At 72.1% G+C, this 110,626-nt stretch carries 111 protein-coding genes and 1 pseudogene (1 of these 112 cut by a window edge); 46 read left to right on the top strand and 66 right to left on the bottom strand.

Annotated features, from left to right (window positions below):
* From J3P36_RS15610 to J3P36_RS15585, 6 genes are all read right to left on the bottom strand, one after another.
* Positions 1-834, bottom strand: partial view of a glycosyltransferase family 2 protein gene (locus J3P36_RS15610; RefSeq protein WP_210509172.1) — the 5' portion only. Its footprint begins 54 nt before the window's first position; the window shows 834 of its 888 coding nt (coding positions 1-834); it begins with the start codon at positions 832-834; the stop codon falls past the left edge of the window.
* Positions 835-847: 13 nt separating this feature from the next.
* Positions 848-1,687, bottom strand: coding sequence for a CDP-alcohol phosphatidyltransferase family protein (locus J3P36_RS15605; protein ID WP_210509249.1), 840 nt, complete (start codon positions 1,685-1,687; stop codon positions 848-850).
* A gap of 2 nt (positions 1,688-1,689) precedes the next feature.
* Positions 1,690-2,766 carry a glycosyltransferase family 2 protein gene (locus J3P36_RS15600; RefSeq protein WP_246854876.1) on the bottom strand — a complete coding sequence of 359 codons (1,077 nt, stop codon included), beginning with the start codon at positions 2,764-2,766 and terminating at the stop codon, positions 1,690-1,692.
* Between the two features lie 131 nt (positions 2,767-2,897).
* Complete coding sequence (locus J3P36_RS15595) at positions 2,898-4,481, bottom strand: trypsin-like peptidase domain-containing protein (RefSeq protein WP_210509171.1); 1,584 nt, start codon at positions 4,479-4,481, stop codon at positions 2,898-2,900.
* 95 nt (positions 4,482-4,576) lie between these two features.
* Positions 4,577-5,167, bottom strand: coding sequence for a hypothetical protein (locus J3P36_RS15590; RefSeq protein WP_210509170.1), 591 nt, complete (start codon positions 5,165-5,167; stop codon positions 4,577-4,579).
* Between the two features lie 224 nt (positions 5,168-5,391).
* Positions 5,392-5,940, bottom strand: a complete 549-nt coding sequence (locus J3P36_RS15585) for a hypothetical protein (protein WP_210509169.1) — start codon at positions 5,938-5,940, stop codon at positions 5,392-5,394.
* Between the two features lie 71 nt (positions 5,941-6,011).
* On the opposite strand from J3P36_RS15585, the gene J3P36_RS15580 reads away from it, so the two are divergent.
* Positions 6,012-7,211: a pyridoxal phosphate-dependent aminotransferase gene (locus tag J3P36_RS15580; protein WP_210509168.1), complete on the top strand. Its 1,200-nt coding sequence runs from the start codon at positions 6,012-6,014 to the stop codon at positions 7,209-7,211.
* Between the two features lie 138 nt (positions 7,212-7,349).
* On the opposite strand, the gene J3P36_RS15575 is transcribed toward J3P36_RS15580, so the two are convergent.
* The 4 genes from J3P36_RS15575 to J3P36_RS15560 form a co-directional block, all read right to left on the bottom strand.
* Positions 7,350-8,219, bottom strand: coding sequence for a carbon-nitrogen hydrolase family protein (locus J3P36_RS15575; protein ID WP_210509167.1), 870 nt, complete (start codon positions 8,217-8,219; stop codon positions 7,350-7,352).
* 55 nt (positions 8,220-8,274) lie between these two features.
* Positions 8,275-9,138, bottom strand: a complete 864-nt coding sequence (locus tag J3P36_RS15570) for an Fpg/Nei family DNA glycosylase (RefSeq protein ID WP_210509166.1) — start codon at positions 9,136-9,138, stop codon at positions 8,275-8,277.
* A 70-nt stretch (positions 9,139-9,208) separates the two neighbouring features.
* A complete protein-coding gene (locus J3P36_RS15565) occupies positions 9,209-9,523 on the bottom strand; it encodes a Dabb family protein (protein ID WP_210509165.1) in 315 nt (104 codons plus the stop codon).
* Between the two features lie 36 nt (positions 9,524-9,559).
* Entirely contained in the window at positions 9,560-10,915 is a 1,356-nt protein-coding gene (locus J3P36_RS15560; RefSeq protein WP_210509164.1) for an FAD-binding oxidoreductase, read from the bottom strand.
* 183 nt (positions 10,916-11,098) lie between these two features.
* Here J3P36_RS15560 and J3P36_RS15555 point away from each other — a divergent pair, with 183 nt between their 5' ends.
* Positions 11,099-11,419, top strand: a complete 321-nt coding sequence (locus J3P36_RS15555; RefSeq protein WP_210509163.1) for a hypothetical protein — start codon at positions 11,099-11,101, stop codon at positions 11,417-11,419.
* On the opposite strand, the gene J3P36_RS15550 is transcribed toward J3P36_RS15555, so the two are convergent.
* From J3P36_RS15550 to J3P36_RS15535, 4 genes are read right to left on the bottom strand one after another with little or no spacing between them, the layout of a single operon-like run.
* Entirely contained in the window at positions 11,385-11,840 is a 456-nt protein-coding gene (locus J3P36_RS15550; RefSeq protein ID WP_210509162.1) for a DUF2809 domain-containing protein, read from the bottom strand. The genes J3P36_RS15555 and J3P36_RS15550 overlap by 35 nt on opposite strands.
* Position 11,841: 1 nt before the next feature.
* A complete protein-coding gene (locus J3P36_RS15545) occupies positions 11,842-11,994 on the bottom strand; it encodes a hypothetical protein (RefSeq protein WP_210509161.1) in 153 nt (50 codons plus the stop codon).
* A 38-nt stretch (positions 11,995-12,032) separates the two neighbouring features.
* Entirely contained in the window at positions 12,033-12,386 is a 354-nt protein-coding gene (locus J3P36_RS15540) for an L-rhamnose mutarotase (RefSeq protein ID WP_210509160.1), read from the bottom strand.
* A 49-nt stretch (positions 12,387-12,435) separates the two neighbouring features.
* Positions 12,436-13,365, bottom strand: a complete 930-nt coding sequence (locus tag J3P36_RS15535) for an aldo/keto reductase family oxidoreductase (RefSeq protein ID WP_210509159.1) — start codon at positions 13,363-13,365, stop codon at positions 12,436-12,438.
* Positions 13,366-13,424: 59 nt separating this feature from the next.
* Here J3P36_RS15535 and J3P36_RS15530 point away from each other — a divergent pair, with 59 nt between their 5' ends.
* The 3 genes from J3P36_RS15530 to J3P36_RS15520 all read left to right on the top strand — a co-directional run bounded on the left by J3P36_RS15530 (position 13,425) and on the right by J3P36_RS15520 (position 16,663).
* Positions 13,425-14,201, top strand: a complete 777-nt coding sequence (locus J3P36_RS15530; protein WP_210509158.1) for an SDR family NAD(P)-dependent oxidoreductase — start codon at positions 13,425-13,427, stop codon at positions 14,199-14,201.
* Positions 14,202-14,324: 123 nt separating this feature from the next.
* Positions 14,325-15,818 (top strand): NAD(P)/FAD-dependent oxidoreductase, encoded by a 1,494-nt coding sequence (locus tag J3P36_RS15525; protein ID WP_210509157.1) that lies wholly within the window; start codon positions 14,325-14,327, stop codon positions 15,816-15,818.
* On the top strand, positions 15,815-16,663 hold the full coding sequence (locus J3P36_RS15520) for an alpha/beta fold hydrolase (RefSeq protein ID WP_210509156.1): 849 nt from the start codon (positions 15,815-15,817) through the stop codon (positions 16,661-16,663). The genes J3P36_RS15525 and J3P36_RS15520 overlap by 4 nt, the downstream gene beginning before the upstream one ends.
* A 3-nt stretch (positions 16,664-16,666) precedes the next feature.
* Here the strand turns inward: J3P36_RS15520 and J3P36_RS15515 are convergent, their stop codons facing one another.
* The 3 genes from J3P36_RS15515 to J3P36_RS15505 all read right to left on the bottom strand — a co-directional run bounded on the left by J3P36_RS15515 (position 16,667) and on the right by J3P36_RS15505 (position 20,019).
* Complete coding sequence (locus J3P36_RS15515; RefSeq protein ID WP_210509155.1) at positions 16,667-18,076, bottom strand: LssY C-terminal domain-containing protein; 1,410 nt, start codon at positions 18,074-18,076, stop codon at positions 16,667-16,669.
* A 106-nt stretch (positions 18,077-18,182) separates the two neighbouring features.
* A complete protein-coding gene (locus tag J3P36_RS15510) occupies positions 18,183-18,965 on the bottom strand; it encodes a hemerythrin domain-containing protein (RefSeq protein ID WP_210509154.1) in 783 nt (260 codons plus the stop codon).
* A 118-nt stretch (positions 18,966-19,083) separates the two neighbouring features.
* Positions 19,084-20,019, bottom strand: a complete 936-nt coding sequence (locus tag J3P36_RS15505) for an alpha/beta fold hydrolase (RefSeq protein WP_210509153.1) — start codon at positions 20,017-20,019, stop codon at positions 19,084-19,086.
* A gap of 75 nt (positions 20,020-20,094) precedes the next feature.
* On the opposite strand from J3P36_RS15505, the gene J3P36_RS15500 reads away from it, so the two are divergent.
* Positions 20,095-20,649: a TetR/AcrR family transcriptional regulator gene (locus J3P36_RS15500; protein ID WP_210509152.1), complete on the top strand. Its 555-nt coding sequence runs from the start codon at positions 20,095-20,097 to the stop codon at positions 20,647-20,649.
* Positions 20,650-20,800: 151 nt separating this feature from the next.
* Here J3P36_RS15500 and J3P36_RS15495 read toward each other — a convergent pair whose 3' ends face one another.
* Complete coding sequence (locus tag J3P36_RS15495; RefSeq protein ID WP_210509151.1) at positions 20,801-21,085, bottom strand: hypothetical protein; 285 nt, start codon at positions 21,083-21,085, stop codon at positions 20,801-20,803.
* A 211-nt stretch (positions 21,086-21,296) separates the two neighbouring features.
* Here J3P36_RS15495 and J3P36_RS15490 point away from each other — a divergent pair, with 211 nt between their 5' ends.
* Positions 21,297-22,130, top strand: a complete 834-nt coding sequence (locus J3P36_RS15490) for a CoA ester lyase (protein ID WP_210509150.1) — start codon at positions 21,297-21,299, stop codon at positions 22,128-22,130.
* A gap of 31 nt (positions 22,131-22,161) precedes the next feature.
* Here J3P36_RS15490 and J3P36_RS15485 read toward each other — a convergent pair whose 3' ends face one another.
* On the bottom strand, positions 22,162-22,791 hold the full coding sequence (locus tag J3P36_RS15485) for a histidine phosphatase family protein (protein WP_210509149.1): 630 nt from the start codon (positions 22,789-22,791) through the stop codon (positions 22,162-22,164).
* 121 nt (positions 22,792-22,912) lie between these two features.
* Here J3P36_RS15485 and J3P36_RS15480 point away from each other — a divergent pair, with 121 nt between their 5' ends.
* The 4 genes from J3P36_RS15480 to J3P36_RS15465 all read left to right on the top strand — a co-directional run bounded on the left by J3P36_RS15480 (position 22,913) and on the right by J3P36_RS15465 (position 26,619).
* On the top strand, positions 22,913-23,878 hold the full coding sequence (locus tag J3P36_RS15480) for a siderophore ABC transporter substrate-binding protein (RefSeq protein ID WP_210509148.1): 966 nt from the start codon (positions 22,913-22,915) through the stop codon (positions 23,876-23,878).
* Positions 23,879-23,958: 80 nt separating this feature from the next.
* The gene (locus tag J3P36_RS15475; protein ID WP_307807133.1) at positions 23,959-24,873 is read left to right on the top strand and encodes an iron chelate uptake ABC transporter family permease subunit; all 915 of its coding nucleotides are present in this window, start codon (positions 23,959-23,961) and stop codon (positions 24,871-24,873) included.
* On the top strand, positions 24,863-25,864 hold the full coding sequence (locus J3P36_RS15470) for an iron chelate uptake ABC transporter family permease subunit (protein ID WP_246854875.1): 1,002 nt from the start codon (positions 24,863-24,865) through the stop codon (positions 25,862-25,864). Before J3P36_RS15475 ends, J3P36_RS15470 begins: the two co-directional genes overlap by 11 nt.
* A complete protein-coding gene (locus J3P36_RS15465; protein ID WP_210509147.1) occupies positions 25,861-26,619 on the top strand; it encodes an ABC transporter ATP-binding protein in 759 nt (252 codons plus the stop codon). Before J3P36_RS15470 ends, J3P36_RS15465 begins: the two co-directional genes overlap by 4 nt.
* Before the next feature lie 3 nt (positions 26,620-26,622).
* On the opposite strand, the gene J3P36_RS15460 is transcribed toward J3P36_RS15465, so the two are convergent.
* Positions 26,623-27,285: a histidine phosphatase family protein gene (locus J3P36_RS15460; RefSeq protein WP_210509146.1), complete on the bottom strand. Its 663-nt coding sequence runs from the start codon at positions 27,283-27,285 to the stop codon at positions 26,623-26,625.
* Positions 27,286-27,383: 98 nt separating this feature from the next.
* Here J3P36_RS15460 and J3P36_RS15455 point away from each other — a divergent pair, with 98 nt between their 5' ends.
* From J3P36_RS15455 to J3P36_RS15445, 3 genes are all read left to right on the top strand, one after another.
* Complete coding sequence (locus tag J3P36_RS15455) at positions 27,384-28,811, top strand: serine hydrolase (protein ID WP_210509145.1); 1,428 nt, start codon at positions 27,384-27,386, stop codon at positions 28,809-28,811.
* Between the two features lie 89 nt (positions 28,812-28,900).
* On the top strand, positions 28,901-29,242 hold the full coding sequence (locus J3P36_RS15450) for a hypothetical protein (protein ID WP_210509144.1): 342 nt from the start codon (positions 28,901-28,903) through the stop codon (positions 29,240-29,242).
* A 70-nt stretch (positions 29,243-29,312) separates the two neighbouring features.
* Positions 29,313-29,657 (top strand): hypothetical protein, encoded by a 345-nt coding sequence (locus tag J3P36_RS15445; protein ID WP_210509143.1) that lies wholly within the window; start codon positions 29,313-29,315, stop codon positions 29,655-29,657.
* Positions 29,658-29,673: 16 nt separating this feature from the next.
* On the opposite strand, the gene J3P36_RS15440 is transcribed toward J3P36_RS15445, so the two are convergent.
* Positions 29,674-29,982: a DUF1905 domain-containing protein gene (locus J3P36_RS15440; protein WP_307807132.1), complete on the bottom strand. Its 309-nt coding sequence runs from the start codon at positions 29,980-29,982 to the stop codon at positions 29,674-29,676.
* A 123-nt stretch (positions 29,983-30,105) separates the two neighbouring features.
* Here J3P36_RS15440 and J3P36_RS15435 point away from each other — a divergent pair, with 123 nt between their 5' ends.
* Together J3P36_RS15435 and J3P36_RS15430 are read left to right on the top strand one after the other, a co-directional pair.
* Positions 30,106-31,401: an O-acetylhomoserine aminocarboxypropyltransferase/cysteine synthase family protein gene (locus J3P36_RS15435; RefSeq protein ID WP_210509142.1), complete on the top strand. Its 1,296-nt coding sequence runs from the start codon at positions 30,106-30,108 to the stop codon at positions 31,399-31,401.
* On the top strand, positions 31,398-31,988 hold the full coding sequence (locus J3P36_RS15430) for a CoA-binding protein (RefSeq protein WP_210509141.1): 591 nt from the start codon (positions 31,398-31,400) through the stop codon (positions 31,986-31,988). The genes J3P36_RS15435 and J3P36_RS15430 overlap by 4 nt, the downstream gene beginning before the upstream one ends.
* 177 nt (positions 31,989-32,165) lie before the next feature.
* Here the strand turns inward: J3P36_RS15430 and J3P36_RS15425 are convergent, their stop codons facing one another.
* Complete coding sequence (locus J3P36_RS15425; protein WP_210509140.1) at positions 32,166-33,560, bottom strand: DUF222 domain-containing protein; 1,395 nt, start codon at positions 33,558-33,560, stop codon at positions 32,166-32,168.
* Positions 33,561-33,928: 368 nt separating this feature from the next.
* Between J3P36_RS15425 and J3P36_RS15420 the strand changes: the two genes are divergently transcribed.
* The 6 genes from J3P36_RS15420 to msuE are packed head-to-tail and all read left to right on the top strand — an operon-like array spanning position 33,929 to position 41,224.
* Positions 33,929-35,560 (top strand): ABC transporter substrate-binding protein, encoded by a 1,632-nt coding sequence (locus J3P36_RS15420; protein WP_210509139.1) that lies wholly within the window; start codon positions 33,929-33,931, stop codon positions 35,558-35,560.
* Positions 35,538-36,563: an ABC transporter permease gene (locus J3P36_RS15415; RefSeq protein ID WP_210509138.1), complete on the top strand. Its 1,026-nt coding sequence runs from the start codon at positions 35,538-35,540 to the stop codon at positions 36,561-36,563. The genes J3P36_RS15420 and J3P36_RS15415 overlap by 23 nt, the downstream gene beginning before the upstream one ends.
* Positions 36,560-37,420 (top strand): ABC transporter permease, encoded by an 861-nt coding sequence (locus tag J3P36_RS15410; protein ID WP_210509137.1) that lies wholly within the window; start codon positions 36,560-36,562, stop codon positions 37,418-37,420. The genes J3P36_RS15415 and J3P36_RS15410 overlap by 4 nt, the downstream gene beginning before the upstream one ends.
* Positions 37,417-39,111, top strand: a complete 1,695-nt coding sequence (locus tag J3P36_RS15405; RefSeq protein ID WP_210509136.1) for an ABC transporter ATP-binding protein — start codon at positions 37,417-37,419, stop codon at positions 39,109-39,111. Before J3P36_RS15410 ends, J3P36_RS15405 begins: the two co-directional genes overlap by 4 nt.
* A gap of 15 nt (positions 39,112-39,126) precedes the next feature.
* Positions 39,127-40,554 carry an LLM class flavin-dependent oxidoreductase gene (locus J3P36_RS15400; protein WP_210509135.1) on the top strand — a complete coding sequence of 476 codons (1,428 nt, stop codon included), beginning with the start codon at positions 39,127-39,129 and terminating at the stop codon, positions 40,552-40,554.
* Positions 40,538-41,224 carry an FMN reductase gene (gene msuE, locus J3P36_RS15395; protein ID WP_210509134.1) on the top strand — a complete coding sequence of 229 codons (687 nt, stop codon included), beginning with the start codon at positions 40,538-40,540 and terminating at the stop codon, positions 41,222-41,224. Before J3P36_RS15400 ends, msuE begins: the two co-directional genes overlap by 17 nt.
* Here the strand turns inward: msuE and J3P36_RS15390 are convergent.
* Together J3P36_RS15390 and J3P36_RS15385 are read right to left on the bottom strand one after the other, a co-directional pair.
* Positions 41,221-42,501 (bottom strand): aromatic acid exporter family protein, encoded by a 1,281-nt coding sequence (locus J3P36_RS15390; protein ID WP_210509133.1) that lies wholly within the window; start codon positions 42,499-42,501, stop codon positions 41,221-41,223. The genes msuE and J3P36_RS15390 overlap by 4 nt on opposite strands.
* Before the next feature lie 15 nt (positions 42,502-42,516).
* Positions 42,517-43,101: a TetR/AcrR family transcriptional regulator gene (locus J3P36_RS15385; RefSeq protein ID WP_210509132.1), complete on the bottom strand. Its 585-nt coding sequence runs from the start codon at positions 43,099-43,101 to the stop codon at positions 42,517-42,519.
* A gap of 85 nt (positions 43,102-43,186) precedes the next feature.
* Here J3P36_RS15385 and J3P36_RS15380 point away from each other — a divergent pair, with 85 nt between their 5' ends.
* Positions 43,187-44,029 (top strand): SDR family oxidoreductase, encoded by an 843-nt coding sequence (locus tag J3P36_RS15380; protein ID WP_246854874.1) that lies wholly within the window; start codon positions 43,187-43,189, stop codon positions 44,027-44,029.
* A 6-nt stretch (positions 44,030-44,035) separates the two neighbouring features.
* Here J3P36_RS15380 and J3P36_RS15375 read toward each other — a convergent pair whose 3' ends face one another.
* Positions 44,036-44,620: an NADPH-dependent FMN reductase gene (locus tag J3P36_RS15375; protein ID WP_210509130.1), complete on the bottom strand. Its 585-nt coding sequence runs from the start codon at positions 44,618-44,620 to the stop codon at positions 44,036-44,038.
* 141 nt (positions 44,621-44,761) lie between these two features.
* Between J3P36_RS15375 and J3P36_RS15370 the strand changes: the two genes are divergently transcribed.
* Positions 44,762-46,243: an ATP-binding protein gene (locus J3P36_RS15370; protein ID WP_210509129.1), complete on the top strand. Its 1,482-nt coding sequence runs from the start codon at positions 44,762-44,764 to the stop codon at positions 46,241-46,243.
* A complete protein-coding gene (locus J3P36_RS15365) occupies positions 46,240-46,914 on the top strand; it encodes a response regulator (protein WP_210509128.1) in 675 nt (224 codons plus the stop codon). Before J3P36_RS15370 ends, J3P36_RS15365 begins: the two co-directional genes overlap by 4 nt.
* Positions 46,915-46,921: 7 nt before the next feature.
* Here J3P36_RS15365 and J3P36_RS15360 read toward each other — a convergent pair whose 3' ends face one another.
* Positions 46,922-48,898: an amino acid transporter gene (locus tag J3P36_RS15360; protein ID WP_210509127.1), complete on the bottom strand. Its 1,977-nt coding sequence runs from the start codon at positions 48,896-48,898 to the stop codon at positions 46,922-46,924.
* A 123-nt stretch (positions 48,899-49,021) separates the two neighbouring features.
* On the bottom strand, positions 49,022-50,038 hold the full coding sequence (locus J3P36_RS15355) for a LacI family DNA-binding transcriptional regulator (RefSeq protein ID WP_210509126.1): 1,017 nt from the start codon (positions 50,036-50,038) through the stop codon (positions 49,022-49,024).
* 173 nt (positions 50,039-50,211) lie between these two features.
* Here J3P36_RS15355 and J3P36_RS15350 point away from each other — a divergent pair, with 173 nt between their 5' ends.
* The 4 genes from J3P36_RS15350 to rhaS are packed head-to-tail and all read left to right on the top strand — an operon-like array spanning position 50,212 to position 54,915.
* Entirely contained in the window at positions 50,212-51,738 is a 1,527-nt protein-coding gene (locus J3P36_RS15350; RefSeq protein ID WP_210509125.1) for a sugar ABC transporter ATP-binding protein, read from the top strand.
* On the top strand, positions 51,735-52,754 hold the full coding sequence (locus J3P36_RS15345) for an ABC transporter permease (protein WP_210509124.1): 1,020 nt from the start codon (positions 51,735-51,737) through the stop codon (positions 52,752-52,754). Before J3P36_RS15350 ends, J3P36_RS15345 begins: the two co-directional genes overlap by 4 nt.
* Positions 52,751-53,812, top strand: a complete 1,062-nt coding sequence (locus J3P36_RS15340; RefSeq protein WP_210509123.1) for an ABC transporter permease — start codon at positions 52,751-52,753, stop codon at positions 53,810-53,812. The genes J3P36_RS15345 and J3P36_RS15340 overlap by 4 nt, the downstream gene beginning before the upstream one ends.
* A 47-nt stretch (positions 53,813-53,859) precedes the next feature.
* Complete coding sequence (gene rhaS, locus J3P36_RS15335; RefSeq protein WP_210509122.1) at positions 53,860-54,915, top strand: rhamnose ABC transporter substrate-binding protein; 1,056 nt, start codon at positions 53,860-53,862, stop codon at positions 54,913-54,915.
* A gap of 73 nt (positions 54,916-54,988) precedes the next feature.
* Here the strand turns inward: rhaS and J3P36_RS15330 are convergent, their stop codons facing one another.
* On the bottom strand, positions 54,989-56,242 hold the full coding sequence (locus J3P36_RS15330) for an ROK family protein (protein ID WP_210509121.1): 1,254 nt from the start codon (positions 56,240-56,242) through the stop codon (positions 54,989-54,991).
* A gap of 109 nt (positions 56,243-56,351) precedes the next feature.
* Here J3P36_RS15330 and J3P36_RS15325 point away from each other — a divergent pair, with 109 nt between their 5' ends.
* From J3P36_RS15325 to J3P36_RS15300, 6 genes are all read left to right on the top strand, one after another.
* On the top strand, positions 56,352-57,626 hold the full coding sequence (locus tag J3P36_RS15325; RefSeq protein ID WP_307807131.1) for an extracellular solute-binding protein: 1,275 nt from the start codon (positions 56,352-56,354) through the stop codon (positions 57,624-57,626).
* Positions 57,627-57,663: 37 nt separating this feature from the next.
* Positions 57,664-58,629 (top strand): carbohydrate ABC transporter permease, encoded by a 966-nt coding sequence (locus tag J3P36_RS15320; protein ID WP_210509120.1) that lies wholly within the window; start codon positions 57,664-57,666, stop codon positions 58,627-58,629.
* 82 nt (positions 58,630-58,711) lie between these two features.
* On the top strand, positions 58,712-59,605 hold the full coding sequence (locus tag J3P36_RS15315; RefSeq protein WP_210509243.1) for a carbohydrate ABC transporter permease: 894 nt from the start codon (positions 58,712-58,714) through the stop codon (positions 59,603-59,605).
* Position 59,606: 1 nt separating this feature from the next.
* On the top strand, positions 59,607-61,238 hold the full coding sequence (locus tag J3P36_RS15310) for a glycoside hydrolase family 13 protein (RefSeq protein ID WP_210509119.1): 1,632 nt from the start codon (positions 59,607-59,609) through the stop codon (positions 61,236-61,238).
* Positions 61,239-61,287: 49 nt separating this feature from the next.
* Positions 61,288-61,935: a MerR family transcriptional regulator gene (locus tag J3P36_RS15305; RefSeq protein WP_210509118.1), complete on the top strand. Its 648-nt coding sequence runs from the start codon at positions 61,288-61,290 to the stop codon at positions 61,933-61,935.
* Positions 61,936-61,947: 12 nt separating this feature from the next.
* A complete protein-coding gene (locus J3P36_RS15300; RefSeq protein WP_210509117.1) occupies positions 61,948-62,928 on the top strand; it encodes a hypothetical protein in 981 nt (326 codons plus the stop codon).
* 9 nt (positions 62,929-62,937) lie between these two features.
* Here the strand turns inward: J3P36_RS15300 and J3P36_RS15295 are convergent, their stop codons facing one another.
* Positions 62,938-63,495, bottom strand: coding sequence for a TetR/AcrR family transcriptional regulator (locus tag J3P36_RS15295; RefSeq protein WP_210509116.1), 558 nt, complete (start codon positions 63,493-63,495; stop codon positions 62,938-62,940).
* Between the two features lie 137 nt (positions 63,496-63,632).
* Between J3P36_RS15295 and J3P36_RS15290 the strand changes: the two genes are divergently transcribed.
* On the top strand, positions 63,633-66,158 hold the full coding sequence (locus J3P36_RS15290) for an MMPL family transporter (RefSeq protein WP_210509115.1): 2,526 nt from the start codon (positions 63,633-63,635) through the stop codon (positions 66,156-66,158).
* A 74-nt stretch (positions 66,159-66,232) separates the two neighbouring features.
* Here the strand turns inward: J3P36_RS15290 and J3P36_RS15285 are convergent, their stop codons facing one another.
* Positions 66,233-67,243, bottom strand: coding sequence for an aldo/keto reductase family protein (locus tag J3P36_RS15285; RefSeq protein ID WP_210509114.1), 1,011 nt, complete (start codon positions 67,241-67,243; stop codon positions 66,233-66,235).
* A gap of 80 nt (positions 67,244-67,323) precedes the next feature.
* Positions 67,324-68,541, bottom strand: a complete 1,218-nt coding sequence (locus J3P36_RS15280) for an MFS transporter (protein WP_210509113.1) — start codon at positions 68,539-68,541, stop codon at positions 67,324-67,326.
* Positions 68,542-68,626: 85 nt separating this feature from the next.
* Between J3P36_RS15280 and J3P36_RS15275 the strand changes: the two genes are divergently transcribed.
* Positions 68,627-69,688, top strand: a complete 1,062-nt coding sequence (locus J3P36_RS15275) for a LacI family DNA-binding transcriptional regulator (protein ID WP_210509112.1) — start codon at positions 68,627-68,629, stop codon at positions 69,686-69,688.
* Between the two features lie 12 nt (positions 69,689-69,700).
* On the opposite strand, the gene J3P36_RS15270 is transcribed toward J3P36_RS15275, so the two are convergent.
* The 6 genes from J3P36_RS15270 to J3P36_RS15245 all read right to left on the bottom strand — a co-directional run bounded on the left by J3P36_RS15270 (position 69,701) and on the right by J3P36_RS15245 (position 74,132).
* Complete coding sequence (locus J3P36_RS15270; protein WP_210509111.1) at positions 69,701-70,762, bottom strand: Gfo/Idh/MocA family protein; 1,062 nt, start codon at positions 70,760-70,762, stop codon at positions 69,701-69,703.
* 84 nt (positions 70,763-70,846) lie between these two features.
* Positions 70,847-71,512 carry an SDR family oxidoreductase gene (locus tag J3P36_RS15265; protein WP_210509110.1) on the bottom strand — a complete coding sequence of 222 codons (666 nt, stop codon included), beginning with the start codon at positions 71,510-71,512 and terminating at the stop codon, positions 70,847-70,849.
* Positions 71,509-72,222: an HAD-IA family hydrolase gene (locus J3P36_RS15260; RefSeq protein ID WP_307807130.1), complete on the bottom strand. Its 714-nt coding sequence runs from the start codon at positions 72,220-72,222 to the stop codon at positions 71,509-71,511. The genes J3P36_RS15265 and J3P36_RS15260 overlap by 4 nt, the downstream gene beginning before the upstream one ends.
* 51 nt (positions 72,223-72,273) lie before the next feature.
* Positions 72,274-72,573, bottom strand: a complete 300-nt coding sequence (locus J3P36_RS15255; RefSeq protein ID WP_210509109.1) for a hypothetical protein — start codon at positions 72,571-72,573, stop codon at positions 72,274-72,276.
* Between the two features lie 157 nt (positions 72,574-72,730).
* Complete coding sequence (locus tag J3P36_RS15250) at positions 72,731-73,435, bottom strand: YcnI family protein (protein ID WP_210509108.1); 705 nt, start codon at positions 73,433-73,435, stop codon at positions 72,731-72,733.
* 73 nt (positions 73,436-73,508) lie between these two features.
* Complete coding sequence (locus J3P36_RS15245; protein ID WP_210509107.1) at positions 73,509-74,132, bottom strand: hypothetical protein; 624 nt, start codon at positions 74,130-74,132, stop codon at positions 73,509-73,511.
* 125 nt (positions 74,133-74,257) lie between these two features.
* Here J3P36_RS15245 and J3P36_RS15240 point away from each other — a divergent pair, with 125 nt between their 5' ends.
* Positions 74,258-74,815: an MOSC domain-containing protein gene (locus J3P36_RS15240; protein WP_210509106.1), complete on the top strand. Its 558-nt coding sequence runs from the start codon at positions 74,258-74,260 to the stop codon at positions 74,813-74,815.
* 34 nt (positions 74,816-74,849) lie between these two features.
* The gene (ligD, locus tag J3P36_RS15235; protein ID WP_210509105.1) at positions 74,850-75,821 is read left to right on the top strand and encodes a non-homologous end-joining DNA ligase; all 972 of its coding nucleotides are present in this window, start codon (positions 74,850-74,852) and stop codon (positions 75,819-75,821) included.
* A gap of 82 nt (positions 75,822-75,903) precedes the next feature.
* Here the strand turns inward: ligD and J3P36_RS15230 are convergent, their stop codons facing one another.
* The 3 genes from J3P36_RS15230 to J3P36_RS15220 all read right to left on the bottom strand — a co-directional run bounded on the left by J3P36_RS15230 (position 75,904) and on the right by J3P36_RS15220 (position 77,383).
* Positions 75,904-76,026 (bottom strand): ribosomal protein bL36, encoded by a 123-nt coding sequence (locus J3P36_RS15230; RefSeq protein WP_210509104.1) that lies wholly within the window; start codon positions 76,024-76,026, stop codon positions 75,904-75,906.
* 149 nt (positions 76,027-76,175) lie between these two features.
* Positions 76,176-76,511 (bottom strand): hypothetical protein, encoded by a 336-nt coding sequence (locus J3P36_RS15225; RefSeq protein ID WP_210509103.1) that lies wholly within the window; start codon positions 76,509-76,511, stop codon positions 76,176-76,178.
* A 92-nt stretch (positions 76,512-76,603) separates the two neighbouring features.
* Positions 76,604-77,383, bottom strand: a complete 780-nt coding sequence (locus J3P36_RS15220) for an SGNH/GDSL hydrolase family protein (RefSeq protein ID WP_210509102.1) — start codon at positions 77,381-77,383, stop codon at positions 76,604-76,606.
* A gap of 101 nt (positions 77,384-77,484) precedes the next feature.
* On the opposite strand from J3P36_RS15220, the gene J3P36_RS15215 reads away from it, so the two are divergent.
* Positions 77,485-78,072, top strand: coding sequence for a DUF1992 domain-containing protein (locus J3P36_RS15215; RefSeq protein WP_210509101.1), 588 nt, complete (start codon positions 77,485-77,487; stop codon positions 78,070-78,072).
* 48 nt (positions 78,073-78,120) lie between these two features.
* Here the strand turns inward: J3P36_RS15215 and J3P36_RS15210 are convergent, their stop codons facing one another.
* The 3 genes from J3P36_RS15210 to J3P36_RS15200 all read right to left on the bottom strand — a co-directional run bounded on the left by J3P36_RS15210 (position 78,121) and on the right by J3P36_RS15200 (position 80,887).
* Positions 78,121-78,588 carry an iron chaperone gene (locus tag J3P36_RS15210; protein ID WP_210509100.1) on the bottom strand — a complete coding sequence of 156 codons (468 nt, stop codon included), beginning with the start codon at positions 78,586-78,588 and terminating at the stop codon, positions 78,121-78,123.
* A 140-nt stretch (positions 78,589-78,728) separates the two neighbouring features.
* Positions 78,729-79,664 carry a type II CAAX prenyl endopeptidase Rce1 family protein gene (locus tag J3P36_RS15205; protein ID WP_210509099.1) on the bottom strand — a complete coding sequence of 312 codons (936 nt, stop codon included), beginning with the start codon at positions 79,662-79,664 and terminating at the stop codon, positions 78,729-78,731.
* A gap of 122 nt (positions 79,665-79,786) precedes the next feature.
* A complete protein-coding gene (locus tag J3P36_RS15200; RefSeq protein ID WP_210509098.1) occupies positions 79,787-80,887 on the bottom strand; it encodes a PLP-dependent aspartate aminotransferase family protein in 1,101 nt (366 codons plus the stop codon).
* Between the two features lie 53 nt (positions 80,888-80,940).
* Between J3P36_RS15200 and J3P36_RS15195 the strand changes: the two genes are divergently transcribed.
* Positions 80,941-82,044 (top strand): epoxide hydrolase family protein, encoded by a 1,104-nt coding sequence (locus J3P36_RS15195; protein WP_210509097.1) that lies wholly within the window; start codon positions 80,941-80,943, stop codon positions 82,042-82,044.
* Between the two features lie 18 nt (positions 82,045-82,062).
* Here J3P36_RS15195 and kynU read toward each other — a convergent pair whose 3' ends face one another.
* The 12 genes from kynU to J3P36_RS15135 all read right to left on the bottom strand — a co-directional run bounded on the left by kynU (position 82,063) and on the right by J3P36_RS15135 (position 92,535).
* On the bottom strand, positions 82,063-83,289 hold the full coding sequence (gene kynU, locus J3P36_RS15190) for a kynureninase (RefSeq protein WP_210509096.1): 1,227 nt from the start codon (positions 83,287-83,289) through the stop codon (positions 82,063-82,065).
* A 68-nt stretch (positions 83,290-83,357) separates the two neighbouring features.
* Complete coding sequence (locus J3P36_RS15185) at positions 83,358-84,335, bottom strand: serine hydrolase domain-containing protein (RefSeq protein ID WP_307807129.1); 978 nt, start codon at positions 84,333-84,335, stop codon at positions 83,358-83,360.
* 19 nt (positions 84,336-84,354) lie between these two features.
* Positions 84,355-84,609, bottom strand: coding sequence for a DUF6510 family protein (locus tag J3P36_RS15180; protein ID WP_210509094.1), 255 nt, complete (start codon positions 84,607-84,609; stop codon positions 84,355-84,357).
* On the bottom strand, positions 84,609-85,322 hold the full coding sequence (locus J3P36_RS15175) for a ferredoxin reductase (protein WP_307807128.1): 714 nt from the start codon (positions 85,320-85,322) through the stop codon (positions 84,609-84,611). The genes J3P36_RS15180 and J3P36_RS15175 overlap by 1 nt, the downstream gene beginning before the upstream one ends.
* Entirely contained in the window at positions 85,322-85,915 is a 594-nt protein-coding gene (locus tag J3P36_RS15170) for a sulfite oxidase-like oxidoreductase (RefSeq protein WP_210509093.1), read from the bottom strand. Before J3P36_RS15170 ends, J3P36_RS15175 begins: the two co-directional genes overlap by 1 nt.
* 62 nt (positions 85,916-85,977) lie before the next feature.
* Positions 85,978-86,637 (bottom strand): class I SAM-dependent methyltransferase, encoded by a 660-nt coding sequence (locus J3P36_RS15165; protein ID WP_210509092.1) that lies wholly within the window; start codon positions 86,635-86,637, stop codon positions 85,978-85,980.
* Between the two features lie 55 nt (positions 86,638-86,692).
* On the bottom strand, positions 86,693-88,066 hold the full coding sequence (locus J3P36_RS15160) for an HNH endonuclease signature motif containing protein (protein ID WP_210509091.1): 1,374 nt from the start codon (positions 88,064-88,066) through the stop codon (positions 86,693-86,695).
* A 143-nt stretch (positions 88,067-88,209) separates the two neighbouring features.
* Positions 88,210-90,627, bottom strand: a complete 2,418-nt coding sequence (locus J3P36_RS15155) for a glycoside hydrolase family 2 TIM barrel-domain containing protein (RefSeq protein WP_210509090.1) — start codon at positions 90,625-90,627, stop codon at positions 88,210-88,212.
* An 87-nt stretch (positions 90,628-90,714) separates the two neighbouring features.
* Positions 90,715-90,924, bottom strand: a complete 210-nt coding sequence (locus tag J3P36_RS15150; protein WP_210509089.1) for a helix-turn-helix transcriptional regulator — start codon at positions 90,922-90,924, stop codon at positions 90,715-90,717.
* On the bottom strand, positions 90,925-91,404 hold the full coding sequence (locus tag J3P36_RS15145; RefSeq protein WP_246854873.1) for a DUF2975 domain-containing protein: 480 nt from the start codon (positions 91,402-91,404) through the stop codon (positions 90,925-90,927).
* A gap of 92 nt (positions 91,405-91,496) precedes the next feature.
* Positions 91,497-91,793, bottom strand: coding sequence for a hypothetical protein (locus J3P36_RS15140; protein ID WP_210509087.1), 297 nt, complete (start codon positions 91,791-91,793; stop codon positions 91,497-91,499).
* A 139-nt stretch (positions 91,794-91,932) separates the two neighbouring features.
* Positions 91,933-92,535, bottom strand: coding sequence for a dihydrofolate reductase family protein (locus J3P36_RS15135; protein WP_210509086.1), 603 nt, complete (start codon positions 92,533-92,535; stop codon positions 91,933-91,935).
* A gap of 79 nt (positions 92,536-92,614) precedes the next feature.
* On the opposite strand from J3P36_RS15135, the pseudogene J3P36_RS15130 reads away from it, so the two are divergent.
* Positions 92,615-92,689 (top strand): annotated as a pseudogene (locus J3P36_RS15130) (DUF2200 family protein); the annotation flags it as partial.
* A gap of 64 nt (positions 92,690-92,753) precedes the next feature.
* Here J3P36_RS15130 and J3P36_RS15125 read toward each other — a convergent pair.
* On the bottom strand, positions 92,754-93,212 hold the full coding sequence (locus tag J3P36_RS15125) for a hypothetical protein (protein WP_210509085.1): 459 nt from the start codon (positions 93,210-93,212) through the stop codon (positions 92,754-92,756).
* A gap of 59 nt (positions 93,213-93,271) precedes the next feature.
* On the bottom strand, positions 93,272-94,696 hold the full coding sequence (locus J3P36_RS15120; protein WP_210509084.1) for a helix-turn-helix domain-containing protein: 1,425 nt from the start codon (positions 94,694-94,696) through the stop codon (positions 93,272-93,274).
* 107 nt (positions 94,697-94,803) lie between these two features.
* On the opposite strand from J3P36_RS15120, the gene J3P36_RS15115 reads away from it, so the two are divergent.
* On the top strand, positions 94,804-96,675 hold the full coding sequence (locus J3P36_RS15115; RefSeq protein ID WP_307807127.1) for a phosphoenolpyruvate carboxykinase (GTP): 1,872 nt from the start codon (positions 94,804-94,806) through the stop codon (positions 96,673-96,675).
* A gap of 220 nt (positions 96,676-96,895) precedes the next feature.
* A complete protein-coding gene (locus J3P36_RS15110; RefSeq protein WP_210509083.1) occupies positions 96,896-98,047 on the top strand; it encodes a serine hydrolase in 1,152 nt (383 codons plus the stop codon).
* A gap of 81 nt (positions 98,048-98,128) precedes the next feature.
* On the opposite strand, the gene J3P36_RS15105 is transcribed toward J3P36_RS15110, so the two are convergent.
* Entirely contained in the window at positions 98,129-99,568 is a 1,440-nt protein-coding gene (locus J3P36_RS15105; RefSeq protein WP_210509082.1) for an NAD(P)/FAD-dependent oxidoreductase, read from the bottom strand.
* 214 nt (positions 99,569-99,782) lie between these two features.
* Here J3P36_RS15105 and J3P36_RS16875 point away from each other — a divergent pair, with 214 nt between their 5' ends.
* Positions 99,783-100,136, top strand: coding sequence for an ester cyclase (locus J3P36_RS16875; protein WP_210509081.1), 354 nt, complete (start codon positions 99,783-99,785; stop codon positions 100,134-100,136).
* Here J3P36_RS16875 and J3P36_RS15095 read toward each other — a convergent pair.
* Complete coding sequence (locus tag J3P36_RS15095) at positions 100,133-101,407, bottom strand: MFS transporter (protein WP_307807126.1); 1,275 nt, start codon at positions 101,405-101,407, stop codon at positions 100,133-100,135. The two genes, J3P36_RS16875 and J3P36_RS15095, sit on opposite strands and share 4 nt — an antisense overlap.
* A 91-nt stretch (positions 101,408-101,498) precedes the next feature.
* On the opposite strand from J3P36_RS15095, the gene J3P36_RS15090 reads away from it, so the two are divergent.
* Positions 101,499-102,074: a CGNR zinc finger domain-containing protein gene (locus J3P36_RS15090; protein ID WP_246854871.1), complete on the top strand. Its 576-nt coding sequence runs from the start codon at positions 101,499-101,501 to the stop codon at positions 102,072-102,074.
* 79 nt (positions 102,075-102,153) lie between these two features.
* Here J3P36_RS15090 and J3P36_RS15085 read toward each other — a convergent pair whose 3' ends face one another.
* From J3P36_RS15085 to J3P36_RS15055, 7 genes are all read right to left on the bottom strand, one after another.
* A complete protein-coding gene (locus J3P36_RS15085; RefSeq protein ID WP_210509079.1) occupies positions 102,154-103,434 on the bottom strand; it encodes a DUF3500 domain-containing protein in 1,281 nt (426 codons plus the stop codon).
* A gap of 521 nt (positions 103,435-103,955) precedes the next feature.
* Positions 103,956-105,068, bottom strand: coding sequence for an MFS transporter (locus tag J3P36_RS16870; RefSeq protein ID WP_210509078.1), 1,113 nt, complete (start codon positions 105,066-105,068; stop codon positions 103,956-103,958).
* A gap of 50 nt (positions 105,069-105,118) precedes the next feature.
* Entirely contained in the window at positions 105,119-107,743 is a 2,625-nt protein-coding gene (gene acnA / locus J3P36_RS15075) for an aconitate hydratase AcnA (RefSeq protein ID WP_210509077.1), read from the bottom strand.
* Positions 107,740-108,069: a putative quinol monooxygenase gene (locus J3P36_RS15070; protein ID WP_210509076.1), complete on the bottom strand. Its 330-nt coding sequence runs from the start codon at positions 108,067-108,069 to the stop codon at positions 107,740-107,742. The genes acnA and J3P36_RS15070 overlap by 4 nt, the downstream gene beginning before the upstream one ends.
* The gene (locus J3P36_RS15065; protein WP_210509075.1) at positions 108,069-109,133 is read right to left on the bottom strand and encodes an Ldh family oxidoreductase; all 1,065 of its coding nucleotides are present in this window, start codon (positions 109,131-109,133) and stop codon (positions 108,069-108,071) included. Before J3P36_RS15065 ends, J3P36_RS15070 begins: the two co-directional genes overlap by 1 nt.
* Positions 109,134-109,201: 68 nt before the next feature.
* A complete protein-coding gene (locus tag J3P36_RS15060; RefSeq protein ID WP_210509074.1) occupies positions 109,202-110,359 on the bottom strand; it encodes an ABC transporter substrate-binding protein in 1,158 nt (385 codons plus the stop codon).
* Positions 110,360-110,444: 85 nt separating this feature from the next.
* Positions 110,445-110,626 (bottom strand): class II aldolase/adducin family protein (locus J3P36_RS15055; RefSeq protein ID WP_210509073.1); only part of this gene is annotated, 182 nt, incomplete at its 5' end.

Here is a 110,626-nt window from a genome sequence, read left to right as displayed (position 1 = left end):
CAGGGGGCGGCGGAGGCCGGGTGCGGCGGTCCAGCCCTCACGCCAGCCGGCGAGCCAGGGCCGGAGGCCGGCGGGACGCCGGGCGAAGCGGAGCGCGTGCACCCCGGTCCACGCGAGCACGTAGAGCGGGACGAGCGGCAGCGGGAGGTTCCGCCGGGCCAGCCAGACCCGGTTCCGCGCGTTGAGCCGCCAGTAGTAGGAGTGCCGGGTCTGCTGGATGACCGGGTGGTGCGCCACGAGGTCCCCCGCGTACCAGGCGCGCTTGCCCGCGTCCCATACGCGCCAGGCGAGCTCTATGCCCTCATGCGCATAGAAGAACGGGTCCGCCCAGCCGCCGGTCGCGTCGAACACTGCGCGGGGCAGCAGCACCGCGCCCTCCCAGCACGAGAAGACGGGACTCGAGTGCGCGGGATCGCCCTTGCGGATGCGGGGGATCCAGCGCCGCGGCGACGCGACGCCGGTCGGGTCCTCGACGCGCGGCTGCACGAGCCCGATCGTCGGGTCCGCCTCGATCAGCCGGACGGCGTCGCGCAGGAAGGTCGGGGACGCGAGGGAGGCGTCGTCGTCGAGGAAGAACAGGTACTCCCCCGCCACCAGCGGCACGCCCGCGTTCCGGCCCGCCGGGATGCCGACGTTCTCCGGCAGGGCGTGCGCCCGCACGTCGGCCGGGAGCCCGCCCGGCAGCGTCGAGGGGTCCCACCCGTTGCCGACGACGACCACGTCGACGGTGACGCCCGTCTGCGCGAGGAGGCTCCGGAGGCCGAGGCTCAGCTCCTCGGGCCGGGTGCCCTGCGTGAGGACGACCGCGCCGACGGTGGGAGCGGTGCCCGCCATGCCCGTCGTCCGCTCAGCCGCGGACGCGCTTCGAGGCGAGGATCGCCACGAAGTGTCCGGCCAGCGCGAGCAGCGAGAGCGGCACGAGGAGGCCGACGAGCCAGCGGTCGGCCAGCAGGGAGCCGTCCTCGACGCCGGCGGCGGAGAGGATCAGGCCCAGCACCGCGACGGCGAACGCGATGAGCGTCAGCTCGACCGAGTGGTACAGGCGGTGGAAGGGCACGAACCGGGCGAGCCGCCGGAGCCGGGCGACGAGGTTCTGCGTCGGAACCGCCTCGTCGCGGTGGTCCGCCAGCTTCTCGAGCCCGGCGTTGGCGCGGGCGACGTGGACCATGTCGTTGAGCGCCTTGTTGAGCACGATGACGAGCGCGAGCAGCAGTCCGAGCGTCGTCCAGAGGAAGTCCTCGGGCGCCTCGAACGGGTAGCCGGCGGCGCGGATGCCGAGGGCGATCGGGATGAGCGCCTCGGTCGTGTAGTGGCCGACCTTGTCGAGGAACACTCCGGCCGGCGACGACGTGCCGCGCCAGCGGGCGACCTCGCCGTCGCAGCAGTCGACGAGCATCTGCAGCTGGCCGAGCACGACCGCGAGCGCGGCTCCGGCGATGCCGGGCACGAGCAGCGCAGCGGCCGTCGACCAGCCGACGAGGATCATGAGCCCCGTCACGCCGTTCGCCGAGATGGAGGTGCGCAGCAGCAGCCACGTCAGGTACGGCGAGAGCGAGCGCAGGTAGAGGGACGCGGTCCAGTGCTCCGCGTTGCGGCGCTGGCGCACCTCGGGCGGCTGCGCGACGCGCTTGAGCTCGGCGATCGAGGAGGGCCGGCCGGCGTGAGGGGCGGCGGAGGCGGTCGACATCGTCATCTCCCCGAGTAGGCCTGGATATTGCGGGTGAGCTTCGCGACGCCGAAGAAGAATCCGATGCCCCAGCAGAAGTGGATGCACGGCAGCACGAGAAGGAACCAGAGTGAGGTGCGGAGCCCCTCCCGGGCGGCGACGGCGAGTGTCGCCACCACCACGAAGAGCACGTAGAACGCCGGGACGAGGAAGCCGAGCAGCGGCCACTGCGGCCCCTGCCCGGTGGCGAGCTGGATCAGCCCGACGATGCCGAGGATGAGGCCGACGGTCACGGCGAGCACCATCGATGGAGGGACGAAGTAGCGGATGCCGTTCGCCGACGGGTGGCGCCGGGCGAGCTCGCCGCGCCACAGGCCGGTGCTGAGGAACTGGCGGGCGAGACGGCTGTAGCTCGAGCGGGGCCGGTACGCGACTCGGAGCGCCGGGTTGAACCAGACGGTGTCCCCGGCCTCGCGGAGCCGGCGGTTCAGCTCCCAGTCCTGGCCTCGCCGGATGCCCTCGTCGAACAGCCCGGCCGCCTCCAGCCGGTCGCGGCGGAAGACGCCGAGGTAGACGGTGTCCGCGGGTCCCTCGGTGCCGCCGACGTGATGCGGCGTCCCGCCCAGGCCGACCCGGGAGCCGTAGGCGAGCGCGACGGCCTTCTCGAAGGGCGTGACGCCTTCGGCTGCCATCACTCCCCCGACGTTGGCGGCGCCGGTGCGGATCAGGGTGTCCACCGCGATGCGCGTGTAGTCGCGCGGCAGGACGGAGTGGGCGTCGACCCGCACGACCACCGGATTCTCAGTGGCGCGGATTGCGATGTTGAGGCCCTCGGGCGTCGTGCCGAGCTCGTTGACGGCCGTGCGGACCCTCGGGTCGGCGCGCTGCATCCGCGCCACGACCTCGTCGGTGCCGTCGGTGCTCGGGCCGAGCGCGAGCATGACGTCGAACTCGCCCGCGTAGTCCTGGTCGATGAGGCTCGCGACGGCGGCCTCGATGTGCGCGGCCTCGTTGAGCACGGGCATCACGTACGAGACGGCCGGCAGCGGTCCGAGCGGCGGATTCGCCTCCGGCGAGGTGCCCGGGTGCTGCTCTGCCATCGATCGGAGTGTATCAGCGGCCCCCTCGCCCGCCCGGCGGCGCGACGGCCCTCCGCCTCCCGGCGCCGGAAACGTCCTCGCCGCGGGTGTCGTTCCACCCGCGGCGAGGACGTTTCGCGTGCGCCGAGCGATCAGAGGTCGAGCGTGCCCAGCGTGACGCTGACCTGGTTGCTGTCGCCGTTCCGGACGTAGGTCAGCTCCGCAGTGGACCCGCCGGCCAGGTACCGGACCTGGGCGGTGAGGTCGGTCTGCGAGGTGACCGCCTTGCCGTTGAACTCGGTGATGATGTCGCCGCTCCGCAGTCCCGCCTGCTCGGCCGCGCCACCCGGGACGACGTCGCTGATGTAGGCGCCGGCGAGCTGGGCGTCCGGGTCCTGCGAGCCCGCGTCGGCGACCGTGGCGCCGAGGAGCCCGTGGCTGGCCTCGCCGTTCTCGATGATCTCGTCGGCGACGCGCTGCGCCAGGTTGGAGGGGATCGCGAAGCCGACGCCGATGCTTCCGCTCTGGCCGCCGGAGGTGGAGCCGGCGCTCGCGATCGCGACGTTCACGCCGATGAGCTCGCCCTGCGCGTTGAGCAGCGCGCCACCCGAGTTGCCGGGGTTGATGGACGCATCGGTCTGGATCACGGGGAGCGAGATCGAGCTCGACGGGGTCGCGCTGCTGCCGTTGTCACCCGGGATGTCGAAGTTCCAGAAGTCGAACGGGCTCTGCGATCCGTCGCCGCTGTCACCCTGGTCCGTGTCCTCGCCCTGCGACTCGGGCACGGCGGAAGAGGCGACCGTGATGCTGCGGTTGAGCGCGCTGATGATGCCGTCCGTCACGGTGCCGCTGAGCCCGAGCGGGGCGCCGATCGCGATGGCCGAGTCGCCGACGTTGAGGTCGTCGGAGTCGGCGAAGTCGATCGGAGTGAGGTCGCTCGCGCCCTCGAGCTTGATGACGGCCAGGTCGACGACCGGGTCGGTGCCCACGATGGTCGCGTTGAAGATGCGACCGTCGCTCATCGTCACCTCGACCTGGGCGCTGCCGGTGGCGCCGTCGAGCGTGACCACGTGCGTGTTGGTGAGGACGTAGCCGTCCTCGCTCAGCACGATGCCGGCGGACTCGTTGCCGCTGACGGCGATCGTGACGACGGACGGCGACGCCTTCGCGGCGACGGCCGTGACCGTGGTGGCGTCCTCGGAGCGGTTCACGACGACGTTCGGCGCGGTGGACGTGCTGACGGTCTGCGTGCCGTCGTTGCCGCCGCTGGCGAGCGCGTAGATGCCGGCGCCCGAGCCGCCGCCGATGAGCGCGCCCACGGCGAGCGCGCCGATCAGGGGCAGGGCGATGCGGCGCTTCGCCGGCTTCGATTCGGCGGGCTGAGCGGCGTGCTCGTCGGCGGGGTGCTGCGCATACTGGGCGGTCGGCTGCTCGGACGCCGGGTGCTGCGCGGAGGGGGCGGGGCCGAAGGCGGCGCCCGGGTCGGCAGCCGGCGGGGGCGCGGAGTGGCCGGCGGCGGGCGCGGCGGGCGCGGCGGCGGAAGGGGCGATGCCCGGAGCCTGCGGCGGCTGCTGCTCAGCGGGGCTGCCGGAACCGGTGGGAGAGGTGGTGGGAGTCTCGGGAGACGCCGCCGTCTCGGGAAGGCGCTCGGTGGGCGCGCTGTCGGTTGCTCCCGTGCGCTGGCCGGCGGCGGGGTCGCCCGGCTGACCCTGGGGGGTCTGCGGGTTGTCAGTCATCTGAAAGCTCCTCTCGGTGCGTCCAGCATGACGCCCCTCACTGGGCGAACCACTAGCCGCCGCTATGGCGACCTTCAGGGTTCCCTATGAGGAAGCTAGCAACCGGGACCTGAGCCTCCGGTGCAGGTGCCCGCGACGAGCATCGTCTCGGCGGTGACGACGGCCACGGGCATCGGCGAGGTGGCGACGTCGAGCGTGCCCTGGACGGGGATCCACGCCGGGCCGACGAAGCGGTACTCCGCGGCGAAGGTGACCGTGAGGACGGCCGTCACGCGTCCCCGCTGCGTGTACGCGTGACTCGTCGCCGTGGGCGTGAACTCCTCGACCCCGAGGGCGTCCCACGTGGCTCCGGGATGGGCTGTCGTGCTGCTGGTCCCGTCGCCGTAGTCCCACGTGTAGCCGACCGGAGTGAAGCGGACCTCCGCCGGCTGACCGAGCAGCACCCCGGGCACCACCTGCTGCCGGGCGTCGGCGACGAAGTTCGCCGGCATGCCGACGACCGCCCAGCCGTCCGGCTCGGCCGCCAGCTCGGGCGGCTCCGGCCGGAAGCTCGCGATGTCCGCGATCGTGATCGCCTGCAACGGGATGTCGGTTCCCGTGAAGGTGAAGGTCAGGTCGTCGCGGCACGCCACAAAGTTCGACGCGATCGGGTCGTCGGAGCCGCACGACAGAGCGTTCTCGTACACCCACGGAGCGGAGGCGCCGGTGCCGCCGGGAGCGGGAGGGGTGCCAGGCGCGGCGCCGCCGCCGGGTCGGGACACCTCCGCGGACACATCGACGGAGTTATCGCTTACCCCCGCTGACGAATTCGGACAGGAGCCGAGATTCACTTCGAAATCGCCGCAGCCGTGCTGAAAGCCAGCCGCCATCGGTCCAACGATCGCCAGTAGGACGGGAAGAGCTCCGCGAGTCAGCATTCGCTCGCCCATATCGATCGCTCAGCCACCTTCAGCCAGCCGTCGCTCTGCCTGGTAACTACCTCGAACAGAACACGCGGTGGCCTGTCTGGCTTCACCAGCGACTGACCCGATTCGTCGACTACGTCGACACCGGAAACATCAACACACGCATAGACAGTCACCGCGCCGGTGGGGTCGGAAAGGTCGACGCTCTGCAGGGTTACTTGTGTGACTACGGTTTCGCCCACAGCCCGGGCCTTGTTCTCCCGATACTGCTGGCCGCTCCGGAGCCCCTCCTCGAGGGCGGTGCCGGTCGCCACAGTCTCGTACCTTTCGGCCTCAAGACCGCCATCCCACCCCACCTCGTCAGCCACCCGCTGATACGCCAAATACGCAGCCTCAGCTGCGCGAGCAGCTTCGGCCTCGCTGTCATAGATGCGAGTGGGCGGAGAGGTAGGCGCCGCCGAGGTCATGGATGGTGTACTCGGCTCCCCCGCACATCCGGCGAGCGCGAGGGCGCCGGCGATCGCGACCGCGATCCCCAGCCGGTGCCCGAGCATGGCAACAAGCTAGGCCACGGGGCGTAACGGGCGCGCTCCTGTCCACAGTGCGCGGAGTAGCGTTTCCTTCCGTGACTGTGCAGGGATCGTGGCGTCGTGCCGCGCATGGCGCTCTGCTGCTTGCGCCCGACGGGACGGCGGCATCGACGATCTTCGCCGAGATGACGCAGCTGGCGGTGCGGTCCGGGGCGATCAACCTCGGCCAGGGCTTCCCCGACTACGACGGCCCGGACGAGGTGCTCGAGGCGGCGCGCGCCGCGATCGCCGGTGGCCTCAACCAGTACCCGCCGGGCATGGGGATGCCGGTGCTGCGCGAGGCGATCGCCGAGCACCAGCAGCGGTTCTACGGCCTGTCCTTCAACCCGGACACCGAGGTGCTCGTCACCGCCGGCGCGACCGAGGCGCTCGCGGCGACCATCCTCGCGCTCGTCGACGAGGGCGACGAGGTGCTCACGTTCGAGCCCTTCTACGACGCGTACGGCGCCATCATCGAGCTGGCGCGCGGCGTCCACCGCACGGTGCCGCTGCGGGGCGACGACTTCCAGCCCGACCCCGACGAGCTGCGCGCGGCGGTCAGCGACAGGACGCGGCTCATCCTGGTCAACGACCCGCACAATCCGACGGGCTCCGTCCTCGGCGCGGAGATCCGCGACCTGCTGGTCGAGCTCGCCGAGCAGCACGACGCCGTGCTCGTGACCGACGAGGTGTACGAGCACCTCGTCTACGGCGGGGAGCGCCACGTGCCGCTCGCCACCCTGCCCGGCGCCCGAGAGCGGACGGTGAGCATCTCGTCCGGCGGCAAGACGTTCAACACGACGGGCTGGAAGATCGGCTGGATCACTGCGCCCGCCGAGCTCGTCAGCGCGATCGTGCAGGTGAAGCAGTTCCTCACCTTCGTGAACGGGGGACCCTTCCAGCCCGCGATCGCCACGGGACTGCGGCTGCCGGACTCGTTCTTCGACGGCATCCGCGCGGACATGGAGCGCAAGCGCGACCTGCTCGTGAGCGGGCTCCAGGCGGCCGGCTTCGCGGTCCGCCCGCCCGCGGCCGGGTACTTCGTGGTCGCCGACGCCGCTCCCCTCGGCTACGAGGACGGAGCCGCCTTCTGCCGGCGCCTTCCGGAGCTCGCCGGAGTCGCGGCCGTGCCGATCTCGGCGTTCTGTCACGAGGAGCTCGCCGGCGAGTACCGGTCCCTCGTCCGCTTCGCCTTCTGCAAGCGGCTCGACGTGCTCGAGCGCGCCGCGGCCCAGCTGGCCGGTCTGAAGGTCTGACCTCGCCGCCGTCCCGGCTGGCCCAGATGGCCGATCGGCTCCGCACTTAGCAGGAGAATCCGCACTCAGCAGGAGATTTACGCGCGTCAGATCCTGCTGGATGCAGAAAGTCCTGCTGAATGCGGGCGACGGCGGGGGTCAGTCGCGCGGGAGGCGGTCCGCGGTATTGCTGACCGCCACCGGCGTCCCCGGCGTGCCGTCGATCGGCTCCACCCGGAAGCGGCGCAGGGCGAGCGCCGGGTTCTTGGCGCGCACGTCGGCGAGGCGCTGGCGGGAGAGCCAGGCGACGGCGACGTCCGTCGCCTCGCCGATCTCGACCATGTGCACGCCCATCGGTCCCACGATGAGGCTGTTGCCGACCCCGATCGGCGGCGCGTGGTCGGCGGCGGCGATGTAGATCGTGTTCTCGATGGCGCGGGCCGTCACGAGGGTGCGCCAGTGGTGCTCCTTCAGCGGACCGCGCACCCACTCGGCGGGCACCAGCACGAGCTCGGCGCCCGCGTCGACGAGCCGCCGCGTCACCTCGGGGAAGCGGATGTCGTAGCAGGTCTGCATGCCGACCCGGATGCCGTTCACCTCGAAGATCTCCGGCGCATCGATCGCGCCCGGTACGACGAAGTCGCTCTCCCGCTGCCCGAACGCGTCGTAGAGGTGCTGCTTCCGGTAGGTGGCCACGATGCCGCTCCCGGTGACCGCGACGAGGGTGTTCGAGAACCGGGGACCCTGCCCCACCTGCTCGACCATGCCGGCGACGAGGGTCGCGCCGAGCCGCCCCGCCAGCTGGATCAGCGTCGACACGAAGCGGCCGTCGAGCTTCTGGGCGTTCACCGCGAAGCTCGAGTCCATCGGGTCGGCGAAGAACGAGGAGTACTCGGGGAAGACCACGAGGGAGGCGCCGCGCTTGACGGCGAGGGTGGCGAGACCGGTGATCCGGTCGAGATTCTCGACGGCGTCGCGGCCGGGCGCGAACTGCGCCACCGCCACGCCGAGCTGGGCATCCGCGCTCATGCGGTCAGCCTAGCGAGGGGCTCCCTCGGAGACCGCGAGTCGTATCGGGATCGGGCTACTTGAGCAGGCGGGACAGCACGCGGTCGGCGAGCGGCTTGCCGCCCGTCTGGCAGGTCGGGCAGTACTGGAAGGTCGAGTCGGCGAAGATGACCTCCCGCACCGTGTCGCCGCACACCGGGCACGGCTCGCCGGTGCGGCCGTGCACGCGCAGACCCGACTTCTTCTCCTTCTTGAGCTCCGAGGCGGCGAGCCCGTCGGAGCGGGCGATCGCGTCGCGCAGCGTCGACTGCATCGCCTCGAACAGGCGCGCCCGCTCGTCCGCGGTGAGGGTGGAGGGCTTGTACGGCGACATGCGCGCGACGTGCAGGATCTCGTCGGAGTAGGCGTTGCCGATGCCGGCGATGAGCGCCTGGTTGCGCAGCACCCCCTTGATCTGGGCGCGACCGGCGCCCGCCAGGATCCCGGCCAGCGTCTCCTCGGTGAAGCTCGCGTCGAGCGGGTCGGGACCGAGGCGCGCGATGCCGGGGACGTCCCGCGGGTCGCGCACGACGTAGATGGCGAGGCTCTTCTTCGTGCCCGCCTCGGTGATGTCGAGGCCGTCGCCGTCGTCGAGGACGAGCCGCGCGGCGAGCGGCCCCTTGCCCGGCCGCCCGGACGCGAGCGGCGGCGGCCCCTCGCGCCAGCGGATCCAGCCGGCGCGGGCGAGGTGCATCACGAGGTGCAGGTCGCCGGCCTCGATGTCGAGGAACTTGCCGTGCCGCGCGACGCCGCTGATGACGGTGCCCTCGAGCGCGGACGAGGGTGGGTCGAACGTCTTGAGGACGGCGAAGGAGACGAGGTCGAGCCGCGCGATCTCCCGACCGGTCAGGCGGGCGCGCAGGTCGGCGGCGAGTGCGTGGACCTCGGGGAGCTCGGGCACGGCACCATCCTGGTCCCGGCCACCGACATCCGTCCACGCCCGGACGAGGGAGAGGCCCCGCGGGAGGCGCTCAGCCCACGCGGTCGGCGGCGACGTCGAAGACCACGAGCCGCTCGGCGCCTGCGCCGATCCGCTTCCCCACCGCCGCGTGCACCGGATGCGGCAGGTAGCCGTCGCGCGCCTCGGGGCTCTCGAAGGTGACGACGAGCCCCCACTCGAAGCCCTGCTCGAGCCCCTCGGGGCTCACGCTCGGGCCCTCCTCGAGGGCGAGGATGCCGGGGATCGCGTCCGCCATCGCCCGCGCGTCGCGGGCGATCCTCTCCCGGTCGGCGGCGGGGACGTCGTCCCGCCACTTCACGAGCACGACATGCACGATCGCGGTCATTGGGGGCCCCTTCGCATCCGGCGGATGCCTCCGACGCTAGCCGGGCATCGCCATGACAGCGCCCTCCGCCGGGCGGATGTTGTGGTTGCGTGCGAACAGGTTGCGCGGGTCGTACGCCCGCTTCACCTCGCGCAGCCGCTCCAGCGTGGCCGGCGGGAAGATGCGCCCCGTGATGTTCTCGCCGGAGGTCGCGGCGAAGTTGCTGTACATGCCGAGGGTGCGCTCGTCGAGCGCCGACCAGCGCTCGCGCAGTCCGTCGACCTCGGCGGGGTCGACGTCGCCGGGCAGGAACGCGGCGAGGATGAGCAGCACCTCCGCGTCCCGGTGCGCGAACGCGGTGGCGTCGGCGGGCACGCGGTTGAAGGCGCCGCGCAGGTACCGGATCATCAGCACCGACATGGCCGCCTCGGCACGCGCCGCGATGAGGGCGTCGATGGTGGCGTCGTCGAAGTCGGCGGCGAAGCCGTTGTAGTCGACCATCGTGATCGGCCCCTCCGGCTTCATCGGCTCCTCGAGCACGTCGGCGTAGGCGGTCGGCGCGACCTCCGCGCGGACGAGCCCGGGCAGCGCGAGCAGCGGAGCGAGCGCCGCGTCGGCCGCCTCCTCCGCGCCGGACCAGCAGACGAGGACCTGGACGCCGGGGGGCTCCTCGCCGAAGGGCGGCATGGCGAGCACCGTCGTGTTGAGCTCCTCGGGCGCGACCCGCATGGCGTCCCGCCAGCCGCGCAGCAGGCCGGGGAGGTCGTCGAGGCCGAAGGTGAGCGTGCCGAACACGACCCGCTCGAGCGGGTGCGCACGGAACGTGAACGAGGTGACGATGCCGAAGTTGCCGCCGCCGCCCCGGATCGCCCAGAACAGGTCGGGGTTCCGGCTCTCGCTCGCCGTGACCGTCTCACCGCTCGCGAGCACGACCTCCGCCTCGGCGAGGCTGTCGAGGGCGAGGCCGTATTGGCGCACCATCCAGCCGATGCCGCCGCCGAGCGTCAGCCCGCCGACGCCGACGCTCCGGGTGTCGCCGGAGGTGAGGGCGAGCCCCTCCTCGCCGAGCCGCTCGGCCACGGCGCCCCAGGTCGCGCCGCCGCCGATCCGCACGGTGCCGTCCGGGCGCACGTCGATGTCGGTGAGACGCGACAGGTCGATGACGAGGCCGTCGGGGTTCGCGAACGCCGACGCGCCGTGCCCGCCGCAGCGCACCGAGATGGGCATGTTCTGCTTGGCCGCGTAGCGCACGATGCGGCCGACCTCGTCCGGCGCCTCCGGACGCACGATGATCGCCGGCTCCCCCGCGTCGACGTACGCAGGGCGCTCCCGCTCGTAGGCCTCGTCGCCCCGCGCGAGCACCTCGCCGTTGACCCGGGAGCGCAGCTCCTCGGTGAGGACCGCATCGCCCATTCCGCCACCTCTTCCCGCGCCACGCCGCGCGATGCGGACAACGTACACAGCGACCGCGGAACGCGCCATGCCCGAAATTCCCGCTTCCCGCCGTTCACGGCGATGTCACCGGCCGCCGCTAGCGTCCACGACGCGGCCCCGCCGTCGACAGGACGCGGGCGCCACGATCAGCAAGGAGCAGGGATGACGATCACGGATCTCGGGACGGACGCCGAGCTGGCAGCTCCCCGCGGCTGGCTGGTGAACCGCAGCCTGCCCGGCACGCCGAACGAGCGGCTCATCCTGATCCGCGCGGTCGGCGTCGACGCCCGCTACGAGCTGCACCGGGTGGGGCCGGACCTGATGATCGAGGCGACCCGCTGGCGACGGAACGACCGCGTCGACTACGGCCGCTTCCGCTTCGACGGGACCGCCGTGGTGTTCGTCGCCGGGCGGCGCGACGCGCTCGCCTTCTCCGACGTCGCGGCCGTCACCGCGGTGGCGGAGGCGGAGTGGCGCCGGTGAGGGCGCGGTCGGCGAGCACGCCGACGAGGACGCCGGCCGCGTAGGCGGCGAGGTCGAGCGCGGAGAACGTCGTGCCGACGAGCAGCCGGGCCGGCGGGAACACGTCGACGAGCGCCGCGGGCGTTCCGGTGAGCTGCCAGACCTCGATGAGGCAGCAGAGGGCCAGCGCGAGTGCCGCGAGGACGAGCGCGGGCCCACGCGGCAGCAGGAATGCGGCGACGAGGTAGGCGAGGAGGGCGTAGAGCGCGTCGGCCGTCACATCGCCGGGCAGCCCGGGAACGGTGCTGTGCACGAGCAGCCCCGCCGCGATGACGAGGACGGCGGCGGCGACGATCCGCACGCGTGCTCGAGCGGGGCGGACGGCTGCCGCCGTGTCGCGCTCGAGCACGTCGTCGGGCTCGGGCGGGGCCGCCTCCGCCATGTCAGCGGTCCTCGCGTCCGTCGGGGCGCCGGTCCCGGTCGCTTCCCCGGTTGCGGCGGAAGTACTGGACGGCGAAGTAGATCGCGACGGTCAGCCAGCCCAGGTTGAGCACGACGACCACGAGCAGCCACAGCTCCCTCGGAAACCCGTCCACGGTGGTCCTCCTCGATCCCGTGGCCCCAGGCTACGGCGTCACCGCCCCGCGGTGTCCAGCGCCGACAGCTGGTCGGCCAGGTTGAACACCTCGCGCAGCTGCTCCGCCCCCTGGTCGGCTCGCGTTCCCTCGAGCGTCACGAAGAAGTCCGCCATCTCGGCCTCCCACGCGGCGGTGCGCGGGTCCTCGCGCAGCCGCCGGGCCGACTCCTCGTCGGAGTCGGTCTCGTAATAGCCGATCAGCAGACCGTCGGGACGCAGGAACAGCGAGTAGTTGCGCCGCCCCGAGTCCGCGATCGCGCGCAGCATGTCCGGCCACACGGCCGCATGCCGCCGCACGTACTCGTCGATCCGGTCCGGCTTCACCTGCAGCTGGAAACACACGCGCTCCATCGGCACCTCCGCTGCCAGTCAACCGCACCGGCGCCTCCGGGCGCGACGATCAGGGAACCGTGTAGCCGGCGGCCTTGAACAGGCCGTACCACTCCTCGCGGCTGAGGCGCAGGTCCGACCCGGCGGCCGACTCCTGCACACGGCCCGCGTTCGTGGTGCCGAGCACGACCTGGATGTTCGCAGGGTGCCGGGTGATCCAGGCGACCGCGATGCCGGTCGGCGTGACGCCGTACTTCTCCGCGAGTGCGTCGATCCGCTCGTTGAGCTCGGGATAGGTCTCGCGGTCGCCGAGGAAGACGCCGTCGAAGAAGCCCTTCTGGAACGGCGACCAGGCCTGCAGCGTGATCCCGTGCAGCCGCGAGTAGTCGAGGATGCCGTTGTCGCGGTCGATCGACTGGTCGAGGCCCTGCATGTTGCTGGCGACGCCCGCGGCGATGAGCGGGGCGTGCGTGATGCTCAGCTGCACCTGGTTGACGATGAGCGGCTGCCGCACCGACCGCTTGAGCAGGTCGACCTGCAGGGGGGTGTGGTTGGAGACGCCGAAGTGGCGGACCTTGCCCGCGGACTCCAGCTCGTCGAAGGCCTCCGCGACCTCGTCGGGCTCGACGAGGGCGTCGGGGCGATGCAGCAGCAGGATGTCGAGGTAGTCGGTCTTGAGCGCCGCCAGCGACCCCTCGACGCCCTCCAGGATGTGCTCCTTCGAGAAGTCGAAGTAGCCGTTCCGGATGCCGACCTTGCTCTGCAGGATGATCTGCTCCCGCTCGGCGGCGGGCACCGGGGCCGCGTCGCCCCAGCGCTGCTCGCAGCCGTGCACCTCGCCGCCGTAGACGTCGGCGTGGTCGAAGAAGTTGATGCCGGCGTCCCGTGCCGTGCCCACGAGGGTGCGCAGCTCGTCGTCGTCGAGCGACTGGATGCGCATGAGGCCGAGGATGATGTTGGAGGCGACGACGTCGGTGCCGGGGAAGGTCAGAGTCTTCATCCCGAAAGTCTTACTCCTGCTCCCCTGGCGGCGCTTCCGCCGTCGATACCCTCGACGGCATGAGCGCCGACCTGGTAGAGCCCGTCCCGACGAACGGCGCACGAAGCGCACGGCACGTCCTGGTGACCGGCGGATCCCGTGGCATCGGCGCGGCGATCGTGCGCGCCGCCGTCGCCGATGGCTGTCGCGTCACGTTCACCTACTCGCAGGACGCCGACGGCGCGGAGGCCCTCGCCGCAGACCTGGGACCGAGCGTGCTCCCGCTCCGCTCCGACGTCCGCGAGACGGAGCGGGCGGCCGGAGTGATCGCCGCCGCGGTCGATGGGAACGGTCCGCTCACCGCCCTCGTCAACAACGCGGGGATCACCGGAGGACTGGGCCGGTTCGCGGACAGCACCGACGAGGTGCTCCGCGACGTCTTCGCCGTGAACGTCCTCGGCGTGATGGCCCTGAGCCGAGCCGTCGTCGCCGAGTGGAGCCGGAGCGGAGCGCCGGGAGTGATCGTGAACCTCAGCTCGGTGGCCGCTCGGACCGGCTCTCCCGGCGAGTACATCGGGTATGCGGCGTCGAAGGCCGCTGTCGATGCATTCACCCTCGGCCTCGGCCGCGAGGTGGCCGGGCAGGGCATCCGCGTGGTGGGCGTCTCCCCCGGCACGACGGACACCACGATCCACGCCGCAGGCGGCGACCCGGACCGGCTTGCCCGCGTCGCGGCGCGCATCCCGCTCGGCCGGGTCGCGACTCCGGAGGAGATCGCCGACGCCGTGCTCTGGGCGCTCTCCGACCGCGCGGCGTACGTGACGGCGACGACCATCGCGGTGGCCGGCGGGCTGTGACCGGCCGGCCGTTCCCGCGCAGACGAGGAACGGCCGGAGCAGGAAATCAAGGGGCACCGCCGCCGGCACTTCCTCCCCGGCGCGGCTTGCTAGCGTCGGACGGGAAGGACGACGGGGGCGGGCATGCCGGGCGAACACGTGGACGTGCTGATCGTGGGTGCCGGCATCTCCGGCATCGGCGCGGGCTGCCACCTGGTGCGGGAGTGCCCGGATCGGACGTTCGCCGTGCTCGAGTCGCGCGACTCTCTCGGCGGCACGTGGGACCTGTTCCGGTATCCCGGGATCCGGTCGGACTCGGACATGTTCACCTTCGGCTACGAGTTCGAGCCGTGGCGCGACCCGGCCACGATCGCCGAGGGCGGCGCGATCCGGGAGTACCTCGCGGCCACGGCCCGCAAGTACGGGGTCGACCGGCGCATCCGCTATCGGCACAGGGTGCTCAGGGCGGACTGGAGCTCCGACGAGGCCCGGTGGACGGTGACGGCCGAGCGCACCGACACCCTGGAGCGGATCGTGCTGACCTGCTCGTTCCTCTTCGTCTGCTCCGGCTACTACCGCTACGACGAGGGCTACACGCCCGACTTCCCGGGGCGGGACGACTTCGCCGGCACCGTCGTGCATCCGCAGCACTGGCCCGAGGACCTCGACTGCACGGGCACCCGCGTGGTCGTGATCGGCTCGGGCGCGACGGCGGTGACGCTCGTGCCCGCACTCGCCGGCATCGCCGAGCGCGTGACGATGCTGCAGCGCTCCCCTACCTGGATCTCGTCGCGCGCCAGCCGCGACCGCATCGCGGACTGGGCGAGGCGCGCTCTGCCGGAGCGGCCGGCGTACGCGCTCGTCCGCTGGAAGAACGTGCTCTACTCGTCCCTCACCTACCGGCTCAGTCGCGTGCTGCCCGGCGTGGTCAAGTCGGCCCTGCGACGCGAGCAGCTGCGGAAGCTCGACGCGCGGTTCATCGACGAGCACCTCACCCCGAGCTACGAGCCGTGGGACCAGCGGCTCTGCCTCGCGCCCGACGGCGACATCTTCGACGCCGTCCGCTCCGGCGGCGCCGAGATCGTCACCGACTCCGTCGAGCGCTTCACCCGGGACGGCATCCTGCTGAAGTCGGGACGCGTCCTGCCCGCGGACGTCATCGTGACGGCGACGGGGCTCACCCTCCTGCCGATCGGCGGCATCGCGCTGACCGTCGACGGCAGCGAGGTCGACGTGGCCGACACGGTCGCCTACAAGGGCATGATGCTCTCCGGCGTGCCCAACTTCGCCCTGACGATCGGCTACACGAACGCGTCCTGGACGCTCAAGTCCGACCTGGTCGCCCGATACGTGTGCCGCCTGCTCCGACATCTCGCCGCGACCGGCACCGACACGGTCACGCCGACCCCACCCGCCGAGCTCGACGATCGGGCGGCCCTCGAGCCGCTGCTCGACTTCACGTCCGGCTACGTCCGCCGAGGCCTGCACATCCTGCCCAAGCAGGGCAGGGCGACCCCGTGGCGGCTGCACCAGAACTACCCGCGCGACCTGCGCCTCCTGCGCCGGGGACCGGTCACCGACGGCGTGCGGTTCAGCCGGTCGTCCTCGCGCCGGACACAGCCGGTGGAGACGCGGTGACCGACAGCACCACCACGTCGAAGCTGGTCGTCCGTGGCCGAACCGTGCGCTACCGCGAGACCGGGTCCGGAGATCCCGTGCTGCTCGTGCACGGGATCGGCCGCAGCCTCGAGGACTGGACGGAACAGCACGAGCTGCTGCCGGACGGGCGGCGTGTGATCAGCGTCGATCTGCCCGGCTTCGGCTGGTCCGACAAGCTGCCCGGCACCACCACCCTCGAGCGGCTCGGCGGATGGCTGGCCGACTTCCTCGACGAGCTCGGCGTGACCGACCCCGTGCACCTCGTCGGCAACTCCCTCGGCGGCGCCGTCGCGATGACGTTCGCGGCGACGCATCCCGAGCGGGTGCGCGACCTGGTGCTCGTGAACAGCGCGGGCTTCGGCCGCGAGGTGACCCTCGCGCTGCGTCTGCTCGCCGTGCGGCCGCTCACGCGCGTCCTGCTCACGCCGAGCCGTCGAGGCGCCGCCCGCAGCCTCCGGGGCATCTTCCACAGCTCCGACTTCCTCACTGAGGAGCGCATCCGGCACGCCTACGAGCTGCAGCGCCGCCCGCGCGGCGCGATGCTCGAGGCGGCACGCGACCTCGGCACGATCCGCGGAGTGCGCGAGGAGTGGCGGGCCGACCTGCTCGCCCGGGTCGGCCGCCTCGACCTGCCCGTGCTCGTCGTCTGGGGCGAGAACGACCTCATCCTCCCCGCCCTGCATCTCGAGGCGGCGAGGGCCGCTCTGCCGTCCGCCCAGACGCATCTCTTCGAGGAGACCGGGCACATGCCGCAGATCGAGCGGGCCGCAGAGTTCGCCGAGCTCGTCACCGGGTTCTGGCGGGAGACCGCCCGAGCCCGCTGACGGTCAGCCGGCCGCCCGAGCGGTCTCCCGGTCGCGGTGCGCGCTGGTGCGGAGGTGGAAGTCGCGCACGTCCCCGGCGGACAGGGTCAGCAGGATCCCGATGTCGAGCACCAGGTTGACGATCCAGAGCCGGAACATCACGCCGGAGGGCTCGGCCGGTCCGGACGTCAGCGCGAGCAGGATGCCCGCGACGCTCAGGGTGAGCGCGAGCAGCCGTGCGGATGGGTGGCCCGTGAAGGTGAACTGGCCGATCAGCACGTAGACGAGGCCGGCGAGGACGATCCCGGGCAGGAGCACGGAGGCCCCCTCCGGGGAGCCCGGCATGCCGATCCACCAGGTCGGCTGGGGCCAGGAGCGTCCAGCGCCGAAGATGCCGAGCACCCCGGCGAGCGCGGTGCCGACCGCGACCAGGGCCCGCAGCAGCATGAGCCCGTAGCCGAAGTAGAGCGTCAGCGGCCGCTTCACCCGGTTGGAGGAGGCGGTGTCGCGAACCGCCTCGACGAGCGCACGCGCCTGAGTGCCGAGAGAGCCGACGGTGCGGTGCGAGGTGGTCGTCGGTCCGCCGGCGCCGTGCGGAAGGAGCGCGCGGAGGTCGAGGATCGGCAGGTCGCCGTCCGTCTCGATCGCATCGCCGCCGCCGTTGCGGGAGTGGTAGCCGGAGGAGAAATGGCGGATGACGCTCTTCTCCAGCTCGGGAACGGCCCGCTCGACGGTGCCGACGATATGGTCGCGCTCGACGTCGGTGTCGCCGGCGATCTTGTGCGTGATCTGCAGGGTGAAGATCGAGAGGCCCACCCTGCGGTCGTAGGTGCCGGCCGCGAGCCAGTCGACCTTCGCGCCGCCCGGCAGGAACCAGCCCTCCGGCGTGCGCCAGAACCGCACGTGGTGGCGCCGCGCCGGGCTGCCCTCCACCTCCTGCTGGTAGGTGAACTCCTGCATCCGGCCGAACAGGAAGAGCGGACTGACCGGGGCCGTCGGGTAGGTGCGGCGGCTGAGCGTCGACGTGACGATGCGCAGCCCGCTGCGGAAGCCGAGCTCGTCGGCGAGCTGCCAGCCGGCGCGGGACATCGCGGTGTGCAGCTGCTCCTCACTGCCGAGGAACGCGACGTTCACGGGGTCGCCGAGCAGCCCCTCGTAGGTGCGCGTGCGGCCGATGAAGTAGTCGGGCACGTAGATGAGGGCGAGCATCGTGTGCAGCCGCGGCAGCAGGAGGTAGGCGAGCAGCAGCCACAGCACGAGGACCAGCCACCAGTCCTCGATGCCGCCGAGCACGATCGTCCGCACGGTGAGCACCGCGAGCCAGCCGGCCGCGACCGCGCCGAGCAGGAAGAAGACGCCGTCGAGCATCGACACGACCCGCCCGGTGAGATGCGGGACGTGCCGCCGGGAGGATCCCGGATAGTGCCGCCTCATGCTCTCATCCTGTCAGCGGCGGCACGCGCGGCGCGGGTCGTGCGGACACCGCACCCCCGCAGACCGTCGCGAACTGTCCGCAGCGCCCGCGCGGGTGAAGCCGGCGCTACCGACGCCGGCGCAGCAGCGCGAATGCCGCAAGCGCCGCGGCGGCGCCCGCCGCCGTCGCCCAGGGGAAGCCGGGCGCCCTGCCCTCGTACCGGGTGGACGGGTCCTCGCCGCGGCGCATCATCGGGAGGTGCTCGACCGCATGCGAGGCCTTCGTGAGCACCCCGCTGATCGGGGCGAGCACCCCGCGGAGCGCCCCCGTGCCGGAGTAACGGCGGGCGTCGACGGCGTCGCGCAGCCGGTCGAGGAGCGACAGCGGGAGCGCCGCGACCACGTTCCCGGGCGGGCGGCGGGCGACGATCGGATGCGCGCGCGTGGGGGCGACCCGGCGGACTCCCTCCCAGGCGAGGCCGAGCAGCTGCAGCCGGCCGCGACTGACCAGGTTCTGCAGCCGCGGGAACAGCTCGTCCTCCTCGTCCCGCACGTCCTCGCGCAGCACCTCGACGAGGCGGTCGAGCACCGGCGCACGCTCGGGCGACCCCTGAGGCAGCCGCTCCAGGCGGGTCACCAGCTCGTTGACCTCCTGGTGCTCCTGCTCCACCTGCAGGGTGAGCTCCTCCCCGTCCGGCAGCACGCGGCGCATCACGGGCCAGAGCACCGACTCCTCGGCGAAGGCGTGCGGGAACACGAGGCGGTAGATCCGCAGGAGCACCCGCTGCTGCTCCACGTCCGAGGCGGCCTGCAGCTCCTCGAGGAGCTCGTTCAGGCGGACGTGGTCGCCCTTCTGCCGGGTGAGGACGCTGATCGGCCCGCCCAGCTCCTCCACGCTCTGCTCCGCCACGGAACGCACATCGACCTCCTGAAGGTTCTCGGGAGATCCAGTGAACGGGAGGGGGCGGCGCGACGGAACCCGGTTGACGGCAGCCCGACCTGCCCGAAGCGCGACTCGGTGCCCCCGATCAGTGCTCCGCGAAGAACCGGGTGATGACCTGCCGCACCCGTTCGGGGTTCTCGTGCGCGGCGTAGTGGCCCGCGCCGTCCACGGTGACGAACTCGGTGGAGGCCAGGTACGGCGACGCGGTGCCCAGGAGGTCCTCGAGCATCTCGGGCGGGAAGGAGCGGTCCTCCGCCGCCGCCACGAACAGGGTCGGCATGGGGAGGCGGACGTCTCGGTAGCGCCCTCCGGCGATCCGCAGAACCTCGGGGAGGACCAGATGCCGGAACATGGCGGACGCGGCGCGCGCCCGGCCCGGCTCCCGCAGCCGGGCGAGATAGCCCTCGTCGTCGCTTCGGTCGGTCGCCTCCACCACCCCCGAGAAGCCCTGCAGCATGTGCCGGGCGAGCGGCTGTCGCCCACGGCCGAACAGGACGGGAGCGAGGCCCGGGATGGACCCGACCTCCTGATGCCAGAGCGGGAGGAAGGCCTTCACGTGTCTCAGGCCGACCTTGGCCGACAGCGGCGGGTTGGTGATGGAGACGTGCGCGGAGACGCGCTCGGGGAGGTCGTGGCAGAGGGCGAAGCCGAGGATGCCGCCCATGTCGGTGCTCACGAGGCGGGTGACCGGGATCCCGAGCGCGTCCAGCGCGGCCACGAGGTCGCCGGTCATCCGGTCGCGGGTGTATCCGCCGGCCGGCGCGTCGGTCCAGCCGCATCCGCGGAGGTCCGGCGCGACGACCCGGTACCGCTCGGCGAGCCCGGGGATGAGCTTCCGCCAGGCCCGCCAGTCCTGGATGCCACCGTGGAGCAGGAGCACGGGGTCGCCCTCGCCCGCCTCGGCCACGTGCATTCGGAGGCCCGGCAGATCGAGGAAGGCATGCCGCACTCCGGGGACATCCGGCATCGCGGCGAGATCTCGCGGAACGGAGGCCGCGGCCGTATCGGGGATGCGCTTCATGACCAGAGGGTACTACTTCCGCAGTGATCTGTCACGATGAACATAGTTATATGCCACTAGCTATATAGTCGCCGCATGGCCTCCAACCGCACCCGCGCGCTCGACGCCGCCGTCGAGCTCGTCGGCACCGTCGGCATCCGAGCCCTCACCCACGCGCGCGTGGACGAGCACGCCGGCCTGCCCAGGGGTTCAACGTCCAACTCCTTCCGCACCCGCCGCGCGCTCGTCCACGGCGTCGCCGACCGCATCGCCGAGCTCGAACTGCAGCTCCCCGAGTTCGCCACCACCGTCGGACCGCCGGCCTCAGCGGACGAGTTCGTCGACGGTCTCTGCGCACTCCTCGACCACCTCACGGTCACCGACCGCACGAGGACGGTCGCCCGGCTCGCACTGTTCCTGGAAGCCAGTCACGATCCCGACCTCCGGGCGACCCTGATCCAGACAGGGGCGCGCATGGAGTCGGACGTCGTCGTCACCATGGCGACCCTCGGCGCCCGCGATCCCCGCACCGCGGCCGCCGCCCTGATCGCCTGCTGCGAAGGCTTCATCCTCCATCGGGTCTCCCTGGCAGCCCCGATGGATCCGCGACCGATGCTGCAGGCGATCGTGGACGCGGCGATCGGCGGGTAGGGCGCCGGCGCGGTGGCCGGACGGGCTCTGTGCCGATCGAGGCACCCGGGGACGCCGGAGCAGGCGCCCGCGGTTCCCGGGCGCTGAGCCCCGGCGGAACGACGGAGGGCCCGGAACCGATCGGTTCCGGGCCCTCCGAGTGCTCGAGGGGTCAGGAGGCGGGCATGTTCTGCATGATCTGCGCCGCGAGGACCGCGCCGAGGATGAGGAAGATGACGCTCAGCACGACGCCCACGATGCTGAGGATGAGTCCCCAGAGCGACAGCGTGCGGGCAGCCGGCTCGGACTTGCGGCTGAGGAAGCCGAGGATCAGACCGGCGATGCCCGCGAGGATTCCGAGGGGCGAGAAGAGGAACGCGAAGACGACGCTGACGATGCCGAGGACGAGCGAGACGATGCCCTTGGTCTTCGGGGTGGTGGCGACACTGCTGCTCACGGTGGAGGCCTTTCGGTTGTCGGTACTGAGAGCGGCTCGAGTTGTACCGCTGGACAACAGGCATATCGCACGCGATACCCCGGAAACACAGGGTTGACTTCCAGGTGATTGGCAGGCACGTGTGCAGCTCCGTTCGGCGCTCTCACCGCTTCGACTCGGCCCCGGGGCGCGTGCGGCGGAAGGGGCCCCGCGGTTCCGCCAGAATGAGAGGGTGCAGAGCAGCCGTACCGTCGACCCCGAGATCGCCCGCTCCTGGCTGTTGGTGAACGGCCTCCGCTCGGAGCTGTTCGACCCGGCCGATCGCTCGCGCGCCGATCAGGTGATCCTCGACCTCGAGGACGCCGTCGACCCTGGCGCCAAGGACCAGGCCCGCGAGTGCGTCGCGAGCTGGCTCTCGGAGGAGCGCCGGGCGTGGGTGCGGATCAACGACCGGTCCAGCAGGTTCTGGGACGACGACGTCGACCTGCTGAGCAGCCTGCCCGGCCTCGTCGGCGTGCTCCTCGCGAAGACGGAGGCGGCCGAGCACGTGACGGAGACCTTCGACCGCCTCGGCGGCAGGGTGAAGGTGCTACCGCTCATCGAGTCCGCCCTCGGCATCGAGGAGGCCGTCTCGATCGCGCGAGCCCGCGGCGCCTTCCGGCTCGCCTTCGGCAGCGGCGACTACCGCCGCGACACCGGCACGAGCGCCGACGACCTCGCGATGGCCTACCCGCGCTCCCGGCTGGTCGTCGCGAGCCGCGTCGGCGGACTGCCCGGCCCGATCGACGGCCCGACGGTCAGCCGCAGCCACCCGATCCTCCGAGAGCAGTCGAACGTGGCGGTCTCCCTCGGGCTCACCGGCAAGCTGTGCCTCGACATCGAGCAGCTGCCGGTGATCAACGAGGTGATCAGCCCGACCCCGTCCGACGTCGCGTGGGCGCTCGACTTCCTCGCCGACTTCGAGGCTCGCGGCCGCGTCATCCGCGACGGCAGCGACCTGCCCCGCCTCGGCCGCGCCCGCAAGATCGAGCGCCTCGCGTCCGCCTTCGGGGTGCAGCCGCTCTGAGCCTTCCGGGCAGCCGGCGGGGCCGCCGGGCTCAGCGCCCGGGCACGCGGTTCCAGCCGGTGATCACCCGCCGGCCGTGCTCGTAGCCGAGCGTGCTGATCGCCGCGGTGTCGAGCGCCAGCAGCCTGCCGTCCTCCACCTCGAGGCCGAGCCACACTGCGGCGAGCGCACGGAGGAAGTGCCCGTGCGAGAACAGCAGCACCTTCTCCCCCGCGTCGAGGGTGGGCTGGAAGCGGTCGCGCAGCGCCTCCGCCCTGCGCGCGATGTCCGCCGCGCTCTCGCCGGGAGTCGCGCCCGCGGGAACACCGTCGGTCCAGATCGTCCAGGGCCCACCCCGCCGCTCCCGGATCTCCTTGCTCGTGATGCCTTCGTAGGCGCCGTAGTCCCACTCGACGAGGTTCTCGTCGGGGATCGCATCCGGGAAGCCGGCGAGCCGCGCGGTCTCGCGGGCCCGGAGGAGCGGACTCGTGAGCACGAGCCCGAAGTCGATCCCGGCGAGCGCGTCGCCGACGAGCCCCGCCTTGTACTCGCCCGCCTGGCTGAGCGGGATGTCGGACAGTGCGGTGTGCCGCCCGGTGCGGCTCCACTCGGTCTCGCCGTGGCGCACGAGCACCACGCGGGGGTCGTTCGGGCCATGTCCGGTTTCGCTCGTGATCGGCATGGACCCATCCTCTCCCGGGCAGGGCGGGCGCACCCCGGGCGGATCCGATTGGCGACGGCGACTTAGGTAAGGCTAACCTTTCCAGGTCGCCGCTCGGCGCCCACCCCAACGAGGAGAGCCCATGCCGTCCACCCTGTCCCGCTCCGCCCTGTCGGCCCTCCTCCTCGCCGGAGCGGTCGCGCTCACCGGCTGCGGGGCGGCGTCGGCCGAGCCGGCGGCCGACGTGGCCCAGGCGGACTCCCCCGCCGATGTGACGGTGGAGCACGCGCAGGGCGAGACCGTGGTGCCGTTCGCCCCGAAGACCGTCGTGACCTTCGACATGGCCTCGCTCGACACGCTCGACGCGCTCGGCGTCCCCGTCGCGGCGTTGCCCCAGGAGAGCGTGCCGAGCTACCTCAGCGAGTACGCGGGTGAGGAGTACGAGAACGCCGGCACCCTCTTCGAGCCCGACTACGAGGCAGTCAACGCCCTCGCGCCCGACCTGATCATCGTCGCGAACCGCTCGGCGAGCGCGTATCCCGAGCTCAGCAAGATCGCCCCGACCATCGACCTCACCCTCGACTGGGCCGACTACCTCGGCAGCTTCTCCGACAACGTCGAGACGCTCGGCGAGATCTTCGGCAAGGAGGACCGTGCCGCTGCCGAGCTCGCCGCGATCGACGAGAAGATCGCCGAGACGAAGGAGCAGGTCGCGGACGCTGGAAGCGCGCTCGTCCTGCTCACCAACGCCGGCGAGATGACCGCGTTCGGTCCCGGCTCGCGCTTCGGCTGGCTGCACGACGAGCTCGGGGTCACCCCCGTGATCGAGGACGTCGAGGCCGCCACGCACGGCGACCCCGTCTCCAACGAGTTCGTGCTCGACGCGAACCCGGACTGGCTGCTCGTGCTCGACCGCGACGCCGCCATCGGCACCGAGGGCGGCGCGAGCGCGGAGGCGCTCCTCGACAACGACCTGGTGCGCCAGACGACCGCGTGGCAGGAGGACCAGGTCGTGCACCTCGACTCCGAGACCTGGTACGTCGTGATGAGCGGGCTGAGCGCCGTCAGCGCCATGGTGGACGAGATCGCCGGAAGCGTCGCGTCCTGACCGCGATCGCTTCGGGAGAGGCGCCGGTCGGCCTCTCCCCCCGGCGCTACGCGACGACGCTCGCACTCGCCCTCGCGGGCGTGCTCCTCCTCGCCCTGCTCAGCACCGGCGTCGGGGTCGGCTCCCTCACCGAGGACGGCGGCGACCGTGCCGCCCTCCTCCTCTCCGCGAGCCGCCTCCCGCGGACGCTCGCGCTGATCCTCACCGGCGCCTCCCTCGCCATCGCCGGCCTGCTCATGCAGCTGCTCGTGCGCAACCGCTTCGTCGAGCCGAGCACCGCGGGCACGATGGACTTCGCCGCGCTCGGACTGCTGCTCGTCACTCTCGCCGCTCCCGGACTGGCGCTCATCGGCAAGATGGCCGTCGCGGCGGTGTGCGCGCTCGCCGGGACGGCCCTCTTCCTGCTGCTGATCCGGCGCATCCCGCTGCGCTCGCTCGTGCTGGTCCCGCTCGTCGGCATCATGCTCGGCGGCGTGGTCGGCGCGGTGACCACCTTCATCGCCTACCGCCTCGACCTGATGCAGATGCTGGCGACGTGGATGACCGGCGACTTCTCGGGCATCCTCGCCGGCCGGTACGAGCTGCTCTGGCTCGCGCTCGGGGCGACCGTGCTCGCCTGGCTGGCCGCCGACCGCTTCACGGTGGCGGGCCTCGGCGAGGAGTACGCGACGAGCCTCGGCCTCTCCTACGGGCGGGTGCTCGCGTTCGGCCTCACCGTCGTGGCGGTCGTCAGCGCCGTCGTGGTCGTCACCTCCGGGGTGATCCCGTTCCTCGGCCTCGTCGTGCCGAATCTCGTCAGCCTCGTGCTCGGCGACAGCGCCCGCCGAGGAATCCCGGTGGTCGCGCTCGTGGGCGCGGCGTTCGTGCTCGCGTGCGATGTGCTCGGCCGCGTCGTCCGGTTCCCCTACGAGATCCCGCTCGGCTCGGTCGTCGGCGTGCTCGGCGCCGTGATCTTCCTCGTCCTCCTGCTGCGGAGGTCCCCCGATGTCCGCTGACACGCGTCTGGCGGCGCCCTCCGACGTCGGACGCCCGGTCGCCCGGAGGCCCGGGCTCGTGCTGGGGATCCTCGCCGCGGGGGCCGTCCTCGCGGTCGTCGCCTTCGTCCTCGTCGGCATCGAGGGCAGCTGGGCGTTCGCCGTGCCGTTCCGCCTCCGCAAGGTCGCCGCGATGGCGGTGGTCGCCGCGGCGATCGGCGTGTCCACGGTGCTGTTCCAGACCATCACCGCGAACCGGATCCTCACCCCGTCGATCCTCGGCTTCGACTCGCTGTACGTGCTGCTGCACACCGCCGCGATGTTCTTCCTCGGCGTCGCCGGGGTCTCCGCCGTCGACCCGCGCGTGCGCTGGCTGGTCGAGGTGGCGGCGATGATCCTGTTCGCGACCCTGCTCTTCCGCTGGCTGCTCGGCCGATCAGCGCACAGCCTCTACCTGCTCGTGCTCGTCGGCGTCGTGTTCGGCGTCCTCTTCCGCAGCGCCTCGTCCCTCCTGCAGCGGATGCTCGACCCGACCGCGTTCGCGGTGCTGCAGGACGACCTGTTCGCCACGTTCAACGCCCCGGACGAGGAGCTGCTCGCGGTGAGCGCCGTCGTCACTGCGGCAGTGGTCGTGCTGGCGGCGCGCCGCGTGCGGGTGCTCGACGTGCTCGCGCTCGGCGAGGCGACCGCCACCGGGCTCGGCCTCTCGCATCGGCGCGAGGTGGGCTTCGTCCTCGCGATGGTCGCGGCACTCGTCGCGGTGTCGACGGCGCTCGTCGGCCCCGTCCTGTTCTTCGGCCTGCTGGTCGCGAACCTCGCGTACCTCGTGCTGCCGACGCACCGGCACGCCTACCTGCTGCCGGGCGCCGCGCTGCTCGGCCTGATCTGCCTGGTCCTCGGCCAGCTCGTGCTCGAGCGCGTCTTCGACCTGGCCGCGACGCTCAGCGTCGTCATCGAGTTCCTGGGAGGGATCGTGTTCCTGTTCCTGCTCGTCAAGAGAGGCGTGCGGTGATCCGGCTCGAGGGGGTCACCAAGCGGTACGGCGCGATGCCGGTCGTCGACGACCTCACGCTGACGCTCGGCGAGCCGGGGCTCACGTCCCTCGTCGGGCCGAACGGTGCCGGCAAGTCGTCGGTGCTGTCGATGATCGCCCGCCTGCTGACGCCGGACGCGGGCCGCATCACCGTCGACGACCACGACGTCCGCACGACTCCCGGCCCGGTCCTCGCGCGCCTCCTCGCGACGCTGCGGCAGGAGAACTCCCTCGTCGCGCGGGTCACCGTGCGTGAGCTGGCCTCGTTCGGCCGCTTCCCGCACTCCCGCGGCAGGCTCACGGCCGCGGACCGCGCCCGGGTCGAGGAGAGCCTCGAGTACCTCGACCTCGTCCCGCTCGCCGGCCGGTTCCTCGACGAGCTGTCGGGAGGCCAGCGGCAGCGCGCGTTCATCGCCATGGTGCTCGCCCAGGACACCAAGTACGTGCTCCTCGACGAGCCGCTCAACAACCTCGACCTGCGGCACAGCGTCGAGATGATGCGGCTGCTGCGCCGCGCCGCCGACGAGCTCGACCGCCGCGTCGTCGTCGTGCTGCACGACCTCAACTTCGCGTCCGCGCACTCCGACCGGATCGTCGCCCTGAAGGACGGGCGCGTGCTCGCCGCGGGCACCCCGGAGGAGGTCGTCACGCCGGGCGTGCTGCGCGAGGTCTACGACCTCGACGTGCCGGTCGAGCTGGTCGGCGGGATGCGGATGGGGCTCTACTACCGCTGAGCTCTACTCGAGCGGCTCGCCGGTCGGACCCGCGGGCGCCTCGGCCCCGACGCCGGTGATCGGGTTGCCCATCCAGCTGCGGCAGGTCCAGCCCGTCCCGGTCTCCTCGAGCACGGCGACGCCCGTGTTGTCGAGCCACAGGTGGCTCACCGCCTCGACGCCCAGGTTGTCGGTGCGCGCCGACGACCAGCAGCGGATGGCGGCGCCGTGGCTGACGATCGCAACGGTCTCGTAGCCGTCCTCCCGGGCCGCGGTCACCGCCTCCTCGACCACCGCGTCGTAGCGCGCGAAGAACTCGTGGCCGTTCTCGCTGCCGGGGATGCGGACGTCGAGGTCGCCGCCCGCCCACGCGAGCACCGACTCGACGTAGCGGTGCACGTCCTCGCGGGCCGCCGACCCCTCGTACTCGCCGGCGAAGATCTCGCGGACCCCGTCCCGCTCGATCGGCTCGATGCCGAGCCGGCGGGCGAGCGGCGCGGCCGTCTGCTGGGTCCTCAGCAGGTTCGAGACCCAGATGGAGCCGATCAGCTCCCCGTCGAGCGCCTCGGGCAGCACCTCCGCCTGCTCCCGCCCGACCTCGGTCAGGGCAGGCCCGGGCACGGCGCTGTCGAGCACGCCGTCGACGTTGGACTGGATCTGGCCGTGCCGGATGAGGAGGAGACGCATCCCTCCATCCTGCGGGACGCGGGGCACCCGCGGAGACCCGCGACTCCGGTCGGCGATCCCGCCGACCGGGGTCCCCGCGTTCGATTAGCGTCGGGGGGATGACGACGTCGCTGCCCTCCTCCCCGCCGAGCAGCCAGGGCGTCGACGCCCGCGGCATCGAGCGGTTCCTCGACGCGCTCGAGGAGCACCCGAGGATCGAGCCGCACAGCGTCATGCTGCTGCGTCACGGATCGGTGGTCGCGGCCGGCTGGTGGGCGCCGTTCACGCCGGACCGGCTGCACCTGCTCTACTCCCTCAGCAAGACGTTCACCGCCACGGCGCTCGGCTTCGCGGTGGACGAGGGCCTCGTCGACCTCGACGAGCCGGTCGTCGACGCGTTCCCCGAGTTCGCGGACGACATCCGCACCCCTCGCGCGCGCTCCATCCTCGTCCGGCACCTCGCCGCGATGGCGAGCGGTCACACCCAGGAGATGCTCGGAGCGGCGGTGGACACCGACGCCGAGGAGCCGATCCGCGGGTTCCTCCTGCACGAGCCGGAGCGGGAGCCGGGCACGGTGTTCGCCTACAACCAGCCCTGCACCTACACGGTCGCGGCGATTCTCCAGCGGCGGGCCGGCGTCGACCTCGTCGACTACCTGCGGCCCCGGCTCTTCGATCCGCTCGGCATCCCGCCCGTCGGCTGGGAGTCCTACCCGCCGGGCCGCTCGCTCGGCTTCAGCGGCCTGTTCGCCACCACTGAGTCGATCGCGAAGCTCGGGCAGCTCCACCTCGACCGCGGCGAATGGCAGGGCGCTCGGCTGCTGCCCGACGGCTGGGCCGAGCAGGTGTCGACGCGCTGGATCGGCACTCCGGACGAGGGCAACGTCGACTGGCGTCAGGGCTACGGCTTCCAGGTGTGGCACGCCCGCCACGGCTACCGCGGGGACGGCGCCTTCGGCCAGTTCTGCGTGATCCTGCCCGAGCAGGACGCGGTGCTGGCCGCGACGCTCGCGACCGAGGACATGCAGGCGGTGCTCGACGCCGCATGGGAGCACCTGCTGCCCGCGATGGCGGACGGCGCCGGGGACCCGGCCTCTGACGCGGCCCTCGCGGAGCGGCTCGAACGCCTCGCGCTGCCCATCCCCGGGAGCCCGACGGAGGCTCCGGAAGGCGTGGACCCCACCGGCTCGTACACGCCGTCGCGGCCACCGAGCGGCCCCGGACTCGAGCGGGTCGAGGTGCTCGGCGGCGCCGACGGCCTTCGGGTGCGACTCACCGGCGCCGACGGGGTCCCCGCCGAGGCCGGGTTCGCCCCCGGCTCCTGGACCGTCGGCGAGGGCGAGGGCCGCCCGCCCATCGCCGTCGCGGTCGATCGGCAGGAGGGGCGGCTGCGGCTCTCCGTCCTCTTCCTGGAGACCCCGCACCGCCTCGAGCTCGACCTCGACCCGGCGACGCGGAGGGCGGCACTCCGCTGGTCGCCGGCGCCGCTCACCGGTCCCGGACTGTCCGGGCTCGGCGACCTGCAGGCGCCGCGTCCGCTGCGCTGAGGCACGGGAATCGCCGCGGCGGCTACCTCACGGAGCGGAAGGGGGCAACCCTTTGCCCGCCCCCGCTCGGCCTGGAAGCGTTGACCGTGATGAGGAAGATCTCTTACGCCGATGAGCATTTCGTCACGAGCGACGCGATCGCCGAGCGCGTCCTCCAGTACGCCAAGCTGATGGGCCGCCAGGCCACCGACGACGTGGTGAGTCTTCCCGCTGTGGACGAGGACGGATCGATCTTCCGCGTCGAGGTGCTGATCGGCCCGGCGAGCCAGATCACCGCGGTGGAGATGAGGCACCGGGAGGCCGACCTCCCGGACGAGGCGGAGGTCGTCGCCGACCTCGACGCGCGCATCGCCGCACTCCGGCCGGCGGGCCCCGTGGTGGCGGAGGGCTCGGTCGACCCGGGCACCTCGCTCGACCCGGACTACCTGTAGGCGGTCGCCGACCCCGCGCGTTCGCGTGCCTCCGCCGTCGCACTACCCTTGATGCGGGATAGGAGGGCGAGTGGGCTCGTTGATCTACGGTGTCGCTCCGGCGGTCGCCATCGAGGACCGCGTTCTGCGCCACCTGCAGGTGGTCATCATGCAGAAGCTGCGTCGCGCCGAGGCGTTCGCCTTCAACTGGGACCAGGAGCCCGGCGTGGACGGCGACACCGAGCTCGAAGCCGAGCACGGCTCCGTGTGGATCTCGCCGGGCAGCCAGCTCTACTTCCGCTACGACGGTCCCCGGCAGGACATTCCGCTCAACCGGGTGTGGCTCGAGCAGCTGATGCAGGCCACCTACCGCGCCGAGGGACTCTCCGCCCTGCCGGAACCGGCTGAGGGGCGCGCGCCCGCCGGGGCCAGCTGAGCCGGCCCGCCCCCGCTCAGGGCAGCACCTCGAGCGACACCGTCACCTCGTCGCCGACGTCGACGCCGTTCGCCTCCCGCACCGCCCGCTTGACCGGCAGCACGTAGGGGCCGCCAGTGCTCTGCGGAAAGACGGACGTCCTCCACGCCGCAGTGCCGATCCGCACGCGGACGCGCACCGCCCCGAACCCGCGGCGAGGTCCGTCGGCGAACTCGGCGATCTCCTCGGACGCCTCCTGCGGCACGGTGACGAGGGTCCAGAGGTCGCGCCGCACCTCCCAGGGCCACAGCGTCGCCGTGAACTCGTAGGTCAGCGGCTCGGGCACCCCGCCACGCTACTGCGGCGACGTCGAGCGGGCTCAGCTCTCCTCGACGCGGGCCCGGGCGGGCGTTACCTTGTGTGGCGTCCGCGCCCGCGAGGCCTCGCCGCGGTCGGCTACCGTGCGGCCATGACCGATCGCGAATACGGGTTCCGCACGCGCGCCATCCATGCCGGGAACATCCCGGATGCGACCACCGGCGCACGGGCCCTGCCCATCTACCAGTCGAGCGCCTTCGTCTTCGACGACACGTCGGACGCCGCGGCCCGGTTCGCGCTGCAGAAGTACGGCAACATCTACAGCCGCCTCGCGAACCCCACGGTCGCGAGCTTCGAGGAGCGCATCGCCTCCCTCGAGGGCGGGCTCGGCGCCGTCGCCACGGCGAGCGGCCTGTCGGCGCAGTACATCACCTTCGCCTCGCTCGCCGGCGCCGGGGACCACATCGTCGCGAGCGCCTCCCTCTACGGCGGATCCGTCACCCAGCTCGACGTCACGCTGCGCCGCTTCGGCATCGACACCACGTTCGTACGCAGCAGCGACCCCGCCGACTACGCCGCCGCGATCCGGCCCGAGACGAAGCTCCTGTTCGTCGAGACGGTGTCGAACCCGTCCGGCGACATCGCCGACCTCGAGGGCCTCGCCGACGTCGCGCACACCGCCGGCATCCCGCTCATCGTCGACTCCACGATCGCGACGCCCTACCTCAACCGCCCGATCGAGTGGGGCGCCGACGTCGTCATCCACTCCGCGACCAAGTTCCTCGGCGGCCACGGCACCACCCTCGGCGGCGTCGTCGTCGAGAGCGGGCGCTTCCCCTGGGAGAGCGGGCGCTTCCCCCTCTTCGACCAGCCCGTGCCGCACTACGGCGGCCTCAATTGGCACGGGAACTTCGGCGAGTACGCCTTCCTCACCCGGCTGCGCGCCGAGCAGCTGCGCGACATCGGCCCCGCCCTCGCGCCGCACTCGGCGTTCCTGCTCGCCCAGGGCGTCGAGACGCTGCCGTTCCGGCTGCAGGCGCACGTCGACAACGCCCGCACCGTCGCGGAGGCCCTCGCCGCCGACGACCGCATCGAGTACGTCAACTGGGCGGGACTGCCGACCCACCCCCATCACGAGCGGGCGCGGAAGTACCTGCCGAAGGGTCCCGGGTCCGTCTTCAGCTTCGGCATCAAGGGCGGCCGCGACGCCGGCCGGGCGTTCATCGAGTCCCTCGACCTCGCGAGCCACGTCGCCAACATCGGCGACACGAAGACCCTCGTCATCCACCCCGCCTCGACCACGCACGCGCAGCTGAGCGAGCAGCAGCTGCTCGAGGCGGGCGTCGAGCCGGGACTCGTGCGGATCTCTGTGGGCATCGAGGATGCGGATGACATCCTGTACGACATCGATCAGGCGCTCGGCGCGGCCGGGAAGGCGGAGGCATGACGCTCACGGACACCACTCCCCAGCAGGAGGTCGTCACCGGCCAGCTCGCGAACGGGCTGACCTGCGACATCCCGGCGAGCTCCCCGCTCGCCAAGCTGCTGCGATCGCAGCGGACCTGGGTGGGCCCGTCGGCGAAGGAGCGGCTCGGCATCCTCCGCCGCGCCGAGTCGATCGCGATCGTCGGCGCGTCCCCGAACCCGTCGCGCTCCAGCTACTTCGTCGGCACCTACCTGCTGCAGTCGAGCGACTACCGGGTCTACTTCGTGAACCCGAACGCGACCGAGATCCTCGGCCAGAAGGCCTACCCGGACCTGCAGTCGCTGCCCGAGGTGCCCGACATCGTCGACGTGTTCCGCAAGGCGAGCGACATCCCGTCCGTCATCGACGACGCGCTCGCCATCGGAGCGAAGACGGTGTGGGTGCAGCTCGGCATCTGGAACCAGGACGCCGCCGTCTACGGAGAGAGCAAGGGCCTCACCGTGGTGATGGACCGCTGCATCAAGGTGGAGCACGCCCGCTTCTCCGGCGGCCTCCACCTGCTCGGCTTCGACACGGGGCAGATCAGCTCGCGCAAGAAGGTGCTGTAGGCACCTGCTCGGCGCGTGGTCGCCGGATGAGGCGTCCGGCGGTTCAGCAGGCGCCGGCGACGCCCAGCAGGCAGAACCGGCTCTCGGATGCCTGCTGAGCCACTTCCGTGCCTGCTGCGGATGCTCGGATGCCTGCTGAGCCGATTCCGTGCCTGCTGAGCATTCGGGGATGCGCGGCTAGGACGTGCCCGACGGGCCGGCGGTGGGGAGGGTCGCTCGCCGCTTCGCCCTCCGGGGCGTTCCGGTCGGGTCGATCCACGGCGGCGGAATGAAGTACGGGACGCCGTCCTCGACCTTGAGGCTCCAGCCGTCCTGGTCGAATCTGCGGTGATGGTAGGGGCAGAGCAGGATGCCGTTCCGGAGGTCGGTGGGTCCGTCGTCCGCCCACCAGGCGTCGATGTGGGCCGCCTGGCACCGGCCGGGCGGCTCGGCACAGGTCAGCCAACCGCAGCCGCCGGACTCGACCGCGAGTGCCAGCCGCTGGGTTCCCGAGTACAGGCGCCGGGCCTTGCCGAAGTCGAGCGGGACCGAGTCGCCGCCGAGCACGTAGGGGATGATCTTCGCGTCGCAGGCCAGCCGGCGAGCGGTCGCGGCACTGATCGGCTCGTCGATCCCGAAGATCTGCGCCGCGCCGACGCCGGTCTTCAGCTGCTCGAGCGTCATGCCGACCAGCAGGGTGACCGCGGTGCCCGACATGTCGCCGTCGTCGTGCTTGAGGCTGTCCCGCGCCATCGAGACGAGGGCGTCGAGGCGGCGCTGCTCGGTGGTGCGGTCGTCCTCCATCGCCTCCTCGGCGGGCGCCTCGTCCTCGTCGACGAAGCGCACCTCGCGGCCGGGGGCGGTGCGCGCATCGAGCGCGGCGAGGAGGAAGCCGCCCGACTCCGGGTCGGCGGCGAACCGGCCGTGCAGCAGGCCGTCCTTCTGCCACACCTTGAGGAACCGATTGCGGCGCAGGGCCTCCTCGCGCGGCTCGACGCCGTCCGTGTCGTAGTGGTCGACGAGGGCCCGGGCGAGGGGACGGAGGCTCGCCACGGGGACGAGGGCCGACTGCTCGACGAGGAAGCGCTCGGCGGACGCCACGTCGTCTGGAGTGGTGAAGCCGGCGATGTGAGAGAGAGCGTCCACGATGGTTCGCACGCCGTCGAGGCACAGCCGTCCGGAGTCGAGGGCGTCAGCCACGAGGGTATGGGGTTCCGGCAGCCGCTCGCCCGTCAGCGCGGTTCGGGCGGCCAGGCGCTGCCCGACCCCGCACCAGGCGGCGGCGCGTGAGATCGGGATGTTCGAGGAGGCGGCGATCAGGGCGGGCGCCGACTTCTCACCGAGGCGCCTCGCGAGGGGCTCCGCGGAATCGCGCGCCGACCGCGCGGCGATCTCTCCGGCGTACCGGGCGGCCACCGCGTCGACGAGGTTGCTGAGGACGCCGATGCGCGCGGCGCCGTCCAGGAGGTCCGCGTCCGTCATGCCGGCCACGAGTTCGGCGAGGGATGCGCTGTACCCCGCAGGTGCGAGCTCGGTCACCCGCGAAGCAAGCTCTATGGCCTGCTCGGCGAGGGTGTCGGTGCTCCTTTGCATGCCGCCATTCTGACAGCACCCTCCGACATCGAGCTGACGGAAACAGCAGATCGAAGGGCGCTTTCCTCACTCCACCCCGAAGCCTCGTGACGGGTTTCGAGACGCGCCTGCGGCGCTCCTCAACCACCGGAGGATGCGCCGGATGCGCATCCTCCCTCGTACCCCGATCAACCGACTTCTTCACTCCTTCGCCCGAGGCCGAGGCGAGCGCGGACCCTATCGCCAGGAGCCCCCGTGATCCCAACATTTCGCCCCGCGACGCTCCGTGACGGGTGCCCCTGATGTGTTACGAGCGATCCTCGCGTCGCCCTCGAACGGCTCCCTAACCTGACGGAACTTCGTGCCCCTATCGACCCTGGAGTTCCTGCATGACGCGCCACCTCCGCACCTTCGCCGCCACGGCGACCACTCTCGCCGGTGCCCTCGCGCTGACCGCCTGCAGCGGCAGCGCCGGGGCGTCGACCGGTGAGCGGGTCGACGGCGGGACCATCGTCTACGCCCACCAGCAGGAGCCGGCGTGCGTCTTCGGCGGGTGGATCGAGCAGGCCTACCTCTCCTATCAGGTGCTCGACAACCTCACCTCGCTCGACGAGGACTCGAACGTCGTGCCCTGGCTGGCCGAGGAGTGGGAGACGTCGGAGGACGGCCTCACCTGGACGTTCACGCTGAAGGAGGGCGTCGAGTTCACGGACGGCACCCCGCTGACCGCGGAGGCCGTCGCCTACAACTTCGACCACTGGCTGAACGGCGGCAACAGCACGGCCGCGGTCTGGCTCGGCGGCTACTACGAGTCCGCCGAGGCGCTCGACGAGCTCACGCTGCAGGTGAACCTGTCGCAGCCCTACCCGAACCTCGCGCAGAACCTCACGCAGGCCTACTTCGGCATCCAGTCGCAGGAGGCGCTCGAGACGCGCACCGAGGCGGAGAACTGCGAGCAGCCGATCGGCTCCGGCGCCTTCACGGTCCAGGAGTGGAACCGCGGCCAGAACATCGTGCTCGCCCGGAACGACGACTACACCTCGCCGCCCGCCAACGCGCTGCACGAGGGCCCCGCCTACGTGGAGAAGGTCGACTGGCGCTTCGTGCCGGACGGCACCACGCGCGTCGCGTCGCTGCAGAGCGGCCAGGCGAACGCCATCTACGACGTGCCGGCCGTGCAGTGGGAGACGCTCGACACGTCGGGCTTCCAGCTCGAGAAGTACATCACCCCGGGCAGGCCGCAGCAGATCTCGTTCAACACCTCGCAGGGGCCGTTCACGGACGAGCGGGTGCGGCAGGCGTTCGCCTACGCGCTCGACCGGGAGGAGATCGTCGACACGATAGGCCGGGGCGTCATCCCCTACGAGGGCAACGGCGGCGTGAGCCAGGCGACCCCCGGCTACAGCACCGCCGCGGCCGAGAAGTACTCGTACGATCCGGATGCGGCAGCCGAGCTGCTCGACGCCGCCGGGTGGACCGACGCGGACGGCGACGGCATCCGCGAGAAGGACGGCGCCCCGCTGACCGTCCGGCTGCCCTACGGCGCCGGGTCGATCATCAACGCGGACGGGGCGGCGATCCTGCATGGGGTCAAGGAGCAGGCGGCGGCGTCCGGCTTCGACGTCGAGCTGATCCCGTCCCCGATCAGCGAGTACTTCTCCGGCAAGTACTCGACCGCGGACTCGTACGACCTCAGCGTCGGCTACTGGACGAGCGTCAACGCGGGCATCCTCTGGATCAACTGGCGCCCGAGCACCGAGGAGAACCCCAACTTCAGCAACAGCGCCTTCTACAACGACGACACGCTCGCCGGCTTCATCACGAAGGGCAACTCGGAGACGGACGTCGACGCGCAGAACGCGGCGTACATCGAGGCGCAGGACTACATCGCCGAGCACGCGCTGTCGATCGGGATCTACGACCGGCTGAGCACCCTCGCGGTGTCGCCGCAGCTGAAGGACGTCTGGCAGGAGCACGCACAGGGGGGACCGACGTTCTATGACGCGTACCTCACCAAGTAGCGACGCGACGGCCGCCGTCGCGGCGCCGGGCTCCCCCGCCCGGCGCCCGCGGCGGGGCCTCGCCCTCCTGCGGCAGGTCGCCCGTGCGGTCGGCTCCGCGCTCGTCGTCCTCTGGGGCACGGCGACGGTGGCCTACTTCGCCCAGCTGGCTCTGCCGGGCGACCGGGCGACGATCATCCTCAACATCCGCACCGGGCAGCCGCAGCTGCGGACGCCCGAGGAGCTCGCGCAGATCAACGCGGAGTTCGGGCTCGACCGGCCGCTGCTCGTGCAGTACCTCGACTACCTGGGCGGCCTGGTCCGCGGCGACTTCGGGATCTCCTACCAGCAGTTCCGGCCCGTCGCCGAGGTGATCGGGGAGCAGCTCGGCTCGACGGTGGTCCTGTCGCTGACCGCGATCCTCTTCTCCTGGATCCTCATGGTCGCCTGGGTCGCGCTGACCGCCGGCCGCGGACCGCGGGTGTCCGCGCTCGGCTCGCTCGCCGACGTCGTGGTGGCGGGGCTGCCCGCCTACTGGCTCGGCATTCTCCTGCTGCTCGTCTTCGCGCTCGGCCTGCGCTGGTTCCCGGTGATGGGCGGCACCGGCGTGGAGGGGCTGATCCTGCCGGCGCTGACCCTCGCGATCCCACTGGCCGGCTTCCTCAGCCAGAGCACGCGCGCCGAGTTCGAGCGGGCGCTCGAGCAGCCGTTCGTGCTCAGCGCCCGGATGCGCGGAATGGGCGACTGGGGTGTCCGGCTGCGGCACGTGCTCCGGCACGCGGCGCTCCCCGCCGTCACCCTGTCGGGCTGGGCGCTCGGCGCGACCCTCTCCGGCGCGGTGATCGTGGAGTCGATCTTCTCCCGTCCCGGGATCGGATCGGTGCTCGTCGCCGCGGTCAACTCCCACGACCTCCCGGTCGTGGTCGGCATCGTCACGCTGGTCGCCGTCTTCTACGTCGCCGCGAACCTGCTCGTCGACCTCGCCTACACGCTCCTCGACCCGAGATTGAAGGCCGCCTCGTGACCGCCCTCCGTCCCACCTCCCCGGCGACGCCGCTCGCCGTTCCGCTCGCCCAGCGGCCGTGGGGGCTCTACCTCGCCCTCGCGTTCGTCGCGGTCCTCGCGGTCGCGGCGATCGCGCCCGGCCTCCTCGCCACCGCCGATCCCTACGCCTTGAACTACGGAGCCTCGCTGCAGGCGCCGTCGTGGGCGCACTGGTTCGGCACCGACGAGTCGGGCCGCGACCTCTACAGCCGTGTCGTTCACGGCACCGGCACCTCCCTCCTCATCGGGCTCGGCGCCGCAGGCGTCGGCATCGCGCTCGCGCTCGTCCTCGGCGGCATCGCCGCGCTGGCCCCGCGCTGGATCGCGGTGCCCGTCGACCGGTTCCTCGAAGTGCTGTTCGCGTTCCCGGCGCTGCTGCTCGCCCTCCTGCTCATCGCGATCACCGGCCCGTCCGCGGGCACCGCCATCTTCGCCGTCGGCCTCGGCACCGCCCCCGGCTACGCGCGCATGGTCCGCGGCCAGATCCTCGCCGCGAAGGGCTCGGCCTACGTCGAGGCCGCGACCGCCCTCGGCCACTCCCGGGGCCGGATCGTCCGCGCGCACATCCTGCCGAACGCCCTGCGTCCGCTGGTGGCGGTGTTCGCGCTGTCGGTCGGCCAGTCCATCGTGTGGGCGTCGAGCCTGTCCTTCCTCGGCCTCGGCGTCGCCCCGCCGTCGCCGGAGTGGGGAGCGATGCTCGACGCCGGCCGCGCCTACGTCACGGTCGCCGGCTGGCTGATCCTCGTGCCCGGCTTCGTGATCGTCGCCGTCGCCCTCGCCGCCACCACTCTCGGCCGGCACCTGCAGGCCCACCTCGAGAAGGAGGAGCAGCGATGACCCTCGCCGAATCGCTCGAACGCCCCGCGACCGCGACGGCCGCCCCTACAGCGGCACCTCGGCTGCGCGTCGAGAACCTGCGCGCCGGCTTCCTCAGCCGCGGCGTGCGCCGCGACGTGGTCGCCGGTGTCTCGTTCACCCTCGCGCCCGGCGAGTGCGTCGCGATCGTCGGCGAGTCCGGCTCGGGCAAGAGCGTCACCGCCCGCTCCCTCGTCGGTCTCGCCGGACGGCACGCGGTGGTCGACGCCGATGTGCTCGAGGTGCACGGCCAGGACGTCCGCGCCTACGCCGCGGCACAGTGGCGGCGCGTGCGCGGCCGCGACGTCGGGTTCATCCTGCAGGACGCCCTCGTCTCCCTCGATCCGCTCCGACCAGTCGGCGCGGAGATCGCGGAGCCGCTGCGGCTGCACCGCTGGGGTGCCCCCGGCACGCGCGCCGCACGGGTGATCGAGCTGCTCACCCGCGTCGGGGTCCCCGCGCCGCACGTGCGCGCCAAGCAGCGGCCCGGCCAGCTCTCCGGCGGCCTCCGCCAGCGCGCCCTCATCGCCTCGGCGATCGCTCTCGACCCCGACATCGTGGTGGCCGACGAGCCCACCACCGCGCTCGACGTCACGGTTCAGGCGCAGGTGCTCGCCGAGCTGGAGGCGATGAAAGAGCGCGGCAAGTCCGTCATCCTCATCAGCCACGACCTCTCGGTGGTCGCGCGCCTCGCCGACCAGATCCTGGTCATGCGCGGCGGCGAGGTGGTCGAGCAGGGCACGGCACGCGAGGTGCTCGCCTCGCCGAGTCACCCCTACACCCGCGCGCTCATCGCGGCGGTTCCCGGCGAGCACACGCGCGGGCGCCCCCTCAGCCCCTCGTCCCCGGCGCTTCCGGCGGCGTTCCCGCTCGCCGCGGCCGGCGCTCCCCCGGTGCTCGAAGCGAGCGGCCTGGTCAAGCGCTTCTCCGGCCCGGACGGCAGCACCACCCTCGCCGTCGACGACGTGTCCTTCACCCTCGAGGCGGGCACGACGCTCGGCATCGTCGGGGAGTCGGGCTCGGGCAAGAGCACCACCGCGCGGCTCGCGCTCGGCCTCGAGTCCCTCGACGCCGGCGTCGTCCGCCTGCTCGGCGAGGAGTGGTCGTCGCTGCCGGAGCGGAAGCGCCGGAGGCTGCGCCCGCGCATCTCGGCGGTCTATCAGGACCCGCTGAGCTCGTTCGACCCGCGCTGGAACGTGGAGCGCATCCTGCTCGACGCCCTGCCGCGCGGCGAGTTCCGGACGGCCACGTCGCGGCGCGCCCGCATCCTCGAGCTGCTCGACCTGGTCGGGCTGCCTCAGGAGGTGCTGGGCCGCTTCCCGCTGCGGCTCTCCGGCGGGCAGCGGCAGCGCGTCGCGATCGCCCGGGCGCTCGCACCGCGGCCCTCGGTCATCGTGCTCGACGAGGCGGTCTCCGCGCTCGACGTCACGATCCAGGCGCAGATCCTCGACCTGCTCGTCGCGCTGCAGCGCTCCTCCGGCCTCAGCTACCTCTTCATCTCGCACGACCTCGGCGTCATCAGCCACCTCAGCGACCGCGTCCTCGTCATGAAGGACGGCGTCGCGGTCGAGGAGGGCACGCCCGACGACATCTTCCGGCGCCCGCGGCATCCGTACACGCGGCAGCTGATCGCCGCGATCCCCGAGTTCAACCCCTCCTCCCTGACCGACTGACGAAGGACACCGACCATGACCGAGCCCAAGCAGCTGTTCCTCAACCTGTTCGAGATGGCCTGCGTCAGCCACATCACGCACGGCCTGTGGCCGCTGCCCGAGAACAACCGGCACCGCTTCGCCGACCTCGACTACTGGGTGGAGCTCGCCCAGATCCTCGAGCACGGCGGCTTCGACGGCGTCTTCCTCGCCGACGTGATCGGCGCGTACGACGTGTTCCGCGGCGGGCCGGAGACCGCGCTGCGCGAGGGGCTGCAGAGCCCCAACATCGACCCGCTGCTCGTCATCCCCGCGATGGCCGCCGTGACGAAGCGCCTCGGCTTCGGCGTGACCTTCTCGACCACGTACGAGCCGCCGTTCGCGTTCGCGCGCCGCATGTCGACCCTCGATCACCTCACCAAGGGGCGCGTCGGGTGGAACGTCGTCACCTCGTACCTGCCCAACGCGGCGCGCAACTTCGGCCTCGACGGGGAGATCCCGCACGACCTCCGCTACGCCTACGCGGACGAGTACCTCGACGTGCTCTACAAGCTGTGGGAGGGCTCGTGGGACGACGACGCGATCGTCGCCGACCGCGAGCGGAAGGTCTACACCGACCCGGCGAAGGTCCGGTACATCGACCACGTCGGCGAGCGGCACCGCGTCGCCGGACCGCACATCGTGCATCCGTCGCCGCAGCGCACGCCGGTGATCTTCCAGGCGACCGGCTCCCCCGCCGGCATCGAATTCGCCGGCCGGCACGCCGAGGCGGTGTTCACGGGAGGACGCACCTCCGAGGAGTTCCGCCGCAACGCGGCCACGATGCGCGCCGCCGCGGTGCGCCACGGCCGGCAGGAGGACGACATCAAGTTCATCGCGATGGCGGGCGTCGTCGTCGGCCGCACCGAGGAGGAGGCCGAGGACAAGTGGCGCCTCTACCAGCGGAACGCGAGCGTCGACGGCATCCTCGCCCACTCGAGCCTGCCGGTGGACCTCACCGCGTTCCCGCGGGACATCCCCGTGCGTGAGGCGCTGCGCCGCGCCGACGTGCCGCACGCGGCGGTCCCCTTCCTCCCCCTCGACAAGACGGTCGGGCAGGCGCTCGACTTCGTCACGGGCACCTTCCGCGACCGCTTCACGGTGGTCGGCACGCCGAAGACGGTGGCGGACGCGATCGAGCGCTGGCTCGACGAGGACGGCCTCGACGGCATCAACCTGCGGCAGTACCACTCGTTCGACACGGCGCGCGACTTCGCGGAGCTCGTCGTGCCCGAGCTGCGCAAGCGCGGCCGGCTGCCGCAGGAGGGCGAGCACCCGGGCACGCTGCGCGAGCGGCTGTTCGGGGGCGGACGCTCCCGGCTGCCCGAGCGGCACATCGGAGCGCGCTACCGCGGCGGCGAGAACCTCGGATCGCCGGTGGACCGGCTCGACCTGGTGGGAGCCGGCGATGTCGCCTCTTTCTGACACCGCAGCGCTGCCCTCGGCGCCGCTCGCGACCGTGCCGAGCGTCGGCCGGGCGCCGGAGGCGATCGAGCCGGTCGGCGGCCGGGTCCTCACCGTGGTCGGAGTGAGCGGATCGCCGACCGCCCCGTCGAAGACGTCCGTGCTCGTCGGCGAGGTGGTGAGCTCGTTCGCGGGCAGCCTCGGCGGGCGCGGCTCGGTGATCGAGCTGGCCCCGCTCCTGTCCGAGCTCGCCGCGGGCGCGCACCGGCATGAGCTCGGCGAGAACGCCCGGCAGGCGCTCGACGCGGTGGAGGCCGCCGACGTGATCGTCGCCGGCTCCCCCGCCTACCGCGCGACCTACACCGGGCTGTTCAAGCTGTTCTTCGACCACATCGGCCAGTACGCGCTCGTCGACAAGCCCGTCGTGCTCACCGCGACGGGCGGCAGCGACCGGCACGCGCTGCTCGTCGAGCACCAGATGCGGCCGCTGTTCGGGTTCTTCCAGGCGCTCACGCTGCCGCTCGGCATCTTCGCGACGTCCGAGGACCTCGCCGGCTACGAGCTGCGGTCGGCGGACGTCCGCGACCGCATCGACGTGTCGGTGCGGCGCACGCTGCCGCTGATCCTGTCGCACCTCGGAGTCGGCAGCGGCGGGCTGCGGCAGGACTTCGGGCGGCCCGACGCCTTCTAGTCCGGGGCGTCGGCCCGATCCGCGCGGCGGCCGCCGCCCGGGCCCCGGGCCGTGCGCAGTGCCGGGATGCGGCGGCTGAGCCACGGCTCGGTGCTCCGCTCCGTGCGCTCCAGGTCGAGCTGCGCGATGACGTGGTCGAGCGCGGCGAGCACCGAGCCGTGCAGCATCCACAGCTCGGTCTGCTCCCGCGGATCGACGTCGAGCAGCATCAGCTCGGTCAGCACGGCGCGCGTCTCCCGCACGATCTCGAGGGTGCGCTCGAGCAGGTCGTCCGCCCGGTTCGCGCCGCGCCGGCCGTACTCGGCGTCGACCAGGTCGCCGAAGGCGCGGAGGCCGTCCGCCACGTCGTCGAGCACCACCGCGAACGCGCGGCTCAGCTCCGCCTCCGACGGGTCGGGCTCGCGCTCCCCCTCGCCCGGCACCTGGCGTCCGATCGCGATGATCAGCGCCCGCTCCGCGGCCAGGGAGCGGTCGAGGCGGTCGACGGCCGCCTCGAGGCCCGGATGGACGGTCGCGGTGGCGAGTGCGCGCGGATTGAGGCGCCGGCTCTCCCGCACCGTCGCGACGGCCGCTGAGGCCGCGTCGATCTCGTCCTCGATGTGCTCGGTCCAGTCGAGCCAGGCGCGCACCTCCTCGGGGTGCGGCGGCCGGTGCCCGAGGGTGAGGGCGACCTCGTCCATGAGCGCGGCCTGCGAGCGCGTCACCCGGCGGACCGCCTCACTCGCCTGCGCGTTGGGGATCGCGACCGGCACGAGGAGGCTGAACGCGATGCCGACGACCGTGCCGATGAGCGTGTTGGCCACCCGCACCTCGCCGGCGATGCCCGGTGCCGACACGGCGAGGATCAGCATGCCGCTGATGGGCGCCTCGAGCGTCTGGTCGCCGAGACGCAGCAGCTTGGCGAGGATCAGCGAGGCGGCGATGACGATCGCGAGGCTCCACCACGAGAGCCCGATGTAGCTCGTGATGGCGATGGCGACGAGCACGCCGGTGAGCACGGCGCCGACCCGGACGATGCCCATGAGGAGCGTGCCGACGGTGGAGGCCTGCACGACGAGCAGGGCGGTGAGGGGCGCCGTCAGGTCGAGGATGCCGGGGAAGAACGCGTCGGCGACCACGTAGGCGACCGTTGCGGCGATGGTGAGCCGGGCGATCTGCACCACGGCGGGCTGCAGCCGGGCGGGCACCTCCCCCCACGACGTCGGCATGGTGGGCCACACCCACCACAGCAGCTGCCGGAGGTTCCACCGGGGCCGGCCGCGCTCCCGCGTTCGCATACCGGGTCCGCTCCGTCAGGTCAGCCCGGTCAGCACGAGGTCCACGAGGGCCTCGGCGCTCTCCCTCGTCGGCGGGACGCGCACGAGCACCCGGTAGACGAAGGCGCCGAGCAGCACGTCCGCCGCGATCTCGAGGTCAGTGCCCGCGCGCAGCTGCCCGGCATCGACCGCGGCCTGCAGGCGTGCGACGACCCGCTCCCGATCCGGCGCCGCGAGCTCCGCGTACCGCGCACCGGCGGCCTCGTCGTGCTCGGCCGTGGCGGCGGCGAGGGCGCGGACGAGGGCCGCGTTCTCCGAATCCGCCATCCAGAGGCCCATCGAGACGAGCCAGGCGCTGAGGTCGGCACGGATGTCGCCCGTGTCCGCGACGCGCTCGGGGCCGTTCGAGATGGTGCCGTCGGTCAGACCCTCGGCCACGATGTCGGACTTCGACCGCCACCACCGGTAGACCGTCTGCCGCCCGACGCCCGCCCGCTCGGCGATCGCCTCGATGGTGAGCCGGTCGTAGCCGACCTCCTGGAGCAGGTCGGCGACGGCTTCGAGCACCGCGCGGCGGGCACGCTCGCTGCGCGGTCGCCCACGCGGCCGCTCCTCGTCCATTGCCCGACGATATTGCAGACCCGTACGATGCCTCAATACGAGACAACCCATCTCGGAAATCTGCCCTGCGCGCGAAGGAGTGTCCATGCCGGCCGACGTCCTGGTCGTGATCGGAGCCGGCGGGATCGGGGAGGCGGTCGCGCGGCGCTCCGGAGCGGGACGGTCGGTGCTGCTGGCGGACTTCAGCGAGCGGCTCCTCGACCGTGTGGCGGAGTCGCTGCGCGAGGACGGCTTCGACATCACGACCCAGCAGGTCGACGTGTCGCTGCAGGAGTCGGTCGAGGAGCTCGCGCGGACCGCGGGCAAGCTCGGCACCGTCCGCGGAGTGGTCCACACCGCGGGGCTCTCCCCCACGCAGGCCCCGACCGGTGCGATCCTCCGCGTCGATCTCGCCGGGGTCGCCTTCACCCTCGACGCCTTCGGCAGGGTGATCGCGTCGGGCGGCGCCGGCGTCGTGATCGCCAGCGTCGCGGGGACGATGGCCGCCGGCCGGCTGCCCGCCGAGCACGAGGACGCGCTCGCGACGGCCCCTGCGGGCGAGCTCCTCGAACTGCCGTTCCTGCAGAGCAGCGCGGTGCCGAGCCCCGGGCTCGCGTACGCGATCTCGAAGCGCGCGAACCAGCTCCGGGTGCAGACAGCGAGCCTCGTCTGGGGCGCTCGCGGCGCCCGCATCAACAGCGTCAGCCCGGGCATCATCTCGACGCCGATGGGCCAGCAGGAGCTCGACGGAGAGTCGGGCCCGCGGATGCGGGCCCTGGTCGACGGCTCCGCGACCAAGCGACTCGGCACCCCGGGTGAGATCGCGAACGCGGTCGCGTTCCTGCTCGGCCCCGACTCCACCTTCATCACCGGGGCGGACCTGCTGGTCGACGGAGGCGCCCTCGCCGGCGTCCGGACCGGCGAGATCGAGGCGACGACGAGGGCGTAGGCCGCCTCAGCTCGCGGCGTCCATCGTCCGCGGCAGGACCGTGAGCACGCGCATGATGTGGTCGCGGAACTCGTTCATGAAGCCCGCGAGGAACAGCGCGGTGCTCTCGACCGTCACCTCGCCGTCGTCCCGGAACACCTCCGGCGAGTAGTGGATGTACGCCTCGGGCGCCGTCATCTGCCGGGCGTTGCAGAAGCTCAGCACGCCGCGGAGGCTCTGCTGGGCGACCGCCGTGCCGATCTGGCCGATGGAGGCGCCGATGACGGCGGCCGGGATGTGGTCGAACGAGTTCTGCCCCCAGGGCCGGGACGCCCAGTCGATCGCGTTCTTCAGCGCGCCGGGGATCGACCGGTTGTACTCCGGCGTGATGAAGAGCACGGCGTCGGAGGCCGCGATGGCGTCCTTCAGGGCCATCGCCTCCGGCGGGAAGGCGGCGTCGTAGTCGGGCGAGTAGAGCGGCAGGTCGCCGATGGGGATCTCGGTGAACTCCAGCTCCTCCGGCGCCAGGCGGATGAGCGCCCGCGAGAGGATCCGGTTGATGGACTTCGAGTAGAGGCTGCCGACGAAGTAGCCGACCTTGTACGTGGCCATTCCCGCTCCCTGGGATCGGTGGTGCCCATGCGGTCGCATGCGACAGGGGCACGCTACGACCGCCGCCGGGGAAAGGGCAGGGACTTGCCATCGAGCGGACGGCCCGACAAGAGTGCCCCGGGCGGGTGGTTGACTGAGCGCATGTCGCAGGGTCGAGGCGTCCCCCGCCTGCCGCCCATCCCGGCACCCGGGCTCGGACGCACGCGCGTCGCCATCGGCCTCGCGCTGGCCGCGCTGGTGCCACCGTCGCTCGAGCTCGTGCTGCTCGCCGTGCCGGAGGCCAGCCTCGCCACGGCAGCACTCGTGCAGGTCGCGGGCGCCGTGCTCGTCGCCGTGGTCGGCGGGCTCGTCCCCGCGCTGGTCGCCGCCGTGCTCGCGACCCTGCTCCTCAACTACTTCCGCACGGAGCCGACCGGGACCCTGCTCGTCGCGGACGCCCACGCGCTGATCGCGCTGGTGCTCTACGTCGCGGTCGCCGGAACGGTGGCGCTCGTCGTCGATGTGTCCGCCCGCCGGTACGCGAAGGCGAAGCGGGCGGGCGCGGAGGCGGCCGCGCTCCGCGAGCTGGCGCTGACGGCCGTCGCCGCGGAGGACCCGGTGCAGGCTCTGCTCGACCAGGCTCGGGAGGTGCTCCGCCTCGACGGCGTGGGCCTCTTCGTCCGTTCCGCTCCGTCGAGCAGCGACGACGGCTGGACGCTCGCCGCCTCCGCCGGCGCCGCACCCGCGACGCCGTCCGCCGGCACGACGATCTCGCAGGTCGACGCGGACACCCTCCTGGCGCTCGCCGGGCGGCCCCTTCCCCCAGGAGAGACGCGGCTGCTCGGAGCGTTCGCGGCGCAGGTCACGGCGGCCCGGACGCGCCAGCGCCTCGCCGCGACGGAGCGGGAGAACCGGCAGCTCGCGGAGGACAACCGGATGCGCACCTCGATCCTGCGGGCCGTCAGCCACGACCTGCGGACACCGCTCGCGGGCATCCGCTTATCCGTCGACGGGCTGCTGCAGCCGGGTGCCGACTTCACGGAGGGTGAGCGCCGCGAGCTCCTCGCCACCACCAGCGAGTACGCCGACCGGCTCACCGGGCTCGTCGAGAACCTGCTCGACATGTCCCGCATCTCGAGCGACGCCGTGCGCCCCTCCTCGGTCGAGGTGGAGTGGGCGGCGGTCGTGGCCCGCGCCCTCGCCGGGATACCCGCCGGCTCCGTCGCCGTCGAGCTCGGCGGCGGCGACGCGGTTCTCGCCGACCCGGGCCTCGCCGAGCGGGTCGTCGCGAACCTGGCCGAGAACGCCGTGCGGCACGCCCCGGGGGCGCGGATCGTCGTGCGCTCCGCGGTCGTGCCGGCACCGGAGGGGACGGCGACCGGCGAGCTGCGCGTGATCGACACGGGCGGGGCGCCGCTCCCCGCCGATCTCGAGGACCTCTTCCGGCCGTTCCAGCGGAGGACCGACTCGGGCGCCCCGGCCGGGGTCGGGCTCGGGCTCGCCGTCGCGCGCGGCCTCGCCGAGGCGATGGGCGGCACCCTCGTCGCGGAGCGCACCCCCGGTGGCGGGCTCACGATGGTGCTGCGCCTGCCCCTCGCGGAGGCGGTCCGGGCCGCAGCATCCGGGAAGTCGGCCGGCGCATGACGACGCTGCTGGTCGTCGAGGACGAGCGCCCGTTCCTGCGCGCGCTGCAGCTCACGCTGCAGGCGCACGGCTACACCGTCGTGACCGCGGTCACCGCGAGCGCTGCCCTGGCGACGACGGCCGAGCAGCCGGTCGACGGCGTCATCCTGGATCTCGGGCTGCCGGACCTCGACGGCCAGGAGCTCCTCCGCCGCCTCCGCTCGCGCACCAGCACCACGCCGATCCTGGTCCTCTCGGCCCGCCACGGCGCCGACCAGAAGGTGCAGGCGCTCGACTCGGGGGCCGACGACTACGTGGAGAAGCCGTTCGGGCTCGACGAGCTGCTCGCCCGGCTGCGCGCGATGCTCCGGCGGGCGCCGGCCTCGGGAGACGTGCAGAGCCTCGAGACGGACGCGTTCTCCCTCGACTTCGCCGCGCGCCGGGCGACGCGGGACGGGCGGGACGTGCGGCTGACGCCGACCGAGTGGAAGATCCTGCAGGTCCTCGCCCGCAGCGCCGGCCGCCTGGTGCCGCACCGCGACGCGCTCACCGAGGTGTGGGGGCCGGCGTACGCCGACGACACGCAGTATCTGCGCGTCTACATCGCCCAGCTCCGGCGGAAGCTCGAGCCGGACCCGGGCAGCCCCCGGCACCTCGTCACCGAGGCCGGGGGCTACCGGCTGGACGCGTAGGCGCCGATCAGGACACGTGCACCCAGGGGCGGCGGGTGACATCCGGCTCCGCCTCGCGGAGCACCTCGCGCGTCACGGGCGCGATCTCGCCCTCGCCGAGCACGAGGAACCGCAGGAAGTTCTGCAGCGGGTTCCCCTCCGTCCACCGGAAGTAGATGTGCGGCATCAGTCCGGTCACGTCGCGGATGTGCAGCAGCACCGACGCGATCGTGTTGGGGACGACCGGGCCGTGCACGACGAGGATCCGGCAGCCGTAGCGCTCCACGCCGCGCACCTCGAGCTCGGTCTCGAAGTCCGACGAGTCGCCGACCTCGACCTCGAGGAACAGCACGTCGTCGCCCACCGGCAGGTGGCCGAGGTCGCGCGCGGCGGCCAGCTTCTTCCGGTAGGCCTCCGCGGTGACCCTGCGCGGCTCGTGGGCGATGATCTGGATCGGCCCGTCCTCGCTCGCGCTCACGAACTCGACAGCCCGCTCGTCGAGGCGCACCTGGGTCGCGTGCAGCTCGAAGGATCGGCGGGTCCGCGACACGAAGCCGACGACGATGATCGCGAGGACGAACACGGCGGCGATGCGGATGCCGTCGGGGCGCTCGATGATGTTCGCCGCCGTGGTGTAGAGGAACACCGCGGTGATCGCCGCGAACCCGATCGTCGCCGCCTTCTGGCGGCGTCGCAGCGCGGAGAGCGTGACCGCCACCGCGGCTGAGGTGATCAGCACGAGCACGCCGGTCGCGTAGGCGCCGCCCTGTGCGTCCACGTCGGCGTCGAAGAGCATGGTGATGAGCACCGCGACGGCGGCGAACACGAGCACCAGGGGCCGCTTGGCCCGCGTCCACTGGGGCGCCATCCCGTAGCGGGGCAGGTACCGCGGCACGAGGTTGAGCAGGCCCGCCAGGGCGGAGGCGCCGGCGAACCAGAGGATCGTGATCGTGCTGATGTCGTAGACGGTGCCGAAGCCGAGGCCGAGGTACTCGTGGGCGAGGTAGGCGAGCGCGCGGCCGTTCGCCTCTCCCCCCTCCTGGAACTCCGCGGCCGGGATGAGGACCACGGTCGTGAAGCTCGAGGTGAGGAGGAATCCGCTCATGATGAGCGCGGCCGTGGTGAGCAGGCGGCGGGCGCCGCGGATCCTGCCCGCCGGGCGCTCCTCCGGGTCGCCCTCGTCGCCGCGGATCTGGGGCATCACCGCGACGCCGGTCTCGAATCCGGAGAGCCCCAGCGCGAGCTTCGGGAAGACGAGCAGCGCGACCGCGACCGCCATCAGCGGGTTGCCGTGCGAGAGCCACATGGCGTCCCACCAGTGCGCCGTCGCGACGGGCTGCGCGAACGCCGCCCCGAGGGTGACGACGACGACGATCGCGTTGAGCGCGAGGAACACGCCGACCACCGCCACGGCGACGCCGACCGCCTCCCGGAAGCCGCGCAGGAACACTGCGGAGAGCGCGCCGAGCAGGACGATCGTGATCGCCACGTGCTGCCCCTCGAGCCAGCCGGGGAACAGCGGGTTCTCGATGAGGTGGGCCGTCGCGTCGGCGGCGGACAGCGTCATCGTGATCATGAAGTCGGTGGCGGCGAAGCCGAGCAGCACGAGCACGAACAGCTTCCCGCGCCAGCCGGGGAGCAGCTTCTCGAGCATGGCGATCGAGCCGGACCCGTGCGGGCTCTCCGAGGCGACCCTCCGGTAGACCGGGAGGGCTCCGAACAGCGTCACGAGGACGAGGATCAGGGTGGCGAGAGGCGACAGAAAGCCGGCGGCGAGCGCGGCGATCGCGGGCTGGTAGCCGAGGGTCGAGAAGTAGTCGACGCCGGTGAGGCACATGACCTGCCACCAGGAGCTCTTCGTCTCCTCGCGCGCCGGCGTCCCGTGCGGGGCGAGCGCGAGCCCGCTCGCGGCCGGCAGGTCCTCGAGCAGCCAGCCGCGGAAGCGCCGGACCGATCTCCTCCTCCGCACAGGCGCTTCGAGGGGAGGACGACTGAGAGTGGTCATGCAGGAGGGCCGTTTTCTCGCTCGGGGGACGTGGACCCGAGCGAAGCTAGTCGCGCCCTTCCGCGGCGAAGCGCTTCTTGATGCCTTCTTGATGTCCCGCCGGTGACCGCGCAACGGCGCCGGTCAGCGGCCCCGAGTGGACGCGCGCACGACGAGCTCCGGCTGGAACACCGTGCGCCGGGGGATGAGGTCCGGGTCCGCCGTCTCCTCGAGCAGGACCCGCAGCGCGGTCTGCCCGATCGCCCGGCTCGGCTGGCGCAGGGAGGACAGCGGCACGGCGGCGGCGCCGGCGAAGGCGATGTCGTCGAAGCCGATGAGCGCGATCTCGTCCGGCACGAGCAGCGCCCCGTCGACGATGAGCGACTGCAGCAGCCCGAGCGCGAGCAGGTCGCTGGCCGCGAAGAGGGCGTCGGGCCAGTCGCGGCGCGGCCGCTCGAGGATGCGCCGACCGGCCCGCACGCCCTCCTCCACGGTCAGCGCGCCGGTCGCGACGACTTCGATGTCGACACGCTCGGTGCTCCCCTCGGCCGCGGCTCGCGCTCCGGCGAGCCGGTCGACGACCTGGCGCATCCCGAACGGCCCGCCGACGAACGCGATCCGCCGCCGCCCGACCGCGATGAGGTGCTCGACGGCCATCCGCCCGCCCGCCACGCTGTCGACCGAGACCGAGCTGAAGCGGCCGTCGCCGTTGATGCGGTCGACGAGCACCGAGCGGATGCCGCGCTCGCGCAGCCGCTCGAGCCGGGCCGTGATGTCGCCGTAGGGCGAGATGAGGACACCGCGGACGCGCTGCTCGGCGAAGAGGTCGAGGTACATCCCCTCCCGGGCCGCGTCCTCGTCGGTGTTGCCGTAGAGGATCGCGATGCCGTGCCGGGACGCCTCATCCTCGGCGCCACGGACGACCTCGCCGAAGAACGGGTTCTGGCCGTCGAGGACGACGAAGCCGACCGTCGAGCTGACGCCGGCGCGCAGCTGGCGGGCCGCGTCGTTGCGCACGTACCCGAGCTGCTCGATCGCTCGGTTGACCCGGCTGACGGAGTCGGCGGAGACCTCCTGCGGCCGGTTGAGCACGTTCGAGACGGTGCCCACCGAGACGCCGGCCACCCGGGCCACATCGCGGATGCTCGTCGTCGCAGGCACGAGATCATCCCTTCGACAAGCCGGCCCTGGCTGGGTGGCACGACCATACCAACGATTTGAAACGAATCAAATGAATCGTCTTGACCCCGACCGGGGGCCTCAGTAAGGTGGCCGCTGAACGAGACCTGAATCGATTCAGGTACGGACCGTTTCCCCCTCGACGGAGAGGCCATATGGACGCCGAGCGCTTCCCTCCCGACGCTCCCCCGGCTCTCGAGCTCGAGAAGGTGGTGAAGTCGTTCGGCCCGGTCGTCGCTCTCCGGTCCGGCACCCTGACTCTTCGTCAGGGCTCGATCCACGCCCTGATCGGCGAGAACGGCGCGGGCAAGTCGACCCTCGTCAAGATCATCGCCGGGCTGTACCGGCGGGACGCGGGCGAGTTCCGCCTCCGCGGCGAGCCGGTGGACTTCACGAGCACCGCGCAGTCGAAGGCCGCGGGCATCGCGGTCATCTACCAGGAGCCCACGCTCTTCCCGGATCTCTCGGTGACCGAGAACATCTTCATGGGCCGGCAGCTCACCAAGCGGTTCGGCCAGATCGACCGCAAGGCGATGCGCGAGGAGGCACGGGCCATCTTCGCCCGCCTCGGCGTCCGGCTCGATCCCGACCGGCTGACCGAGGGTCTCTCCATCGCCGATCAGCAGATCATCGAGATCGCGAAGGCCATCTCGCTCGACGCACGGGTGCTGATCATGGACGAGCCCACCGCGGCGCTCAGCGGCGTCGAGGTCGACCGCCTGTTCGCGGTCGCCCGGAGCCTGCGGGACGAGGGCCGGGCGCTCCTCTTCATCTCGCACCGCTTCGACGAGGTGTTCGCCCTCTGCGACACCGTCACCGTGATGCGCGACGGCAGCTACATCAGCACGACGCCGATCGCCGAGACGACGATCGAGGAGCTCGTGCGCCAGATGGTCGGCCGCGACGTCGCCGACCTCTTCCCCAAGCTCGAGGCCGAGATCGGCGAGGAGATCCTCACGGTGCAGGGCCTGACCCGCGCCGGCCTGTTCTCCGACATCTCCTTCAGCGTCCGGTCCGGCGAGATCCTCGGCCTCGCCGGACTCGTCGGCGCCGGCCGGAGCGAGGTCGTGCGCGCCGTCTTCGGCGTCGACCCCTACGACTCGGGCACCGTGCGGCTCGAGGGGAGACCGCTCCCGAAGGGCGACCCGCGCACGGCGATGCGCCGCGGCCTCGCGCTCGTGCCGGAGGACCGCCGCAAGCAGGGCCTCGTGCTCGACAGCTCCGTCGCCCGCAACATCACCCTCGCGATCCGCTCGGGCCTCACGCGGGCCGGCCTCCTCACGACCGGCGCGGAGAATCGGTCGGCGCAGGTCTGGGCGAGCCGCCTCGAGGTGAAGACCGCGTTCCTCGACGCCGAGGCCGGCACCCTGAGCGGCGGCAACCAGCAGAAGGTGGTGCTCGGAAAGTGGCTCGCGACCGAGCCGAAGGTGCTCATCGTCGACGAGCCCACCCGCGGCATCGACGTCGGCACCAAGTCCGAGGTGCACCGGCTGCTCTCCGAGCTCGCGCAGCGCGGCCTCGCGATCATCATGATCTCGTCGGAGCTGCCCGAGGTGCTCGGGATGGCGGACCGCGTGCTCGTCATGCGTGAGGGCCGCATCACCGGCGAGTTCGACCGCGGCGCGGCCACTCCGGAAGCAGTCATGTTCGCGGCCACGCACGAGCCGGAGCCGGTCCGATGAGCGCCCTCTCCGCCGGCGGCACCGTGCCGCGCGTCCTCGGCTCCTTCCTCAAGGCGCGCGAGACCGGCATCCTGATCGCCCTCGTCCTCATCGTCGTCGTGGCGACCGCGCGGAACCCGAGCTTCCTGTTCTCCTCGGACGGCTACCGCGACCTGCTGCTCACCCCGTCGCTGCTGCTGCTCGTGGCGGTGGGCCAGGCGATCGTCATCATCACCCGGAACGTCGACCTCTCGGTCGGTTCCGTGCTCGGGCTGACCGCCTATCTGACCGGGCGGCTCTTCATCGACGTCCCCGGCATCCCGTCGGTCGCGGTGTTCGCCGCGGGCATCCTGCTCGGCGGTGTCCTGGGCCTGATCAACGGCGCCCTCGTGGCGTTCGCCAAGGTGCCGGCGCTCGTCATCACCCTCGGCACCCTCTACGCGTACCGCGGCATCAACGTCATGTGGACGGGCAGCGACCGCATCAACGCCTCCGACCTGCCCGCCGACTTCCGAGGCCTCGGCACCGGGCAGCTGCTGTCGGTGCCGATCCTCACGATCCTCGCCGTCGTCGTTCTCGTCGCCGCGGCCTGGTACCTGCGCAACCGGCGGGGCGGCCGGGAGTTCTACGCGATCGGCTCCGACCCGGCCGCCGCGCACCTCTACGGCCTGAAGGTGACCCAGCGCACGCTCGTCGCCTTCGTCGTCTCCGGGGCACTGGCCGGCCTCGCCGGCGTGCTCTACGCGGCCCGGTACGGCACGGTGAGCTCACAGGCCGGCAGCGGCTGGGAGCTCCAGGCCATCGGCGCCGCCGTGATCGGCGGAGTCGCGATCTCGGGCGGCGTCGGCACCCTCTGGGGCGCGGCGATCGGCGCGTTCCTGCTGCTCACGATCAACCGCGCCCTGCCGATCCTCGGCATCGAGGACTTCTGGCAGCGGGCCGTCGTCGGCGCGCTCATCCTCGGCGCCATCGTGCTCGACCGGCTGCTCGCGCTGCGGCAGTCGCGCCGCCTGCTGGAAGCGAAGGACACGGAATGAGCGAGACCGCTGTGAGCGCCGGCGCCCGCCCCGCGCGCACCTACCGCGACCACGCGCACCCCCTGTGGCGGCGGATCCTCGTGAACCGCGAGGCCGCCGTGATCGCGCTGCTGCTGATCGTGATCGGCGTCTCGCTCGCTTCGGTGCCGAACTTCGACAGCCCGCTGACGGTCACGTTCCTGCTGCGGGAGCTCGCGCCGATCCTCCTCATCGCGCTGCCGATGACGCTCATCATCATCACCGAGGAGATCGACCTCTCCGTGGCGAGCGTCGTCGGCCTGACCAGCGTGGTGACCGGCATCCTCACCCAGGCGGGATGGCCGTTCCCGGTCGCCGCACTCGTCGCGATCCTCGTCGGCGCGGTCGCCGGCACCTTCAACGGCTTCCTCGTCACGGTGGTCGGCCTCCCCTCGCTCGCCGTCACGATCGGCACGCTCGCGCTGTTCCGAGGGATCGCCGTCGGCCTGCTCGGCACCACCGCGATCACCGACTTCCCCGAGTTCTGGACCGACCTCGCCCGCGAGAACATCCCCGGCACCCCGATCCCCGGCGTGATGATCGTGTTCGCGGTGCTCGCGATCGCGTTCGCGGTGCTGCTGCACCTCACGCCCTTCGGCCGGTCTCTCTACGCGATCGGCCTCAACAAGGAGGCGGCCGCGTTCTCCGGCGTCGCGGTCGGCCGCGCGAAGTTCATCCTCTTCGTGCTGAGCGGAGCGGTGTCCGGTCTCGCCGGCGTCTACTTCACGCTCATCTACAGCAATGCGCGCGGCGACAACGCGACCGGCCTCGAGCTCTCCGTCATCGCCGCCGTGCTGCTCGGCGGGGTGTCGATCTTCGGCGGCCGCGGCGCGATCCACGGCGTCATCGCCGGCGTCCTCCTGATCGGCACGCTCGGCAGCGCGCTGCGCCTCGCGGGCGTCACGTCCGACGTCATCAACGTCATCACCGGGGTGCTGCTCGTGCTCTCGGTGGTGTCCACCAGCTTCCTCGGCTGGGCCCGCAACCGGCGGCTCGCGGCCCTGGGAAGGAGACGGAACAGGGAAGGTCGTGCACCCTGACGCCCTTGCTCCGGCAATCACACCATCCGGTTTGAAAGGAAACAACGATGTTCGTTCATGACCGCAAGCGCCGGCGGCTCGCCGCGCTCGGCGCACTCGCCGTGGGCATCGCCCTCGCCGCAACAGGCTGCTCCGGGGGCGGCGGCGGAGGCACCGGAGGCGGCGACTCCGGCGGAGGCGACTCCGGCGGCGACCTGTCGATCACCTTCCTGCCGAAGAACCTCGGCAACCCGTACTTCGACACCTCGAACGCCGGCGGCGAGGAGGCGATCAAGGAGTTCGGCGGCACCTACCAGGAGGTCGGCCCGACCGAGGCCAGCCCCACGTCCCAGGTGAGCTTCATCCAGACGGCCGCGCAGCAGGGCGTCAGCGCCCTCGTCATGTCGGCCAACGACCCCGAGGCGGTCTGCGACGCCATCGACGAGGCCCGCGGCGCGGGCGTCAAGGTGGTCACGTTCGACGCCGACACGAGCCCCGACTGCCGCGACCTCTTCATCCTGCAGGCGAGCAGCGAGGGCGTCGCGAAGGCGCAGGTCGACCTGATCTCGGAGCAGATCGGCGACGAGGGCCAGATCGCGATCCTCTCCGCGTCCGCCAACGCCTCGAACCAGAACGCCTGGATCGAGCTGATGCAGGAGGAGCTCGAGGCGAACCACCCGAACATCGAGCTCGTCGAGGTCGTCTACGGCGACGACGACGACCAGACGTCGTTCGACAAGACGGCGGCGCTGCTGCAGACCTACCCCGACCTCAAGGGCATCGTCTCCCCCACCACCGTGGGCATCGCGGCGGCTGCGCGCTACCTCTCCACCTCGGAGTACAAGGGCCAGGTCGCGCTGACCGGACTCGGCACGCCGAACCAGATGCGCGAGTACGTGAAGGACGGCACGGTCACCGCGTTCGCGCTCTGGAACCCGGCCGACCTCGGCTACCTCGCGGCGTACGCGGCGAAGGCCCTCGTCGACGGCGACATCACCGGCGAGGAAGGCGACACCTTCGAGGCGGGCAAGCTCGGCGAGTTCGAGGTGGGCGCGGACGCGACCGTGCTGCTCGGCGATCCGTTCGTGTTCGACGCGGACAACATCGACGACTTCGACTTCTAGTCGTTCGCCGCAACAGCAGAGGCGCCGAGCCGGCTCGTCCGGCTCGGCGCTTCCGCGTTCCCGGAGCGGAGCGCTACGCGACCGCGCGCACACCCGGCAGGTCGAGCTCGAGCGCATGCTCCCGCACCCGCTCCAGCGCGTGCTCCACAGCGCCGGCCGCCACCGCTGACGCGCCCAGCCGGGAGGGGACGAGGCGCGGGGCGGTCGGGTCGACGCTGGCGGCGAGGAGCTCCCCCGCGCGCCCGATCACGGCGGGCAGCGTCTGGGCCGCCGCGCCGCCGACGACGACCACGTCGACGTCGAGCAGGTCGCCGAGCACGAGGCAGATGCGGGCCAGACGGTCGGCCAGCCGATCCACGATGGCGATCGCCGCCGCGTCGCCCGCCTCCGCCGCCGCCGCCACGTCGGCCTCGCCGAGCCGTCCGGGGTCGAGGAGCGCGAGCTCGCTGCCGGGGGGCAGACTCCCGGAGCGGATCGCCTCGGTCGCCCAGACCCGGGCGAGGCGCGCGAGACCGTCCGGCGAGCCGACGCCCTCGATGCGGTCGAGGAAGCGCATCTCGCCGGCGCCGCCCCGCCGTCCGCGCACGAGCCGGCCGTCGATCATGAGGCCGGCGCCGATGCCCTCGCCGACGAGCATCGCGACGTAGGAGTCGGCGCTCCGCCCGGAGCCCTCCTCGCACGTGCCCTCGGCGATCGCGGCCAGGTTCGCGTCGTTCTCGACGGTCACGAGGGGCGCCGAGCCGGCGAACACCGGCAGGAACCCGGGATTCACCACCGGCCAGAAGCCGTGCACGTCGTACGGCGAGACCCCCTGATCGTCGACGGGTGCGGGCACCGCGACCGTGATCGCGAGCACCTCATCCGGCGCGACCCCGGCGGCCGGAAGCGCCTCGTCGACGAGCCTCCGCGCCAGGCGCAGCCGCGTGTCGGCATCCGCGAGCCGTTCGACGCTCTGCGGGGTGGCGGCCGGAATGTCGATCGCGGTGCGCGCGAGCGTTCCGCCGCGGAGGTCGGCGACCACGGCCGACATGCGGTCGTAGCCGGCGTCCACCCCGACCACCACGGCCGCGCGCTCGCGGAGCGCATAGCGCTTCGCCGGGCGGCCCTTGCGGTAGTCGCCGACAGCGCGTGCGTCACCGAGCTCGGCGAGCCAGCCCTTCCGCACGAGCTCCTCGCAGACGTCGATGACCGTCGAGCGGGTGAGTCCCGTGGCACCGATCGCCTGGGACGCGGTGAACGCCTCCGTTCCCCAGGCGTGCGCGAGCACGCGCCGCGAGTTGATGGCGCGCATCAGCTGCGGGGAGGACGCGACCGGACTGCGACTCACGGGAACCTTGACCTTCCTTCGGACGGGGCGCATCATTTAGGCCACGGACTAAATCTACAGCCTGGATCAATTCCCGTGCTGTGCCGATGTCCAGCAGGGAGACGATGACGTGCCCCACAGCATTCCAGCCCGAACGCGGGTCCGCGTCGCGCTGTCCGCAGGCCTCGCGAGCGCAGCGCTCGCGATGACGGGATGCGCCGGCGTCGCGGGTGCCGGCGGTCCCGCCGAGATCACCTTCCACATGAGCAAGCCCGAGGCGATCCCGTACTTCCGCGACCTCGTGCAGCAGTTCAACACCGACCAGCAGGACGTCCGGGTGACGCTCGACACGGCCTCGAACCTGTCGGCGGGCTTCCTCCGCGGCAACCCGCCGGACGTGGGCCTGCTCAACTACAACATGGAGATGGCGCGCTTCATGGAGCGGGGTGCGCTCTCCGACCTGGCCGACCTCCCCGTCGCCGAGCGGATCCGGCCCGACGTGCAGGAGCTCGTCGACCAGTACGCGACCTATCCCGGCCGCACGAGCGTGCTGCCGTACTCCGTGGCGGCGGCCTCGGTCATCTACAACGTGCAGATCTTCGAGGACAACGGCCTCGAGGTGCCGACCACCTGGGACGAGCTGATCGGGGCCTGCGAGACTCTCCTCGACGCCGGGGTCACGCCGATCTACGCGACCTTCAAGGACCCGTGGACGGTCGCGCAGGGCCCGTTCGACTACACCGTCGGCGGCATGCTCGACGTCGCCGGCTTCTACGAGCAGCTGAACGCGGAGGGCACCGAGGTCGGCCCCGACTCCGCCGTCTCGTTCCAGAAGGACTTCGCCGAGCCGGTCGCCCGGATGAACGAGCTGCTGCTGTACGTGAACGACGACGCCGAGAGCAAGGGCTACGGCGACGGCAACGTCGCCTTCGCGAAGGGCGAGGCCGCCATGTACCTCCAGGGTCCGTGGGCGCTCGGCGAGATCGCGAAGACGTCGCCGGACCTCGAGCTCGGCACCTTCCCGCTCCCCGTGACGGACGACCCCGAGGACCTGAAGGTGCGCGTCAACCTCGACCTCGCGCTGTGGATCCCGGAGGCCGGCACCGACAAGGAGGCCGCGCGCGCGTTCGTCGAGTACCTCACCCAGCAGGACGTGATGGACGACTACAACCGCGAGTTCCTCGGCTTCGGCACCACGGAGGACGCGGCGCCCGCGGAGGACGAGCGCATCCTCGGCATGCAGGAGTTCTACGACGAAGGCAAGTTCTACCAGGGCGCCTCCCGGGCGATCCCCCTCACCATCCCGGTCGACAACTACATCCAGGCCCTCGCCACAGGGGCGGACCCGGAGTCGACGCTCGCCCGGCTCGACGCCGACTGGGCGCGCGTCGCGTTCCGCGAGTGATCCCCCGCACCGGCACCGCCCGTCAGGAGAGAACGACATGACGACTCCCATCGCCCCCGCCTCGGTCGCCGCCGGCCGTCTTGTCGACACCGCCGAGCACGGTCACGTCGACCACCTCGCGGGCGCTCACAACCGCCGGGGCAGACCGAAGACGGACCCGATCTACTACTGGTTCCTGATCCCGACCCTGGCGCTGTTCACGCTCGCGATCACGGTGCCCGCCATCCTCGGCATCTTCTACAGCTTCACGAACTTCATCGGGTTCGGCGAGTGGGAGATCATCGGGCTCACCAACTACATCGCCGTCTTCTCCGACCCGGCGATCATCTCGAGCTACGCCTTCACCTTCGGGTTCGCCTTCGTCACGGTGATCCTCGTCAACGTGATCGCGTTCCTCCTCGCGGTCGGCCTGACCTCGCGGATCAAGCTCAAGAGCACCCTGCGCGCGGTGTTCGTGATCCCGATGGTCATCTCGGGCATCGTCATCGCCTACGTGTTCAACTTCCTCTTCAGCAACTCGCTGCCGGCGTTCGGCCAAGCGATCGGCAGCGGCTGGCTGTCGGAGTCGATCCTCGCCAATCCGAACCTCGCCTGGCTCGGCGTCGTGATCGTGACCGCCTGGCAGTCGATCCCCGGCACCCTGCTCATCTACATCGCCGGCCTGCTGTCGATCCCCGGCGAGGTGTACGAGGCCGCCGACATCGACGGGGCCTCCGCTCTCAACCGGCTCTTCTCGGTGACCCTGCCGCTCGTCGCCGGCTACGTCGTGATCAACGTGATCCTCGGCTTCAAGAACTACCTCAACGCCTACGACATCATCGTCGGCCTGACGAACGGCGGCCCGGGGACGGCGACGCGGAGCATCGCGATGACGATCTTCACCGGCTTCACCGGCGGCGACTACGCCTACCAGATGGCCAACGCGACGATCTTCTTCATCATCGCGGTGCTCATCTCGGTCCTCCAGCTCCGGCTCACCCGGGGACGGGCGGCGATCTCATGACGCGCACGGCCTCCCCCACGCTCAGCACGACGACGCACGCGAGGAAGGCGGCGATCTCATGACCCAGACAGCAGCGAGGCCGATGGCGGGGAGCCGCCGCGGGGGCCGCGACGAGGCCGCTGCGACCACCCGCGCCCGGCGGGGCAGAGTCGGCCAGGAGACCACCAACTGGACCACCATGGTGATCCTGCTGCTCTGCTCGCTGACGGTGCTCGTCCCGCTCTACGTCACCATCTCGATGTCGCTCAAGACGACGGCGCAGGCGGTCGACGGCAACGCCTTCTCCCTGCCCACGCCCATCGACTTCTCCGGCTTCGCCGAGGCGTGGCAGCTCACCAACTTCCCACGGGCGTTCGTGATCTCGGTCCTCATCACGGCGGCCACCGTCGCGGGGACGGTGCTCCTCGCGGCGCTCGCGTCGTACGCGATCGTCCGGAACTGGGAGCGCCGGCTGTTCCGCTGGTCGTTCTTCTACCTGCTCGCGGCGATGTTCCTGCCGTTCCCGGTCGTCGCCCTGCCGCAGATCCAGCTGACCGGACTCACCGGGCTCGCCAACCCGGTGGGCGTCACGATCCTGCACATCATGTTCCAGCTGTCCTTCAGCATCCTGCTGTTCACCGCGTTCCTGCGCTCGATCCCGCTCGAGCTCGAGGAGAGCGCGCGGATGGACGGGGCGACGACGGGGCAGACGTTCCGGAAGCTGATCTTCCCGCTGCTCGCGCCGATGGGCGCGACGGTCGCGATCTTCGCGTTCCTCGCCTCCTGGAACGACTTCATGATGCCGTCGCTGATCATCGCGGACTCGAGCCTGCAGACGGTCCCGGTCGTCCAGTCGATCTTCCAGACCCAGTTCAGCAACAACTACAACGTGTCATTCGCGTCGTACCTGATGGCGATGGCGCCCGCGATCATCGTGTATCTGTTCGCGCAGCGCTGGGTGCTCGAGGGCGTGACGCAGGGCGCCGTGAAGGGCTGACGTGGACGCCGCCGACGCCTCCTGGTGGCGGCACGCCGTCGTCTACCAGGTGTACCCGCGCAGCTTCGCCGACGGGAACGGCGACGGCATCGGGGACCTCCCCGGCCTCCTGTCCCGAGTCGGCTACCTGCACGAGCTCGGCGTCGACGCGGTGTGGCTCAGCCCGTTCTACCCGTCCGCCCTGGCCGACGGCGGCTACGACGTCGACGACTACCGCGACGTCGACCCGCGCCTCGGCACGCTCGACGACTTCGACGCGCTCGTCCAGGCTCTGCACCACGCCGGCATGCGCGTCGTCGTCGACATCGTGCCGAACCACTCGTCGGACCGGCACGCCTGGTTCGTCGAGGCACTCGCCTCCCCACGCGGCTCCCGGGCCCGCGACCGGTACATCTTCCGGGACGGCCTCGGCGCGGGCGGATCGCTGCCGCCCGCCGACTGGACGAGCCTGTTCGGCGGTCCGGCATGGGAGCCGGTGGGCGACGGCCAGTGGTACTTCCACCTGTTCGCGCGCGAGCAGCCGGACTTCAACTGGGACAACCGGGAGGTCCGCGACGACTTCCTGACCACGCTGCGCTTCTGGTCGGACCGCGGAGTCGACGGGTTCCGGATCGACGTGGCCCACGGGCTCGCGAAGCACCTCGGCGACGAGCTCCCCGACCAGGCGACCCTCGACGAGCTGCCGCGGGAGGGCGGGCATCCGCTGTGGGACCGCGACGAGGTGCACGAGATCTACGCGGAGTGGCGCACCGTCTTCGACAGCTACGTGCCGCCCCGCACCGCCGTCGCGGAGGCCTGGGTGGAGCGCTCCCGCCGCCCGCGGTACGCGAGCCCGGAGGGGCTCGGCCAGGCGTTCAACTTCGACCTGCTGGAGGCCGACTTCGACGGGCAGGCGTTCCGCCGCATCGTCGAGGACAACCTCGAGCTGGCCGCGCTGTCCGGCTCCTCGAGCACCTGGGTGCTGTCGAACCACGACGTCGTGCGGCACGCCACGCGCTACGGACTGCCGGTGCCGGACGATCCGGAGGAGAAGCGGGGCGGCGCGTGGCTGCTCGCGGGCGGCCCCGAGACCGAGCTCGACCGCGAGCGCGGGGTGCGGCGGGCGCGGGCCGCGACGCTCTTCGTGCTCGGCCTGCCCGGCTCCACCTACCTCTACCAGGGCGAGGAGCTCGGCCTCCACGAGGTCGCCGACATCCCCGCCGACCGGCGGCAGGATCCGTCGTTCTTCCGCAGCGGCGGCGCGGAGATCGGCCGTGACGGCTGCCGGGTGCCGCTGCCGTGGGAGTCGACCGGCGCGTCCTTCGGCTTCGGCGGCGGCCCCTCCCACCTGCCGCAGCCCTCGTGGTTCGCACCGGTGTCGGTCGCGGCGCAGCGGCACGATCCCGCGTCGACCCTCTCCCTGTACCGGGCGGCGCTCCGGCTGCGTCGCGAGCTGCGCGCGGGCGAGGAGCTGGAGTGGACATCCGAGGCGGCGGGCGACGTCGTCTCCTTCCTTCGACCCGGCGGCTGGGAGGTCGTGACGAACTTCGGCGGGGCGTCGGCGCCCCTGCCGCCGGGCGAGGTGCTGGTCGCGAGCGCCCCGCTCGGGGACGGCGTCCTGCCGGGCGAGACGACGGTGTGGCTCCGCCGCTGAGCGTCTCTCTGCTCTTGATAGTCGCGCTATCGATAGTCATACTATCGACGTGCGCATCTCCGAGCTCAGCCGTCGCAGCCGCGTCCCCGTGCCGTCGATCAAGTACTACGTCCGCGAGGGCCTGCTGCCCGCAGGGACGGCGCTCGGGCCCACCTCGTCCGAGTACGGGGAGCAGCACGTCAAGCGGCTGCACCTCATCCGCGCGCTCATCGACATCGGGGGCCTGTCCATCGCGACAGCGAAAGACGTGCTCGGCGCCGTCGACTCCCCCGACCTCTCCCTGGCGCATGTCTTCGAGCGCGCGCAGCTCGCCGTGTCCCGGACCGCGGTCTACTCCGCCGAGGGCTCGGACGAGTCCCGGCGGCGCCTCGACGAGCTCGTCGAGGCGCAGGGCTGGCACGTCGGACCCGGCAACCCCGGCCGGGTCGCCGCGAGCAACATCCTCGACGCGTTCGACGCCCTCGGCCTCGACGGCCTGCGCTCCCTGCTGACGCCGTACGCGCAGGCCGCCGCAGCCATTGCGGAAGTGGACCTCCGTGCGGTGGCAGCGCAGCCCGACATCGAGGCGATGACCGAGACCGTCGTCGCCGGCACAGTGCTCGGCGACGCCCTGCTCGCCGCCCTCCGGCGCATGGCGCAGGAGCACATGACGTCGGTGCTGTTCCCCTCCCCCACTTCCTCCCCCCCTGCAGCCTGACAGGAGCACCCCATGACCGCACTCGCCTCCCCTCGCTCCCCTCGCGCCTTGCCCGCTCGGATCGAGTGGCACCGCCCGCTGCTCGCCGTCGCGGCGGCGATGGCGCTGCTCGCCCTCGTCGCGCTCGCCGGGCGATTCCTCAGCACCACGGAGGTCACCGGGCTCAACCAGTGGGACAAGCCCCTGAAGTTCGCCATCTCCTCCGCGATCTACACGGTGACCTGGTCGTGGCTGATCGCACAGGTCGGCCGCGGCCGCCGAGTGGCGCGCATCGCCGGCACGGTGATCGCGGTCGCGATCCTCCTCGAGGTCGCCATTATCGCGGCCGTCGCCGCGGCAGGCACGACGAGCCACTTCAACGTCTCCACCCCGCTCAGCACCACGCTCTGGGCGATCATGGCCGGCTCCATCGCGGTGCTCTGGATCGCCAACCTCGTGGTCGCGGCGCTCCTGTTCCGCAACCCGCTCGGCGACCGCGCGCGCACCTGGGCGATCCGGCTCGGCGCGGCGATCTCCGTCGTCGGGCTGGGCCTCGGCTACCTGATGACGAGCCCGACCGCCCAGCAGCTCGCCGACTTCAAGGGCATCGCGGGCGCCCACACGGTGGGCCTGCCGGACGGCGGGCCGGGACTGCCGATCCTCGGCTGGAGCACGGTGGCCGGCGACCTGCGCATCCCGCACTTCGTCGGGATGCACGCCCTGCAGGCGCTGCCGCTCGCGCTCCTCGTGCTCGAGCTGCTGTCTCGGCGGGTGACCGCGTTCCGGGACGTGCGCGTGCGGGTTCGACTGGTCGCGGTCGGCGCCGGCGCCTACGCGGCGGTCGTCGCGCTCGTCACCTGGCAGGCGCTGCGCGGCCAGTCGATCGTGCAGCCCGACCTGCTCACGCTGTGGGCCGCCGCGGGGATCGCGGTGGCCGCCCTCGCGGCCGTCACGGCGATCCTCGCCGCCGCCCGGATGCACCCGGTCGCCGAGCCCGCGGCCGCGCTCGCCTGACGGAGGGAGTCAGCGCGCGGGGCCGCTCGGCCCCAGCAGCATCCGCCAGAGCCAGGCGGTCGCGGTCTCCACGGGAGGGCGCGGGTCGCGGTCGACCCAGGCGCGGATGACGCCCAGGGCGGAGCCGGTGATCCCCGCCGCGACCACGTCGATCGGCACGTCGTCGAAGCCCGGCACGCCGGACCCGGCGACCGCGTCCCGCACCACCGTCTCGATGGTCCCGCGGACCCGCGCCATGACCACGGCGGACCCCTGCTCGCCGAGCGCCCTCCGGTAGAGGTCGGCGTTCGCGTCGACATGCGCCAGGTAGGCGACGAGGGCCGCGGGTGGTCCGTCAGGCAGCTCCTCGAGCACGGGCAGCTCGGCCGCGGCCTCCTCGGCCGCCGCGTCGAGGGCGTCGGCGAGCAGCGTCTCCTTGTCGGAGTAGTGCTGGTAGAAGCTGCTGCGGTTGACCCCGGCCCGCTCGGCGATGTCGCCGACGGTGATCGTCTCGAGCGGAGACTCGCGCGCCAGCTCGAGCAGCGCCTGCTGAAGGCTGCTCCGCGTGCGTGCGATGCGGGGGTCCATAGAGGGATCATGCCAGCCCGGGAGCCCATCCTGACAAGAAGCCCAACATCTGTCGGTTTTCCTACAGCTGTTGAGTACGCTGAGCGGAGGCTCGACGAGGCGCCGACTTGCTCCCCGATCGAAGGACGCTCCTCCCGATGGCCCAACTCCTGTACCGGCTCGGCCGGTTCTCCGCCCGCCGCGCCTGGCTGGTGATCCTCGCCTGGCTGCTCGCGCTCGGCGTCGCCGGCGGCGCCTTCCTCGTCGCGGGCGGCAGCCTCGCCTCGAGCTTCAGCATCCCGGGCACCGAGACCGAGCAGGTCACCGATCAGCTCGGGGAGGAGATCTCGGGCGTCGACGGCGCGACGGGCACGGTGGTCTTCCGCTCGGCAGACGGGTCCGCCCTGAGCGAGGAGCATCGCTCGGAGATCAGCACCCTCCTCGCCGGCCTCACCGACGTCGACGGCGTCCAGGACGTGGTCGACCCCTTCGCGACCGAGACCCAGCGCGCCGACCAGCAGCGGCAGGTCGAGGACGGCGCCGCGCAGCTCGAGGCCGGGCGGGCGCAGCTCGACGCGGGCCGCCAGCAGCTCGACGCCGGGCGCGCCCAGCTCGACGCCGCCCAGCAGCAGCTCGACGCGGCGGCCGCGCAGGCCGAGGCCGCCGGGGTCCCCTCCGCCACGCTCGAGGCCCAGCAGGCGCAGCTCGACGCGCAGCGGGCGACCCTCGACGAGCAGCAGACGCAGCTCGACGCCGGCGTCGCCGAGCTCGAGGCGCAGAGCGTCCAGCTCGACGCGGCGGAGCGCCTGCTCGCGGACGCCGCGGGGATCCGCACGGTCTCGTCGGACGGCAGCACCGCGACCGGCGTCGTCGTCTTCGACACGGACACGTTCAGCCTCTCCGCCGAGGTGAAGTCCGCGGTCGCCGAGGAGCTCGACGGGGCCGGCATCGAGGGTGTCGACGTCGACTACTCGTCCACCATCGCAGCGAGCGTCGAGGGCATCCTCGGCGTCGGCGAGATCATCGGCGTCGTGCTCGCGGCCCTCGTGCTGCTCGTGATGCTGCGCGCGGTGCTGCCCGCGCTCCTGCCGCTCGTCTCCTCGATCATCGGCGTCGGCGTCGGCGTGGCCGGCTCGCTGGCGTTCTCCGGCGTCGTCGACATGTCGTCGGTCACCCCGGTGCTCGGCGTGATGCTCGGCCTCGCGGTCGGCATCGACTACTCGCTCTTCATCCTCAACCGGCACCGGCGGCAGCTGCTGCAGGGCATGGATGTGCACGAGTCGATCGGGCTCGCGAACGGCACCTCCGGCGGCGCGGTCGTCTTCGCCGGCTCGACCGTGCTCATCGCCCTCCTCGCGCTCACTGTCACCGGCATCCCGTTCCTCGGCGTCATGGGCATCGTGGGCGCCGCCTGCGTCCTCATCGCGGTGCTCGTCGCCATCACGATGACGCCGGCGCTGCTCGGGCTCGTCGGGATGCGCGCGCTGAACAAGCGGGCGCGCGCCCGCCTCGGCCACGGCGCACACGCGTCGACGGCGATCCACCCGATGGGCACCGGCCGCGCCGTCCTCACCGTCGTCCTCGCCGTCGCCGCCCTGCTCGCGGTGGCGATCCCAGCCCTCTCGATGCGGCTCGGGCTGCCCGACGGCTCATCGGAGGCGCAGGACTCCACTCAGTACCGCGCCTACAACGTAATCGCCGAGGAGTTCGGGCCGGGCCAGAACGGGCCGCTGATCGTCGTCGCGAACCTGCCCGAGGCGGTCGCCGAGGACGAGGTGGCTCCCACCCAGGCGGACCTCGCGGACCGCCTGATGGAGCAGGACGACGTCGTCGCCGTGGCGCCCGCCGGCGTCTCCGACGACCGGGACTTCTTCGCCTTCCAGGTGGTGCCCGCCGAGGGACCCTCGAGCGTCTCGACGGAGCAGCTGGTGCACGCGCTGCGCGACCTGTCGCCGCTCGACGGCGGCATCGAGCTCGGCGTCGCAGGATCCGCCACCGGCAACATCGACGTGTCCGAGAAGCTCGCCGCGGCGCTCCCCGTGTACCTCGCGGTCGTCGTCGGCCTGTCGCTGATCATCCTCATCGTCGTCTTCCGGTCGCTGCTCGTGCCCCTGGTGGCGACGGGCGGCTTCGTGCTGACGCTGTTCGCCGCGTTCGGCGGGATGACCGCCGTCTATCAGGACGGTTTCCTGGCCGACGTGTTCGGCGTCCACGACCCGGGCCCGGTGCTGAGCTTCGCCCCGATCATCGTGATGGGCGTCCTCTTCGGCCTCGCGATGGACTACCAGCTGTTCCTCGTCTCCGGCATGCGGGAGGCGTACGTGCACGGCGTCCCGGCCCGGCAGGCGGTCGTCGCCGGCCTCCGCAACGGCCGAGCGGTCGTCACGGCGGCGGCGATCATCATGATCGCGGTGTTCGGCGGGTTCGTCTTCTCGCACATGGCGATGATCCGCCCGCTCGGCTTCGGCCTCGCGTTCGGCGTGCTCATCGACGCCTTCGTCGTGCGGATGCTGCTGATCCCGGCCGTCATGCACCTGCTCGGCGACGCCGCCTGGTGGCTGCCGAAGTGGCTCGACCGCATCGTGCCGAACGTCGACGTGGAGGGCGCCGAGCTCGAGCGCACCCACCCGGTGCACCCTGCGGCGGCCGAGCAGCGCGACCCGGAGCTCGCCGCCGCCCGCTGAGCACCTCCCGCAACCGGACGACCATCTCGCAACGGCACGCGGTTGCGAAATGGTCGTTCAGTTGCAAGCGGCCCTTACACCTCGCGCTGGGCGGGCGACGACTTCGCCGTGAGGGACGCGTCGCGCTCCGCGAGAGCGCCGACCGCGTCCTCGATGCGGCGCATCGCCTCGTCGTCGAGCTCCACGTCGACGGCGGCCGCGTTCTCGCCCACCTGCTCGGGGCGGGACGCGCCGATTATCGCGGAGGCGACGTTGTCGTTCTTCAGCACCCAGGCGAGCGCGAGGTTGCCCATGCTGATGCCGAGGTCGTCGGCGATGGGGCGGAGGCGCTGGACGCCTTCGAGGATGTCGTCCTTCATCCAGCGGGCGATCATGTTCGCGCCGCCCTTCTCGTCGGTCGCGCGACTGCCCTCCGGCGGCTCGGCGCCGGGCTGGTACTTGCCGGTGAGCACGCCCTGCGCGAGCGGCGACCAGACGATCTGCGAGATGCCGAGCTCCCTGGAGGTGGGCACGACCTGCTCGTCGATCACCCGCCAGAGCAGCGAGTACTGCGGCTGGTTCGAGATGAGCTGCACGCCGAGCTGGGTGGCGAGCTCGTGGCCCGCGCGGATCTGCTCCGCCGTCCACTCGCTGACGCCGATGTAGAGCACCTTGCCCTGACGGACGATGTCGGCGAAGGCCTGCATCGTCTCCTCGAGCGGCGTCTCCACGTCGTAGCGGTGGGCCTGGTAGAGGTCGACGTAGTCGGTCTGCAGCCGCCGCAGCGAGCCGTTGATCGACTCGAGGATGTGCTTGCGCGACAGCCCGACGTCGTTGTGCCCCTTCGGTCCGGTCGGACCGAAGACCTTGGTGGCGATCTCGAGCGACTCGCGGCGCTGCCCCTTGAGGGCGTCGCCGAGCACCTCCTCCGCGACCGTGTTGGCGTAGACGTCGGCGGTGTCGAAGGTGCTGATGCCGGCGTCGAGCGCGGCGTGCACGCACTGCACTGCGGTGTCGTTCTCCACCTGCGAGCCGTGGGTGAGCCAGTTGCCGTAGGTGATGGCCGAGACCTTCACCCCGCTGTTCCCGAGGTACCGATACTGCATGCGGCGTCCGTCCTTCCGTTCGCGTCGTCCGCTCCATGCTCGCCGCCGGCAGCCGAGGATGCGCGGGGTTGCGTCCGGCGCTACTCGGTGGGCGCAGCCTTCGGCTCGCGCACCGCGGCGGCGACCAGGCCGCCGACCGTGACGAGCACCAGCACGACGAGCAGGGCGGGCAGGATGCCGAAGTGCTCGCCGAGGAAGCCGATCGAGGGCGGGCCGACGAGGAAGGCGAAGTAGCCGATGGTGGCGACGGCGCCCACGCGGGCCGCCGCCTTCGCGGGGTCGTCGGCCGCGGCGGACATCCCGACCGGGAAGCCGAGCGCCGAGCCGAAGCCCCAGGCGACGGCGCCCACAGCGGCGAGGAGCGGGGTCGGGGCGAATATCACGGCGAGCAGGCCGACCGCCGCGAGGGCGAACGAGACCCGCAGCACGGGCACCCGACCCCACTTGTCGAGGGCGCGGACGCCGAGGAGCCGCGCGACAGTCATCGCGGTGAGGAAGACGCCGAAGACGATCGCGCCGTTCTCGCGTGAGACGTCGTGGCCGTCGACCATGGCGAGCGCCAGCCAGTCGTTCGCGCTGCCCTCGCTGAAGGCGGCGGCGAGCACGACGAGGCCGATGAGCAGCGTGGCGAGGTCGAGCCGCATGCCGCGGCGGCGTGGCCCCTCCTCGGCGGGCTCGCCGACGCCGCCGAAGTGCTCGGCCTGCATCGGCCGCACCGCGAGGAACACGCCGATCGCGACCAGGACCGCGATGACGCCGAAGTGCACGGCCACCGGGATGTCGAGGACCTCGGCGAGGGCGCCGAGCGCTGCGCCCACCATGGTGCCGAAGCTGAAGAAGGCGTGGAAGATGGGCATGATCGCCCGGCCGAGGGCGCGCTCGTTCGCGGCGCCCGTCACGTTCATCGCGACGTCGCAGATGCCGCTGCCCGCGCCGACGAGCGTGAGCCCGGCGAAGACGACCCAGAAGGCGCCGGCGGTCGCGCCGATGCCCGCGATGGTGACGCCCACGCTGGCGGCGGTGAGCGTGACGACCATCGTGCGCCGGGCGCCGAACCGCGCAACGATGCGGCCGGACGCGAGCAGCCCGAGCACGGAGCCCACCGCCATGCCGCTCAGGATGACGCCCATCTGGTCGGTGCTGGCCCCGAGCGAGTCGCGGACGGCCGGCACGCGCGAGGCCCAGCTCGCGAAGGCGATGCCGGGCAGCGCGAACATGAAGAACACGGCGTTGCGCCAGGCCACGATCTGGCGGCGCGTCAGCGGTACGGGCGGAGCCGGAGGCGTTGAGACGGTCATGGGAGCCCTTGCGACGGAGAGCCGGCACTGCCGGCGGACACTTCGAATCGATTCGATCGAACCGATTCGACTACGCTAGGCCCTCATGTCCGACCTGGCAATCCCGCCACGCCCCACTCTCGCCGCCGTGGCGGAGCTCGCCGGCGTGTCGGCGTCCACGGCCTCGCTCGCGTTCAGCGGGTCGGGACCGGTGTCGGCGGCCACACGGGAGCGGGTGCTCGCCGCGGCCGAGCAGCTCGGCTACGGCGGACCCGATCCGCGGGCCGCGGCACTCCGGCGCGGCCGCAGCGGCGTCGTGGGCGTGGTGATGGAGGACCGTCTGGCCGACGCGTTCCGCGATCCGATCAACGTCGCGATGCTCGACGGCGTCGCCGACGAGGCGGGCGCCGCGGGCGCCGGCCTGTTGCTGCTCACCGAGTCGGGCGGCGAGGTCGGCCAGCTGACCTCGGCGCCGATGGACGCCGCCATCCTCGTCGGCTGCAGCACGCGGCTCGACGAGTCGGTCGACCGCCTCCGCCGCCGCGGGCTCCCCGTCGTCGCGATCGAGGCCGACGACCGGGAGGGCGTGCTCACCATCGGCCTCGACAACCGCGAGGCGAGCGCCGCGGGCGCAGAGCACCTCCGCTCCCTCGGGCACACGTCGGTCGCGGTCGTCGCGCTGCCCCTCGACGGCACGGGAGGCGGCACTCCGCTGCCCGCCGACTGGGAGAGCCGCGCGACCGTGCACACCACGATCGAGCGGCTCCGCGGCCTGCGCGACGTCTACCCGGACTTCCCGGGCGTGGTCGCGACGGGCAGCACCATCGAGGCGGGCATGGACGCCGGTCGCGAGCTGCTCGCCCTCACGCCGCGGCCCACCGCGATCGTCGCGCAGAGCGACCTGCTCGCCGTCGGAGTGCTGCGCGCCGCCGAGGAGGCGGGCCTGCGGATCCCCCACGATCTCAGCGTGATCGGCTTCGACGGCATCCGGCCGGAGCTGGTGCGCCCCTGGGACCTGACGACCCTCGTCCAGCCCGCGCAGGAGAAGGGACGCGCGGCGGGCGCGGCGGTCGTCCGCCTGCTGGCCGGCGAGACGCCGGAGCCCGCCTGCTTCCGGTGCGCGCTGCACGTCGGCGCGACGACCGGCCCCGCCCCCTCAGTTCGCTAGGCGGAGCGCCGGTCAGCCGAGCCGGACCGGCTGGCAGGTGGAGGAGGACTCGATCGCGCCGAGCGCGAGGGCGAGCGTCGGAAGGTTCGCCTCGCCGCTCGTCAGCGGGGCGCGGCCCTCCCGCACCGCCGACCAGAACTCCTCCATCGAGCCGGCGCGGTCGATGCGCGAGAGCTTCGGCAGGGGAAGCGATCGCGGCTCGCCGCCGCCGAACGGCTGCACCGTCACCGAATCGGCGGAGTCCGTCCAGTCCTGGCGGCTCGTCCAGCGGATCACGCCGCGCTCGCACTCCATCACCCACTCCCCCGCCCAGGCGGTCTCAGGAGCGGTGCTCACCCAGCTGCCGCGGTAGTCGACGACAGTGCCGCCGTCGAAGTCGATGGTCGCGACGGCGCTGGCGGGTCCGACGAAGTGGCTCCAGCGGGGGTCGCGGGCGACCGTGTACACGCGGGTCGGCTCCTGGCCGAGCACGAAGCGCATCAGGTCGAAGTGGTGGATCGACATGTCGAGCAGCAGCGCATCGGGCAGGAAGTAGTGGCGGTGGTGCCGCGGGTCCGCGGTGTTGTCGTTGCGGCGGAAGCTCAGCGACACCGCTCCGAGCGCCCCGAGCTCGCGGCGCGCGATCAGGCCCGCGACCACCTGGGGCGCGGGGAAGAACCGGTAGTTCTGGCTCACCATGAGGACACGGCCGGCACGCCGGGCGGCGTCGACCATCGCGCGAGCGTCGGCGAGATCGGGCGCGAACGGCTTCTCGACGAGCACGTGCCGGCCCGCCTCGAGCGCCTCGATGGCGACCGGCGCGTGGCCCGGCAGCGCCGTCGTCACGAGCACCGCCTCGGCGTCGGTCGCGGCCAGCGCCTCGGCGAGAGTCGGGAAGCAGGCCGCGGCGTCGACCGGGAGCTCCTTCCGCAGCGCGGCGAGCATCTCGGGGACGACGTCGACGTAGCCGACCGTGCGGCACACCTCGGGCTGCCGCAGCATCTCGTCCGCCCAGGATCGGCCCCAGCCGCCGAGCCCCACCTGCACGACCTTCAGCGGCGGCGCGCCGGGAGGCTCTCGCCGGGTGCGGCTCATGGGGCTCCCTTCGTCGGCGGTCCCAGAATCCAGCCGGGCCGGAGCTTCGATCATTTCCCGCGCCGCGGGACCGCCGCCACCCCCTCAGCGAGTGCTTGCGCCCGAGGCCAGACGGTGCGCGGCCTCGTCGACGGGCGTACCGCCCCCGGTCAGCTCGACGATGGTGCGCGTCAGACCGGGCTCGCGGAGGGTCGCGTGCAGGAACGCCGCGACGTCGTCACGCGGCACATCGCCGTACTCGATCGCGAGGCTGGCCTCGACCCGTCCGGTGCCGGGCTCGTCGGTCAGCGTGCCGGGGCGCACGATCACCCAGTCGAGGTCGGTCCGGGTGAGGTACACGTCCGCGGACTTCTTCACGCGCATGTAGTGCTCGAAGCCCTCGGAAGGCTCGCGCCCGCGCCCCGCGTCGGGGAACACGGACACGAGGAGGAACCGCCTGACGCCGGCGAGCCGCGCCGCCTCGGCCGCCTTCTCGAGCCCCTTGCCGTCGATCGCGGTCGTCTTGTCGGCGCCCGTGCCGTGCGCGCCCGCGGAGAACACGACCGCGTCGGAACCGCGGATCGCCTCGGCGAGCTCCTCGACCGTCGCGCTGATGAGGTCGAGCAGGACCGGCGTCGCGCCCGCCTCCTCGAGCACCGCGGCCTGGGCGGGATCGCGGTGCGCGCCGATCACCTGAGCGCCGTCCGCCGCGAGCAGGCGGGCGAGCCGCCGCCCCACTCCCCCGGCCGCGCCGATCTGGAAGACCCTCATCGTCCCTCTCCGTCCTTCTCGCCCGGCTCGTCCGGCTCTTCCTGCTCGGCCGGCTGCAGCGTGACGCGCAGCGTGCCGTCCTCCCTGGTCTCGACGGTCGCACCGTCGTAGCCGCGGATCCGCGGAAGGCCGACCGTCGCGTCGCTGCGGTGCTTCCCGACGACGATGACGCGCATGCCGGCCGCGAGCCCCGCCTGGATGCCCGCCTCGGCGTCCTCGAACACGACCGCGTCCGCGGGGTCGACGCCGAGCAGCTCCGCGGCGAGGAGGTACACGTCGGGCGCGGGCTTGCCGCGCAAGGCGTCCTCCGCGGTGACGACGAGCTGCGGCAGGCGGATGCCGGCGCCCTTCATGCGCGCCACCGCCAGCGGGAGGGTGGCGGAGGTGACGAGCGCGTGCGCGGACAGCGGCATCGCGTCGAGGAAGGCGACGGCGCCGGGCAGCGCCCGCGTGCGCCGGGCCTCGCGGATCTCGTACTCGGCGAGCTCCGCCGCGACCGCCTCGAGATCCGTGCCGGGCGGCGCCCACCGGCGCAGGGTGTCCTCGGCCCGCACGCCGTGGATCACCTTCAGCAGGGCGTCGAAGTCGAGGCCGAGCCGCTCCGAGATGTCGCGCCACGCGGCCTCGACCACCTCGTGGGAGTCGACGAGCGTCCCGTCCATGTCGAACAGCAGCGCGCGGGCGGAGAACGAGTAGGGCTCGGGAGGCACCCCTTCATCTTGTCCCGGATCGGGCCGGGGCGTGCGCCGCCGGGGGCGGGGTCAGGAGTCGAGGAGCTCGATCGAGGTGATCGTGGTGGTCGCCCGCACGGTGGCGCGCACGTCCGGCTCGTCGAGGTCGAGCAGGAAGTGCCCGGGCCGGCCGACGGTCGCCTCGCGGATGCCGACGAGCACCACCGGCGAGCCGTCCCGGCGCATCGACTCGGAGGGCGGAGGGTCCTCGTCGGTGGCCGACGGGGGCGCCGTGCCCTGCAGCCGGAGCAGGGTGCTGGCGTCGAGATCGACGATGTACTGGCTGCCGGATTCCGTGGAGACGCGGTAGCGGCCCGTGGTCGAATCCATGAGCGTCTTCATCCACATGGCCCGAGATTAGAACCGCGGGAGTCCCGACGCGAGGAGGCGCGGTGGACGAGTTCGGCGCATCGGGGCTCGCCCCGGGCCCGGAACGCCGGAAGGCCCCGCCGAGGCGAGGCCTTCCGGGCTGTCCGAGCCGGGCGCGTCAGGCGGTCCGGCGCGACCGGACGAGCGCGAACGCGGCAGCCACGAGGGCGAGCGCCCCGAGCACGAGGCCCGTGATGCCGAGCCCGCGCGCGAGGCCGTCGTCGCCGCCGGCGCCCCCGGAGACCGTCGCCCCGCTGTCCGCCGCGGTCTCGGCACCGCCGTGGGAGTGCTCCGCCGGCGCATCGTTCACGTAGAGGACGGGGGCGGGCAGCTCGGCGTCCTCGGCCCCGCTCCAGTCGACGACCTCGCCGCTCGCGTAGGTCTGCCGCGCGGGGAGCACGACGCTGCCGACGTCGGGCACCGGCCCCACGCTGATGCCGAACGTCTGGTACTGGCCGGGCGCGATCTCGACGCCCGGGTCCGCCTGCCAGACGATGCCGGTCACCGCCTCCGTCAGCTCGGTGCCGCTCACCTCGACGGGTTCGGGCAGCTCGCCGGTGGTGACGGTCGTGGTCCAGCCCGGCACCGGCTGGTAGGAGACGGATGCGAACGGCGTGTCGGTGGGCAGGGTCACCTCGAGACGGACGGTGCCGGAGTCGTCGCGCTCGTTGGGCACCCGGAAGGTGAGCTGGCTGTAGCCGCCGGGCTCCGCCTCGGCCGGGTTGACGCTCACGTGCGCGCTCGCGGAGAGCGGCGCCGAGAGAGCGAGGAGAAGGGCGGCGCCGGCGCCCAGGCCGACGCGGGTGGGCAGGGGGAGATGCATGGGGAATCCTTCGGTCGAGGCGCGCGGGTGCGCGCCGTGCCGCGATGCGGCGGGGAATCGAGCGAGCGTCGGCCTAGAGGGGCCGGACCGGAAGGATCGGCGGACCGCGGTGCCGGAGTGCGAGCATGCCGGCGAGCCGGTCGTGCAGCGGCGGCACCTCGGCTGCCGGGACGGGCGAGGAGAGCAGGACGACCGGTGCCGGCGCGCGGAGCACGGCCACGAGGCGGCGGATGGCGAGGCGGCCGACCCGCTCCGCCGCGCCGAGGGCGCGGGCGCCGAGCAGCAGCGCGGCGGTGGTCACGAGCGCGGCGAGCGCGTGCGCCTGCCACATCGGCGGCACGACACCGTCGACCACGGGAAGGGCGAGGGCGCTGCCGTGGAGGTGGCCGCCGTGGACGTGGCCGCCGGGACCGGCGCCGGGCGCGGAGGAGGGCGACAGGGTGAACAGGACGTGGAGGAGCACCTGGCTGACCGCGACGATCGCGGCGATCCGCGGCGCGGTGAGCCGCCGTCCCGCGAGCACGATGGCCACGGGCGCGGCGAACACGAGGGTCAGCGCGACCGCGACGGGCGCCGGCGCGGCTCCGCCGCCCGAGACGTGGAAGAACGCCGCGACGTGCACGGCGAGCCCGACGGCGAGCACCCCGCGCAGCGTGCGCGCGGCACGACTCGCGGATGCTGCGGGCGAGCGCGTCACGGTGTCCTTCCGGCCGGGGGGGTTCGGGGTCCGACTCTACCGAGCGACCTGCTGATGGTTCGTCGCCGCGACTTCCGACGATTGCCTCGGAAGCGGCGGTCAGCCGTCGCGGCTACCCTTCCCGGGTGAGCGAACGGCAGGTGGAGATCGTGGAGCTGCTCGTCTCCCCCCTGCACCGCTTCGAGGGCCGCCCGGCGGACGGGCCCCTGTCCGGCCCGGAGAACGAGCTCGTCGGATCGATCGAGCTGCGCGCCGGGCTCGGCATCGTCGGCGACCGCTACTTCGGCAAGCAGGCCCATCGCGACTCGTCGGTCAGCGTGCAGTCGGCCGAGGCGCTCGAGGCCGTGTCCGCGGAGCTCGGCGTCCCGCTCCCGGGGCTGACGCAGACCCGGCGCAACATCCTGCTGCGAGGGGTGGATGCGGACTCGCTGATCGGTGCCGCCTTCAGCCTCGACAGCGGCGACGGCGAGGTCGTGTTCGCCGACACCCGGTCCTGCCGGCCGTGCGGCTGGCTCGAGGTCACCGTGGGCAGCGGCGCCCACCGCGCGTTCAAGGCCCGGGGCGGACTCCGCACCGGTCCGGCGAACGACGGGCGCCTGCGCCTCGGGCCCGCGATCCTGCGCACCGGCACCGACCTGGGCGGCGCGCAGCGGACCGAGCGCGGCGTGCACCGGCTCCACTAGCCTCGGCAGCGAGCATCCGGCAGGAGGCAGGCGCATGGCGGCGAAGTCCACTCCCGCGACAGAGATCGAGGTCGGCGAGCACACCGTCCGGGTGAGCAACCCCGACCGCGTCTACTTCCCGGCACGCGGCGAGACGAAGCTCGACCTCGTCCGCTACTACCTGTCGGTGGGCGACGGCATCGTGAACGCCCTGCGGGAGCGGCCCACCATGCTGCACCGCTACCCGACCGGAGTGGGCGGCGAGAAGGTGCATCAGAAGCGGCTGCCCGCGGGCGCCCCGCCGTGGATGGAGACGGTGCGCGTCTTCTTCCCGAGGTACAGCCGCACCGCGGACGAGCTGTGCGTCACCGAGCTCGCGCACGTGATCTGGGCGGTGCAGATGTCGACCGTCGAGTTCCATCCATGGAACAGCCGACGCGCCGACACCGAGAAGCCGGACGAGTGGCGCATAGACCTCGACCCGATGCCGCAGAGCAGCTTCGAGCGGGTCCGCCGGGTCGCGCACGTCGCCTCCGAGGTGCTCAACGAGCTGGGCGCGGTCGGCTGGCCGAAGACCTCCGGCGGCTCGGGGCTGCACATCTACGTGCGCATTCGGCCGGAGCACGGCTTCGACGAGGTCCGCCGCGCCGCGACGGCGTTCGCCCGGGAGGTCGAGCGGCGCATCCCGAAGGACGCGACGACCGCGTGGTGGCGCCGCGACCGCGACCCGGCCGCCGTGTTCGTCGACTACAACCAGAACACGCGCGACCACACGATCGCCGCCGCCTACTCGGTGCGGGGCAACCCCGAGGGGACGGTGTCGACGCCGATCCGCTGGGACGAGCTCGACGACGTCACGCCGCACGACTTCACGATCGCGACGGTGCCGTCCCGCTACGCGGAGCTCGGCGACCTGCACGCCGGGATCGACGACGCCGTCTTCGACATCGCGCCCCTGCTCGAGTGGGCGGATCGCGACGCCCGCGAGGGCATCGCAGCGCCTCCCCCGCCGGACGAGGCGGACTGAGGGAAGCCCGGGAAACGGGAAGCGGCCCCGGTCGATGACCGGGGCCGCTTTCAGGAAGTGGACTGGAAATGCCCTTTTCGGCTCAGCCCTGACGGGACTTGAACCGGGGGTTCTCCTTGTTGATCACGAACGTGCGCCCACGGCGCTTCACGATCTGGGAACCCTGCATCTTCTTAATCGAGCCCAGCGAGTTGCGCACCTTCATGTTGTCTCCTTCCGACGACTGCTGGGTAGAACCCGGCCTCGTGCCCCCGTATTCCGCCACGCCGAGATGCCACTCGGTGCCGTCATTCCGGACGGATGAGCGCATCCGTTGGCATCTCCGGAGGCCTCGAAGCAGCGGAGGCGTCGAAGCTACAGGTCGAATTCGACGTAGGCGTTCGGCGGGGTGGGGTCGTCGGGGACGCCCGCGGAGGCGCCGCGCAGCTTCGCCATCCCGTCGCGGATGTGCTCCAGCGCATCCTTGTTGTCGGGGTCCGGCAGACTCGTGTGCACGGACTCGGCCATCAGGCTGCTGCCGGAGGTGAATACGAACGACGCGACCACCTCTTCGCCGGTGGCGCTGAATCCGTGCACCTCGACCGAGTCCGCCTTCTGAGCGTTCGCGAGCGCCGTGCAATACGCGACGAGCAGGTCGGCCACCTCGTCACCGACCAGCAGCGTCTTATCGGCGAAGGTGATGTGCTTCATTCCCTCACCGTAGGCGACGGGTCCGGAAATCGGAGGTGCATTGACAATCGAGCGAATCGAGATATCGCCTCGCCACGGAGAGGGAGTCTCGCTCAGGGGGCCGGGGCGGCGCACGGGGATTCGGCTCCGCGCACATCCGCCTCGGCGAGCGCGGCGAGCACCCGCTTCGCCACTGCCTCGTGGCCGGCGTCGCCGAGATGCAGTCCGTCGTCCGCCAGGAACTCGGGATCGAGCAGCGGCGGGTCGACGAGGCTGAGGAACACGCCGCACACCGACCGGACCGCCGCCTCCACCTCGGCGTCGATCGCCCTCAGCGTCTCACCGGCGCCCCAGATGGGCGCCGGCCCGATCGCCACGATCAACGCGTCGGGCGCTCCGGCGCGCACCGTGGCGAAGGTCGCCTGGATGGCCCGCCGCTCCAGGTCGGGATCGTCGTGGGCGAGAAACGTGTCGTTCTGACCGCCCGCGATCACCACCACATCGGGGTCCTCGTCCGCCACCCGCGTCGCCATGCGCAGGAAGGACGGGCACCGCGAGTAGCTGCACACGTCCGCGGGCGGCGACGCCGTGTAGCCGGTGCCCCTCCGGCCGAGGTTGAGCTCGCGCCAGCCCCGCTCGGCGGAGACGAGGCTCGTCCACCGTGCGGACCCTCTGGATGCGCCGCTGCCGGCGGTGGCGGAGTCGCCGAGGAAGAGGGCGATCGTGTCCGGAACGGCGGCGGCCGGCGGAGCCGTCGGCAGGCGCTGCGGCGGCACCGGAGCCGGTGAGTCGGACGTGCGGACGAGGGCCACCACGACGACGAGCAACGCCGTCACCCCGATCACCGGGAGCCACGTCCGGAGACCGGATCGCGGATCGGATCGCCGAGGCATCGCTCGATGCTATCGGGCGCCCCTCGGCGGCCCCTTGCGCCGACACTCTCGGGCGCATCCTCAGGCGGCCTCGTCTAGCGTGGACGCGAGGAAGCCGGCGAATGACGAAGCGACCACGCAGTGACTCCCGCCTGGCGGCGGCCCGCTACCAGGTGGACCGCGCCATGCCCGCGAGCGACGAGGCCGACGACGCGTCGGAGTCCGGGCGGCTCACGCCGGATCAGCGGTCGGGCATGGTGGAGATCGCGATTCAGCAGGCGATGCGCCGCGGCGACTTCGACGACCTCCCCGGCAAGGGCCGGCCGCTGCAGGACCTCGATCGGCACGACCCGGACTGGTGGATCCGGCGGAAGATCGAGCGCGAGGGCCTGACCGGGCTCGGGCCCCCCGCCCTCACCCTGCGCAAGGAGAACGCCGAGCTGGGCGAACGGATCGACGCCCAGCCGACGGAGGCGGCGGTCCGCGAGCTGCTGGAGGACTTCAACAAGCGGGTCATCGAGGCCCGCCGGCAGCTGCTCGGCGGCCCTCCCGTGATCACCCCGACCCGCGACATCGACGCCGAGGTCGCCGGCTGGCGGGAGCGGCGGGACGCCCGCCTCCGCGTCGCCGAGGAGGAGCGGCAGCGGGAGCAGGCGGAATACGCGGCCCTGTCGTGGCGCGAGCGGCGGCGGCGTCGGCGCTCCGAATGAGCACAGCCGACGGCGGGCCCGGCGCCGCCTCCCCCAGGACGCTGAGCGTCAGCCGGACGCCCGGCGGACGAGCTCCGCGATGCGGGCCTCGACCTCGTCGGTCAGCTCCGTGATGGCGTACGCCGTCGGCCACATGGCACCCTCGTCGAGCCGGGCGTCGTCGTTGAAGCCGAGGGTCGCGTACCGCGACGAGAACTTCGCGGCCGGCTGGAAGAAGCAGACGATCTTGCCGTCGCGGGCATAGGCGGGCATCCCGTACCAGGTCTTGGCCGTGAGGCTCGGGGCGCTCTCCCTCACGATGGCGTGCACGCGCTCGGCGAGCCCGCGCTCCGGCTCCGGCAGCTCCGCGATCTTGGCGAGCACCGCGGCCTCGTCGTCCGCCTTGCCCTTCGTGCGCTTCGCCGACTTCAGCTCCCGGGCGCGCTCCTTCATGGCGGCGCGCTCCTCCTCGGTGAAGCCCTCCGCCGCCGTGTCCGTCCGTGCCGTCCTCGTCGCCGTCTTCCCGGTCTCGGCCATGCCGCTTCTCCCTCCTCGTCGATGGTGGTGCGCCCATGCTAGGGAGCCGGGGTGTCGGCGGTCTTCTCCGAAACTGCTCGACCGGACGGCGGAGCGCCGGGCGGCCTCGACGGCGGCCCGGCGCTCCGGCTCCGATGGCGTCAGCGGACGGCCGCGAGCTCTCCGGCGTCGGCGGTCTCAACGGACGTGTGCCCCTCGTCCAGCTGTCGGCGGTAGCTCCGGGAGAGCCGGCGGCGGAAGAGCACCGCGGTGACCGCCGTGAGCAGGACGACGGCGATCGGCAGCGCGAGCATCCGGGAGTCGCCCTCCGCGAACGCGGCGACGATGCCGTCGCTGCCGCTCGTCCGGTTGAACACGGCGTGCAGCAGGGCCACGAGCAGCACGCTGTCGCCGGTGCCGCGGAGGAAAACGGCGAACATCGAGCGGACCAGGACGCCGAACACGAAGTAGATCGCGAACGCGACCGCCAAGCCCACCAGGCTGATCTCGGCACCGCTGAAGAACTCGAGCGGCAGGTGCACGAGCGCGAACGGCACCGCGGCGAGCGCAGCCACCGCGAAGAGGTTGTGCCGGCGCTCGAGGCGGGTCTGGAAGACGCCGGTCCAGGCCGTCTCCTCCCACAGGTTGATGAGGAGGAAGCTGACCGCGAGCAGCGCCAGCTGGGTCCCGATCAGGCCGGGGAGCTCGACGGGCTTCAGCTCGTCGCCCATCAGCACCGAGATCCCGAGCGTGAGCGCGGGGAGCGCGACGAGCACGGCGGCGTACCAGCCCGGGTTCACGCGCCACCGGAACATGCGGCGGACGAGCGTCCGGATGCCGGCCGTGCCGTCCGCGGCCCACGTGACGTACAGGGTGGTGGAGAACAGCGCGACGGTCGCGATGCCCGCCGAGACCTCCCCGGGGGCGATGCCGAGCCGGTCGGCGAGGTCGCCGCCGGGCAGGACGCCCGTGAAGGCGAGCCACCAGACGAGGATGAGCGCGTAGGAGGCGCCGAGGCCGAGCCCGAAGAGGGTGGCGACGGGGTGGCGTCCGGCGAAGCGGTTGATCCCCCGCCGGGACGGGGAGACGGGTTCCATGATCGTGCCTTCCGAGTTGCGGAACCCCGGGGCGGGGTTCGATGGCTCGAAGGTACGAGCGGCACCGCGGTCAGAGCGTCCGACCGCGGTGCCGACCTGCGAGGCCGCCTGGTACCGCGGTACTAGCTCCGAGCGTCGGTTCCGCCTGCCCCGCCGCCGGCCGCCTCGAGCGCCCCGAGGAGGTCGCGGTCCAGGTCCTCGATGTTCTCGACGCCGACCGACACGCGGACGAGCCCCTCGGGGATGGTCGGCGCCTCCCCCGACCAGCGCCGCCGCCGCTCCAGCGTCGTCTCCACGCCGCCGAGGCTGGTGGCGTGGCGGCACAGCCGCACGGCCGCGACGAACGCATCGGCGGTGTCCGCGTCGGCGAGCACGATCGAGAGGATGGTGCCGAAGCCGGGGTAGCGGAGGTCCCGGATCGCGGGGTGACCGCCGAGACGGCGCACCAGCTCCTGCGCGTTCTGCTGGCCGCGCTCGAGGCGCAGCGGAAGGGTGCGCAGGCCGCGGAGGGCGAGGTAGGCGTCGAGCGGGGACGGGATCGCTCCCTGCAGCGACCGCCGGGTGAGCAGCTGCCGGTGCAGGTCGTCGTCCCGCGTGACGACGGCGCCCATGACGACGTCGCTGTGACCCGAGATCGCCTTCGTCGCCGAGTGCACCACGATGTCGGCGCCCTGGTCGAGCGGCCGGCGCAGGATCGGGGTCGCGAAGGTGTTGTCGGCGACGACGAGCACGCCGTTCCCGCGGGCGGCCTCCGCGATGGCGTCGACGTCGGCCACCTCCAGCGCGGGGTTCGTCGGATTCTCGATCCAGACCATGGCGGCGCCGTCGAGCGCCGTGCGGACCTCCTCTGTGTCCGCGATGTCGACCGGCACGACGGTGACCGCGCCCCGCTCCTCGAGGTGCCGGAGCTGCGCGAGGGTGCCCTGGTAGGAGTGCCGCGGCACGACGATCCGGCCGCCGGGCGGCACGAGGTCGAACGCGGCCGCCGTCGCGGCGACACCGGAGGCGAAGGCGAGGCATCGACCGCCCTCCAGCCCGCCGAGCGCGTCCTCGAACGCGGTCCAGGTGGGGTTGCCGTAGCGCCCGTACTCGACGTCGCCGCCCGCGATGTACGTCGAGGCGAGCACGACCGGCGGGTTGAGCGGCTGGTCGGGCTCGTTCGCGGGACGTCCCGCGGTCACGGCCAGGGTGTCGGGATGCAGGTCGCCGAGGTCGTTGGTCATCCCGCCAGTCTCGACCACTTCGCCTACCGGGTCGAAACGGGCAGGATCGGGGCGTGGGTGCGGCGGCGGAAGGGGCGGTCATGGGCGGTGCGCCGGAGGCGGTCGAGGAGGAGCTGCTCGACGATCTGCGGCGCCGGCTCCGCCGCACCCGGTTCGCCGCCGGCGTGCCGGGAGGCTGGGAGCGCGGCACCGAGCGCGAGTACCTCGAGGACCTCGTCCGCTACTGGGCGGACGACTACGACTGGCGTGCCGCGGAGGCGCGCCTGCTCGCACTGCCTTGGGTGCGGGCGGGCAACGGCATGCGGACCGTGCATCAGCGGGCCGCGTCGCCGGACGCGCCGACCGTGGTGCTGCTGCACGGCTGGCCGGACTCCTTCCTCCGCTTCCTCCGCGTGCTGCCGCTGCTTCGGGACGTGAACGTGGTCGTGCCCTGCCTGCCCGGCTACCCCTACTCCGGCCTGCCCGGCAGCTCGCGGGAGGCGATGGCCGAGCCGATCGCCGCGCTGCTCGACGAGCTCGGCCACCGACGCTGCGTCGTGTCGGGCGGCGACATCGGCAGCGGCGCAGCCGAGACGCTCGCCCGCATTCGGCCCGACCTCGTCGGCGCGCTGCACCTCACCGACATCCCGCTCGTGCACCTCGCCGCGCTCGATCCACGCGAGGCGACGCCGGAGGGGCGCGACTACCTCGACGCGGTCGCCCGCTGGCGTGCTGCCGAGGGCGGCTACATCGCCGAGCAGAGCACGAAGCCGAACACCCTCGCCGCCGCGCTCGCCGACTCCCCCGCCGGCCTCGCCGCCTGGATCGTGGAGAAGCTGCGCGGCTGGAGCGACTGCGGCGGCGACGTCGAGACGGTCTTCCCGCGGGACGACCTGCTCACCTGGCTGACGCTCTACTGGGTCACCGGCACGATCGGCACCTCGTTCGTGCCGTACGCGGTCCGGGAGCCGGCGCAGTCCGGCCGCGTGGCCGTCCCCACCGTGGGGAGCGTGTTCGCCCGCGACCTGCTGCCGCCGCCGCGGGCGCTCGCGGAGCGCGTGTTCGACGTCCGCGACTGGCAGGAGCACGAGGCGGGCGGCCACTTCGCGGCCTGGGAGCAGCCGGAGGCGTTCGTGCGCGGCGTTCGGGCCGCGGTCGCCCTCCTCGACGAGGACTGATTCCGCGGGCCCGGCGAATCAGCCGGCCGCGCACTCCCGCAGCACGGAGAGCCCGTCCGCGACCTCGGCGAAGGACGTGCTGAGCGGCGAGAGCCCGACGCGGATGCCGTGCGGGGCCCGGAAGTCCGGGATCACGCCGCGCTCCCACGCCCGCGCCGTGATCGCCCGCGCATCCGGGTGCTCGAGCGTCACGTGGCTGCCCCGGCGCGCGGCGTCGCGGGAGGTGGCCACCGTGAAGCCGGCGTCGGCGAGGTCGGCATCCGCGATCTCGATCACGAACTCGGTGAGCCGGACGGACTTCTCCCGGATGGCCGCCATGCCGGCCTGCTCGATCAGGTCGAGCATGTCCCGCATCGGCTGCATCGCCACGATGGACGGGGTGCCGCTGAGGAAGCGCCGGATGCCCCGCGCCGGCTCGTAGTGGGGACCCATGTCGAAGGGCGCCGCCGAGCCCATCCAGCCGGCGATGGGCTGCTCCAGCTCGTCCTGCAGATCGGCCCGCACATAGGCGAACGCCGGCGAGCCGGGGCCGCCGTTCAAGTACTTGTAGGTGCAGCCGACGGCGAGGTCGACGCCCCACCGGTCCAGCTCGACGGGCACGGAGCCCACCGAGTGGCAGAGATCCCAGAGGACGAGTGCGCCCGCCTCGTGCGCGGCCGCGGTGATCGCCTCGGCGTCGGCGAGGTGGCTGGACCGGTAGGCGACGTGGCTGACCACGACGAGTGCCGTCCGCTTCCCGACCGCCTCGGTCACCTGCTCGAGCTCGACGCCCGCGTGCCGGTCGACCCGCACCCACCGCACAGTGAGCCCGAACTCCGCGGCGATCCGCTCGACGACGAAGCGGTCCGTCGGGAAGTTGTCGTCGTCGATGACGATCTCGTCCCGGCCCGGTCGGGCCGCGACCGCGGCGCGGATGAGCTTGTAGAGCACCACCGTCGTCGAGTCGGCGACCACCGTCTGCCCCGCCGCGGCCCCGAGGGTGAGCGCGCCGATCCGGTCGCCGACCGTCTCCGGCAGCGCCATCCACTCCTCGTCCCAGCCGCGGATGAGCCGCGAGGACCAGGTGTGGACGAGGCCGGCGAGCCGGTCCGGGGTCGCGGTCAGCGGCCGGCCGAGGGAGTTGCCGTCGAAGTAGGCGCGGACGTCCGGGTCCGGCAGGAAGGCGGCCCTGAACGACGCGAGCGGATCCTCCTCATCCAGCTCCCGCGCTCGGTCCACGTGTGCCGTTCTCGGTTCGACCGTCATGGGACTCCCTCCAGTGCCCGTCCCACGGTAGTGCGCGGCGACGGAGGGAACGGCGGAGGCCGGGCGTCTCAGCGGCCGGAGAGCTGCTGGAGCATCAGCAGTCCGTGCCGGTCCACGGATTCCGCGGTGGCGGTGAGCAGGACCACGGCGGTGCCCGCCTCGCGGTCGAGGCCCAGCCAGGAGCGGAATCCGCCGGTGCCGCCGTTGTGCCAGACGATCGGGCGGCCCTTGACCTGCGTCGTCAGCCAGCCCGCGCCGATCCGGACGGCAGGACCCGTGAAGTTCCGGACCGGGTCCAGGGCCGAGGTCCCCGGAGCCGAGCCGTCGAGCAGCGCCTGGGCGAGCCGCCCCAGGTCCCCGGCGGACGACCGGATGCCACCAGCCGGCGCGATCCCCTCCCCGGTCCACGGGTCGCGGGGCCGCCCGGAGCGGCTGCGTCCGAGCAGCGCCGTCGGCCGCAGGTCGCTCCGCAGGCTCGGCACGTACATCGAGTCGAGTCCGAGCGGCACGGCGATCCGCTCGCGGAGCAGCGCCGAGTAGCTGCGCCCCGCCGCCGCGGCCACCGCGTGCCCGAGCAGCTCGAACCCGAAGTTGGAGTACCGGGGCCGGGGAGCGGCCAGCCGCACCCCCGCTGCCTGCGCCAGCAGCTCTTCCCGGGACTCGCCGTACGGATTCGCGCCGTGCCGCAGGAGCCGGATCGTGCGCCGCAGGGGCTCGGCTCCCGGGGGCAGGCCGGGCAGACCGGACGTGTGCGTGCTGAGGGACGCGAGCGTCACGTCCGCGGCGGCGCTCCCCTCGAGCGGCAGCAGCTCCCCCAGCCGGGTCTCCTCGGTCACCTCGCCGCGGTCGAGGGCGTCGACGTAGAGCAGCCCTGTGATGCCCTTCGAGATGGACCCGATCTCGAAGTCGGCGTCGAGGTCCGCGCCCGCGACCGCGACGGCGAGACCGTCGGCGGAGATCGTGGCGGCGCCCACCACTGCATGACGGGACCCCAGCCGTCTTCGCACCGCGGAGAGGAGGTGCTGGTCGCCGGCCACCGGGGTCACGCGCCCCATCGTAGGAGGGCTACGGGATCTGCAGCCAGGCGACGCCGCGCAGCTGCAGGCGGGTGCCCTCCGTGGTCGGCACGATGCTGAGCAGCACCGCGTCGCACCGCCTGCAGCGGACGACCCGGCCCTGGTCGCCGCCGTAGACCATCGCCTCGCCCACCGGCCCGATGTCGCCGCACGCGATGCACCGCGCCACCGCGGTGGTGGGCTCGAAGCGCAGGTACTCGCTCAGTGTTCCGGCGAGCGAGTTGCCGTCGACGTGTCCGTCCATCAGGTTCCTCCGAACCGCTCGGTCTTGATGCGCCGGGCGTCGTGCCCCAGCTCGACGAGCGTGGACGCCACGCTCTCCACGAATGCGGTGGGTCCGCACACGTAGACCGCGGGGTCGTCCTCGGGCCGGAAGCACCGCTCCTCGAGCTCCGCGCGGCCCACGCGTCCGGGCGAGCGGGGCCAGCCCTCCGGCGCGGTGCGGGTGTACGCCCAGGTCACCTCGACGCCCTCTCCGGAGCTCTCGAGCTCCGACCGGAAGAACACGTCCTCCGGGGTGCGCACCGAGTAGAGCAGCCGGAACGGCGAGGTGCTGTCGCTGCGCAGCCGGGCACGCACCATCGCCACGAGCGGGACCACCCCCGATCCGCCGGCGATCAGCTGCACCGGGCCCTCCTGCTCAGGTCGCCAGACGAACCAGCCGCCGAGCGGGCCCCGGACCTCCACCTCGTCGCCGACCATCACCTCGTCCACGAGGTACGGCGACACCTCGCCGCCCGGAAGCCGGTCGACGGCGAGCTCGACCCGGTCCCCCGGCCCGACCGACGCGACCGAGTACGACCGCGCGGCCTGATACCCGTCGGGCGCGGTGAGCCGCAGGTCGAGGTGCTGGCCGGCGAGGTTGCCGCCCCAGCCGGGCACGTCGAGGAGCAGGACCCGCCCGGATCGTCCCTCGGCACGCGCCTCCACGACGGTGCCGGTCGTCCAGCCGACCACTACCAGTAGCGCTGCTCGCGCCAGGGGTCACCGTAGAGGTGGTACCCGTTCTGCTCCCAGAACCCGGGCTCGTCCTGGTCCTGCATCACGAGCGCGCGGATCCACTTCGCGCTCTTCCAGAAGTAGAGGTGCGGCACGAGGAGGCGTGCCGGCCCGCCGTGCTCAGGATCGAGCTCCTCGCCGTCGAACTCGAAGGCGATCCACGCCTGCCCGTCGAGCAGGTCCGCGAGCGGAATGTTGGTCGTGTAGCCGCCGTAGGAGTGTGCCATCACGTACTCGTAGCCAGTCTCGACGTCGGCGAACAGGGTATCGAGGCTGACACCCCGCCAGGAGGTGCCGAGCTTCGACCAGCGGGTGACGCAGTGGATGTCGGTGTGCACCTCCTCGATCGGGAGCGCCTGGAACTCGTCCCAGCTCCAGGAGCGGTCCTCGCCGGACTCGTTGCGGATGGTGAGCTGCCACTTCGCGGTGTCGATGCGCGGTGTGGGTCCGGCGGAGAGAACGGGGAAGTCCTCGGTGAGGAACTGCCCGGGCGGAAGGTCGGGGCTCTGCTGCCGGGAGCGCCCGGAGAACCCTCGTGAGACGACGGCCATCGAGTTGCTCCCTTCGTTCGGCGCCCACAGTACCGAGGCGGGCCGGTCCGGACCAGAGGCGGTCACGCCCGAGGTGTCGCCGCCCCGAGGATGTGCGCGAGGCCCGGCCCGGGACCGGGTGAGAAGCCGAATCGGCGGGCGTCCAGGATGCGGAAGCCGGCCCGCTCGATCACGCGGAGCGTGTCCCGATTGAGGTGGCAGTTGCCGGCGAGGCGCCGCCAGAGCGGAACGACCGCGTCTTCGGCGAGCGCGATCAGTCGGTTCTCGGAACGCACGTGCTCGTAGAACAGGAGGAGGCCTCCCGGGCGCAGGACGCGGCGGATCTCCGCGAGTGCCGCCTCCTGGTCGGACACGCTGCACAGCACGAGGCTCGCCACCACGGTGTCGGCCGAGTCGTCGACGAGGGGCAGCGACTCAGCGATGCCGTCGCGGACCTCGACCGCAACCGGGGATCGCTCGGCCGCCTCGGCGGACAGCCCGCGCAGGTAGGGGTCGGGCTCGAGGGCGATCACGTTCGTGGCGGCGTGCGGGTAGGAGGCGAAGTTGGCCCCGGTGCCCGAACCGACCTCGACCACGGCGCCGCGGGCGCGCGACAGCAGCTCCCGGCGGTGTTCGGCGCCGCCCGCTCGGTCCATCGCCGGCACCGCGCGGGCGAAGGCGCGCGCGAACCGGGGGTGGCTCGTCCTCGGGAAGGACGACGGCGAAGGGGCGGACGCGGGCATCCCGCCATTGTGCGCCGACGTCGAGCGTCGGGAAACCGCTGGCTCACCTGCCGGGTCAGAAGGGCGGCTGGTCCTCCGGATCCGCCTGGGCCCATTCCGTCTGCACGAGGACGCTGCCGAGCCTGCCGCCCTGGATGCGAGTGGCGGGCGGCGCGGCGGGCTCGGTCGTGAACTCGAGGCCGATGGGCGTCGTCCACTTCAGGACTCCGGGGTGGGCATCGTCCTGTTCGAGCTTCCAGCCGCCGTCGTGTTTCACGCGGTGGTGGTTCCGGCAGACCGCCGCGAGGTTGTCGTGGTCGGTCGTGCCGTTCTCACACCAGGGGCGCGTGTGATCGATGTCGCAGGTCGCGGCGGGGCGGTTGCAGCCGGGGAACCGGCAGATCTCGTCCCGATCGACCACGTAGCGGCGCAGCTCGACGGGCACCTCCCTCCGGCCCCGCCCGTACTGGAGGACCACACCGGTGACGGGGTGAGTGAGGATCCGCTGCAATCCCGTGCTCGTGCCGGCCAACCGGCGGGCGGTCTCGGGATCGATGGGCCCGTACCCCTTGAGGATGCCGGGGGTGTCGTCGACGCCGTTGAGGGTCAGCACCGGAACGGTCACCTGTACCGTCGGAGCGATCCCCCGATTCTGCTTCGACGGTGCGCGCAGCCCCTGCTCGCCCTGCTCCGGCGGCAGGAGGACGCCGTCGTCGAGCAGGATGTCGCGCACCACGTCGGACCGCAGCTGGGAGACCGAGCGCGGCTCGTCCGAGCCGGCCAGATGGCGGGCTGTCGCGTCCGCCCGGTTCCAGATCGCCACGGCGTCCTCGGCCGGCAGGTAGTGGTGCAGCCAAGCCATCCCGTCTGCGGCCGCCTCGAGAGTGAACTCCCGCATCTCCCGAGCAGCCCGCGCCTTCTCCTCGAGCTGCTCCGGGTGCAGCGTCGCGACGGCGAGCCGCACCTTGCGCTCGAACTTGGCGGGCGCCAGCGTCTCCGCCGCAGGCAGCAGCCGCTCCTCGAGCAGCACGCGGTCCTCGTGCGGCAGACCGGAGATGCTGTCGCTCAGGATGCGGGCGTGCCGGTCACTGATGCGGCCCTCCGCGAGACGGTCGAACGTCGCCGGCAGGGCGTGGATGAGGGCCCGGGCGGTGGCGAGCTGGGTCTCCACCGAGCGCTCCGGCATCAGCAGCACGACCGCGATCTGGGCGCGCATCGAGCGGAATCGGATGCCGGATGGATCGGCGCTCATCGACGCGCCGTACGTCTCCTCCCAGCGCTGCCGGAGAGTGTCGAGTGCGCGGTACCGCTCGGCCGCTAGGGCGTTCGCGCGGCGCTGGGTGTCGGTCAGCTCCCCGACGAGGGTGAGCAGCTCGTCTCTGCGAGGGTCCGGTGGAGGCGAGTCGGGATCGGGCGGGCCGCCGAGGGCAGGCGGGTGCAGGAGCGACAAAGGTCACCTGTTCTTTCTCCGGCACGCACCTGCAGGCTACGCCCACCCTCCGACATCGGCTCCCGGTCCGGTGCGATTCTCGCGCCGGACTCGAACGTGGGCGACGGCGCACGGCGGACACCCCCGCCGGACGAGCCGCCGTGTCACCCCACCGTGAGAGCCAGCTCGACGGGCTCGAGCCCCTCGGACGTGACGGTGACCCGGATCTCCCCCGCGCCCGTCGGGCGGACCACGGCGAGCGCGCGCCCGTCGAAGGTGCGCCATGTGGACGAGTCGAAGCGCTCCTCCGTCTTCGGGTTCGCGCTGCCCATCCCCGCGAGCACGCCCGCTCCGGTCACCTCGACCGACACCGGGCGCTCCTCCGACGTGTTCAGGCGGCCCGCCTCGTCGCGCAGCTCGATCGCCACGTAGGCGAGGTCGCTGTCGTCGTCGCGCAGCTGCGACCGGTCCGCCTCGGCGGTGAGGCGCACGGCACCCCGCGCGGTGGCGAGCGTCGTCCGGCCGGTCTCGACCCCGCCGCGGTACGCGACCGCCACGAGCTCGCCCGGCCGGTACTCGGTCTCGAGCGCGGCGAGCATCGGCCGGCTCTCCCCCACCCGGGCGCTCGCCAGGTGCTCGCCGTCGAGGAGCAGGGCCACCTCGTCGGCGTCGGCGTACACCTCGACGGTAATCGGCTTCCCCTCGAAGCCCGGCCAGGTCCACGAGGACACCGAGTCGCTCCACGCCCAGGGCGAGCGCTGCGTCACCGTGTGGCCGTGGTGCTCGGGACGGAGCACGGCGACGTAGGGCTCGGTCCGGAGGCCGAACACGATCTCGCGGTAGTAGGAGATGGGGCGGCGCGAGCCGGTGAGGTCGAGGTCGCCGCACCAGGCGGTGAGGTACGGGTACTCGCGCTCGAGGGCCGCGACGGCCTCGGGGTCCTCGGCGTACGCGGTCGCGCCGATGCCGACTTCGCCGAGGTAGTCCCAGCCTGTCCAGGTGAAGTCGCCGATCACGTTCGGGTTCTCCTTCACCAGTGGCCAGAGGCGGCCGATCTGGGAGGGGAAGGTCTCCGATCCCACCAGCACGCGATGCGGGAAGAGCTCCTGATCCAGGTCGTAGCGCGACTCGGAGTAGTTGAGGCCGAGCACGTCGAGGGCCGCGGACGACTCCGCGGTGCGGCGGCTGACCGCCTCGCTCGAGCCGATGGCGCTGAAGGCGTCGTCCATGCTCGACATGGCCGCGTTGAGACCGCCGCCCGCGGCCGCGAGGATCGACGGCAGCTCATCGATGACGGCGAGGAACGGGTTGATCCCGTTGGTGACGAGGCGCGTGGGGTCGAGGGCGCGGAGGTGCTCGGCCATCCGGCGCGCCCAGCGGGACCCGTGCGGGGAGCCCACCTCGATGATCTCGTTGCCGATCGAGTACATGATGACGCTCGGGTGGTTCCGGTCCTTCGCGACCATCGCCTCCAGGTCCGCGGCCCACCACTGCGGGAAATCGGCCGCGTAGTCGTACGGCGTCTTGAACCGGGTCCACATGTCGAACGCCTCGTCCATCACGAGCACGCCGAGCCGGTCGCAGGCGTCGAGCATCGCGGGTGAGGCGGGGTTGTGGGCGGTTCGGATCGCGTTGAAGCCGGCGGCCTTGAGCAGCTCGATGCGGCGCTCCTCGGCGCGGCCGATGGCGGCGGCGCCGAGCGGGCCGTTGTCGTGGTGGAGGCACGCGCCTCGCAGCAGCACCGGCTCGCCGTTGATGCGCAGGCCCTTGCGCGGGTCGACGGTCACGGTGCGGATGCCGAACGGGACGACGACCTCGTCCGCAGGATCCCCGCCGAGGCCCACGCGCGCCGTGTGTAGGGCGGGGCTGTCGGGGCTCCACAGGGCCGGCTGCCGCAGGTACAGGCGCTGGCGGACGACCGCCTGCTCCCCCGGCGCGAGGGTCGAGGGGGTGGAGTCGCGCTCCACCTCGGCGCCATCCGGTCCGGTGACGGACGTGCTGACGGTCACGGTGCGCGTGCTGAGGCCGGCGTTGGCGACGGTCGTCACGACGTCGACGACCGCCTGGTCGTCCTCGATGCGCACCGTGCTGACGGTGACGCCGTCGGGAACGACGTGCACGGGCGCGTCGACGTGCAGCAGCACCGGCCGGTGCAGACCGGTGCCGGAGTACCAGCGGGAGTCCTCGCCGGAGCGCACCTCGACGCGCAGCTCGTTGTCCTGGCCGTACTTCAGGTACGGGGTGAGGTCGACGAAGAACCGCGCATACCCGTCGGCCCGGTTGCCGGCGAACTCGTCGTTGAGGAAGACCTGGGCGCGGCGGAATGCGCCCTGCAGCTCGAGGCGGACGAGTCGGCCCTCCCATTCGGCCGGCACCGTGAAGGTCTTGAGGTAGGTGAACGCGCCGTGGGGATGGAACGCGCCCGCCCCCTTGCCCGGCACGTCGGGGCGCCGTTCCGCGTCCCGCAGCGCATCGTGCGGCAGCCGCACCTCCACCGGATCGACCTTCGCGCCGTCCGCCGCGGCGAAGGGGCCGAGGGGGCGCCGGTAGGACCAGCCGTCGTTGAAGGGGGTCACGGTCACGCGGTTCTCCGTTCGCAGGGGTTCGATGCCATGATGCCCTGCTCCGCGAGCGGCGCCCGCCCGCCGGAGCGCCCGCCCGACCGGCCTTCAGTCGTCGTCGACCCACTCCAGCAGGTCGCCGGGCTGGCAGTTCAGCGTGCGGCACATGGCCTCGAGCGTCGTGAAGCGCACGGCCTTCGCCCGCCCGTTCTTCAGCACCGCCACGTTCGCCGGCGTGAGGCCGATCCGCTCCGCGAACTCGCCGACGCTCATCTTCCGCTTGGCGAGCTCGACGTCGATCCGCACGACGATCGGCACTCAGATCACCGCTTCGAGGTCGCTGCGGAGCGCCGTCGCCTGGCGCAGCAGGGCGCGGAGCACCAGCATCACGAGGACGAACACGGCCCCGAGCAGCACCACTCCGAACAGCGCGAGCGGGGTCCCCGGATCCCGCAGCTCGGGCGTGAAGTAGATGATCGCCGTCAGGTAGGCCGCGAGCGCGGCGAGAGCCAGCCAGGCGACCGCGAACGCCGCGACGATCCCGTTCACCCAGCGGAACGCCGCCTCACTGAAGATGCGGTCGGCCTTGACCATGGTCAGCAGCCGCCAGGTGCAGACGATGACGGCCTGGAAACACAGCACCCACAGCTCCTCGGCCACGAGCAGCGGCCAGAGCACGTGCGCCGCCTCGGGAGCGCGCCGGACGTCGTCGGCGATGTCGCCGGGGAGGCTCAGGAACTGCAGGACGAGGAGGAAGGCGAAAGCGAGCGCTAGCAGCACCTTGAGGGAGGGGACCAATCGATTCAGCGTAAGCACGCAACGAGTTTCACTCGTTTGCTATCGATAGTCAATAGATGCGGTCTACTCGCCGCCGGCGGAGGCTCGACTCGTCAGGCGTACCTGAGGGCGCGGGCGTGCGGGGTCGGGCCGAACCGGCGCGTCCAGGTGCGCCCGTATCTGGCGAAGGCCGGCCGGCCCTCCATGCCCTCCCGCTGCAGCTCGTCGACGGGGATGCTGAGCGGGGAGAACGACGACTCCGGGCAGACATAGGTCACGGCGGCGACGGAGTGCCAGGAGTGGGCGCAGCGGCTCCTGCGCGTGCGCTCCTTCGACAAGCAGGCGGGACAGACGTAGCGCTCCCACCAGTCCTGCAGGAGCGGGGTGCTCATCGTGTTCAGGTCGTCCATGCCGTGCCTCGATTGACTGATCGCGTCCGTTGCTTGCGGTCAGCCACGCTACGTTCGGCTCGCCGGCCGTCCGCAATCGAGCGGGCGGGATTGACAGATTCGGAGCACGGTGGATCATGTGCCCTGCCGTCGGCGCCGGCTATCGCCCCTGGTCGCCGTCCACGCCGCTCGCGTCGTAGCGGAGGAGCACGAGCTGCGAATCCGGCAGCACCCGCGCCTCGAGGAGCCGGAGCGGTGCGCGCGCTCCGCTGTAGAGCTTCGTGCCGTCCCCGAGAAGGGCCGGACCGACCAGGACGTCCAGCTCGTCGACGAGCCCCGCCTCGAGCAGCGGATTCCACGTGATCGCGCTCCCGAACACGAGGATGTCGCCGCCCTCGCCGCTCTTGAGAGCCGTGACCTCGGCGACCGCGTCCGCCCTCCGCACCACCCGAGTGGTCGTCGCCCAGGGCGCGCGGGGGCCGACGCGGAGGGTGTCGGAGATGACGACCTTCTCGAGATCCCGGTTGCGCGCCGCGATCTCCCGCTCGAGGGGCGGCTCAGTCGGATCCTCGGCGACCCGGGACCAGTAGCCGGCGAAGCCCTCGTATCCGCGGCGGCCGAGCAGGAGCGTGTCGGCGCTTCGCAGCCGCTCGAGGTTGTGGGGACTGAACGCGTCGTCGAAGGGCATGGCCATGACGTCTCGGCCCGGCCCCTCGTGATATCCGTCGAGTGAGGTGATCATCGAGACCACGAGCTTCCGCACGGCACCTCCCTGTGTCCGTCCCGAGTGTGGCACCGGACCCGCGGCTTCCGCCAATACCGGGGAAGCGTCGACCCTGGGGAAGATCCGCTACCTCGACAAGCTCGTGGACGAGCTCGCCAAGGGCCGGCCCATGCGGAAAGTCCTGCGAGGCTGACGCCCGGGAGGCTGCTGCCGCCTCCCGCCGCGACTGCCTCGGCTCCGACCGCCGCCGGCTCCCGTCACCGCTCCGGCTCGGCCGACCCTGCCCACTCCCCACCGACGAAGGATGCGAACTCGTCGTCGCTGAACGGCACCGCCTGGCCCCACTCCGCCAGGTCGGGAGCATCCGTGGTTCCGCCGATCGCGCAGTAGAACGACCCCTCCGCGCCCGCGAACTCGCCGCCCGACTCGCTGTACGGAACCTCGACCGCCCGCAGCCCGTCCGGCCGCTCGCCCGAGCGCGCCCGGTTCCAGTGCACCTCCTGGTCCAGGTAGTGGGCCGCGTTCTCGGGGCTCGCCGTGGTCGTGTGCTCGACGCAGGTGGCCGCGAGCAGGTCGGTCGTCCAGGCAGCCCCGGCCGCCGCACCCGGCGCCGGACCGGCGGACTCCTCCGGGGCGGGCGGCGCGCTCGCACCTCCGGCGCATCCGGCGAGCGCGAGGACGACGAGTGCGAGCGGGGCGAGTCGGCGGGGCTGCACGCGCCCAAGCTAGCGGCGCGGGGGCGGCGACGCACTGCTTCCTTCGACGCGGCCGTCGCTCACTCCGCCGAGTGGGCTTCGAGGAAGCGGTACACCTCCTCGTCGTCGACGCCCGGGAACCGGCCGGCCGGCAGCGGAGACAGGATGTGCGCGTGCAGGCGTGCGCTCGGCCAGGCCTGCCCCGCCCACTTGCCCGCCAGCTCGCCGCCCTGCTCGCCCGCCGAGGAGGCCGGCTGCGTCGCGTCGCCGCGCACCGTGGTCTCCCGGCCGCGGAACCACTTCGAGTCGGCGAATCGGACGCCGACGCTGATCGAGAACTGCTCGGTCGGCGTGGTCCCCGTCTGCGTCGAGCACCAGAACGTGCCGGCCGGGGTGTCGGTGATCTGGTGGAACTCCGTCGTCCGGTTCGTGCGCTCGAAGGCGGCGCGGGCCGCCCAGGCGCGGGGCACGAACTGCCCCTCGACCGAGCCGCTGACATCGGCGGGAAGCGGCAGATCGTCGTTCTCGTACGCCTTCTGGATGGCGCCGTCGTCGCCGACACGGAGGAAGTGCACGCGCAGCCCGAGGTGGACGGTCGCGAGGTTGATGAATCGGAGCCCCGCAGCCTCGTGGGTCACTCCGAACGCGTCGCGGAAGTCCTCGATGGCGAGATCCCGCCGCTGCTTCGCGTCGGCGAGGAACGCGGCGCTCGCCGGCTCGGGCATCAGGCACGCCGCGGCGAAGTAGTTGATCTGCATGCGCTGCAGCAGGAACTCCGCGTAGCTCGCGGGCTCGCGGTGGCCGAGCACGCGATGCGCCATCGCCTGCAGCGCGAGGGCGCGGAGGCCGTGGCCGCCGGGGATCGAGGCCGGCGGCAGGTAGATGCGCCCGTTCTTGAGGTCCGTGACGGTGCGCGTGGAGTGCGGCAGGTCGTTCACGTGGATGATCTCGAAGCCCAGGTGGCGTGCCATGCGGGCGACGTCGTGGTGAGTGAGGGCGCCCCGCTCGTGGCCCACCACCGCGAGCAGGGACAGCGCCTCCCGCTCGAGCTCGGGCCAGTGGTGGTCCTGCGCGCGCTGCCGCAGGCGCAGCTCGGTGTTGGCGCGGCGCGCCTCCTCCGGAGTGGCGATCGCCTCGGTCGCGCGCCGGATCAGCTCGCGGTGCAGCCCGACGAGCGACTCGAGCACGTCCTGCGGGAGGGCGCGGGTCGCGGGCACCCGGGGCAGGCCGAGCGCGGCGTAGAGGGCACCCTGCTGCGCCCGCTCGAGCTCGATCTCGAGCGCGGAGCGCGGGTCCGGAGCCTCCCCGGTGAGCAGCTGCGCGAGCTCCACGCCGAGCGCCGTCGCGAGCGACTGCAGCTGCGACAGGCGCGGCTCCCGCCGCCCGTTCTCGATGAGCGAGAGCTGGCTGCCCGCGAGCCCCGCCGACCGGCCCAGCTGCTCGAGGGTGAGGGAGCGCGCGTTGCGGTAGTGCCGGACGCGCCGACCCACGGTGAGCAGGTCCATCTTCTCTCCCTGTTAAATCCGGCCGAATTTTCGCCACCGTAGTCGCAGAAGACCCGGGCGGACAAGAGCACCCTGGACACGGCTCGCCCCCGACCGAAGGAGTTCCCGTGACCGCCACCCTTCCCGCCGCCCCCGCTCCGCACGCTCCCGTCCCCGCCGCGGGCCCCTCCGCCGCCGGCCCCTCCCGCAACGCCGCGCTCAACGGCTGGGTCGCCGAGATGACGGAGCTGCTGCAGCCGGATCGGGTCTCCTGGTGCACGGGAAGCCAGGCGGAGTTCGACCAGCTCACGAAGCAGCTGGTGCGGGAGGGCTCGCTCGTTCGCGTCAACCCGGAGTGGCGCCCGAACTCGTTCCTCGCCCGCAGCGACCCCCGTGACGTCGCCCGCGTGGAGGAGCGCACCTTCATCTGCTCCGCCGATCCGGAGGACGCGGGCCCGACCAACAACTGGCGCGACCCGGTCGAGATGAAGCAGGAGCTGATCGCGCTGTTCGACGGCGCCATGCGCGGCCGGACCCTCTACGTCGTCCCCTTCTCGATGGGGCCGATCGGCAGCCCACTCGCGAAGCTCGGCGTGCAGCTCACCGACTCCCCCTACGCCGTGCTGTCGATGCAGATCATGACCCGGATGGGGACCGAGGCGCTCGAGCAGATCGGGCCCGATACGTCCTGGGTGCCGGCCGTGCACTCCGTCGGCAGTCCCCTCGTCGACGCTGACGGCAGCCGCCGTGCCGACGTCCCGTGGCCCTGCAACGAGACGAAGTACATCGCGCACTTCCCCGAGACGCGCGAGATCTGGTCGTTCGGGTCCGGCTACGGCGGCAACTCCCTGCTCGGCAAGAAGTGCTTCGCACTGCGGATCGCCTCGGTGATCGCCCGCGAGGAGGGCTGGCTCGCCGAACACATGCTGCTCGTGAAGGTCACGTCCCCGGAGGGCCGCTCCTACAACCTGGCGGCGGCGTTCCCCTCCGCCTGCGGCAAGACCAACTTCGCCATGCTGCAGCCCACGCTGCCCGGCTGGACGGTGGAGACGATCGGCGACGACATCGCCTGGCTCCGGCCGGATGCCGAGGGCCGCCTGCGCGCCATCAACCCGGAGCGCGGCTTCTTCGGCGTCGCGCCCGGCACGGGGGAGCGCACCAACCCGACCGCGGTGGCGACGATCTGGGGCAATACGATCTTCACCAACGTCGCCCTCCAGGACGACGGCGACGTGTGGTGGGAGGGCCTCACCGACCGCGTGCCGGACCGGATGGTCGACTGGCAAGGACGGCCGTGGATGGACGGGCTGCCGGTGCCGGCGGCGCATCCGAACGCCCGCTTCACGGTTCCCGCCGACCAGTGCCCGTCCATCGCGGACGAGTGGGACGACCCCGACGGGGTGGTGCTCGACGCCATCCTCTTCGGCGGGAGGCGCTCGACCAACATCCCGCTGGTAGCGGAGGCGGACAGCTGGGCGCACGGCGTCTTCCTCGGCGCCACCATCTCCAGCGAGCAGACCGCCGCCGCCGAGGGGCCCGTCGGCGCGCTGCGCCACGACCCGTTCGCGATGCTGCCCTTCTGCGGCTACAACATGGCCGACTACTGGGGGCACTGGCTCGACATGGGCGAGCGGCTGGGCGAGCACGCGCCGCGCATCTTCCAGGTCAACTGGTTCCGGAAGGGCCGTGACGGCTCCTACCTGTGGCCGGGGTTCGGCGAGAACATCCGCGCCGTCGACTGGATCGTCCGCCGCCTCGACGGCGCCGCGCGGGCGAGGCGCAGCCCCGCGGGCCTGCTCCCGCTGCGGGAGGACTTCGACCTCGAGGGCCTCGACCTGCCGGACGGCGCATGGGACGAGCTCTTCCGCGTCGACCCGGTGGCCTGGCTGCAGGAGGCGGACCAGACCCGGGCGCTGTTCGAGCGCTTCGGGAGCCGCGTCCCGAAGCGCCTCCTCACGCAGCTCACGGTTCTGCGCTGGGAGCTCGTCGCTCGGCTCTGACGCTCCCCCGCCGGCTCGGGGCGGTCTCCGCAGGAGCATCGGCCCGTGCCGCTCCGGTCGCCGCGCTCGCTACTGTGGTCCGGTTGCACCGCTCGCCGGGCCGGCTGTGACGGGATCGGGAGGGACGACAGCGGTGGCCGATCCGACCCGTGGGCCAGGGCAAACCCCCGGAAGCCCCCGTCGACGCTTCCGGGCGGCGCGCCTCACGAGGGCGGTCCTCGTGCCGGTCCTGCTGCTGGGGATGCTCTGGTCGGCTGCCTACCTCTCGACACCCCACTCGCAGCTGGCGCGGACGCTGATCTGGCTCGAAGCCGACGTCGAGGACCACAAGCGCTTCCCGGCACGCATCGTGGAGAACGCCCCGCCTCCCTTCCTCTTCGAGCGCGGACAGCCGATCGAGGGCTTGGGGCGGGGAGTCGGAGGTGGGGCCGCGGGGGCCGAGGGCGCAGACGGAACCGGGAGCCTCGAGGCCTTCCTCGAGGGCACCGACACCACCGCCTTCCTCGCCATCCAGGACGACGCCATCGTCTACGAGGAGTACTTCGACGGATATCGCGAGGACTCGATCCAGACGTCCTTCTCGATGGCCAAGTCGTTCCTCTCCACCCTCGTCGGGATCGCGATCGACGAGGGAGCGATCGGCAGTGTGGACGACCCCGTCACGGAGTACGTCCCGGAGCTCGCTAAACGCGACCCGCGCTTCGCGTCGATCACGATCCGGAACCTGCTCACCATGTCCTCGGGTATCGCGTACGAGGAGGCGGGCCTCCCCTGGAGCGACGACGCGACCACCTACTACGCGCCGGACCTGCGGGCCGTCGCCCTGTCCGCGCGGATCGAGCGGGGGCCGGCGGAGGAGTTCCACTACAACAACTTCCACCCCCTGCTGCTCGGACTCATCCTGGAGAGGGCGACCGGCACCTGCGTGAGCTGCTACCTCGAGGACCGGATCTGGAAGCCGCTCGGGATGGAGGCGCCAGGGTCTTGGAGCCTCGACAGCGAGGACAGCGGCTTCGAGAAGCTCGAGAGCGGGATCAACGCCCGCGCCCGCGACTACGCCCGGTTCGGCCGGCTGTTCCTGAAGGAGGGCGACTGGAACGGCCGGCGGATCGTCTCCGCCGACTGGGTGACGGAGGCCACGGCCGACGACACCTCGAGCGACCCTGCCGACTTCTACCAATACATGTGGTGGGTGCAGCCGCAGTCGGGCCGTCGCGACCACTTCTTCGCCCGGGGCAATTTCGGGCAGTACATCTACGTCGTGCCGGACAAGGACCTCATCCTCGTCCGGCTCGGCACCGGGGCGGGCGAGCAGGACTGGCCGTCCGTGCTGCGGGACATCGCCGCCACCGTCCCATCGCCGCGGCCCTGAGGCGGCGCGAGACGCACGAGCTCGAGGAGCGGCGCCGCGGCGACGGGTGCCGGGGCAGCACCCTTCGAGCCCGGCCCTCGTTCACCTGAGCAGGGCGGCATCCGTCCTGCCGGCCAGCATCGCGCGTGCCGCCATTCCGATGACCGCGCTGTAAGTCGGGTAGGCGAAGCGCACGCCTGCCAGCGTCGACACGTCGATCCCGGCCGCCATCGCCGTCGTCACCGACTGGATCACCTCAACCGCGTTCTCGCCGACGGCGTGCGCGCCGAGGATCAGCTCGCGGCGGCGGTCCGCCACCAGCTTCAGGAAGCCGCGCTCGCGATCGTCGATCACCGCGCGATCGAGGTCGCTGTAGCGGACTGTGGCGACTACGCACGCCGAGTCGCGGTCCCGTGCCTCCTCCTCGGTCAGCCCGACTCCGGCGTAGTCCGGGTCGGTGAAGCCGCCGGCGGGAAGGAGATGCTGCGGCCTGCGCCGGTTCGCTCCGAGGACGGCGTTCTCGGCGGCCGCCTCCCCCTCGGACTGGGCTCCCTGCACGAGCATGTCGCGCCCGTTCGTGTCGCCCACGGCGAAGATGTGCGGCACGTTGGTCCGGAAGTACTGGTCGGCCGGGATGAACGACCGCTGCCGCTCGACCCCGGCCTTCTCGAGACCGAGGTCGTCCACGTCGGCGGGCCAGCCGGTGGCCATGACAACTGCGTCGAAGGGCGCCGACCGGCTCTCCGAGTCGCGCCAGGTGAGCGTGACGGATCCGTCCTCGGCGCGGTCGAGACGCTCGACGGTCTCGATGCCCGTGCGCACGTCGACTCCCTTCTCGGCGAACGCGGCGGCGACCAGCTCGGAGATCGAGGCGTCGGAGGCCATCAGCACCCGCGGCGCGACGTCGAGGAGCGTCACCTCGGAGCCGAAGGAGTTGAAGACGGTGACGAGCTGGGCGCCCGTGTTGCCGGCGCCGATGACGGCGACCCGCCGTGGCAGCTCGGGAAGCGCGAGGACGTCCTCGGGAACCGTCGCGAGCTCGGCGCCGGGGACGGGCAGGCGCCGCGAGTGCCCGCCGACGCAGATGAGGATGGAGTCGGCCGTGACCCGGCGACCGCTGTCGAGCACGAGCGTCCGGTCGTCCTCGAAGCGCGCCCGGCCCTCCCGGATCAGGACGACGCCGGTCTCGGCGAAGCGCTCGGCCTCCCGCTTGATCGAGCGGACGGCGTCGACCCGCTCGTGCACCCGAGCGACGGTGGCGGCCCAGTCGATCCTTGGGGCGCCGACCCCGATCCCGTAATCGTCGGCGCTGCGGGTCTCGCGGATCAGGCGCGCGGTCTTCGCGAGCACGCGCGTGGGGACGCAGCCGGTGTTGACGCAGGTCCCTCCGAGTCGGTCGGCCTCGAGCACCACCACCTTCGCGCCGAGCTCGGCGGCGCGGAGGGCCGCCGCGGTCCCGGCCGGTCCCGCCCCGATCACCGCGACGTCGTACCGCTCCGCGCGCTCGGTCACGGACGTCTCGAGCGGGCGGGGCTGGCTCATGTGGGTGTCTCCTCGTCGTCGTCGGTGCGGCCGGGGTTCCGAACCGGGGGCTCTCGTCCTCCTCACCGCGCATGCTCAGGATGCGGGATGGAGCACGCCGGCGTCGACCGCTTGCCGTCGCCCGGCGAGGCAGGGACGTTCGACCCGGGCGAACCGCTCCGGCCGCTCCGACACTGGTCGCCTGTCAGCATCCGCTTGCAACGAAGGAGCAGTCGTGTCGAACGAGGAGAACTTCGAGCTGGTCCGCAGGTTCAACCAGATCTGGTCAGCCGACGACCTCGGCATCCTGGACGAGCTCCTCGCCCCGGACTTCGTCGCCCACAACGGCGACGAGGAGGTGCACGGGCCCGACGGCTGGCGGCAGTTCGTCCTGGCCGGGCGGGAGCAGTACGGCGCGATCAGCACCGGCATCGACGAGCTGATCGGCGACGGCGGCCTGGTGGGCGAGAGGTGGTGGATCCGGGGCGGCACCGGCGACCAGTCCGTCGGCGGGCACGGGATGACGATGCACCGCATCGCGGACGGGAAGCTCCAGGAAAACTGGGCGGTCTTCCTCCCCGACAGCTAGGTCCGACTGTCCGCCCGTCGCGCCCATGCCAGCACCGGGAGGAACAGCAGCGCGAGCACGCCGCCCGCGATCGACAGACTCGCGTAGTTCGAGCTCGCGACGACGACTCCGGAGAGGACGCCCGCGCCCGCGCCGGCGAGCGCGACGAGCACATCCAAGGCGCCCTGTACCCGCGCCCGGATCGCCGGATCCGTCCCGTCGACGACGAGCGCCGTGCCAGAAATGAGGCCGAGGTTCCAGCCGAGGCCGAGCAGCGCGAGGGCGACGATGACGCCGGCGAGGGAGTCGCCGGGGATCAGAGCCGCCGTCACGCCGGCGAGGAGGAGGATGCCGCTCGACGCGACCGCGACAGGAGCTCGTCCGTACCGGTCGACAAGGGTGCCGGTGAGAAGCGAGGGCAGATACATGGCGCCGATGTGCACCCCGATCACGATGCCGATGTCGCCGAGGCTGTGGTGGTGGGCATGCATGTGCACGGGAGTCATCGTCATGACCGCGGTCATGGTGATCTGGGTGAGGACCATCACCGCCGCGCCCGCATAGGCCGCTCCCCGGATGCCGGAGCGCGGAGCGGATGCGCCGGCCTCTCCGGCGGCGGGCGCGGCGGCCGTGCGGTGTCGTCGAGCGACGAGGAACGGGTCCGGGTGCAGCAGCAGGACCAGCACCACACCCGCGGTCAGGTAGGCCGCTGCGGCGAGCAGGAACGGCCCGGCGAGGGCCGGCAGTCCGAGCTGCACGGCGACGCCGCCGAGCGGCTCCACGAGGTTGGGTCCCGCGACCGCGCCGAGGGTGGTCGACACCATGGCGATGCTGATCGCCGTGCCACGCCGGGCGGGGGCGGCGAGGTCGGTGCCCGCGTACCGCGCCTGCAGGTTGGTCGCGCTGCCCGCGCCGTAGACGAGGAGGGAGAGGAAGAGCAGCGCCACGCTGTCGAGCGCCGCGGCGACGACGACGCCGATCGCGCCGGCACCGCCCGCGAGGAAGCCCAGCCCCAGGCCAAGACGGCGACCCGAGCGCTGGGTGATCCGGCCGATGAGATAGGCCGCCATCGCCGAGCCCAGGGTGAACAGCGCGGTGGGGATGCCTGCGAGACCGTCGGAGCCGAGCATCTGCTGCGCCAGCAGCGCACCGACGGTGACCCCGGCAGCCAGCCCGGCACCGCCGAGGACCTGGCTCGCGACCACGACTCGGAGGGTCCGGCGCTGGACCCGGGCCAGCTCCTCCTCAGGGACGGCATCCGATGTGTGCTCGATCGCGTGTGGTGACCGCACTGATCCCTCTCCTCCGGCTCGGGTGATCCGCGCCAGTCGCGGCCGCCGATCAGTGTGGTGTCATGGGTCGGTGCAGTTCAACCATGACAACATGATCGGAGTCCGCTTGGCGGAGGAGCTCGTGAACCTCGAGGTCGAAGGCCGGTGGACTCGCGACCGGGTGGCCGGGGCGCTCACCGCCTCCCTCGTCCGACTCGACGGCCTCGAGCAGGAGCTGGGCGAGCTGCGCGACTGGACCGGGCGCCTCCGCGAGGTGTTCGCGGCGGCCGAATCGGACGAGCGCTGCGCCCGGATCAACGAGCTGCTCGACGTCGGGGTGCATCGGGTGCACCTCTCGGCGCACGACGGCCTTCCCCCGCACCTGCACTTCGTCCGCGACGACCAGCGCCTGACCGAGCGCGTGCAGGCCATGACGATCGGCGGCCTCGCGATCTTCGCCGTCGAGGCTCAGGCGGGCCGGATGGGGATCTGCGCCCGCCCGGGCTGCGGACGGGCGTTCGCCGACACGAGCCGGAACGGCCGCCGCGCCTACTGCTCGCCGCTCTGCGGCAACAGTCACGCCGTGCAGCGGTACCGCGCGCGAACCTCGACCACCGTCGCCGGGGAGACGGGAGCCGCCGAGGTGTTTCCTCGCGGTCCGCTTGAGGCAGCTCCCCTGCACGCCTGACGCGCAGGGCTGCATGCGTCAGTGAGCGGAGGGCCGGCACCGTTCCCGGTGCCGGCCCTCCGCCCGCTCGCGGTGCGGGTCAGCTGCCGGACGGCGGAGTGCCGCCGTCGCCTCCCGGCGCGCCGCCGCTCGGAGCGCCGCCGCCGCCCATCCCCGTCGCCTCCTGCTGCTCGACGCTGTTCGCGTAGTCGTTGGTGGGGTCACGGTAGATGGTGTGCACGTGGCCCCAGCCCGAGGTGACGACCCCGTCGACATCGGCGCCGGCGGAGCCCTGCTGGCTCGCGAACTCGATGTAGGCGTTGGGACCGGAGATCTGGAAGTAGATGCCGTCGCCCTGGCTCATGTCGTAGACGGTGGCGCCCGACCAGTTGATGTAGGTTTCGTCGAGCGTGGCCTCGATCTCCGCCAAGGCGGTGGCCGTGGTCTCCTCGTCGGACAGGCCGACCCAGTTCGCGATCACGTCGAGGAGGAGCTGCTTCTGCTCGTCCGTGAGGTCGGCGCCCGACAGGCCCGTGCCGGTCGGATAGGTGCAGGTGCCGCCCGGGGCGCAGACCATCGCCGCGACCTCCTCGCCCTGATACAGCTGCGCCTTTTGCTCGTCGGTGAGGCTGTCATAGAACGCGAACGCCGTCTCGTAGATGGTGCCGAAAGTCTGCACCTCGGTGCCGTCGGCGGCGGTGTAGACCTCCGGCTGGGTGCCGAGGTGGGTGGGCGCGAAGGTGATCGCGTCGGCGCTGCCGTCGAGGGTGGCGTTGATGCCGAGGTGGTGCCCGCCGAACTGCACCTCGAACGCGCTCGTGTCGGACGCGTCGCCGAAGAAGGCGATGTAGTACTGGCCGAGGGACTCCTCGGCGCTGCTGCTGTTGTCCAGCAGGTACTGGTCGCCGGCGATGATGTTCGAGACCGTCTCGTAGCCCTCATCGCTGAGCAGCGCCTCGAGGACCTGCATCGCCGCGACCTGCTGCTCCTCGGTGAGGTCCGCGAGGTTGAGTCCGGCGCGCTCCACGAAGGTGACGGGGAAGTTCGACCACGACGTGGTCTTCGTCTCGTCGTCGTAGTCGTACGTGACGGCCTCGCGCTGCTCGTCCGAGAGGGTCGCCAGGAACGCCTCGACGGCCGCCGCGGTGTTCGAGATCGTCTCCGCGGTGGTGCTCGCGGTGGAGCTCGTGACCTCCTCGGCGGCGGACGCGACGGTGGAGGTCGAGGTCGTCACCTCCGACGTCGTCGAGGTCGCGGAGGCGGAGTCGGTTGCGCCCGCCGCGCAGCCGCTGAGGAGAAGCCCGCTGACCAGGAGCATGCTCGATCCGAGGAGAAGAGTCCGCCGCCGGGGGCGCTGAAAGGAGTCCGTGTTCTTCGTCATGGAAGCAACGTAAGAACGAGCGCTATGCGCTTCCTATGACACTTCTGTGCGGCGCTGATGAGAAAGAGGACGCGCGCGAGGTGCAGTGGGCGGTGACGACCGGTCCAGGCAGGGCGCACAGGCGGGACGTTCGGCCCGGGCACGGCCGGAGGGGCGGGAGCAGTTCGGGGAGTCCGAGGCAGGCATCGACGAGCTGATCGGCAGCGGCGACCTGGTAGCCGAGAGATGGTGGATCCGCGCTGCCGCCGGCGTGCGCCGAGGCATCACCAGAGCGGGAGTTCTCAGCCGCACTTCGACTGCCCCTGACGGCGAACCGGCTTCGAAATGTCGACGAGCCGAGGATCAACGAGCTGGCGCGAAGGTATGGCGTGGAAGCTGCCACGCCACCTAGACGGACCCGCACTACGCGTGCCCGCTGGACTAGGGCTGTCACCTCCAGAAGGGCGGACGGGACTTGAACCTGTGACTGATGGATCGCGTTCGGATCTAGTGTCGAGCGGCCCGGTCGGGCGGGGCCTGCATTAGCCTTCCTGGTCGAGGGCGAGGGCCGACCAGGACGCCACCAGCAGCGCCCCCGCCGTTGCTACCAGCACCCCGCCCGCACCAGTGCCCGCCGCGAGCAGTCCGACAGCGGCCGGGACCGCTGACTGCCCGATCCGATTCCCCGCGAGCCGCAGGGACAGCGTCATACCGCGCTGACCCGCGGGTGCCAGATCCGTCAGCCAGGACATCGTCACCGGCTGGCTGACGCCGATCGCGAGCCCGTAGACCCCGGCGAGGACGATCAGCCCAAACGGCCCCAGAGGAAGCGCCGTCGACGCGAAGGCGAGTGCGGCCAGCGCGAGGCTCAGCACCATCACGCGCCGCCGCCCGAAGAGACGAGTGGCGGTGCCGAGGCCGGCCCGGGAGAGCATCGTGCAGAGAGAGCGGGTCATCAGCATGGCGCTGATCACCCAGGGCGCCATACCTGCCTCGTTTCCCAGGGCAGGCCAGTAGGTGAGCGTGATGTCTACGGACGCCAGCGACAGGCTGCTCGCGAGCAGTGCCCGGACCACGCCGCGTCGGCGCAGGAGACCCGATGCCGTCCGCAGCATGCCGGTCGGATCCTCGACGGGCAGCGACGGGATGCCTCGCAGGAGGGCGCCACTGACGAGGACACCCACCGCGACCGCCGTTGACGCGGCGAACGCGATACCGAGGTCGGGTCCTTCACCGCCGGGTTCCGGAATGGCGATCAGCAGTGGACCGACGACCTGCCCGATAGAGACCACCAGGGTGTACATGCCGAACGCCGAGTCGCGACTGCCCGCCCGTGACCGGTTGGCTACCAGAGCCTGTTCCGCCACGACCGAGAGGAGGTGTCCGCAGCCGAGCAGCAGCGTCGCCAGCACGAGCGCGGCGATGGACTCCAGGCCGGCGAGCGCGATGACCGAGGCGGCGACGAGCAGCACTCCGCCGGCGATCGCCGTGCGGCGCTCACCCCAACGGTCGACCAGTCGCCCCGAAGGCAGCGCGAGAGCAAGTGCGGGGAGAGCGAAGATCGCGCCGAACGCCCCGAGGACGGCTGGCGACGCATCTGCGTCGAGGAGCGCATAAGACGTGGCCGGACGGAACGCGTAGGTGAGCACCTGCACGAGGACGGCGTGTGCGACGAGGGCGGGCACCCACCCTCTCCCCCGGGTGCTCACGCAGTGACGAGGCGGCGGAAGACGTACTTCATGATCCCGCCGGCCCGGTAGTACTCCCGCTCCCGATCCGTGTCGAGCCTCACCCGCAGGCGGAACCGCGTACCGTCGGCGAGGACCTCCACGAATTCCGCAGAGGGGTTCTCCGCCAGGCCGACGATGTCGAAGCGCTCGTGACCGGTGAGGCCGAGCGTGGCGGCGCTCTCACCGGGGACGTACTCGAGCGGCAGCACGCCCATCCCGATCAGGTTCGACCGGTGGATGCGCTCGAAGCTCTCCGCGATCACCGCCTTCACACCGAGGAGCGCCGGTCCCTTCGCCGCCCAGTCGCGCGAGGACCCTGCGCCGTAGAGCTTCCCACCCAGGATGACGAGCGGGACGTTCTCGCGCCGGGCGATCTGAGCGGCGTCGAAGATCGTCCTCTCGCCGGAGCCACCTACGAGGTCGAGGGTGTACCCACCCTCCCGCTCGGGCACGAGCGCGTTGCGCAGGCGCACGTTGGCGAGGGTGCCGCGCATCATTACCTCGTGGTTCCCGCGGCGGGAGGCGTAGGTGTTGAACTGGAAGCGCTGGACGCCCCGCTCGAGCAGGTACTCCCCCGCCGGGGTGTGCGGCGGGATGGCGCCGGCCGGCGAGAGGTGGTCGGTGGTGATCTGATCGCCGAGGACCGCGAGCGCCCGGGCGCCTCGGATGTCGCGCACGAGCCGCGGCTCGAGGGTCACCCCGTCGAGGTAGGGCGGCCTGCGCAGGTAGGTGGACTCCTCGTCCCACTCGAACACCGATGACTCCGGCGTCGCGATCGCGGCCCAGCGGTGATCCCCCTCGAACACGTGCTCGTAGGCGGCGGCGAACATTTCGGGCCTCACGGTGGACCGGATGAGCTCCGCGACCTCCTCGGACTTCGGCCAGATGTCGCGCAGGTAGATCGGGCGCCCCGCGGAGTCGTGCCCGAGCGGCTGGGTGGCGAAGTCGATGTCCACCGTGCCGGCGAGGGCGTAGGCGACTACAAGAGGCGGGGAGGCGAGGTAGTTCAGCCGGACGTCCGGGTTGATCCGCCCGTCGAAGTTCCGGTTGCCCGACAGGACCGCGGCGACACTCACCCCCTCCGCGCGCACTGCATCCTGGACCGCCTCGATGAGCGGGCCGGAGGCGCCGATGCAGGTCATGCAGCCGTAGCCGGTGAGCGAGAAGCCGATCTCGTCGAGCACGGGGGTAAGACCGGCCGCGTCGAAGTAGTCGGTGACGACCCGCGATCCGGGCGAGAGGCTCGTCTTGACCCAGGGCTGGGGGCTGAGCCCGTGGTGGACGGCATTGCGGGCGAGAAGCCCGGCCGCGATCATCACCTCCGGGTTGGACGTGTTGGTGCAGGAGGTGATGGCGGCGACTGCCACTGCGCCGTTGCGCAGGGGCACTTTCACGTCGGCCAGGTCGATGACCGGTGCGTCGTCGTCCGGGGTCTGACCGGTGAGAGCGACGAGGTCGCTGCGGAAGCGCGCCTTCGACTCGTCGAGGGCGACGCGGTCCTGGGGACGGCGGGGGCCCGCGACGGAGGGCCGGATCTCGTCGAGGTCGAGTTCGAGGACATCCGCGTAGTCGATTTCCGCGGCGGGGTCGTACCAGAGTCCCTGCTCCCGGGCATACGACTCGACGAGCTGCACCTGTGTCTCCGGTCGGCCGGTGAAACGCAGGTAGTCCACGGTCGCCTGGTCGATCGGGAAGTAGGCGCACGTCGCACCGAACTCGGGACACATGTTGGCGATAGTCGCCCGATCCGCGACCGACATCCCGGCGAGCGCGGGGCCGAAGAACTCGACGAAGGTGCCCACGACACCGTGGGAACGCAGCCGCTGGGTGATCGTGAGCACGAGGTCCGTCGTGGTGGCCCCCTCGGGGAGCTCGCCGGTGAGGCGGAAGCCGATCACGGGAGGCACGAGCATGGTGAACGGCTCCCCCAGCATCACGGCCTCGGCCTCGATGCCGCCGATCCCCCAGCCGAGGACGCCGAGCGCGTCGACCATCGTCGTGTGCGAGTCGGTGCCCAGGCAGACATCGGGGTAGGCGAGGTCGCCGTGGTCCTCGACGATGCGGGCGAGGTACTCGATGTTGACCTGGTGCATGATGCCCGTTCCGGGTGGCACCACCTCGAAGCCCTCGAAGGACTGCTGCCCCCACTTCAGGAAGCGGTACCGCTCCGCGTTGCGCTCGTACTCGATGTCTACGTTGCGTTCGTAGGCGTCGGCCGTGCCGAACACGTCGACGATGACGGAGTGGTCGACGACGAGCTCGGCCGGGATCTGCGGATTCACCTTCGCGGGGTCGCGTTCGAGTTCGCGTGCCGCGTGCCGCATGGCTGCCAGATCGACGAGGGTGGGGACGCCGTTCGTGTCATGCAGGAAGACACGGGTGGCGTAGAGGTCGACGGCGCGACCGTCCGCCGCGGCGCTGTTCCAGTCGAGGAGCGCGTCGACCTGCTCGGAGGCGGTCCCGTAGTGGCGGACGACGGACTCGAGGATGGGACGGAGGCTGTACGGCATGCGGGCGACCGGGAGCCCGGTGAGGTCGGTGACGGCGATCCGCCGATCGCCGACCTGGATCTGGCGCACACCCGGCTCGGCGCTGGTCATGGCTTCTCCGCGATTTCGGCGTCCGCGCCGAGGAGCATCGGCTCGCCGTAGGTGTTCACATGGGATCCCGCCACGACGCAGGCGTCCACGACCTTGCGCCACTCCGCGTAGTGCGGAGCAGCGCGGTGCTCGATCTCGAACGCCTCCCGGTCGCGGTAAAGCTCGTAGAAGTGGAACCGGGCCGGCTCGGTCGCGGACCGGTGCACGTCGAAGTGGAGACAGCCGGGCTCATCGGCGAGCGAGGCCCGCGCGTTAAGTGTGATGCCCTCGATGAACTCGTCCAGGCGGTCCTCCTGCACGTCGAGGGTCACGAACACCATGTACATCAGACCACCTCGGCGGGGACCAGGTCGAACGGGACGCCCGCATCGACCGCGAGTGACTTGAGCTCGTCGACCGTCTTGTCCGGGAGGAACACCCCCTCGGCGCGCCCGCGCTCCTCGGCGCGGTTCTCGATCTCCCCGGGATAGAACACCTCGCTCACCCCGGCCGCGAGCGGCACGGACTTGGTGCGCGCGATGAGGTCGTCGATGCGCCGGTCGAACTCGTCGCGGCCCAGGATGCGGTCTATGTCGATCGCGACCACCAGGTGGCCGCAGCCGCTGCGCTGGTCGGGAACATAGGGGCCGACGACGTCGGTCGCGTAGCCGCTTCCGGTGAGCACGCCCGACAGGACGTCCATCATGAACGAGATGCCGTACCCCTTGTGCCCGGCCATGGGGAGCAAGATGCCCTCGATCGCCGCGCGCGGATCGGTGGTGGGGGTGCCGGAGGAGTCGATCGCCCAAGTGTCCGGGATCGACTCGCCCTTCTGCAGCGCCGCGTAGATTTTGCCGCGCGCCACTCCGGTGTTCGCGATGTCGAGGACCACCGGTCCGTGAGAGCCGCCGGGCGTCGCGATGGACCAGGGGTTGGCGCCGACGGTCTTCTCGCGGCCGCCCCACGGCGCCATCGCGGGACTGCCGTTGGTGGTGAGGATGCCGACGCAGCCGGCGTCGGCGATTCGGCGTGTCCAGTAGGCGGCGGTGCCGAAGTGGTTGCTGAAGCGGACGGCGACCAGGCCGATGCCGTGCTGTCGCGCACGATCGACAGCGAGAGCGCAGGCACGCTCGGTGGCGATCTGGCCGACCCCGTCTCGGCCGTCAAGGACGACGACGGCCCCTCCGTCGAGCACCGTCTCGGGCTCAGTCACCGCGGTCATGACGCCGGCGCGGAGGCGCGCGACGTACCAGTCCAATCGCAGCATGCCATGGGAGGGGTGCCCCCACATGTCGGCGGTCACCAGGCTGTCGGCGACAAGCCGGGCATCGTCCTCCGGCACTCCGTGTGCCACAAGGATCGCGGCGCCGAGCTCGACGAGCCGATCGGCGGGGACGGTGATGCCCGTCATGGGTGCTCCTGATTCCGGATGTTCGGGGATCCCCGCCCAGCAAGCCGCTGGGCGGGGATCAGAGGGAATTACTGGCCGAGCAGGCCGTTCCAGCGGTCGACGAACTCGTTCACCTGGTCCTCGGGGACCAGCTCGTAGGTTCCGAGGATGATCTGGTCCTCGCCGACCGTGTCGACGACCTCCTGGTAGGTGTGCCGGCCCTCGGCCACCTCGACGGAGTCGCGGTAGGAGGTGAGCCCACCCTCGGCGACCGCGTTCTGGCCCTCCTCGGAGAGGACGAAGTCGAGGAACAGCTTCGCCGTCGCCTCGTGGGTCGCCTCCGGGACGATGCCGATGCCGCGGGGCAGGACGACCGTGCCGTCCTCGGGCAGGACGACCTGGTAGAGGCCACCGCTGCTGTCCACGATCGGGTAGGACGGTGCCGTGCTGATCTGGAATCCGGCGAGGTACTCGCCGGCGAGGATCTTCTCGCCCTGGGTGCCGGAGGACGTCTCCGGGCGGGCGACCGGCAGGATCGTCTCGAAGGCGCTCCACAGGTCGGGACGGGCCTCGGTCAGCGCACGCGTGACCGTGAACCCGAAGGCCCCGGTGACGTCACGCGTCGTGATCTTGTCCTGGAACTTCGCCGTGTCGGCCGACACCTGGGAGGCGAGGTCCTCGTAGCCCTTGATGCCGTCGGGCAGGAGCGAGCTGTTGTAGGTGATCCCCGCGGGGTCCATCGACATGGCGTAGACGTTGGGCAGCACCTGCGCGAAGTCCGGCAGCTCGCCGGCCTCGGGCGACTCGTACTCGAGGAGCGCACCGTCGTTCCCGGCGTACTCGGCCCAGGCCTGGGCGGCATTGGAGACGAGGACGTCGGCGTCGGTGCTGCCGGTCGCCTGCTCACTGAGCACCCGCTGGAAGACCTCGTCGCTGTCGAGGTTGTTCGCGTTGATCGTCTTCACAAACGGGTACTTCTTCTGGAAGTCCCGGAAGATCGGCGCCCAGTTCTCCTGGTCGGTGTTGGAGTAGATCGTGAGCTCACCGCCCTCCGCCTCGGCGGCATCGACGAGGTCCTGGTAGTCCGACGGGTAGTAGTCGGGGTACTGCCCCTCGACCACCGTGTTCTCCGGCGCGGTCGGTCCGCTACCGCCGGCGCAACCGGCGAGCAGGGAGACGGATGCGACGACCACCCCGAGCGGGGCGATCCAGCCCCGTCGGGTTGCGCGTGCGGCATGAACCTTCATTTCACTCCTTCGTGTAGGCACATTGCTGTGTGGTGCAGGGGGGGTCTCCCGCGGGTCGGAGGTCGACCGGCGGGGGTCGAGGCGGTCATTGCCGCCCCAACTTCTGGTGCTCCGCCTCGGGAACAAGCCGCACCGGGCGCCCGTCGAGGAGGAGGAAGAGCTTCGCGGTCTCCTCGAGTTCCTCCACCGCGTCGAGCGCAGCGGGGAGGGAGGGACCGGAGACCACGGGTCCGTGGTTGCTGAGGAGCAGGGCGCGATGGTCGGCGG

It is taken from the genome of Naasia sp. SYSU D00057 (assembly GCF_017916505.1).
Lineage (GTDB): Bacteria > Actinomycetota > Actinomycetes > Actinomycetales > Microbacteriaceae > Naasia.
The sequence above is the reverse complement of the archived record's forward strand: the minus strand, read 5'-3'. Positions and strand labels throughout refer to the sequence as shown.

What these genes read in the sequence shown, in the direction of transcription:
- J3P36_RS15290 (WP_210509115.1), top strand. Translation starts at nt 63,633, where the DNA reads ATGGCCCAACTCCTGTACCGGCTCGGCCGGTTCTCCGCCCGCCGCGCC.
- J3P36_RS15485 (WP_210509149.1), bottom strand. Translation starts at nt 22,791, where the DNA reads ATGCCGATCACGAGCGAAACCGGACATGGCCCGAACGACCCCCGCGTG.
- J3P36_RS15460 (WP_210509146.1), bottom strand. Translation starts at nt 27,285, where the DNA reads ATGCGTCTCCTCCTCATCCGGCACGGCCAGATCCAGTCCAACGTCGAC.
- J3P36_RS15120 (WP_210509084.1), bottom strand. Translation starts at nt 94,696, where the DNA reads ATGGACCTGCTCACCGTGGGTCGGCGCGTCCGGCACTACCGCAACGCG.
- J3P36_RS15060 (WP_210509074.1), bottom strand. Translation starts at nt 110,359, where the DNA reads ATGAAGGTTCATGCCGCACGCGCAACCCGACGGGGCTGGATCGCCCCG.
- J3P36_RS15180 (WP_210509094.1), bottom strand. Translation starts at nt 84,609, where the DNA reads ATGGACGGACACGTCGACGGCAACTCGCTCGCCGGAACACTGAGCGAG.
- J3P36_RS15320 (WP_210509120.1), top strand. Translation starts at nt 57,664, where the DNA reads ATGACGACTCCCATCGCCCCCGCCTCGGTCGCCGCCGGCCGTCTTGTC.
- J3P36_RS15405 (WP_210509136.1), top strand. Translation starts at nt 37,417, where the DNA reads ATGACCCTCGCCGAATCGCTCGAACGCCCCGCGACCGCGACGGCCGCC.
- J3P36_RS15300 (WP_210509117.1), top strand. Translation starts at nt 61,948, where the DNA reads ATGACCGCACTCGCCTCCCCTCGCTCCCCTCGCGCCTTGCCCGCTCGG.
- J3P36_RS15585 (WP_210509169.1), bottom strand. Translation starts at nt 5,940, where the DNA reads ATGCTCGGGCACCGGCTGGGGATCGCGGTCGCGATCGCCGGCGCCCTC.
- J3P36_RS15360 (WP_210509127.1), bottom strand. Translation starts at nt 48,898, where the DNA reads ATGACCACTCTCAGTCGTCCTCCCCTCGAAGCGCCTGTGCGGAGGAGG.
- J3P36_RS15535 (WP_210509159.1), bottom strand. Translation starts at nt 13,365, where the DNA reads ATGAAGACTCTGACCTTCCCCGGCACCGACGTCGTCGCCTCCAACATC.
- J3P36_RS15280 (WP_210509113.1), bottom strand. Translation starts at nt 68,541, where the DNA reads ATGACCGTCTCAACGCCTCCGGCTCCGCCCGTACCGCTGACGCGCCGC.
- J3P36_RS15550 (WP_210509162.1), bottom strand. Translation starts at nt 11,840, where the DNA reads ATGGCGGAGGCGGCCCCGCCCGAGCCCGACGACGTGCTCGAGCGCGAC.
- J3P36_RS15255 (WP_210509109.1), bottom strand. Translation starts at nt 72,573, where the DNA reads ATGGATTCGACCACGGGCCGCTACCGCGTCTCCACGGAATCCGGCAGC.
- J3P36_RS15525 (WP_210509157.1), top strand. Translation starts at nt 14,325, where the DNA reads ATGCCGGGCGAACACGTGGACGTGCTGATCGTGGGTGCCGGCATCTCC.
- J3P36_RS15425 (WP_210509140.1), bottom strand. Translation starts at nt 33,560, where the DNA reads ATGCAAAGGAGCACCGACACCCTCGCCGAGCAGGCCATAGAGCTTGCT.
- J3P36_RS15560 (WP_210509164.1), bottom strand. Translation starts at nt 10,915, where the DNA reads ATGGGCGATGCGGTCCTCACCGAGGAGCTGCGCTCCCGGGTCAACGGC.
- J3P36_RS15555 (WP_210509163.1), top strand. Translation starts at nt 11,099, where the DNA reads ATGACGATCACGGATCTCGGGACGGACGCCGAGCTGGCAGCTCCCCGC.
- J3P36_RS15285 (WP_210509114.1), bottom strand. Translation starts at nt 67,243, where the DNA reads ATGCAGTATCGGTACCTCGGGAACAGCGGGGTGAAGGTCTCGGCCATC.
- J3P36_RS15170 (WP_210509093.1), bottom strand. Translation starts at nt 85,915, where the DNA reads ATGGCCGTCGTCTCACGAGGGTTCTCCGGGCGCTCCCGGCAGCAGAGC.
- J3P36_RS15400 (WP_210509135.1), top strand. Translation starts at nt 39,127, where the DNA reads ATGACCGAGCCCAAGCAGCTGTTCCTCAACCTGTTCGAGATGGCCTGC.
- kynU (WP_210509096.1), bottom strand. Translation starts at nt 83,289, where the DNA reads ATGACGGTCGAACCGAGAACGGCACACGTGGACCGAGCGCGGGAGCTG.
- J3P36_RS15430 (WP_210509141.1), top strand. Translation starts at nt 31,398, where the DNA reads ATGACGCTCACGGACACCACTCCCCAGCAGGAGGTCGTCACCGGCCAG.
- J3P36_RS15500 (WP_210509152.1), top strand. Translation starts at nt 20,095, where the DNA reads ATGGCCTCCAACCGCACCCGCGCGCTCGACGCCGCCGTCGAGCTCGTC.
- J3P36_RS15370 (WP_210509129.1), top strand. Translation starts at nt 44,762, where the DNA reads ATGTCGCAGGGTCGAGGCGTCCCCCGCCTGCCGCCCATCCCGGCACCC.
- J3P36_RS15350 (WP_210509125.1), top strand. Translation starts at nt 50,212, where the DNA reads ATGGACGCCGAGCGCTTCCCTCCCGACGCTCCCCCGGCTCTCGAGCTC.
- J3P36_RS15540 (WP_210509160.1), bottom strand. Translation starts at nt 12,386, where the DNA reads ATGGAGCGCGTGTGTTTCCAGCTGCAGGTGAAGCCGGACCGGATCGAC.
- J3P36_RS15250 (WP_210509108.1), bottom strand. Translation starts at nt 73,435, where the DNA reads ATGCATCTCCCCCTGCCCACCCGCGTCGGCCTGGGCGCCGGCGCCGCC.
- J3P36_RS15165 (WP_210509092.1), bottom strand. Translation starts at nt 86,637, where the DNA reads ATGCCCGCGTCCGCCCCTTCGCCGTCGTCCTTCCCGAGGACGAGCCAC.
- J3P36_RS15215 (WP_210509101.1), top strand. Translation starts at nt 77,485, where the DNA reads ATGACGAAGCGACCACGCAGTGACTCCCGCCTGGCGGCGGCCCGCTAC.
- J3P36_RS15090 (WP_246854871.1), top strand. Translation starts at nt 101,499, where the DNA reads ATGATCGGAGTCCGCTTGGCGGAGGAGCTCGTGAACCTCGAGGTCGAA.
- J3P36_RS15270 (WP_210509111.1), bottom strand. Translation starts at nt 70,762, where the DNA reads ATGAGCCGCACCCGGCGAGAGCCTCCCGGCGCGCCGCCGCTGAAGGTC.
- J3P36_RS15105 (WP_210509082.1), bottom strand. Translation starts at nt 99,568, where the DNA reads ATGAGCCAGCCCCGCCCGCTCGAGACGTCCGTGACCGAGCGCGCGGAG.
- J3P36_RS15415 (WP_210509138.1), top strand. Translation starts at nt 35,538, where the DNA reads ATGACGCGTACCTCACCAAGTAGCGACGCGACGGCCGCCGTCGCGGCG.
- J3P36_RS15265 (WP_210509110.1), bottom strand. Translation starts at nt 71,512, where the DNA reads ATGAGGGTCTTCCAGATCGGCGCGGCCGGGGGAGTGGGGCGGCGGCTC.
- J3P36_RS15345 (WP_210509124.1), top strand. Translation starts at nt 51,735, where the DNA reads ATGAGCGCCCTCTCCGCCGGCGGCACCGTGCCGCGCGTCCTCGGCTCC.
- J3P36_RS15230 (WP_210509104.1), bottom strand. Translation starts at nt 76,026, where the DNA reads ATGAAGGTGCGCAACTCGCTGGGCTCGATTAAGAAGATGCAGGGTTCC.
- J3P36_RS15505 (WP_210509153.1), bottom strand. Translation starts at nt 20,019, where the DNA reads ATGAAGCGCATCCCCGATACGGCCGCGGCCTCCGTTCCGCGAGATCTC.
- rhaS (WP_210509122.1), top strand. Translation starts at nt 53,860, where the DNA reads ATGTTCGTTCATGACCGCAAGCGCCGGCGGCTCGCCGCGCTCGGCGCA.
- J3P36_RS15210 (WP_210509100.1), bottom strand. Translation starts at nt 78,588, where the DNA reads ATGGCCGAGACCGGGAAGACGGCGACGAGGACGGCACGGACGGACACG.
- J3P36_RS15085 (WP_210509079.1), bottom strand. Translation starts at nt 103,434, where the DNA reads ATGACGAAGAACACGGACTCCTTTCAGCGCCCCCGGCGGCGGACTCTT.
- msuE (WP_210509134.1), top strand. Translation starts at nt 40,538, where the DNA reads ATGTCGCCTCTTTCTGACACCGCAGCGCTGCCCTCGGCGCCGCTCGCG.
- J3P36_RS15455 (WP_210509145.1), top strand. Translation starts at nt 27,384, where the DNA reads ATGACGACGTCGCTGCCCTCCTCCCCGCCGAGCAGCCAGGGCGTCGAC.
- J3P36_RS15450 (WP_210509144.1), top strand. Translation starts at nt 28,901, where the DNA reads ATGAGGAAGATCTCTTACGCCGATGAGCATTTCGTCACGAGCGACGCG.
- J3P36_RS15295 (WP_210509116.1), bottom strand. Translation starts at nt 63,495, where the DNA reads ATGGACCCCCGCATCGCACGCACGCGGAGCAGCCTTCAGCAGGCGCTG.
- J3P36_RS15200 (WP_210509098.1), bottom strand. Translation starts at nt 80,887, where the DNA reads ATGACCAACGACCTCGGCGACCTGCATCCCGACACCCTGGCCGTGACC.
- J3P36_RS15575 (WP_210509167.1), bottom strand. Translation starts at nt 8,219, where the DNA reads ATGAGCGCGGATGCCCAGCTCGGCGTGGCGGTGGCGCAGTTCGCGCCC.
- J3P36_RS15315 (WP_210509243.1), top strand. Translation starts at nt 58,712, where the DNA reads ATGGCGGGGAGCCGCCGCGGGGGCCGCGACGAGGCCGCTGCGACCACC.
- J3P36_RS15385 (WP_210509132.1), bottom strand. Translation starts at nt 43,101, where the DNA reads ATGGACGAGGAGCGGCCGCGTGGGCGACCGCGCAGCGAGCGTGCCCGC.
- J3P36_RS15435 (WP_210509142.1), top strand. Translation starts at nt 30,106, where the DNA reads ATGACCGATCGCGAATACGGGTTCCGCACGCGCGCCATCCATGCCGGG.
- J3P36_RS15220 (WP_210509102.1), bottom strand. Translation starts at nt 77,383, where the DNA reads ATGCCTCGGCGATCCGATCCGCGATCCGGTCTCCGGACGTGGCTCCCG.
- J3P36_RS15470 (WP_246854875.1), top strand. Translation starts at nt 24,863, where the DNA reads ATGTCCGCTGACACGCGTCTGGCGGCGCCCTCCGACGTCGGACGCCCG.
- J3P36_RS15595 (WP_210509171.1), bottom strand. Translation starts at nt 4,481, where the DNA reads ATGACTGACAACCCGCAGACCCCCCAGGGTCAGCCGGGCGACCCCGCC.
- J3P36_RS15390 (WP_210509133.1), bottom strand. Translation starts at nt 42,501, where the DNA reads ATGCGAACGCGGGAGCGCGGCCGGCCCCGGTGGAACCTCCGGCAGCTG.
- J3P36_RS15225 (WP_210509103.1), bottom strand. Translation starts at nt 76,511, where the DNA reads ATGAAGCACATCACCTTCGCCGATAAGACGCTGCTGGTCGGTGACGAG.
- J3P36_RS15420 (WP_210509139.1), top strand. Translation starts at nt 33,929, where the DNA reads ATGACGCGCCACCTCCGCACCTTCGCCGCCACGGCGACCACTCTCGCC.
- J3P36_RS15365 (WP_210509128.1), top strand. Translation starts at nt 46,240, where the DNA reads ATGACGACGCTGCTGGTCGTCGAGGACGAGCGCCCGTTCCTGCGCGCG.
- J3P36_RS15340 (WP_210509123.1), top strand. Translation starts at nt 52,751, where the DNA reads ATGAGCGAGACCGCTGTGAGCGCCGGCGCCCGCCCCGCGCGCACCTAC.
- J3P36_RS15380 (WP_246854874.1), top strand. Translation starts at nt 43,187, where the DNA reads ATGCCGGCCGACGTCCTGGTCGTGATCGGAGCCGGCGGGATCGGGGAG.
- J3P36_RS15480 (WP_210509148.1), top strand. Translation starts at nt 22,913, where the DNA reads ATGCCGTCCACCCTGTCCCGCTCCGCCCTGTCGGCCCTCCTCCTCGCC.
- J3P36_RS15070 (WP_210509076.1), bottom strand. Translation starts at nt 108,069, where the DNA reads ATGTACATGGTGTTCGTGACCCTCGACGTGCAGGAGGACCGCCTGGAC.
- ligD (WP_210509105.1), top strand. Translation starts at nt 74,850, where the DNA reads ATGGCGGCGAAGTCCACTCCCGCGACAGAGATCGAGGTCGGCGAGCAC.
- J3P36_RS15275 (WP_210509112.1), top strand. Translation starts at nt 68,627, where the DNA reads ATGTCCGACCTGGCAATCCCGCCACGCCCCACTCTCGCCGCCGTGGCG.
- J3P36_RS15605 (WP_210509249.1), bottom strand. Translation starts at nt 1,687, where the DNA reads ATGTCGACCGCCTCCGCCGCCCCTCACGCCGGCCGGCCCTCCTCGATC.
- J3P36_RS15205 (WP_210509099.1), bottom strand. Translation starts at nt 79,664, where the DNA reads ATGGAACCCGTCTCCCCGTCCCGGCGGGGGATCAACCGCTTCGCCGGA.
- J3P36_RS15375 (WP_210509130.1), bottom strand. Translation starts at nt 44,620, where the DNA reads ATGGCCACGTACAAGGTCGGCTACTTCGTCGGCAGCCTCTACTCGAAG.
- J3P36_RS15530 (WP_210509158.1), top strand. Translation starts at nt 13,425, where the DNA reads ATGAGCGCCGACCTGGTAGAGCCCGTCCCGACGAACGGCGCACGAAGC.
- J3P36_RS15600 (WP_246854876.1), bottom strand. Translation starts at nt 2,766, where the DNA reads ATGGCAGAGCAGCACCCGGGCACCTCGCCGGAGGCGAATCCGCCGCTC.
- acnA (WP_210509077.1), bottom strand. Translation starts at nt 107,743, where the DNA reads ATGACCAGCGCCGAGCCGGGTGTGCGCCAGATCCAGGTCGGCGATCGG.
- J3P36_RS15065 (WP_210509075.1), bottom strand. Translation starts at nt 109,133, where the DNA reads ATGACGGGCATCACCGTCCCCGCCGATCGGCTCGTCGAGCTCGGCGCC.
- J3P36_RS15515 (WP_210509155.1), bottom strand. Translation starts at nt 18,076, where the DNA reads ATGAGGCGGCACTATCCGGGATCCTCCCGGCGGCACGTCCCGCATCTC.
- J3P36_RS15140 (WP_210509087.1), bottom strand. Translation starts at nt 91,793, where the DNA reads ATGGACGACCTGAACACGATGAGCACCCCGCTCCTGCAGGACTGGTGG.
- J3P36_RS15565 (WP_210509165.1), bottom strand. Translation starts at nt 9,523, where the DNA reads ATGACCGCGATCGTGCATGTCGTGCTCGTGAAGTGGCGGGACGACGTC.